Raw genomic sequence first — 108,320 nt, forward strand, 5'->3', positions numbered from 1 at the left:
ATTTCTTGCGGCCAAAGGTCAAGCAATAGGGCTTAACTGATCGGCATTAGCCTCAGCGGCCGGTTTTTTTTATGCCTGACGCGTGGCTTACAGCTTGCCAGCGTTCTCGGTCAGGTAAGCCGCAACGCCTTCTGGCGAAGCAGTCATGCCCTTGTCGCCTTTTTTCCAGTTGGCCGGGCAAACTTCGCCGTGCTCTTCGTGGAATTGCAGGGCGTCGACCAGGCGAATCAGCTCTTCCATGTTACGGCCCAGTGGCAGGTCGTTGACGATCTGCGAGCGAACAACGCCTTTGTCGTCGATCAGGAATGCGCCACGGAAAGCCACGCCGCCTTCGGACTCAACGTCGTAGGCCTTGGCGATGTCGTGCTTCATGTCAGCAGCCATGATGTACTGAACCTGACCGATGCCGCCGGCATTGATCGGGGTGTTGCGCCAGGCGTTGTGAGTGAAGTGCGAGTCGATCGAAACAGCGATCACTTCAACGTTGCGTGCCTTGAAGTCAGCCATGCGGTGGTCCAGAGCGATCAGCTCGGACGGGCAGACGAAGGTGAAGTCCAGTGGGTAGAAGAACACCAGGCCGTATTTGCCTTTGATGGCCGAGGACAGGGTGAAGCTGTCAACGATTTCGCCATTGCCGAGTACGGCCGGTACGGTGAAGTCAGGGGCTTGTTTGCCTACGAGTACGCTCATTGGATATCTCCTGGTGTGGTGGCGTGAAGAACGGTATCGAACCAGTCTGTCGCGGATAAACGACAGGTTCATGAATCGAGTGCCCTTCGCAAGGACCGCACATCATACACCGCGTTTTTCACCTGTCCTTAGCGCTTTTTATAACGACATCAAAAACCTCGGCGCAGGCTTAATGACACCATCCCGGGGCGCATTATGCCGTTCGTCAGGCTGTCGCTGTTCTGGCGCAAAGCGTGTCGAAACCACTTTGACAATCATTCTCGTTAACATTAAGATCCGTCGCAACCGAGCCATAACCTACGACGGTTCTCAATTTATGTATGTCTGCCTTTGCACTGGTGTCACCGACGGAAAAATCCGCGATGCGATCTATGAAGGTTGCTGCAGCTACCGCGAGGTACGCCAAGCCACCGGCGTTGCCGGCCAATGCGGAAAATGCGCCTGCCTTGCCAAACAAGTGGTGCGCGAAACCCTGGCCGAATTGCAATTGAGCCAGGCGGCGATCCCCTACCCTGTAGAATTTTCGGCAGCGTAAATAGAACATTCGAAAGAACCGGACTTAGCGTCCGGTTTTTTTATGCCTGTAATTCAATCGCTTAGCACTAGGATGCGGAACACAAACATTCTTATTCCGATTAATTTTCATATAGTATTCAATAACTTAGGTTTGACACTAACAACTGCCCGGCTCAAACTTCGCCGCCTACAGGGTAATTAAAGGGCAGGACCCCACATGAAAGGCGACATCACGGTTATCCAGCACCTCAACAAGATTCTTGGCAATGAGCTGGTCGCAATCAATCAGTATTTCCTGCATGCACGCATGTATGAAGATTGGGGCCTGAACAAGCTCGGCAAGCACGAGTACCACGAATCCATCGACGAGATGAAACACGCGGACAAGCTGATCAAGCGCATCCTGTTCCTCGAAGGCCTGCCAAACGTCCAGGACCTGGGCAAGCTGCACATCGGCGAGCACACCAAGGAAATGCTTGAGTGCGACCTGAGCATAGAGCGTACCGGCCATGCCGACCTCAAAGTGGCTATCGCTCATTGCGAAACAGTCGGCGACTTCGGCAGTCGTGAACTGCTCGAAGATATTCTCGAATCCGAAGAAGAACATATCGACTGGCTGGAAACTCAACTGAGCCTGATCGATAAAGTCGGTCTGGAGAACTATCTGCAATCGCAGATGGGCGACGAATAACTTCTACGGCGCTAATCTCGACGCAATAAAAAGCCCCGCACTCTTACGAGAGGCGGGGCTTTTTATTGCCAGCAGGAATGGCCGGACGGCCGCTTCTGCCTATAAATCAGGCTTCGGTCTTGCCCGCAGCGGCTTTGGCCGCAGCGTCTTTGATCAGGGCCTGCAACGAACCGTCAGCGGCCATTTCAGTCATGATGTCGCTACCACCGACCAGCTCACCAGCAACCCACAATTGCGGGAAGGTTGGCCAGTTGGCGTACTTTGGCAGGTTGGCACGGATTTCCGGGTTCTGCAGGATGTCCACGTAAGCGAACTTCTCACCACAGCCCATGACGGCCTGAGCGGCTTTCGCGGAGAAACCACACTGTGGGGCATTCGGCGAGCCTTTCATGTAAAGCAGAATGGTGTTGTTAGCAATCTGCTCTTTAATAGTTTCGATGATATCCATGGAGCACCTCGGCTGAACTTTCCGACTCAGTTGTCGGCACGGTGACGCATTGTAACGGAAAGCCGAGCGCCATGCTCGGTCTCCCCGACAGACATGTTTACGCTGCCGCGACAGTCACCGGCACACCATTAAGCGCCGCATTTCCGGACAACTCATCGAGCTGGCGCTCATCCGTCAGGTCATTGGCGCTGGAGCCCGGTTGCCCCATGGCAATGGTCATCTGCACTCCCGGCCGAGCATGACCCCAACCGTGCGGCAGGCTGACCACGCCTTGCATCATCTCGACACTGCTCAGCACCTCGACTTCGATCACCCCGACCCGTGAACTGACCCGCACCCGTTGCCCATCACTCAGCCCACGACTGGAAAGATCGTCCGGGTGCATCAGCAACTGATGACGCGGCTTGCCTTTCACCAAACGGTGATAGTTATGCATCCACGAGTTATTGCTGCGCACATGGCGGCGGCCGATCATCAATAGCTCATCGGCAGCTGGTGCCTGCAATGCCGCAAATCGCGCGAGGTCAGCCAGGATCGCCGGTGGCGCCGCCTGCACGCGCTGGTTGGCGGTTTTCAGACGTGGCGCCAGGTTTGCCTGAAGAGCGCCCAGATCGACCCCGTGAGGATGATCGAACAAGTTCGCCACCGACAGTTTGTGCGGCGACGCATCACCATAGCGCCCGGCTCGCAAACCGAGGTCGATCATCTTCGCCGGGGGCATCGTCGGCTTCAACTCTTTGCCAGTCTTCGCCGCAAAAGCCTGCGCCAGGCCGACGAAAATCTCCCAATCGTGCAGCGCGCCTTCAGGCTTGGGCAGGATTGCCCGGTTGAAACGGCTGACGTTGCGCACCGCAAACATATTGAACGTGGTGTCGTAGTGATCGTTTTCCAGCGCCGAGGTCGACGGCAGAATCAAGTCGGCATAACGCGTGGTCTCGTTGATATACAGGTCGATGCTGAGCATGAACTCCAGCCCATCCAGTGCCTGCTCCAACTGTCGACCATTAGGCGTCGACAACACCGGGTTACCCGCCACAGTGATCAACGCCCGCACCTGCCCTTCGCCTTCAGTGAGCATCTCTTCGGCCAGCGCCGACACAGGCAACTCACCGGCGTATTCCGGACGGCCAGACACGCGGCTTTGCCAGCGATTGAAATGCCCGCCCGAAGTCGATGCCACCAGGTCAACTGCAGGCTCGGTGCACAGCGCACCGCCGACCCGATCAAGGTTGCCGGTGACCAGATTGATCAGTTGCACCAACCAATGACACAAGGTGCCGAACGCCTGAGTCGAAACGCCCATACGGCCATAACACACGGCGGTCTTCGCGGTGGCGAAGTCTCGCGCCAACTGACGAATCTGCTCGGCCGGCACGGCGCACAGCGGGCTCATGGCCTCGGCACTAAAGGATGCGACGGCCTGACGAACCGCCTCCAGCCCGTCTACCGGCAAATGACTGTCGCGGCTCAAGCCTTCGGCGAACACGGTATTGAGCAACCCGAATAACAGCGCCGCATCACCGCCTGGACGGACAAATATATGTTGATCGGCAATCGCTGCCGTTTCGCTGCGACGCGGATCGACCACCACCACTTTGCCGCCTCGGGCCTGAATCGCCTTCAAGCGCTTTTCGACATCCGGTACGGTCATGATGCTGCCGTTGGAGGCCAGTGGATTACCGCCCAGGATCAGCATGAAATCGGTGTGATCGATGTCCGGTATCGGCAGAAGCAAACCGTGGCCGTACATCAAATGGCTGGTGAGATGCTGAGGTAATTGATCGACCGAGGTTGCAGAGAAACGGTTGCGGGTTTTGAGCAAGCCAAGGAAGTAATTGCTGTGGGTCATCAACCCATAGTTGTGCACGCTGGGATTGCCCTGATAAACCGCGACGGCGTTTTGGCCATCGCGCTCCTGAATCGCTGACAGGCGTTCAGCCACCAGAGCGAAAGCCTCGTCCCAGGCAATCGCTTGCCACTCGCTGCCGACCCGCAGCATCGGCTGTCGCAGGCGGTCGGGGTCGTTCTGGATATCTTGCAGCGCCACCGCCTTGGGGCAGATGTGGCCGCGACTGAAGCTGTCCTGCGGATCACCCTTGATTGAGGTGATTTGCACGCCAGCGTCTTCGGTTGCAGTGGTTTCGATGGTCAAGCCGCAAATGGCTTCACACAGGTGGCAGGCACGGTGATGAAGAGTCTTGGTCATGGCCATTCTCTGTTTTATTCGAGGCAACCGGCATCAGGTTGCGGGAACAAAACTATGGGCTGTGACCGAGCGCTGCGCCAGCGACGTTCGTCTTGTGAATCGAGGCCCATCAGGCCCGCCGATATTAGCCCTGGGGAGGCCCGGAGGGCGCTTGAAGCTGGATTTCCTGGATGGTTTCGATCTGCTCCTGGGCAATGTGCACGCCCGTGAGTTCGCCGATCAGGCACCAATGCTCGTCGAGCCCGGCGCTGACGGTGGCCATGCGGTCGATCATCCGTCGACCCGCAGCCTTGGTCACGTCATCCTCGCTGCGCATCAACTCAAAGGACATCGAGGTGATGGAAGCAGTCAGGTGAGTCAGGGTACGCGCCATGAGCCCCAGCAGCTCCAACAATTGCTGTTCTTTCGATTCCATTCCAAAGGCTTCCTGTGTCACTCGTGAGTTATTTATAACCCAGTACTTTGCATTAGCAAATGTTTCAAGCGAAGGCAGGCTGGATCCTGCCTGCAACCACTCTGGCCGACAGGTCAGAAACCGACCGAGAGTGTGCTTTGCCCGCCCCGCTTGATTGCCAAGGCGCGCGAGGGCAGTGTACAAAGGGGTTGCTGCTGTCAGGAAACAGGCTTCAAAAGCGCTACTGCGGTTATCCCGTAGCCTCTCTGAAATCCCCTAAAAACCGTAGCCCTATTGGTAAGACGCGACATTTAATTATGACGTCTCCATGGGTTCCACCGGGGGGTTGGCCTTTGATTTCAAGGGCCCAGCCCCAAGGTTTCCCCGCTGCGCTCCGTCATTCCCCGACAAATTGGCCCACGAATTGGCCCAGCCATCTCCAGCGTCCTGCTGAACGAAAGCCTATCGTAAGGTCACACCTCAGTAATGCAGCAGTATGGGCTGGAAAGGTCGTAAAGCCTTATTGGTAAAGGCTTGTAGCTATCCTCTGTCTAAAACTCTTAGGTGAGATAGCGCGTGTTTAGACCAATGAAACTGACATAGATCAAGGTAGTTTTAGACAGTAAAAACCACCCTCCTCCCCGGCGTCCTGCCGACCGTGCATTCCTCAAAATCCTACTGTATTGTCGGCAAGCGAATCGTTGTTCGACTAGGCTTTAATTCCCAGCAGGAGCCAAGCCATGAAAGGCAGGGATCAAGTCGACTGTGCGCTCTACAACCTAAATCTGACTCAGCTCGCTATTGGTGCGGCCCTTGAGGATTTGACGACATTAATTGAGCAGATCAGCTGCCTGGAACCAGGGACGTCAGCGTCGCTAAGGCATTATTTATCGACCATTGAGCGGAACTCCGACCGCTCCTGTGAAGCTATCTATTCACTTATCCGTTCGCGCCAAGATCCCGAAGTGCTCTGGTCACCCCACACCCGCTCGCGCTCAGAAGTCAGCGCTTGGGCATAAACTCGATGCCTTCCACCACGCCCCCCGAGTCTAAGGACAGGACACAATGCTCACAAAAAAGGCCTCAATTTTTGCCACTGAGTGGACTGATGCCAAACTCAAGGTTGGTCATGTAGTTCTCTTCGTTGCAGTAGTATGCATCTCACTAATAGCGATAAGCACCTGGGGGGTCTTCAACTCCCTGGAGTACCATCTGCACGACAAAGAAACCGAGATGTCAAATCTCTCGAAGACGTTATCGTCCAATATCGAGGCAACGCTAACCCAAGCGGACTCGGTGCTGTTAGGAGTGAAAGAGCGTCTGGAGTCTGAAGGTAGTGGCGCGGACAATATAAAAAGATTAGATGAGTTACTTAAAATTCAACAAAAACGCCTACCTCAAATACATGGCTTTTTTATATATGATGAGCAGGGTCGCTGGCTACTTAACTCGAACGGTGTAATGCCCGCCGGCGCAAACAACTCAGACCGCGACTATTTTATTTACCATCGCGACCATGCCGACCCCGGACCATATCTTGGCCCTTCGATCCGTAGTCGCTCAACAAATGAATGGGTCATGACCGTATCGCGCCGAATCAACCATCCAGATGGGAGTTTTGCTGGAGTAACGATAGCTACAATTTATCTAAACTACTTCCTCAGTCTTTACGATGGTGTAGATATGGGAGCAAACGGCCTCATCAATCTGGCGACATCAAGCGGTCATATTATGGTGCGCAAACCATTCCGCGAACAAGACGTCGGACTTAATATATCAAAGGGAGAAGTGTTCGCCCTGCTAAAGCCAGACGTAAATTCAGGCACTGCAACCATAAAATCGTTTATAGACGGTGTAGAGCGGGTAATAGGCTTTCGACGCATTAATGGGTATCCTCTAGTAGTCATTGCCGCATTTGATAGGAATGAGGTACTCGCTGACTGGCGAAGTGAATCCTTTGCCAGCCTAGTAATATCCACCATACTATTATTAATCCTTAGCTTTATAGGCTACCGATTAATCAAACTAATGAACCAGCAAATTCAAGCACAAAGAGAACTACAGGCATCCCAAAAAAGCTATATTGAAGCCAATAAAGCGCTTGGATTAATGGCACTCGAAGATGGGCTAACAAGGATCGCCAACCGACGTCATTTCGACTTATTTATAGAAGCTGAAATTAGCCGAAAAAAACGCAAGCTCAACGGCACGGCTCTCATCATGATTGACATTGATTTCTTCAAACTTTACAACGACCATTACGGCCACGTACAGGGTGACGAATGTTTGAAGAGTGTGGCAGCAATAATTAAAAAACACGTAAACCGGGCCGGCGATCTTGCCGCCCGATACGGAGGAGAAGAATTTGCCATCGTACTTACAAACACAGACTATGTTGGAGCTTTCCTTCTAGCTGAAAAGATACGACTCGATCTAGAGCAAAATAAGATTCAACATATCAAATCCCCACTCGGAGTGGTCACTATTAGCATTGGCATTAGCGCACTACCTGAAGAGGGAGCTGACACTCCCGAGAACCTGATAGATACAGCCGACAAAGCGCTATACATCGCCAAGTCTAATGGGAAAAACAGGACAGTTATTTCAAATTAGTCTCGCGCCTTAACCTACTGACTTCGGCCCGGTCCCACACGAATAGCCTGACGGTTCACCGTAGCGCCTGCCTGACTTATGACTGGCATGCAGCAAGCGCGATCAATCCTTGGTCGCCGTCGTCGGTAATGCCGACAATTCGTTGAGCATGCGCTGGGGCAAGTCGGGTGCGTACTCCTCCATCCTCCGCCCCGTGGCTGACGCAACCTCAAAATGCCACCATTCAAACCCTCGTGCTAGAGCAGTTACCATTCGCCCACCCCAGTAGTGACATGGAACACAGGGACACGGAGCTCTGCTTTTAGGATAAGTCCTACAGCCAGCGCCCGAACCTCCCGGTAACGTCATTCTGCCCCAGCCTCAGGCCGGGACTATCCCAAGGACGAACAAGGATGCTGCATGAGTGGTTATGTCCCAAAACCAGCTTTGCCCAACGCGACTAATAACAACAGCGGCGTAGAACCTGTAGATATTGCTGCTCAACGCTGGGCGGAATACAAAGACCTTCCACCGAAGGCAGACGCGAAATCCAATGCGGCTGGCTGCACCTTCACCAAACCCTGCAAGCTGCCCGACGGGACCATTAACTACGTCAGTCCTGGTGGATCGATCCCCACGGATGCTGTCAGCCAGTACGGAGAATTCTCCCTGCTGGGTGGTCGTGAAACGGATGCAGAAGGGCGTATCCCTCTCAAGAAAATCAGCGGTAGCGCGTTACCCGCAGCACTGGGAACTCTCCTTCTAGGCGGAACGGCTGTTGCTACTGCCGGGGCGTCTTGCGGCGGTCTCTGCACTGCTGGAGCTGCTGTTGCTGAGGTAGGGACCGGGACTGCTGCAACGGGTGCTGCTGGTGGTGCCGGCGTAGTCACTGCCGGTGTTGCTGCTGGAGCCTTGGCGGGAGTGGTTGCACTACTGTGGCCATCGAGCTTGGGCGATAGCAGCCTGTACACCGAGGATCAGCTGAAGTCGCTCAAGGAAGGTCGTACACGTGTTCGACTGCATGTCGAGCAACAAGCCGATGGCACCTTGAAAGGGTATGGGTACAACACTCAGAAGCGCCGCGACTGGGAAATGATTCCCGTAGTCCAGTTCAAGACTCACGGCTCTCAGCAGGTGGCTGACTTTGGTGACGGGGTAACCCTGATATGGACGCCAGCGGTTGACCCATCCAGCACCTCAGGCATTCCCCCATTAGAGGGCGCTCCACAAGCCCCTCAGATCTGGATTTATCCGCCAACCGAACAGGCAGATAACATCATCGTTAATCCGATCTATCCGCCTGAATACAAGGACTTCATCCTTGTGTTTCCGGCTGGTTCTGGCGTGCAGCCGCTGTACATTGTGATGAATGTCCGAAAGACACCTGGTACCGCAACAGGCCAAGGCGAAGATCTGGCAGGTATCTGGCTCATTGGGGCGAGTTCGGGGGTGGGAGTTCCGATTCCAAAAGACGTGGCGGATGCACTAAAGGGGCGTGATTTCAAAAGCTTCGACACATTTAGAGGCGCACTCTGGAAAGCTGTCTCAGAGTCGGCGATTGCTGATCAGTTCATCAAACAGAACGTCAGTCGTATGCGTACAGGTAGGGCTCCACGTGTGCAAAAAGCCGATAGAGTCGGCGGCAGGCTGTCTTATGAACTGCACCACCTCGAAAAAGTATCAGAGGGCGGCGGCGTGTACGACGTGGATAACCTGCGAATAAACACACCAAGAAACCACATCGATCTTCACCGGAACGAATAGGCCAGACATGACAGACACACTATTGAAAAACAGCTTCTCTGAGTACACCGAGGCTGAGTTCATCGAACTGCTGGAAGAACTCGCTAAGGAAGACGAAGAAGCCGAAAACGATGATCGTGCTGACTTGCTTTTGCTGCACTTCGAGAAAGTCAGCGAGCACCCAGCAGGGTCAGACTTAATCTACTACCCGGAGCCCGGCGCAGATAACTCCCCTGTGGGCGTTACACAGATAGTGAAAGAGTGGCGTGCAGCTCAAGGCTTACCAGGGTTCAAAGCGTAGGAATAAATCTGTAGGACCGGCGGCTGGCTGGATGTTGTCGCACTCAGACCGGCAGCCCTTTTTACTTCGGCGCTGAAACTTCCCTGACGAAAGCCTGGCACGCCGCCAGTGCGATCAGTCCTTGGTCACCGGCGTCGGTGATCCCGATAATTCGTTGAGCATGCGCTGGGTCAAGTCGGGCGCGCGCTCCTCCATGAACCACGCCGCCGGCGCCGGTAGCGGCTGGCACTGCGCAACCACCGGCTGAATCTGCTGCGTCGATGAGGACTGACAGCCGTAGATCGGAAGTAGCAAGGCGATCGCGCAGGCGAGTCTGGTCTTTTTGAGCATTGGTCAAAGCCTCGTGGTGGGTTTGGTCGCTGGCCGCCAGGCGCTGCTCGAGCGCCAGGCGTTTGTCTTGTTCGGTGCGCTGCTGGGTTGCAGCGGCGAGGGTCAACTGATTCAGCGTCTCACCCTGAACCCTCGCCTGCTCCGCAAGCTGCTGGCCGTAGCGCCAGTCCTGAAGCTGCCAGGTCAGCGCCGCCGCGCCGCCGGCCACAATGGCCAGCACTGCGACGACACCGCCCAGCTTCCATGCCGCGGCATTCACAGCAGAGCCCTGCGCACGCCTTCCACCAGCACCCCGTCTGGATAAGCAAACCCGGCGTTTTCGTGGTGGATGATGGCTTTTACGAAGCCCTGCATCACCACTGGTCTGGCCAGATCGATCTCGGCGCCGGGCGCAGTACCGGTGTTCGCCTCGACGGCGCACACGTAGGCAGTCGTGTCGTTTTCCGTGGCCGGTGCCCAGCGGCCAATGATCGCCTTCACCGTCTTCAGCCCGTGTTTGCGCTGGTAGGTCAGCAAGGTTTTACCCAGGGCCCGGATGCCATTCTCTGGCGTGTCGAAGCGGGCAAACCGCTTCTCGATCGCCGGATCTGGCGCGAGCTGGCCCAGCCATGGGTTGGCCGGGCTGTAGTCAATATTTCCGGGGTTTCGGTTGCGCACGCCGCGCGTTTCGGTAGTGGTCATGCTTTTCTCCAGGCAAGAAAAAGCCCGCTCAGTGGCGGGCTGTTATTCGGTTTCGGCGGCCGGCGGCAACGGCGGTGTGTCCTGCGGCGGCATCTCCAGCCGCACGTCGATCCAGCTGTTCGGCGGCACATCCAGCGGAGCCCCGCGGCCAGGAATCATTTCGCCGTCTTCTGACAGCGTCCAACGCTGTTTGAACAGCTTGATGGTGACGGAGCCGTCGGCGGCTTGATGGCTCTCGGTGATGCCAAGGGTCCTCCCACCATCTGGTGAGCAAGGATCTTGAGTCCGCCATCCCTCCAGGGCCAGGCCGAGACTCCCGGTAACACGGTATTCACCAACGCCGTGTCGCTCAACGCTCACACCCCGCGCCTCGTTGTTCGACACGCCCCACTCGCCGGCAGGCTCGAATGCCTGCTCTTGCAGGTCACGCCGCTGACTGTCAGCCACATTGGCTATTCGCAGAATGGGGGAAGCCGCCGACAAAGCGCCGCCTGAGCCGCGTGTGGTGTTGCCGGTGTGATAGATCTCCTGAAGCGGCGTAGCGTTGTCGCCGTAGACCGATTGAAACTTGATCGTCCCGCTACTGCCACCGGTCCCGTAGGGCCACGCGATAATAAGTCGGTTGAAGCCAGGCCCGAAGCGAATGGTTTGCTTGTAGTAGTAGCCCGTTCCACCAGTAGGCGCACCCGGCGAGCCCGGGCCGTACAGATTTGAGTCAAAGCCGGGGGAGGCATCCGCCATCCAGCTTTTGCTGGGGTCCAAGGTCTGCGCCCAACCCAAGTCTTCCGCTTTAGCCAGTCCACCTATGGTACGGCCAGCGTTGAGCGTAGCTGCCGACCCCAAGCCAAGAGCCGCTCTCGTCGCTGGAGCGCTGAGTGTATTGCCTCCTAGAAGGCTATACAGCTCATCAAAGTTTGCGGTGATTTTGATATTGGCGCTGCGCGGGGTATCGCCACCCACGCCAGAGGGCGGCGTGCCGAGCTGAATAGTTTGCTTGCTCATCCGAGTATCCAAATTTGATCGATAAAAAACCCGCACTGGGCGGGCAAGATTGAATGCGGTAAATCAGTTGTAGGGAAACGGCAGATTCGCCGTCGCGATCACGAGTGCGGTAGGGAACCTGTCAGTTGGGATGTTCGCGTAAGAAACTGGAGCACTGTTCATCCCTCCTGGATAAGCCTCGTTCGTTCCGGCCGCAGCACCAAACATAAAGCTAATGCCTCCGACTCTGCCGTGCGCCCCTTCTGACGCGCCGTATTGAGTAGCTGGCCCCGTGCTGGACGAGGTGGGATTTGTCTCGATTAAATTTGCACTTCGTGACCACGGCAGGAAAGCCGCGTATTCAACTCCAGCTGATAACGCAATATCTATGATCGAGTCCATTTGCGAGCCAAGGCCGCCATCTGCTGAGACGTACTGACGCTTCTGAACTCTTCCCCCGTTATACGTCATAAGCTTTCTGCCGCGTTCATCATTAACGGCCGGGGGGGCTGGTGGTGAATACGCGCCTATGACATTCAATGGCGGTTGCAGTGAATTGAAAGTAATTCTTCCGGTCGTGTCATACGTTTTAAGAAAGGGTGACCCTAAAAGATTGTCACCCATCAGATCAAAGCAGTAAAACTTCGTAGCCGCAGATGAATTCGCATAAAAGAAAGTAAACGCGTTACCGCTTACCGATGATCCTACGTGCGTGCCTGGGCCTGTTATAAAACAAATAGGCGATAGCGCATTGTAAATCGTGAAGCCCCATATTTGATCGCTCCTCGACCCCTTTTCTGGGGCGCCGGTTGCAGGGGCAACCACCACTGGCCACCAGTTGGCCCCGTCATTGGGATCTAACTGCGCAGATCGCTTGAAGCGTCGAGACCAATACTGCTGGAGTGCCATATTTCCGCTTTTGACCAAGCCGTAACAGATAAGGCTTGTATCAAACAGAATCGTCTCGTCGTCCTTAAATGCTTGCAGGGTCGCCATTTAATAATACCCGTAAAATATTCGACAACTCGCCGAGAAATACCCCCAGCCCGCCGTTGAATATGAGTAAGCCCAAGACAAGGAGCCGGCCGATAACGTGACTCCCGGCTTCTTGCCTTTCTCCTGTTGCAGATCAACAAGCGGGACAACAATGTAGTACTGGGTTTTCCCGGCCGGCGGGGGCGGGATAGCGGCAAAGCCATTGGCGCCACCCGTATCGACGTAGCCCTGCATCTGGCTTATGTTCATGGTCATATCAACCATGACCACTCCCGCTGGATTTGTGATTGTTAATCCGGTCATGTCAGATGCTCAAGTTGATGCCAAGGACGCCGTTCGTGTGATAAAGCTTCACGCTGCTGTTATTGATCGCCAGCCGGCTCTGCCCGGCACCCTGTCCGTTCATCTCAAACCCTCCATTTTTGAAAATTGCCCAGCCGGTCTGACCCCACACGTAGTTGGTTGAGCAGATGTAATCGCCGATCTTCGCATTAGTGATCGTGCCGTCCTGGATGAACGCGTCACGAATAAACGTCTGCCCGCCCGACACCGAAAACGGCGAGACAGGCTTTCCATTGGCCAGGTTCAGCAACATGAAGGTGTCGGCCCTGACGACGAACTGGGACGACACCCCAGATGGGTCGACCTGAAGGCCAAGCCCGAACGATGCGGCATACTGCTGGCCACCTGCAGTGGTCTCCATTTTCACCGACCAGAGCGTGCTCAGCTTGCCGTCGGTACTGGCTTGGGCCTGGCTGAGTTGCTGGACTTGCGCGGAGTTTTCCCCCATCTGCACTTGGACGGCGTCAATACGCTGTCCGGTCGCCACGTCCCCCTCAATCACCGCCGACTGGATCGAGTAGACGCCGACATACGCCTGTTCGGAACCGGCATAGCCGTCGGTAGCACCTGCCAGCGGCGGATTGACCTGCGCGTATACACCGTCCACCTTCTCGGCAGTGGCCGTAACCTTGCCGTCGAGGTTGGTCACGGTGCCCTTCAGCGAACTCAAGCCGTTGGCAGTCGCCACAACCCCAGTCACGGGGTTTGTGATCGTCGTGTTGATTGCGCTGATCTGCTCGGCCTGGGCGGTAATTTTCCCTTCGTGCTCGGTGATCTTGGCGCTGTTCTGCTGGATCTGTTGCGCAAGCGCCTCGGTCGTCTGTGCAAGCGTGCCAATGTCGAACCAGTACGTTGCGTCAGGCGGCGCGTGTCCAGTGGTGGCCTGAACTGCCTGGAAGAGCCGGTTGCCGAGACGAACGATCTCGCCGGCGGCATAAGACTTGGCGTTGTCGTACTCGAGTGCGTCGGTGACCTGGTCGATGAGCTCTTCCAGCTCCTGCTTGGCCTGCTCAATGCGGCCATTGACCGAGCCGGGGCCGCTGCCAGTGATCAAGCCAATCTCATCCAGCAGGTTTTTACCCAGCTCTGTCTCGGTGATCTTGCCGGCCAGCAGATCGAGAATCGGCGCCGCATCCGAGCTGGCCTGCCCCATTACCCCGCTGCCCGCCGGATAGAACGGCCCGATGTTGCCGGTCCGGTCGATCAGGCGCGCCCAGAAAAAGAACGTCGCGCCTGCCTTCAGGCTCTGCATCGAGTAGTCGTTTTGCGGGTACGCCAGATCCGCCAGCTTGGTCGCCGCCTCCAGGCTGGTGCTCGGCCCGTACCAGATCTCTGTGCGCTGAGTATCCTCGGCGCCGGCCGGGAAGCCCCACTTGAGACCGATGCCGAACAGCAGGCTGGTAGCGTTCAGGTACGACACCGCCGGCGGCAGGCCTTCCTTGCCCTTGAGCTGAGTCAGGTTCGAACTCTTCCAGATCGACGAAAAGTCGAACGCGCTCGCCGCCCTCACCCGGGCCAGATAGGCACCGGCGTAAATGCCGGTCACGTCGACGCTGGTCGAGCCTGTGCGCTGCAGCTTGATCCAGTTCCCGCTGTCTTTGCGCCACTCAACGTCATACCCAACAGCACCGTTTACCGCTGGCCAGGTGATGGTCATGGTGGCGACGGCAATGCCCTGGGACACGACCGAGCTGGACGTGACCGTGACACTGTCCGGCGCCGGAACCACGGTGATAGGGATTACGCTGATCGGGCGCTCTTCAAGGCGGGCGCCAGTGTCGATGAAAGCGAACTTGCCCGGCTCGTATTGCAACGCGCTGATTTCGAACTCGCCCTCCGCAGTGCGTTTGGTCCGCAGCACGCGGTAAAGCGGGATGGCCAAATCATCAGCGTCCAGTGCCCATTGAAGCTGCGGCAGTGGCGGTTCGCTGTAGTTCGTGGTCACGGTCACGACGCGGCCTTTGACACTCTGCACGGTACGACCCTCGGCACGGCCGCCCGGCAGATTGAGAATCAACCGATCACCGGCCTTGGCCTGGGTATCACAGTCAAGTGTCACGACCCGACCAGCGGCAGCCGAGATGCGACCACCGACCGCGCGGCCCGCCAGCAGCGAATCCGCCACGGGGATGATGTGGCCAGGAAGAGGAATAACACCCTCCATGCCCGTCTTGAACGACACGGTGCGGTCCTGGTTGTTGCTCAGGATCGCCCACTTGCCGCGACGCTGGGCCTCAGATGCCCGAGTACAGCCGATGGCGCTCAGTTCGGTCGGCTTATCGCCCATGCGGCGCTGGAGAGCCAGATCTGCGAACGGGATGACGTCAGTGTCGTAGTTGTTGGCCGGATTGTCGTAGCTGACCAGAGCCCGCGTGTAACGAGTCTTCGCCGAAGCGCTGCCGTACGAGAACTTGCCGTCGATGACGTTTGCCCGAGTGAAGACATAGTCGAAGTCCTGCGCGCGCGGCATGTCGGCCTGCATCACCAGTTGGCCCTGGGCCCAGTAGGTCATTCCCCGGTAGATGCCGGCGATATCGCGCAGCAGCGACCAGGCATCGGCCTTGCCCTGGAGATTCATGTCGCACAGGAAGCGCGGCTCCGTACCGCCGAGTCCGTTTGGCACCAGCTGGTCGCAGTACTGCGCAATCCGGTACAGCTCCCACTTATCAATCATGAATGGCTTGATGCGCTTGCCCAGGCCGAAACGGTCCTCTGTGCAGATGCCGTAAGTGATCCAGGCCGGGTTATTGGTCCAGGCCTGCTTCATGGTGCCGTCCCAAGTGCCGGTGTAGGTCCGGGACATTGGGTCATAGTTGCTTGGCACCTGCCATTTACGGGCACGGCACTTCACGGTCACGGCTGGAATGTTGGTGAACTGCTCCGCATCGAACTCGATGAAGAGCAGCGCGGTGTTTGGGTACCGCAGCTTTGCGTCAATGACTTCGGTGTAGCCGGCAATCAGCATCGTGTCGGCGACTTTGTTGCTATTTTGGTTTGGGGTAATCCGGCGGACGCGGATCTGCCAGCCGCTGGTGGCCGCCGGCAGGTCGACACGACGCGAGCGCTCGTAGCGTGTGGTGGTCTTCCCGTCTACGGCCTCAACCAAGGCCTGTTGGTAGGCGCCGCCGTCTGTGGCCACATCAATAGCGTACTCGATCCGGTACCCGCCAACGTTGCCGCTGTCGTCCTGCCGCTGAAGTGCGGGCCAGGCCAATCGCACCCGAGCTGCCGACAGCTGCGTGTTGGTGAGCGAGCGCACCCACGCTGTGTCACTGCGTAATTCGATGTTCAGCGAGGTTTCGTTCTCGACCGATGGAATGCCAGGGATGTATGCCTGATCGACAGAGCCCGGACGCCAATCCCACTTCACGTTCGGGAAATTGACGTTACCGCTCGCATCCTTGATTGGCGTGTTGTCCAGATATATGTCGTAGTCGGTCGGAGTACCATCAAACTCACCTTCGCCAACGGCGATCAAGAGCTTGGCCAAGTTCGTCGAGCGCAGGCTGTCGCTAGCTTCAACTGGTGACTTTGGGTTGCTGTCACCGCCTTTCTCGCCGTGAATATCGATCCTCTGTGCTGCGCCCATGCTTTGCTCCTGGCGAAAAAAAACCGCCTCATGGGCGGCCTGCGTGCTGCGTGATATCTACGTTTTGTCTTCGGCGTAGATCGATGCGGAAATGATCATGCCGCCCCAACGTCGGTCGCCGATGCAGATTGGGACCGGGTTGCCGCTGGCTGTGGTGTTCTTGGCGCTGCCGAAGGCGTAGGACGGCATGTTATCGGGGGATGCACTCTGCTTCAGACCGGAGGCTTGAGGACTAAGCATCTGGAGAACGCCGCCAGCCACCATCGCTATACCCGCAGGTGCCAATGCAGGAACCCATATACTGGCCACCAAAAGTACAGCGCCGATTATTGTTTGAAGGATGCCTGCGCGCTTGCTGCCTTCAACAACTGGAGCGACTCTAATTTCTCGAGTGCCGGACAAGTCGAATCCGTCGAGACCGATGTTTTTGCCGTTTCGGAACACAGCAAATCGCATACCAAGTCGATCAAGGCGCCGAATTTCTTCTTCAAACCCATTAATCGTACATTTCAGAGCCTTGAACAACTCCCAGGATTGTCCTGAATCCAGTAGCCGACTGTGCGTGCGACCAAACTTCTTTGCCAGAGACCCAGAAAGCTTGATTGTGGTCATCGGTCGATAATTTATTGCAGTCGCTGCCATATTGTCCTCGGGCATAAAAAAACCGCCCGGAGGCGGTGGTCAATATTTTCTGTGTTAAAGACAGCTTCTCACAGCGGACTCTATACCGCTTCGACCAGGCATTGCAGACCATGCCATTCGCTGACGAAGAGTAACTGAACTCCCTTCAGGGATCTTTTTTACGTCGAGAAGCTCATCCGCCATGTTGTTGCTCGCGACCCAGAGGCGATACCCTGTTTCGGTCTCCACCATGGAAGAGTCGGTCCTTGATGCCTGCCATTTAGGGAACACGCATAGGGCATAGCGCTTTGGATCTTTTGAGGTTGTAGTCTTCACGGTCGGGTCATTCGACTCAAGGTCGGCAGGCGAAACACAACCCGCCAGTAACACAAAGCCCAACGCCCCTACGATAAATTTCATGCAGGTCACTCCTGTGGAAATGACCCACGATATCACCGCTTGACGAATTTAATGAGCACCTAGTCGAACTACCTCTTGACGACAAACTGCTGCAAACGCCGAAAGTCGAACCTACCTTGCAGCAGTTATTTTTCTAACTCACCCATGATTCCCAGTCTAGTCTGAAGAATCCAGCAGATAGGACGTCGCTAGGCCGGCTCATGGAGAACAAAATGAAACAGGCATTGATCACGAACTATATGAATAACTGGGACGGTAACGTTCGAACTCTTGAAGATAATGCGCCCCGAGCGTGGGTCACGAATAACCTTCAACTGGTGTATGACGACGAAGGACCTGACATACGGGCTTATCTTCCCTACGACGGTGGTCTTGAAGTCGCGTGCATTGAATTCTATGTAGATAATCAGGGCGGGCATTGGATCAACCACGTAGACGTCCAGTCGATCCATCATCGTCGGTACGGTATTGCAACAGCCATGTATCGGTATGCCCTGCAACAAATTGGACCGATTTATGCGTCTAATGCAGGTCCGACGGGCTGGGCAGACGATGACCGTGAGTTGGTCGGCGAGGGATACAACTTTGTCCAGTCTCTGCTAAATAGGGGTTACATGCAGCAAGGCTGGTATAAGGCCCCTATTGCGTAGCCAGCTGGTGATCGCAACGGGCGCCACGCCGAGCTCATCGACTTATGAGTCAATGCTCATTACTGATTAGATGGCAGCGAGCGCCTGTGGCGAAGGATCAGACGCATTCTATCCAGCCACGGCCCTCCGAAAACGCTGACCTCCGACGGTCTGCCGTACAGATGGTGTAGTAGGAACGGCCCAGGACCGAACGTCACTGCGTTCTCGCCCGGCAGCGCCGGATCGGCGCCGAGAAAGATCCCGGCGTGATTCGGGTAAACCGTCCGCCCCACTTCCATCACTATCATGTCGCCACGCTGCGGCTGGTCGACTCGGTAGAAGCCGGCAGCCTTGTAGTTCGCCTCGTACAGGCTGGTGTTGTCCTTGTTCTCCCACCAGCCATCGGCGCGCTTGAAGACTTCGAACTCAAGCCCCCACTCGCGCTTGTACCAATCGGCGCATACCTGCCAGCAGTCCCAGGCACCGTGCACGAACGGACGCTTCAACAGCGGCACTTCACCGGTAGGCATGACAGTGCGCAGGTCACCCTCGGGCCAACTGAAAATGTGCCAAGGCAAGGCCGTGGCCTCGCACATGGCCAAGTCTCGCGGCGACGGCCTGCTGGTGGCGTCCGGATGTGAATGAACCACGCCGATTACTTCGCCGGTATCCTCCGCCAAGGCGTACTCTTCCGGGTCGATCCGGAACTCTTCGTTCGGTTCTGATGCTATGTTTCGGCACGGGTAATACTGCTGCTTGCGGCCAATGCTCAGCAGGAGCCCGCAGCACTCTTTCGGGTACTCGTCTGCCGCATGAGCCTGTATCGCACTCAAGATGTGTTTGCGCATGATCAGCTCCGGGCAATGAGGGAAACCGCAGGGAAGCCCCCGAACGAGTAAGGATTCCCTTCGCCGAAGCGCGGAATACAGCCCCGCCCCAGAGTTGCGTCACACTCATCCAGCTCAGGGTTATCCGTAGGCACACCGTCCTTCGTGACGTAACGACCGGTGTAGCCACAGTTCGGCCCCCGGTAACCGCCGGTGAGGCTCCAGTGACAGAGCGTGGTTGCTTGCCGACCGATTGACTCGCCGCCGACATCGCCGGGACTGGCCAACTCCCAACTGACCGTTTCCCCGTCCTCGTTCGTCTTCTGGTCGATGTACCAGACCTCGATAGTCTCTTGGGTTGGGTCCGCCGTCGGGTTACCTGCTGGGAAGTTCTGTGCGTCCAGGTAGGAGCCCAGCGTGTGACGCATCGTCAGCTTGAACTCGAGTAGATCGTCGAAGGCCAGGCACAGCGCGGTGATGCGTCCATTGACGTTGCCGACCGATAGCTTTGGCCGAACCGCCGTGCCGTCGCCGTTGGATTCAATGCCTTCGATCTGCATTGGCCAGGCGCTGTACTCATTCCCTTGGAACCAGATTGCTTTCGCAGGTAGCTGGTCCGCATTGTCGCCAGCGACAATCAGCTCTGCCGGTGAATGCGGGATAGCGTGCCCGTGGAAGCGCAGAACGTCCGCGCCGTAGTCCGAGCCGTCCAGCTCAAAGAGCAGCACTTCGCTGCCAGGCTCAAGAACCTGAATGTCACTGATCAGCGGCATGGTTGCCCCTTATGGTTGAAAAGCACGGTCAAAGGTAGCCGTGAGCTTAAAAACGCCGCCGCCCATTGGGGTGGGTGCGGGGTTCTTGCAGGTGAACAGACCAAGCTGCCCGAGAGGTGTTGTCCAGAGGAACGCCTTCGCCCCTGCGTGCCGGTCAAAAAACGCCATGATCTCGAGTACTTTGGCTTTCTGGCCGCTGTAGGTGATTGGGTAGGAGTCCTCTTTGTTGTTCGGCCCATCGCCAACCTGCTGTTTGTAACCGTCGCCGAACTGCGCGGTGCGCACCCGATACGTAATCTCGGGCGAACCACCACGCTCAGTTGGCCATGTGAATGTCTCGATCGCCATCAACCCCTCCCATTTGTCAGGCGCCAGATTGAACCGCCGGGTTGCAGTGCTCTGGCGATTGCCGTTTCAGCCTCGACTTTTGCGGCCTGCTGAATGCCTTTGCCGAACTGGCTGGATGCTTCTTGCGAGGCTTTACCGCCCGCTTCTCCAGACGTCTGTACCGAAACAGCAACTGGGAAGTTGTAAGTGTTGCCACCATTGCCGCCGCCCATTGCTGCAATGCCTGGCCCACCACCGGTAGCCAGCGGTGTGACACTGCCGCCTTGGGCGCCGGTCATCAGATACGAGCGCCCTCCCTGGCTGAACAGCTCTGGCCCCTTTTCGTTCACCTCATACAAAGTGTTGGGATCAACGCCGCCACCCGAGGCACGGCCGCCGCCGAAGGTCACCGAGGCGGAGCTGGCATCGAACTGACTGCCGAAGCTCTGTGCGCCAGCTTCTGCACCGCCGGCCGTTGCAGCACCTGTTGCTCCAGTACCGCTGCCAGTGAAATAACTGATGCCAGCACCGACCAAGCTGCTCAGCAATGCGGAGCTGGCCTGCCGTGCAGCAATCCGCGCCATGTCCGCCAGAATCGATTTGGTGAAGTCGGCGAACGACAGCTTCCCAGTCATGGCGAAGTTGACGACCGCGTCTTCCATCGAGCTGAAGGCGTTGCCGAACAGGCTTTTCGTCTGGCCAGCAACGTTCTGCGCCGAATCCAGGTAGTTGGCCCAGGCCGATGTCGCGCCCTTCGTCCAATCCCCCTGCGCCGCTTCGACATCGGCATAGTTCTGCCGGATCTGGTCGGTCGCTGCCTTGTTCGCGTCTGCGAGGGCTTGGGATTTGCGAGTGAACTCTTCGTCGGACATGTTGCGCGACGGATCTGAGCGTTGGCTTTCCAGCTCCAGCGACTGCTGAGCAAACCGGTCTTGCTGGCTGTTCAGTTCGCCGCTGAGTGCGTTCTGCCGATCTCCCTGGCCAACTCCGATAACGGTGCGTCGGCCAGCCAACTCCAACGCCTTCTGTTGCTGACTCAGTGCCTGAGCGTACGAAGTGATCGCACGCTCTTGCTTGGCCAGTCGGCCAGTTTCGTTTGTGGCGAGCACCTCGAGCTGGCTATCGGCATCTTTCTGCGCCTTGAGCATCGCCGTGCGTGCATCGGCGATCTTCTGGTCCAGCTGAATGCGCTGCGTCGCCGTGGTGCTGGACTTGTTCTTCACCGCCTCCAGCGCCGCGATCTCAGCCTCGTACGCAGCCGTCACCTCGTCCCGTTCGTTGCCGATCAAGCCGTCACGCTTTTGCGCGTACTCAGTCTGGGAGATCAGCCCGGCTTTCTGCGCGGCATCCAGCTGCTTTTGGGCGTTGCTGTATTCAGACACAATCGAGGCGAGCTGATTTTTGGCGTCGTTGAAGCCAGTAAGATCGACACTGCCCGTTGCGGCTTTTGAGTCCTTGAACTTGTCGTTGATGTTCGCAATGTTCTTGTCGACGACTGCCGGTTCAAGGCGCTTATCCTTGGGGTCGGCTTTTCGAATATCGTCGAGTTGCCGGCGGTATTCCTTCAGCGCGTCTGTGCGCTTTTGCTCATTCGTCCATGATGACTTGGTGAGCGCATCGACCTTTGTCATCGCAGCAACAGCATCTTGCTGGACTTTCGCCTGCTCGCCTTCGTACTTGGCGATATCAGCTTCAGCGGCCTTCTGATCCTCCAGCATGTTGAGACGATTGGTGTAGAAGTCGATCATCTCCTGCTTGTTCTGGAACAGCCCAACATTCCCAGATTGGGCGCCAGCCAGGTTACGCCGTGCCTGCTCAATGTCGGCGCCGATGTCTGGACGACCCAAGTTTTTTAGGTTGTCAGCAGCTCGAGCTACCGCGTTGTAGCCCTTCTCCCAGAAGCTCAGGTTCTCCAGAATCTTCGGCGTACGCTCGTTGATCGCATCGGCGTACTGCTCAGTCGCCAACTTCACCGCGCCAGCATGGTCACCCTGCTCTTCCAGTGCAGCAATCTGCGAGTAAACCGAGGCTGTCAGATAGTGGTACTGCTCGTTCAGTGCTGCGGATGCCTTGACGGGGTCATCCGCCAGCTTCGTGAACTCGGCAATCGTTTCACTGATCGCTTTGCCGGTTGCCTCCTGCATGGACACGGCGGCCTGCGTGATGCCGGCGAAGCTTTCGCCTGCGATCTTGCCATTCCCTGCCAATGCCGCGAGCGCTTCAGCGGCCTGGCCAGTGGTACCCACGGTTGCGCTGACTTGGCGCGCCATATCAGCGAGCTGCCCAGTACTTAAACCTGCCGAGTTACCGGTAACAATCAGGCCCTTGCTGTACGCATCCTGCTCTTCGCTGCCCATATGATAGGCGTACGCCAGTCCACCCACAGCGGCAGTAGCCAGCGCCAAAGGGGCGAGAATCGCGAGCAAGCCAGCCGCCGACGCGCCAGCACCAGCGCCCAACTGAGCCACCGCGCGAACACCGCTACCCCAGTCGCCAGACGACAACGCATTGCCGAGCTGAACGACGTTTTCCTGTGCCTGGCGCGTGCCGAGCTTCAGTTTGTCGAATGCCCCGGCCGCTCCGATGACGCCAGCCCGGTCCTTACCGACCTTAGCCAGGGCCGCGTTATAGCTTTCGACATCGATAGCGCCACGGCGAAAAGCCTCATGAGCGGCTTTTTCCTGCGCTTCGAGCTTGGCCAGCTTCGCAGTTACCGGGTCGATGCCGTTGACTGTGCGCTTCAGAGCCTCAATCTGACGATTTTCCGCTTCAATCAGCTTCTGTTTCTGCGCTACTTCCTTGGCTTCAGCCTTGTCTATCTTGTCGTAGGCCTTGCCGAGGCGATCCTGATAAGCCTCCTGCTGCTCAATCGTGACCAGGCCGCCCTTACGAGCGCGCTCAAGAAGGGTTTCCGCCCGAGTCAGTTGCTCGATGCTGTCGATGTTGCCGGACATCGCCTTATCGAGCTGGCTGATGATGGCGATTTCGCTCGTCGCGCTTGCGCCTGACTTCCGTCTTGCATCGGCCTGACGCTGTGTCGCGCCAGTCGATTTGTCGATCTCCTGAGCAACTTCTTTCTCGGCCTGAACGATCTTCTTGCCGGTATCGGCAAGTTCGGAACCGGTCTTGCCGAGATCGTCGATTGCCTTCTCGGCATCCACCGCCGAATCGATCAGTTTGTCCAAATCGTCAGCAGCCTTGACCGCCTGCGACGAGTTGACCTCGATGCCGAGAGACGCGAACGTGGTGCTCATTTATTGCCCCTTTGCTCCGCCATCACCCGCAGGGCTTCGGCTTCCATAACGCGGAGATCGTGAAAAATGTCGGTGACCTGGTCCCGGGTTAAACCGAGGAAGCCGGCGACATCGCGGATTGACGTGTAATCCAGACCGGTTGCGCCGCACGCCCCTGTACGCCACTGGGTGCTCATGGCTTCGAAGACCTGAAAGGCGGACCAGACGTCCGGCCAGACCTCGCAGGTTTCTTCGGGCAAGTCGCGAAGAGAAAGCCCGAAGGCCGCCAGCGCTTCAGCCGATGGCCCGGGTTCGTACAGCTTGCGTGAGACGCTTAGGAGTTTCCCAGGCGAGCGTTGCTGAACGCCTCGGAATAGGCCGCCAGCACCGCGCTCGGAGTGGCAGCGATTGAGCGGACCAGGATGCGCAGGTTTTCGTCGTTGAACTCTTCGCCGATGTCCCAGCCGGCCACAACGGCCTTGAGCTGTTCGACTTGGAGATCAATCAACAAGGCCGTGAATTGCTCGATGCCTGCCACTTCGGATTGCTCCGACAGGGCCTTGTGCCGCTCACCCCATTCGGCGTAGAGGCTAGCCAACTCGATTCGGTCGCGATATTTGAATTCGAACCCGACTGCCACAGGATCGCCACCCACATCAGGAAGCATGACATCAGCCTTGAAGGTCGGATTACGTGCCAGGGTGAACTTGGACTTTGCCATGAGCCTTCCTTACGCCGATGCGCTGTAGCGGGTTGGACGGCCAGTCAGCGCGATGCTGATGACGCGGGTCATCAGGTTGTTGCGCGACATGGTTGGAGTCGAGGTGATCGACACGTAACCGTTGTAGATGATGCTGCTGCCGCCTGGGAGGTTCAGGCGCAGAACTCGTGCCTGTTTGTCGTCGTCCGCAGCCTCGCAAACGTCGACATAAGGCTTGGACGGATCGTCGGCGACCGTGATGGTCAGGGTGATCGGGTTCTTCGTGGTCGGCATCTGGCGATCATCGTCGTCAGCCAGGAAGCCAAAGGTCAGGAACTGCTGATCACCACCGGTGGAGTTCAGTTCGGTGATTTGCGAGATCTCGGTGAACGAAGTCACCTCGCGCGCCGAACCAATGCCGGAGCCCGCCGGGTACTGCTGAACGTTGGTGGTGTTGACGCCACCCAGCGCAAAGGTGCCGCTGGCGATATCGGCAACCCGAACGGCGCGGCCGTCGAGGCGCGTCCAACCGGAGTTCACGGCGATGATGTCGCCCTCGGCCAGGCCGTGTGCCAAAGCTGCGGCCACCGCTGGGTTCGCGTTGCTCAGCGTGGTGAATGGGATTGCCGTGCCGTAGGCGGAAGCAATTTCGAACGTTGCGCCGTTGGGCATTTGAATGCCAGCCATTGGTGTTTCCTCTTTTCAGAAATGACAAAACCCGCTCAATGGCGGGTTCTGGGGTTGCCCAATGGGCGGATTAGTTGCGGTGCAGGAGGCCGCCGGGACGCATCTCGGAGCGGATCACGTCGCGCACTTGGTCAGCGATCGCTGTGATCCGCCCCGACTTCAGATCGGCGCCAAGTTGGGTATCGCAGATTTTGCCTGCAAGCAGATCCATGACTGCGCCAGCCCCCCTCGCCGGCGCCTCTTCAAACTCAGTCGGTGGCGTGATGGCGAAACGATCGGCAGAAACGATGAATTGCGAGATCAGCGGAGACGCCATGCCGGCCATGTAGACCTTCCCATCTTCAGTGGTGCGCAGCTTGACGGAGTAATGGCCTCCGATCTTATGAGCGGCGACAGAGACGCGCACAACCTCGGCCTGACTGATGTAGGTCGCGCCGTCAACCACGACAAATGGCTTTGGCTCTTTTGGCTGAGACTTCCCGCTATAGATTGCCTTTGGGTCAGTGCCGACGACAGCTACTCGATCGGATGCCATTTCGAAGGCGCCAGAGGCCGGGTCGATCTTCCAGCCGGAAACGCCCGGCACATAGTTGGAACTTTGCATTGGTGTCTCCGTTATTTAATTGGTATCGGCCCGGTACTGGAACGACACGGGCACGGTGAAGGTTGTGTCGTCGGGAATGCCGGGGCCAGGGTCGACTGGCGTCATGGTCACCACCGTCAGCGCGCCCTTCGTGTTTCGCTCGTACAGCGGGAACAGCGCGGCGATCTGGTCGGCCAGCGCGCCGGCCGCGCCACGGTACTTGCCCGACGGCGTCACGATGCTGACCTGAAACACGCCGGTGTAGAGCTTGTGGTCGCCGCCGAGCGTGTTGCTCGCGGTATCGCCCGGCAGCGTGAAGGCTCGCAGGTAGGTGACGCCATTTTCGGGCTCATAGGCCTCGTTCTCGACGACAACCTTCAGCGGTACCGGCAACGCTTTCGCCCAGGCGATCAGCTTGGCCTCGTAGATTGAGGCGATGAGGTTGTGGCTCATACCTGGTTGTTCCTGATGGCTTCATCGACGATCTGTTGAAAGCGGGCCAGGGTGATGCGGACCATCCCGCCCGGCGCCTGCTTCGAATGCCCATACTCAAGCGGCACGGCGTACGGCAGGTTGTTCACCAAATACGCCGTCTGGCCAATGGTCAGCGACTGCACCTGAGTTCTCAGCACCGCAATCGAGACGTTGCCCGATGGGTCGATCTGATCAAGTACGCCGTCGGCCGGTAAATCGATTGAGAACTGCCAATTCCCGCGAAACCTCCCGCCGACGTAGCCCTTGCCGGCTACCAGGCCGTTCACATTGAAATTCTGGTCGCGCTCGGTCTTGGTCAGGGGCTTGGCGTACTTCACGCCGCGCTTCAGCTTGCCGGCCTTGGTGAAATTGCTGTCGGTCAGGTTGATAAGCGTATTGCGCACGGCAACCTTGAAGTCGTAGGCATCGGCCGCCGCAGTGTTGGCCTGGCGATGCGCGACGTTGGCCGCCCAGATCTCGGGGTTGCCCACCGGCGACATGCGGATCACACTGCTGCCGAGCTCGATCACGATCTCGCGGAAGGTGGCGTCGAGCCCGGCCTGTGCCTGCTCGGCGAACTGCCGGATGTTCTCGGCGAAGCTGCCTTTGAGGCCTGCGTATTTGCTCACGACCGCACCTGCAACTCATACAGAATCGGAGTGCCGGCCGGGTTGATCTCTTTCAGCGGCGGAACGATTGACCAGGTGCGATTCTGAACGAACACTTTGTTTAGGAGGCTGGGCGCCCACTCAAGACCCTTCGCGGCGATCTTCAGCTTCTTGTCGCCCTGCTTGATCAGGCTATTGGCCTGGAATTCTTGGCCGCTGTAGTCGAGCAGGATGCCTTGGGCGGTCTGCTCCGTGATGGTGTCAGGGCCTGCGGTGCCGGTTTCAGGGTCGTATTCGCCGGACTTGATGTCACGTATAGGCACGTCCTGGCCGAACTCTTTGATCATCTCCAGGGCCATCTCGGCCATTTCGTCGTAGAAGGTGGCCATGAAAGCTCCGTTTCAGCTATGCGCGGACGGCGAACAGGCCCCGCTTTTGTAGGTAGTCAGCGAACTGGGTTGCGCTAGGCCGATCCGGCGCCGCTGGCAACAGTCGGCCGCTGGTGTTGGAAATCGTCGCGTACTCGCGAGTCACCGCGCCTTCGACACGCTCCAGCGTCACAGCACCTTTGCGCTTGTCGATGGGGTCGATGTCGTCGGCATGAATCTCGGCTGCCAAGGCCATCTGGCCGTACTGGATTCGCGCCGGCAGGTAGTTGTCGGGCTTGATCTGGCAATCCAGTTCAACACCCCGGCGCGGCCAAGCCAGAGCCTGATCGCTATCCGTCTTGCGCCCCTTCCAGGTCTTGCCATCCATCGCCAAGGCGGCCCGGCGAAGCAGTGCTTCTTGCGCGACAACATCGGCAGGAATGACCACGCCAAACTTCACGGCGTACATGACCAAGTCCTCGGCGCTCGCGTAGCTTTCGGCGTCTGGCTTGCCGGTGCCGTCCTCGATGATGAGTGTCATGGATCAACTCGCTGGATTGAGTTTTGAATGATTGGCTGCCGGCTCACCGACAGCCAGCAGTATCACGCCTTGGGCAGATCAGCGACGAGCTTTTCCAAGGATTCTTTCGAGGCATTGGCCCGGTAGGTCACGCCAGCAGCGTCGAGCTTAGTCTTCAGGGCTTCGACTTCCACGCCCTCGCCCGTCTTCAGCTCAGCAAGTTCGTTGCGCAGCGTCTGGTTTTCCGCTGTGAGATCATCGCGCGCGCTGGCCAGATCAGCCATCTGAAGGCGAATGCCGTCGAGCGAATGAAACAAGCGGATTGCGAGCTCGCCGGCTTCAGGTTTTTCAATCTCGCCGGCGTCGAGGCCGTCGATTACATCCCGAACCGTATCGCTTTCGATGCGTAGCTTGCCGATCAGCGCTTCCAGTTCTGCCTTGTAAGCGCCCGAATCGACAACCAGCACCTGGCGCGACTCAGGTTCTATCGCCGTCACTTCGACACCGATATTCTCGTAGGCTTCAACCACCTTCGGCCACACGCCCACGACGACAACACCAGTCACGCCCGCTTCTGGGCGATCGAAGTGCTCTGGGTTGCGATAGCGCTTATCTGGGTCAAAGCCAGAACTCTGGGTGGAATAAATCAATTCCATGGAAATCTCCGTGGCGGCCATTGCTGACCGCTGTTCTGGATGAGTTTTAGCCGCCAGTTACTGGCGGAGTGGCTGTGAGGGTGATCATCACGCCGGCGGTGACTTTATCGCTGCCAGCATGCTTGGCCCAGTTGGCTGCCGAACCGACAGCTGCCAGCGTTGGGTTTGCACCGCCGGCGGATTCCTTCCAGCTGTAGCCCAGCACATCGATGTTGACGGTGCCCTCGGCGCGATAGCCGATACCCAGGTTCACCTCGTCGTTCACTTCATACGAGCGGAAGCCAGGTGCCTGAGACTCGGTGATCACCACTGCGTTTGGCAGCAGGCCGAAGATCACATCCGAAGGTGCCGTATCAGTCACCAGCACCGGCTTGCCGAGGGTGCCCGGCAGGCCGCCGTAGATCACAACACCCGCTTCTTCGTAGATCTTGCTGGTGATCGCCTCGTCGACAATGTCGAAGTAGGCGCTGGAGTGCATGACCCAGAGAGAGATGCGGCCGAACTTGTCGCCAAACTTGCGCATGCCGCGCGTCAGGGTCTTCTTGCCGTCGGTTTCAATATTGGCCGAAACCACCATGCCGGCGTTGGAGCTGATGGAGGCGCGCAGAGCGGCGGTGGCGTACTGGATAAAACCTTCCAGGGTGGCATCAGCCACATCGACGCCGATGATCTGGGAGAACTCCTCGACCGGACGACCACGACGTTTGAACGCCTCTTCGGTGGTTTGGTACGGGCCGTACATCCATGGAGCCTTGACGCCTACCGCTTCACCAGAGCCAATCTTCTTGGCGGTCACCTTGCTGGTGGAGTTGACGTCGCGATGCTCCAGCGATCCGCCGATTTTGTAGAAAGCGCGCTTGCGGAAGTCACCTTCGATCATCTCGTTGTCGAGAACGATAGCGCCGTTGGACGATGCGTTGAACACGTCCAGGTTGTCCTGAACGCGCTCCAGGTATGCGGTTTGTGCCTCGTCGTTGTAGATGACCAGGTCACTGTTAGTGGTTGTTGCCATGACTATTTCCCCTTACTTGGGCAGTTGCAGATATGCAGTTTGGCCGTGCTTGCGCTGGTAGTCGCGCTTTTGCTCGGAGGTCATTTCGGAGCGTTTGAATGCAGCCTGGCCGCCACCCCCGCCCGGGGCTTGTGTCCCTGAAGCCCTTGGCCACAGGTGAGGTGCGCTTTCGCGTAGAGATTCCGCCCATTCGAGCGGGGTCAGAGGGGTTTTGCCGTCTTTGCCGAGAATGGTCTCTCCGGACTCATCAACAGCGACCGCTTCGCCCTCTTCGTTCAGTGAGAACACGCCCTTGGCGCGCAGGATGATGTCGTCGGTTGCTTCCGGCAGAGCGCCCGCTTTCAGTGCTGCGCCGCGCACCGAGTCGCCCAGGACTTTGCCCTGGAACTTGGCGGCGAAGGCTTCAGCCTTCTCGGCCCGCGCGGTGATGGCCTTCAACTGCTTGTCAGTATCAGCACGCAGCCGCTCCGTGCGCCGGTTGAAAACTTCGTCCACCTTGCCCTCTGTCAGCAGCTTGGTTTCTTCGTCCTGTCCTGCGCGACTGAGCAAGCCTTTGACGGCGTCGATGTCGATACCTTCAAATTGGGTTTCGAACTGGGTCAGCTTGCCGGTGGTGTCTTTCAGCTTGCCCAGCAGCTCAGTGTTCTTCGACTTCAGCCCGGTAACGGAGGCCTCAACGGCAGTCGCGATAGCGGCCTTGATTGCCGGGTTGTCCAGGTCGATTTCGTTTTCTTCTGCCACGTTGATGCACCCCTTGGGTATGTGTTGCCCGCTTCGCAGGCAATAAAAAACCGCCCGGAGGCGGCTGATTGAAAGTGTTTGATCAAATTCCGGACTTAGCGAATGCGAGTGGTTCTAAAGCCTTCATCCGCGCCAGGGTCAGCGGTGCAAAGTTGCGATCAAGCTGCAGCTCGGCGAAGCGCTGGACGCTCAGCCCGCCCTCACGAAACAGCTTCGCCCGAACGGGGCCGATTGCCTCATCCTGAAACGACGCCGGCTGCTGCTGAAGCCAGTGGTAATAGTCGAGGCTGGCACTGACCTGCCCAGGACCATCTGCACCGACCGAAGCTCGCGTGGCGTCCTTGGCGAAAATCTCGCTGAGCTTCGTCAGGAAAATGAATGTGGTGCGGCAGTTCGGGTGAAACGGCGGCCTTGGCCCGGAATCTACCGGGAATCGGCGTCCATCCATCGAACGACATTGCTGGCTGGTCTTGCTGTCCAGGGTGGCAATCATCTGGATCTCGAGCACCACATCAAGGTTGGCCTTGGCCACCTCCATGCGCGCCTGGGACGACACATGCTGAATCGCCGTGTGCACGACCGTGCTGGCGTTGCGATTGGTCGTAGCCAGGATGCCGTCTTTGTAGCCGGCCGCCTTGGTACCGCGAATGTTGCGGATGACCTGAAAGTTCGTCTGCCCTTCGAAGAAACCCTGCCGGATTGTGCCGGTGACGCGCTCCCGCTCGGCAGTGGTCCAACCCTTGATGAACGACTTGAGCAGCTTCCCGCCGCCAGTGCCGCGCACGCTGAGCGGGTTCGTCAGCACCGCCGCCCGGATAGCTGCCGCCGTCGGCGCTGCAACATCAAACGACACACCGACCGGCGCGGACCTGGCCAAGCTCGTCGCCTCAAACTCGGCTTCGTAATTCGCAATGTCGATCAGGTCGAGATTCAGTTGCACGCTGTAGCGGTCGAAGATGCCCAGCAGCAGGCTGTCGACCTCCTTCAGCAACGCTTCAAGCCGTTTGACGTTGTACTCGGTGAGGTCCGACTGTGTGAGCCGGTCTCGGATCGAGCGGTCAATCTCCTTGAGGAACGGCGCGAACTTGCCGACCTCTCCCGCCTTCAGCTTTTCGAGGAAGACTGCGTGCCGGATCGTGGCGTCAAGGATTGCTTGGTTTGCCGCCATTTGGTGTTACCTCGTCATCCAGGCCCAGGCCATCGCCCTGCTCTTGAAGCTCGCCATCGATTTGCTGGTCTGTGCGCTCCGGAGCAATCAAACCCAGTTTGCGCAGATACGCCCGCAGGTCAGCCTTCGCAAACCCGCCGTTCTGCCACAAGCCAACCAAGGCCGTGATCATTTGCGGATCAGCCGTCAGCTCGACAAACTCTTGATTGACCTGGTACGCGACCTTGTCAGTGATGCCCATGTATTGGCCGCACCACATGATCGCCCGGGTGTAGGCCTCGCTGACGTTGGCCACGCATCCGGCCAGCACCGATGTCGACGCAGACTGATCGCCGCGAGCTTCGGTCGCCGTCTTCGACGATAGCGAGGCAACGACCATGCGAGCGCCCAGCTCGATCATCATTTGATTCTTGTCGGCCATGGCCTCCTTGACCAGCGTGTTCGGCAGTGGCTGCGCATATCCAAAGGCGCCGCCGACCGGAAGCAGCATTGGCGCTCGGGAACCGACGTAGACGCCCTTCTCCTCCAGCAACTTCACCCACTGCTCGGTCAGCCCGGAAATCCACGGCTGAGCCTGGCCGCACCAGAAGACGCTGTCTTCATAGTCGGCGCTGTTGCGGTAATGACCCAAGTTGATCATCGCAATGTCGTACAGCGGCGACTCGTCGATAGTTGGATCGTTGTTCTGTGCACCGATGAAGGTGAACGGAATTTCCTTGAGGCGTCCGGTAATGCCTTCTGGGGCGAATGCGTCGGTGACTTCAAGAGGTCCGCCGCCTCTGGGACCAGATCGACGCCAAACCCGGCAGACAAAACCTTCAGCCTCAAGTGCAAGCTCGCGGAACTGCTCGACAGCTTTAAACCCGAAGCCGTCCTCAACCTCCATCATTTCCCGCAACACAACCAGAGTCAGCACGTTGTGACCATTCACCATGCCGGTGCGCCAATTGATGATGTCCTCGGCGCAGTACGACAGGATCACCGAATGGCCGCCGACGCCTTTGTCCTCGTGATAATCGACATACAGCCCGTGACGACCCGCCTCGAGCACCTTTTCCAGCGTACCTTGCGAGTGCTGGTAGATGCTCACCCCGGAGCCGTTGGCGTTGTCCTGCAAGTACTCCAGTTTCTTCGGCACGGTAAGCGTCGGGTCTTTGTGGAAGGCCAAGCCCAGCAAGCCATTGCGAGTGTGACCGGTGGCGTTCTTGAACACCGCACGCTCGCGGTAGGCCTTGTTACGGTCAGCGTTCTCTGGCGACTTGTCGTGTGCATTGATGTAAGGCAGCCGCGACACAACCCGATGCTGACCGGCGCAGACATCGCGCACGGTGGCCCAGCGGTCCAGTACTTCCGTGTAGTCCGCCCGCTTGAAGGAGACGTCGTTGCTCATCGGGCGTATCCCATTTTGATAGAGGTGGCCGGCTTCCTCGCGCTCTTCGCTACTGCGAAGTATCGGAATCCGTCGGAACCGTGAGAGGTCCAGTCGTGCAGCGGCTTGTCTTTCCAGCAGCCGCGTTTGTCGTCCCATTCCTTGCGGTAGTTCTCGATGCAGTTGATGCCCTGCTCACATTTCGACTCATCGAACACGCTGAGCGGAAGAATCTCCCGCACAGCCTCAATGCCGTCGTTGATTCCGATCTTCGGAACCACCTGGAACGTCATGCAGTATTTCTGCCCGTCGATTTCGTAGCCCTCTTGGGCCAATTCGCGACGGGTCTTGGCATCGCTGCCGAACTCGCGGTTATCGATGTCGTGCGGCCCCCAGTGCTCGGAGTAGGTGTACCCCTTGTCCTTGAGTACCTTCATGTAGTGCCGCAGACCTTCGCCAGAGTTCTCGTAGTAATCGATGACGTGGTATTCGGTGCCGACCTGTCGCACGAACCAGATGGCCGTAGAGTCGCTTACGCCGATGTCCCAGAAGGTCATCACCGGCAGATGGCTATTGTCCGGTATCGCGCCGATGCGTTGCTGGGCGTAAAGCTTGGTCAGTTGCTGCGCGTAATAGGCGCCTTCGACCGACTGCTGGAAGGCTTCGACAGGAATGGACGGGTATTCCCGCTTCATGTCGTCGCCGAGCGTCTTCTCCTTGGCCGCGTACCAGGCACGCTGGCCATCGTTGGTGACGATGCCGTGCTTGGCGTGCAGCTCGTTGAAGTAATCAGTCAGGCGCTGCGGGATGACCACGTCAGTCGGGTCAAGCCAATAGGCCTTGTTCTTCCACCAGGAGAAGAAGAAAAACCTCCAATCCAGCAGGCCCAGGGGCACGCCGGCCAGTTGCTGACGCTCCGCACTCTGCGAGTAATCAAAGAAGTAACCGGCTCGGCCCTCTGCCGTTGATTCAATCGTGACGAAGCAGTCGGTGGCCACGGCCTCGAAGGCGCCGGTGACAATCTCACGGGCCTTATGCGGGAACTTGGCGCAGATCTTCCCGAACTCGGACACGTGCAGGTAGCGCAGCGTGCCGCCCCGGAAGGACGTGGAGACGTAGACCGAACCGCCCTTGCTGAACACCAGCTCACCGGCGGAATCGTTGCTCGCCGGGTTGGCGGCGCGGATCTCGGCGGGCAGGTTGTCGTAGGCGTACTTTACCTTCTCGCGGAACAGGCGCTTGGCATCGTTCAGGGTGTGAGCGATCAGCGCGCACTTGGCCGACTCGAACAAAGCCGCGTCGAGCTGGATGATGCAGCACTCTGTGGTGAAGCCAAGCTGCCGAGCCTTCAGGATGATGTTGCGGGTGTGCATCCCGTCGAAGTATTCGATCTGCTCGTCCGTCATCCGGAAGCGGACCTTCTTGCCCTGCTTATCCGTGATGAAGTAGAGGTTGTTGATCCGCCAACGTTTGTCCCGGAGCAGCTTCATGTGCTCGGGTTTCATATCAGGCGTCCTTCGATAGCTCGTCCATCATTGCAGCCAGGTCGCTGACCGTCTTATCGCCTGTCTCTGTGTCGAGGTTGTAGGCCTGGCGCTCGCCCTTGATGACCTTCAGCTGTGCGTCAACACCAGCGTTCAGGGATCGAGCGAAGTCACCAGCGTTGTCTTCAGTTACTTCCATTTCAGAAAGGACGACGCTGAGCTTGTCAGCGATGCCCCGCCACTGAGCCAGCCCGGTTCGGTGAGCGAGGATTACAGCTGCCGCCTGATCGGATGCCTCTTCGATGATCTCGGCATCGGTAACCACTTTCGACTGGTTACTTTTGCTGGTTACCGCCGTGGTTACTTTCTGCTTGGTTGCTGCGCGAACCTGATCAGTCAGGTCGCGCTTCCAATCTTCTTTCTTGGCTCGCTTCAGGATGGTCGCATGGTTCACACCGTGCGACTCACCTATGGCGCGAACTGAAAGCAATCCCGCCCGGTAGGCGCGTTCGATTGCCTCCCAGTCGGGTTGCTTGGTTGTCATATCGCTTCTCTGAGACTTGAAATAGTGGTTGGTTGCCGGTATTGCTGGGCTTCAACTCAACGCAAGGAGCAATCGCATGGAATACAAAAAGGCTGAAATCGTCGTTCGCAAGGAAACTGGGCAACCGAAAACGCTTCCAGAGGTGGCTTTTACTTTCAACCAAAACCGACCATCTCTTAGCCAAAACATCGCCGCATACAAACCAGGTACGGACGGTCACTGCTGGCTGGGGATTAAAACCGAGCCATTCGAAGACTGGGCGCAGCAACCGTCATTGATTTTTCACACCCAAACGACGGTCATGGCGTGTTCTCCGTGGCCGGCATCCCCACTCAGGAAGGAGGGTGGCTTTGGTTCCCAGTGCTCGGGACTGGACCAGTCACGACTTATACGGACCACTCCTAACAATCAGCCGTCATCCTGACTATCTCGCTGTATGCCTGTCCGTGCAGCAGCGCGACGACTAACCCCTGCGGCAGTACGGCAGCCTTGGCAGCGCCTACCGCTTTGGCGATGGCGCTATCCAGGTCGACGATGGCGTTATTGATGCCAGGGCTCAGCGGTAGCGCGTGACGGATGCGCGAGACGTTGCTCATCAGGCTGCCTCGTAAGTCGCCGCAAAGATATCTGGCTTGCAAGGATAGAACTCACCGACAACGCCGCGAATCACCCAGTCCCCAGCATTCACAGTCATCAGGCCTTCAAGGGTGTTGATCTTCAGCGCGGGCTAGTCGAAACCTTCAGGGTTCTGAGGCGAACAACTGCCCACTACTGTATCCATCAGGGCCGGCGTCTGACTGCCCTTGGCCCACTCGATAATCTTGCGATTGCCTTCCTGGGTGCCGTCGTACTGGGTGGCGTCGATCACTACAGGCTTTTTGCGATATTTCATGAGTTGCTCCTTATGATGTCGCGACACAATTTGATAATTCGCGAAACGTGTCGCGACCTACCCCGCCACCTCAAACACATGCCCACGCCGAGCCCAGGCATAAGCCACCACTCCGGCATGGATCATCACGGTGAACGGGCTCACGTAGTGCCCCTGGATCGCTGCTGCGAAATCCCCAAACGCACCGATGGCCACCAGGTAGAACGAGATGCTGAGCATCGGCTGCTCAATCGGCCTGACGCGGCGCAGGTAGTCAATCGAGGCGATCACCACCAACACACATAGAAAGGCGTCTACGCCTCCCAAGATAGGATTCATGATCAGGCACTCCCGGTTGCGCCGAAACGTCCCGCCAGCGCTTTCAGGCCGGGGATGATGTTCATCGCCAGCAGCCCGATCAGAAAGGCGACACCGTTTTGTGTGTCGCTATCTGGCGGAAGCCCGAACTGGTGAACAGCCAGGGGCGTGGTGAAAATCGCGGACAGGAAGCCCGTGGCCACCGCCCAGAATGCTTGCTTACGCGTCAGTCCCTGCAACAGGGTCAGCGATACGCAGGCGCCTGCGAAACCAGCCACAGCTACGCCGTACTTCGCAACAAGCGCAGCCGCAGCTGTAGATGCTGGTTCAGCCATTTGATACTCCGAATACGAAAAAGCCCCAGCGAATGCTGAGGCTCGAAATAGGTTTGCGGTCTCTCCCGCTGTCCGCCAAAGATCTTCACGACGCTGGCACCCTTCTGCACCAGTCTCGCCGATCCGTCTCGCACCACCCTGAAGCATGTACGGTCAGGGTGTGCGGGCTGCCGGTGTTGATTCCGCACGTCGCACTAACCGGCTATCGACGTCCAGGCCTTCCCGAAGGCTGCCCTGGCTGCAGTGAATGTTTTCTTTGGGCATAAAAAAACCCAGCTCGGGACCGGGTTTTCTTGGTCACTCCTACACACGCAGAAATGACAGGATGGAATTAATTTCGCTCATTCGCTCACTTATGTCAATAGGCAATCACGCAGCGTGCTCGATAAGCAGCCCTTCCGCCTCTAGGATATCGCCAGCGTGGGCCAACGCCTCGTTAACCAGATCACCTGCTGCCTTCTGAATCGACTGCCTCCAGCGGCGGCGAGTCGACTCCGGAGTACCGTCGTTGTCCCAGGTGTTCATGTCGTAGAAGCTGTCCTTCAGCACAATCATGTCCGCAGAGCGCGACTCATCCTTCTTGGCTTTGGCGTGACCAGCAGCAATCGCGGCATTGACCATCGACTCTCGACGCCAAGGTTTAGCATCGAGCGGGATCTCGACCGACACGGATTTGATTGACTTCGGCCTGGCACCAGCGAGTTGTGGGATTGCCCAGGCAGTGACTGCCTTGTACAGAAACAGCTTCGATACAGTTTTCGACACCTCGGGACTGACCGCCATCTGAAGCGCGGCAATTGCTTGCACCTTGCGCCCCCTGTGCGTGCTGTACTTGGCAACCAAAGCATCCCAGTGCTTCGGCTCCAGCCCGTGGTGCAGCCTGGCCGAAACCCAGCAATCCACCTGGGTGCGATCGATAGTCTCGGTGCCGCGGGAGCGAACCAGTGTCGCCAGATCGCCGCCCTCCTCCTCGTCGGAAGAGTTGTACAGCTTCTGCCATGCCTGCTTGCTGGTGTTGTCGATGGCTTCGGCGGCGAGGGCCGAAACAACTGCGTTCAGTACGCCTGGATAGATCATGCTGCCCCCTTCAAATCTCTGGTCTTTGCCCGATAATCGGCCTTGATGGTTTTCAATTCTTCAATGGTGTAGCGCTGGGGCTCATGCGGCCCTTCGAGCCAATCCACTTTGTCGGCACCGATACGCGTAACCAACTCGATGCGATAATTCACGATGTCGCCGGACTTGTGGTTGTTGCACGGGGCGCACTGCTTGTGGACGTTCAGCGGCTCGAACCGCAGCTCTGGATTCGCTCCCACGGTGCGGTAGTGCCCGGCGTGGTACTGGCCTTCGTGATGCCGGCCGCAACTCACGCATGGCAGGGCTGCATCACGCGCCCTCACCCATTCGTTGAACACGGCCTGCGTTTCCTTTAGGTACTGCGCCCGGCTCTTGAGCTTTACCCGCTTCTCGCGGATCTCTGCCCGCTCCTGGCGCGCCAGTGATTTACGGGCCTTCTCCTTGTTGGCGTTGGTGATCGCAATGGCGCACGGGACGCCACAAGCGGCCTGCAATTCTCTAACCGGAACAAACTCGGTCCGGCATTCGGCGTTTTTGCACTTCTTCTTTCGGAACACTCGCGGGGACTTAGCGAAACCCGATTTCTTGATCAAGCGGCCGCCTCCCACTGTTCAGGCATCTGCCCTTTCGGCTCACTCCAGGTGACGCCCTTCTCGGCGCCGAAGACGTACATGCACTCGATCACGTCGCCCAACTCCTGGACGCTCATGCGCTTGGTGCTGACGCCGAGCATGACTACGCCGCCGTTGACGCCCTGGGCCATGCGGATCTCTTGCCGTGCTGCTGCCGTCATCAGCGCCTTCCAATCCTCGCTGTCGAGACGCTGCATCAGGCCGTTGACCGGCCATTCCACCTGGCGTGAGATGTCGCCGAGCATCGCCCAGAGCTTGGCGTTCTGCTCCAGCGTGCGACGCGACTTCACCGGCCGGACTATGATCTCGACGGCGCCGGCGGTGGAAAGCTCGGTAGCGAACAGATACGCGACCTTGAACACTTCACGAATGCGGCTTGAACCGGCAGACCAGAAATGGCGTGGTTTGTGGATTAAGCTACCCATGGGATGCCTCCTTGCGTTGCGCCGCAGCGATGACTGTCCGTATCCGGCGCTTACGCAGATACGTGTCGACCCGATCAGCCTGGACCTTCTTGATTCGCTGGTGGTCCTGCCGAGCCTTCGCCGCATCGACGATCTGGCGAACTTCAGCCAGTTTCTCGCGCAGATGTGGTGACGGTTCCGCGGTGGAACCGGTCAGCAGACCGGCAATGGCCTGGCCATCGGTGGTGATCGGTGCGATGCGTAGGTCGACCAGGTGCTGGGTGCCGGCCTGTTGGGTGATCAGCTGCATGCGGACTGCCGACTCAATCGCCATAACCCGGCGCGCCGGATCGAACCCGAGGGAAACGCTCCAGGTCGTTGGGACTGCTTCAGCACGTGCGGCGGCCACCAGTCGCTCATAGGCACTCATGAACGCCATACGAGCACCGACCTTGTCGCCAAGCCGCAGGATCGGTGAGGCGGCGGTCATGGCTTGCTGAATTTCAGCGGTCATCACCACGGTTTCGATCTCGTCGCCAGCGGTGAGCGCGATGGCCCATGCCTCGTCCTTGCCTGGGCGCCCGTCCTTGAGCTGGACGCGCGACAGGATGTCAGCCATTGCCAGTCTGCCTTTCACCTCATTGCGGCAGGACTTCAATGCATCACGAACGATCGCGACCGGATAAACAGAAAGGTCCTCGGCCATCAGGGCGGCGGTGCCGGGGCTGATCTCCTGCCCCATTGCTTCGGCGGTGGCGCAGATGGCAGCGGCCAAGCCCGCAACCTGGGTATCGGTCATTTCAGAGGTATTCATTGCGCTCTCCCGCCTGGCGCTTGGCCAGGACCATTTGAGCCGCTTGCTCGGCGGCGGACAGGTTGGCCTCGGTGCGTTCCTGCTGGCGGGCGGTGGTCCCGTTGATGCGCTGACCAGTCACCCACTGGGTGTGGTAACTCTCGGCGTTGGCCAGCAGCTCGTTGAGGCTGTGGCACTTGCGCAGGACAGCAGCGTCACTGGTTTTCAGGTAGTGCGCTGCGACGTGGTGAGCGACGTCAGCGCCAAGGCGGTCAACGAGTTGGCCGAGCTGACCACCGACCTTGGCGTTCCACACCGGCCAGGTGCTGTAGCGCTTGCGGTAGGCCATCGCGTAGTTGGCCCAGGCCTTGAAGGTTTTGCAGGCCTGGTCTTTCGGCCCTGGCATGTCGGCTGGAATTTCAACCCGTGGAGCTTCGGTGCGATCAACCACCAGCACCACCCCGCCGGACCGGGTCGGCTTGTCCGAACCGCTGTCCTGCAAATCCTGATTACTGGTGTCCTGATTGGTAACCTGATTATTGGTACCCTGATTTGTCGGAGATTTTTCCGACCTTGGCTCGGATTTTTTTCCGACCCTGCTCGGAGATTTATCCGAGGTGGATCGGATTTTTTTCCGACCATCGAGTGCATCAGAGGTCGGATATTTTTCCGACCCATCCAGTTTACGGTTCCACTCTTTGGCTTTCTCGGTCAGGCGAATCAGGGTGATGCTGGACGTGCTTGAAAGCTCGATCAGGCCCGAATCTTTCAGTGCTTTCAGAAGGCGATACGCGGTGTCCGGTTTATCGGTGAGCAGTGGCAGCTCGTCAACGATCTTGCTCTTGCTCAAAGCGAAGTAGATCCCGGTGTCCGTCTTGATTGGATTGGCCCAGCTCGGGCACTCATAGACGAAGGCAAACAGCAGGGCTTGCTGTGCGTTCAAGCCCCACTCCAATGCCTTCGCCTGATTGATCGTGACGGTGTATTGCATGTCAGGCTTTCCCGGCCAATGAGGCCAGCTCAAGGAAACGATCGACGTACCAGTGAGGCTGTGTCTCGCGGGGGCATTGCGGGCTGGTGAGGTTCTTTCCGTACTTGAGGCCCTTTTCAGTCACTGACCAGAAGTCGACGATCTCCAGTCTGGAATTTTTGCGCTTTTGCTGCTTGAGATAGCCATGCTTCGCCAAGAGGCGATTGAAGGCAGCCGCGGTGCTGGCAATGCCATGATCTTTGATCAGCGCGGTGACAGCCTTGGTCGGCATGGAGCTGCTACCCGTGGCATCTGGTGCAGCATCCACGGCGTAGCCCGGGAGGAATTTCGGGTTGAGTCCATTGTTCTCGGCGATCTTAGTGAGCATGGCCATCTGGCAGGACGCGGCAGGCTTCAGCAGGCGCGTGAAGCACTCCATGATGGCGATCTCTCCGACGACTTTGGTGCCGTTGGCGATGACATGCTCGCGGGCGCCCTGCTGCTGTTCCAGCTCCCGCCACCGGCGAATCACCTTCATGCGCATTGGTGCGCTGTAGCCAGTGAGTAGGCAGTCGGTGTGTTCGCGGTCGAGCATGTACTCGACCTGTTCGCGGTTTTGTCCATCCAGGTAGATGTGCTCAAAATTGAGTACATCTACCTTCAGCTCTTTCAGCATTGCAACGATGTCGCGCTTCACGTTGGCGTGACGCTTTCCGGTGACGTTTGCGATCTCGCGGGAGGACATAGTGGTACGCGACACGTTTTGCGAATTTTGAAAACGTGTCGCGACATGGATCGGGGTATTGCTTGGAATGGGTTGGCTCTGCATAATCGGCCCTCTCTAGTTTTGCGAATCAGCCGACCTCTCCGTCGGCTTTTTTGTGTCTGGGATTTGGGTACTGGATGAATCAACAGCGACTTTGGGTTTCTATCTGTGCAGGCCGTCAAAGCTGACAATGGCTGCATGGATCGGAGGGGAAACTCGTCAGGCAGCGCTTTCTGCTGCGATAGCTGCAAGCTTCGGGAAAAAAGAGAACGCCGAAACCCGGCCGCTAGTGGCCTTGTGGAGCTTTGCTGCGACGTCTTCTGAGGGCTTTCGATGGCCGCCAGCAATGAGCCAGAGGTAGCCAACGGAAATTCCCGACTCATCGGCAACCCGCTGGCGCTCATCAGTGCAGGCATTGGTTAGCCATGCCTGCATATCGGGAATGGGGGTTTTCATCTTCATTACCTTGTTTAGAGATAAATTCAATTTATCTCATTGATAATTTCAAGGCAAGAATCAATTGATCATGGAGATTATTTATCAATTAGATAAAAGAGGCGATCATCCTCGGATGGATACCAACAGCATTCGCAGAGAAAACCTTCGAGCCCTCGCGGCTCGCTATCAAACACAAGCCGAGTTCGCTACGGCCTGCGGAACAGCGCCCTCTGTTATCAGCCTGATCGTTTCGCCAAATCCGAAGCGAAACCTTGGTCATCAGCTGGCCAGGAAGATTGAGGCTGCCCAAGGGCTTCCTTCGGGCTGGCTTGATATTCCTCAGTCGTCGGCTATCGAAGCCACTCCGGATACGGTCAGGATTACTGAATCCAACGCGACCCTACTTGGCGCCATAGATGCTTGGGACGAAAAAACGCCCCTTGGCGATGACGAAGTTGAGGTCCCGTTTTTGCGTGAGGTCGAACTATCTGCCGGATCGGGTCGCTTCGCTATCGAAGAGGACGGGGGCGAGAGCTTGCGCTTTCGAAAGAAGAATCTGCGCGAGAATAACGTTCAGTTTGACAAGGCCAAATGCGTGACCGTCCGGGGAAACAGCATGCTGCCGGTGCTTCGCGACGGCGCAACTGTTGGCGTCAACCTCGGCAAAACCGGATTGAGCGACGTAATCGACGGCGATTTGTATGCGCTCAACCATAATGGCCAGCTGAGGGTTAAGCAGCTGTACCGCCTTCCGGCAGGTCTTCGGCTGCGCAGCTTTAACCGCGACGACCATCCCGACGAGGACTACACCTTCCAGCAAATGCAGGATGAGCAAATGCACATCCTTGGGCATGTGTTCTGGTGGGCGATGTACGCCAGGTAGCCGACCCGGGAAAGCAAGAGATCTAGGATCTTGATCTACTTATTTTGGTCTTGGACCGCATAGCACAGGGAAGTCAGGTACATGCCTGAAATCATCAATGCCATTGAGATAGTGCGACAAAGCCATCAAGGCTACTCAATAAAGCCCTTTATCGTTCGTGCCGATGATGGGCATTCTTATTTTGTGAAAGGCCTAGCGAAATCCGGCGGCCCTGCCCTCATTTCAGAGGTTCTCGGCGCCGAGCTTGGCAGAAGCCTTGAGCTCCCAATTCCAACATGGCGACTTATGCATGTGCCTCCCGAGCTCATTGCCTTCAGCGCTATACCCAATGTTGGAGACCTAGGTGGAGGACTTGCGTTCGCATCCAGGGCGGTAGAAAACGCCTCCGACTTCACTCTGAGCAACATAAACACCACCTCGGCCGAACTGAAGCGAAGAGTTCTACTCTTCGATTGGTGGGTTCGGAACGAGGATCGCTGCCTGGGCCCCATGGGCGGAAACGTGAATCTAATCCTGGATGCTCAGGGCTCGCTGAACGTCATAGATCACAACCTGGCGTTTGACAGAACTTTCAATTGCGATGACTTTATAGAAAGCCATGTATTCCGAGATAGCCGTGCGGGTTTCAGGGATTACGTCACCCGTCAGGAATACTCGCAAATGCTTAACGAGGGGGTCTTGAACTGGGGTACGATCACTGCCCTTTTGCCAGATGACTGGATCTACCGAGACAGCGACCACATTGACGAGACCGAGCCTACATTGGCTGACCGTCTAGAAATTCTAGAAGTGTTCAGGGAAGAGCGGTTCTGGGGACCCCTATGAAATACATCTGCAACTACTCAATTCTCAGGTTCTTGCCTTACCCTGAAACAGGTGAGTTCGTAAATATTGGTATCGTGTTGATCGCCAATAATGGCGACTTTCGCTTCAAAATCGAGCAGAAACGGCAACGCGTTACAAATTTCTTCCCAAGCCTCGACTCTAAGATTTTTCAGAGGGCTCGCCGCGAGATGAACGCAGAGCTTGCAAGGCTCAGCGGATTTTTCACACAAAATCGTGGCGACCTTGGAGCTTTGTTAAACACTTTCAAGCATCTCATCCATCCGCGAGAAACGATGATGCGATTCAGCGATCCAGGAACGATGGCAACTGATGATGCTGACGTTGCGCTGAAGGCTTTGTTTGACCACTACGTCAATCATAGCTTCGCTACCAAGGAGTATCAGGAAACAGCTCTTGAGAAGCAGCTTGGCAAGCTTTTGGCAGACTCCCATCTGCGGCAGCGCTACAGCGAAAGGAAATTAGGTACCTCCGATTACCCAGTAAAATTTCCATTTGTACTCTGCGAGGGGCAGATGCCAGTCCAGGCTATCAAGCCAATCCATCTAGGCCACGATGAGCCTTCAAAAATCTTGGAGCATGGCGATGCATGGATTTCCAAAGTTAGACGGCTGAGTGGAGCGCATCAGCTCGCAGAGGACACCTTGTTCGTTGCGGGACCGCCAGAATCTGGAAAACCAAAATTGCTGAAGGCTTACAGAGAAATATCTGAAGAGCTTCAGTCCTTTGAGGGGGTCCGCGTAATCAGCTATGCCGAAGATAGAGGCGAGCTTTTGAAGCAGATAAAGCAAGGTATACCTACAACACTGCAGTAAAAAAGCCCGGCCCAGCGCCGGGCTTTTCGTATCCGCCCTCCCCGGCTAATCTGTCTAGAACGCCCAGAGGATCGATCTATGGTTTCTGACAAACTCACCCTGTCGCTGCTCTCTCGAATGGCAGATGTCCAACTGGCACTGGCCACGGGCATGAAGGGGGTTACCCCTGCGACTCAGGCATACCCTGAGCAAGCATTGCTACGCATTTCTCACGCCCTTGAGATTGTGGAGGCTGCAGTAGTCGATATCGAGCAGATCCGCGCAGCAAGCAATTCAAGCGCTTATGCCAAGCTGCACTGAGTCCGATCGGGCGCTATCACCCCTTCCAGGCCCGTTGAATGAGGGCTTTTTGTTGCCCGCCTATCCTCCCTTGCTTGCCAATCGCCAGGCCATCCATATATTGGATATTCAACCAGTATATGCGAGCACACCCCATGGCCAAGAAAGCCGCCGCACCAAAACCACCCTCCTCCTACGAGCTGCTCGGCACTCGCATTCAGAAGATCATCAACTCAACTGGCGCGCAAACCTCGAAGCGAGCCCTCATCTACAAAGCTCCAGACGAATCACCGGATGACTGGGCGCAGCTGCTCGAGGATATCGCCGAAGCGGACAACGTGACCGTGACGCATCAGGATGGTGGTGGAGTGCAGATTTCTTGGGTTGTACCGAAGGAAGATTGACCAAAGCTGAATGAACGAAGCCCGCCGAGCGCGGGCTTTTTTGTGCCCGGTGATAACCAGAGATCAATTAAAATTAATCAAATCGAGATAAATTTATCAAAATGATATTGACTGAAATTTATCGTAGAGATAAATTTACATCCATCGCAGCGATACACATCCACTGCGAAGGGCCTGAAGAGACCCGTCGCTCTTTAAAAATTCAAAACACGATCCCGCTGCGGAAATAACAGCGGGGCCTCCTGTCCGGCAAGGACAGGGAGGGTCGATGCAAAGGCTCTCAACAAAACCTAACGATTGGCCGCTACGCCTCTGCTGGAGACCGGCGATCCGATCTGACCTACCGCCCCGGGAGTGACTGGGGTGCAGGAAAGAAACGCAGGGAGAACCTGCGGCGGACGAGGGATACCGAACTGGCGAATGACCCAGATATGCGTAGCGAGACAGATTTAAGAATTAGCGCTCCGAGCCTCGGCTATGAGGAGCGCCGGACCTCATGCGGTGTGCCGTATCAACTCACCCAGGCACAGGGCTGTACGCCGCATGTTGTAGATACCCAATGACCGCGCCAGCAACGCTGATCGAGCTGGGGCGAACAGGGAAGCCCAACGCCGCACCTATGTACCGAAACCTGCAATCAGCAAGCGGGGATTAGGCCTCAAGCAGCACCACATCGCTGACGAAGTAATCCCGGCCTGTCGCCAGTAGCGAGGCCGGGGGCTTTACACACAGTTTCACCACTGCACCTGGTCTGCCGGGTGCAGCGGGAAACCAACCGGGAGTCACGACGATGGAAGCAACAATCATCAATGGCGCATGGAAGGGCCACCTCGGTCGCGGGCTTGCGCCGCGAGAGCTTCAGTTCCTTCTCTGGATTGCCCAGGGATTCACCTCGAAAGAGATCGCCAGAGAGGCAGGCATCGAAGCCGGCACCGTCAAAAAGCGCCTTACCAATGCGATGTTTAAGCTCGGCGTCACGCGCCGCACCGCCCTGGTGGCTGAGGCCATGAAGCGCCAGATCATCACACCGATGTGCTTTGTCCTGGCGGCGCTGGTCGCCATCCACTCAATGCTTGATGACGAATTGATGCGTCGTGATCGCCGAGTGCCTGATCGTCGTACAGCTCAAGTCCGGATGGTACGGCGGGCCGAGTGCCCTGCCCTGACCGTATGACCGAAACACAGATTTCACTGGCTGGCCTTGGTGGCAGGGCCAGACGGGAAATCAACGAACATGCACGGAGCACCAAATGAGCGAGCAAACACTTCAAGCGCTGCTGGCTGAGCGCATCGAAACCTTCGCCGCAAGCGACCGCCCACGCGAAATCATCGACGCAAATGTCGAGAAGATGTTCAAGGATCTGGCCGAAGACGCTTTCCGCAGCTACGGCGATATGGGCAAGGCGGTGAAAGAGGCCTTCAAGGCAGCAATGCCAGCGAACATCAGCAATATGTTCGAGCTGACTCGCTACAACCATTTGATTGGCAACGCTCTGCGTGAGCGCTGGCTGTCCAGTGGCATCGAAGGTGACATGCTGCGCCGGGCCAACGAGGCGATGGATGAGGTACTGGCAGATGGCGCGGTGCCCGCCCAGGTTTCGCTTAGGGCGCTGATCGAGCAGTTCATCGACGACAACAAGGAGGATGCTCACAGCAGCGGCTGGGAGCATCCAGAAGTTCGCTTCGAACAAGACGGCTCATTTCTGCACGTCTACTTCGATCCGGAGCCGGAAAGCGAATACCGGTCCGGCGGATTTTCTCACCGGTCTGAGCGCAGCGTGTATCAGTTGAAAAACGCTGTGCACATCCACTTCCACGATAAGACCAAGAACGAGAAAGGCGAGAACGTCGGTCGCGTTTACTCAGCAAAGCTCGACGGCGACGTCATTGGCAAACAGCTCAGTATTCGCAAAGGCTGGGAACGACTCGTGGCCGGCCTGTACTACGGTGCCGCAACCATCGTTGTGGACTGCGAAGAAGACGACTTCAGCTACGAGCTTTACGACTGACCAACCAGCATCACATCAACCTGACGATAACTACCCTCGTGACCGGCGCCAGTCGTCGGCAGAGGGAGGGCCTCCCCAGCACCCATTGCTATGCTTCCAGTTCAATACATGGAGGTGTTTATGGCTGACGAATCTAGAACGAGTATAAATATTAGCGCGACGATCCCGAGCAAAGTTTTTCATGCCCAGCCTAGAGATCCTAATTTTGGCAAGGATGAAGTGATGACGTTCAACGCTGTAGCCGGCGAGCTATCAAGTCTACGCGCTACTTATGACGTCAGGCATACAGATGGCTCGGTGAGCGCCTATATCGAAGGTGGCCCCGCTTCGCTTTTCAACGGAGTGAATGCAATTCCTCTTACAACAACATTCAACGGCGTGACTTTGACGGAGTCGCCTCAGGAAGTTGTCGATGATGTTTCATCGGCTCCGGGCGCCCGGGCTGATTTGGTTATAACTGCCGCAAAACCTTCTGACACACAGAATGGGCTGTATGCCGCAAATTTTACGGTAGTTTTTGATGCAGTCCCCCGCGTAATGACTGAGATTACAGTTAACACCCTCATATCTCGTGCTGATGGACTTGATTTGTCGAACGACGTAGCTATCGACGGCTCCGCCACGCTAGAAGTGAAATATCTCTAAATCGATGACTATTTAGAGCGCGCAAGCCCCCCATAAGCCGGCGAATCTTCCGCCAAATAAAAACCCCATTGATAACTAGGTCCTTGGGGTTTTTCTTCGCCTTCCTCATGCCAAAACCGCAGCAATGTCTATCGCTGCATGAACAACCAGCGCCACGTCAGCCTGACGATAACTGCCCGAGCTCTTGGTACTCCCCAGCACCAGGTCGCATCGGAGTGTGATCTGGTCCAGACCCATTTTGCTCGGCCTATGTCGGTGCATCGCCTCACAGCGGCGGCCAGATCACACCCCAATGCGGACGAATCCCCGGCTTATACCGGCCACCTGCATCAACCCAACTACCGAGGAATGCTCGGTAGTTCAACTCAGCACGGAGGATTGGCAATGAAATAGCCCATGACAAAGCGCCTTTCCAACGAAGGCACCAGCGCTCACATAGGGAGGTCTGTGTGGCGCACAGCAAAAGCCCGGGATTCCTCGGGCTTTTCATCTACACCCTCCGACACCACCCGCATGCGACTTCCCACGGCGCCCTCCGGCTGCTGGCCGTACTGTGAGGTCGCAGCCGAGTTTTGTTGGATCAACAAATGGAGCAAGTCATGAGTTTCTACGAGGACAACGTGGCCGACGGCAGCCACTGCGGTAGCTGCTGCCAGTTCATTGGCGCTGATGTTGGGTATGCGCGCTTCTGCAAGTCGTGCGAAGCAGATCACGCACCGAAGAAGCTCAAGCCTTTGGTGTCGACCGACATGAAGCCGGTCGGCGGCCTGACTAAAAGTCAGCGTCGACGTCAGCAAAAGAAGCGCGCCAAGGCCAGGGCGGCCAACGCAGTCAAATAACCCCAAACACTGGATACCGCCATGAGCGATTGGATCAAATGCAGCGACCTGCTGCCGGCTTGTAATCACGAGTGCACCAGCGACGAAACAATGGTTTCGCGGACGGTTCTCGTCACCGATAGCCGCGAACTGCAATCGCTTGGCATAGCTCATATGCGCCTTGATCGCACCTGGAAGCTATACGGAGGTGATTACGACTTCATGCATCCGACCGAGATCACCCACTGGCAGCCACTCCCTGCCCCGCCCGCCGAATAATCCCCGCCACTTTGGAGCCGATCATGTCAGCACTACGCAAGCCAATCCCCGAAGACGACTTTCTCGAAACTCAGGCTGGTCAGGATTGGCTGGCTGAGTCTGTGGATGACCTGTTGAGTCGGCACGATGTGGAGGCGCCAAGCCCGGTTGGCCGAAGCGTTGTTCTGGTAAATGCCGACCACTTGCCTGAGGCCCTGGCAGATCACATGGCCACGCAACCTGATCCAGACCATTGCATCGAGAAGATCTTGATCGAGCTGGTCGGGCGAGCGGACGACAGCTTGTTGTATCGCTGGGCGGTCCGCGCAGTTGGCGGCGACCCGCTCACTGTCCGCGCCATGGCAGTCGATTTGATCGCGGTGCATGCCAACGAGTACCGCGATGCAAAACGTGAGAGCGATCGCGTGGAGCAGGAGTGCGGGTTTTGAGCCCTCACATTCTCATCGACCAAGCCCTCGATGGTGTGGCCGAGCCAGTTGGCCAGGAGGACATCAGCCTCCTGGTCCAATCGCTCATCACTCGCCTGTTCACCGACGGGGCGATCACCACCGAAGAGTTCAACCACTACTGCAAGCGGCTGCGGGAAATCTGCCAGCGGCGCAAGGAGGAATGATGACCACATCACCTGTCAAAACGCTGATCGACGAGCAGCTCGAGGACATCAGCGCTCACAACTTGCGCGAAGCCTATGGCTTGGCCGAACGACGCGGCTTCTTCGGTGCGCCAGTCGAGCAGTACGCCGAACCTGGTTATGGCGGTCGCGTCCTGCAGGTGCTGCGCTACCGAGTTGCTCAACTGGAGCGTGAGCAATGAGCGGCCACGGCGCACATCTGCGCGGCCAGAATCTGGCGAAGCGCTGCGCGAAGCTTCGACGTGAAGGCCTGCCACTGACTGAGGTCGCTCAGATCGCCGGCGTCACTCGAGAACAGGTCGCGGCCAAGATCAAGCTGGGCGAGCGCCTTCTATCTCTGACTGAGCCTGCATGACGATCCGCCAGCGTATTCGTCGGGTCTTCTTTTGGCGAAGCTCGTTCACAGCTCACACCCTCTGCACTGCCGCGATGTTGCTTACCACCTTCGCAAATCGCGCAACCCAATAACCATATCTTTCAAGGCTGCGCGTGGCGCGGCGAGGATTCCCCGTGCCTCAAGTACGCAAACTCGACCAGGACATTGAGCCTATCGAGGCGACCGTGGTCACCACCATCGACCAGCACCGGCCGCCCACAAAGACAACTGAGGTTGCAGCCCAGACCAATGACGCTGCCAGCATCATGTCCGTGATCATGCAGGTCGCGGCCACTCCGAACGTCGACGTCGGCAACATGGAACGACTGATGCAGATGCACGAGCGTCACGTCGACCGACAGGCCTCGGCGGCATTCAGTGTCGCTATGGTGAATGCGCAGAAGCGAATCAAGCCGGTGACGCGCAAAGCGCTCAACAAACACACCGCCAGCACTTACGCCAGGCTCGAAGACATCGACCGGGAGATCAGCCCGATCTTCACCGAGGAAGGTTTCTCGCTGTCCTTCGGTACCGCTGATTCCCGTCTGCCTGGCCATCTCCGCATCACCTGCGACTGCATGCACTCCGGAGGCCATACGAAGCTTTACCAGCTCGACCTGCCGATCGATGCCGCTGGCTCTGGCGGGAAGACAAACAAAACCGGCGTGCAGGCGAATGGCTCGACGATCAGCTACGGCCGGCGATACCTGACCCAGATGATTTTCAACGTCACCACGACCGATGACGACGATGACGGGATTTCGGGAGCTCCAGCCGCAGAAGTCTCGCCGCCAGAGCCTGAAGCCCTCCCCCCGTATCCATCCGAAAAGTTCACCGAGAACTTCCCCAAGTGGGTCGCCATGATTCTGAGCGGACAAAAAACAGCTGACCACATCGTCGTGATGCTCGGGCTTAAGGCATCTCTAACCGAGCACCAGAAAAAAACCATCCTCGCAATCATCGCGCCGTCACAAGAAGGAGACGCATCTTGAAAATTCATTCGGTAATCCAAGGCTCAGAAGCCTGGCATGCGCTCCGCGCCAACTACTTCACCGCCTCCGAGGCGCCGGCGATGATGGGTGCTTCGAAACAGATGAAGCGCACCGAACTACTTCACGCCAAGAAGACCGGCCTCGATCGCGATGTGTCGTGGTGGGTGCAGAAATACCTGTTCGATAAAGGTCACGAAGCTGAGGCCCTGGCTCGGCCAATTCTAGAAACGCGGATCGGCGAAGACCTGTTCCCTGTTGTCGGTACCGAGGGCGACCTGCTCGCCTCGCTCGACGGCTGCACCATGCTCGGCGAAACGTTGTTCGAGCACAAAATGTGGAACGAGCAGCTTGCCGCTGACGTGCTGGCCGGCACTCTGGATCCGCACTACTACTGGCAACTCGAGCAGCAACTGCTGGTGAGCGGCGCGGAGAAAGTGATCTTCGTTTGTTCCGACGGCACAGAGAACAATTTCGTTTCGATGGAATACACGCCGGTACCGGGCCGCGCTGCAACACTCGTTGCCGGGTGGAAGCAGTTCCAAGCCGATCTACTCGACTTCACACCTGCCGAGGTTCTTCCTGAGGCCGTCGGCAAGACACCGGAAAGCCTACCGGCGCTACGCATCGAAGTAACCGGCATGGTCACTGCCAGCAACCTGGAGCAGTTCAAGGCTCACTCGCTGGCTGTGTTCGACTCGATCAATACCGAGCTTGAAACCGACCAGCACTTTGCCGATGCCGAGAAGACGGTCAAGTGGTGTGGCGATGTAGAAGAACGCCTGGCAGCAGCCAAGCAACACGCGCTGAGCCAGACCGAAAGTATCGACGCACTCTTCCGCACTATCGACGAGATCAGCGCCGAAGCACGCACCAAGCGCCTGATGCTCGACAAGCTGGTGAAAGCTCGCAAGGTCAGCATCCGCGAAGACATCGTCATGAGTGCAGCCAAAGCGCTGCAAACCCACATCGACCAGATCAACACGTCGCTGGGTGGCAAGGCTCGCATGCCAGCGGTACCCGCGGACTTCGCCGGCGCCATCAAGGGCAAGAAGTCCATCAGCAGCCTGCGCGATGCCGCCGACTCCGAGCTGGCCCGGGCAAAGATCGCAGCCAGCCAAATCGGCGACAGCATTCGCGCCAACCTGGCCAGCTTGGTCGAGCTCGCCGCCGATTACGTGTTCCTGTTCAACGACATCCAGCAGCTGGTCCTCAAGGCCAATGACGACCTGGTCGCGCTGATCAAGGTGCGAATCTCGGAGAATCAGAAAGCCGAGGCCGACAAAGAAGATGCACAGCGCGAGCGGATCCGTAAGGAAGAGTTGCAGCGGATTGCGGATGAAGCGAAACCGGTCATCGAGCCAGTACCCGCACAACCAGCACCGACGCCCTCCCCGGTGAGATCCGCTCCAGCGGTTGCAGCGATGGCAAAGCCCGTCGCGACGATAGCAAAGCCGGTGACCTACCGCGCGGAAGTTACGGACCTGGAAGCACTGGTGCACGCCGTCGCTGGTGGCCTCGCGCCGCTCAGCGTACTGACCGTGAAATGGGATGCGCTGGACGCCCTGGTTGCTCAGCAAGGTTCGCTCTTTAGCATGGCAGGCGTAACCCTGGTGAACGCTGCGGCATGAGCAAGATCAAGCGAGTAGTAAATCAACGACGCCGGCAATCCTGGTTGGGCCTGCCGGCCAGCGGAATCGAAGAGGTAGGCCATGGCGATGGATGGAAGGACGCGATCTGCCAAGGCGGCGCAGAAGCGGCTGGCAAAGCAGGAAGTGGAACTGCGCCACAAAGTGCGCCACGGCATCACGCAGATGCTGGCCGATCTGATGCGCTGGAACGAGATCGACGAAGCTGGCGAGGCGTTGCAACTGCTGATCTTGAATGCTGACCCAGTTGCAGCTCTATCGCAGGCCGCCGCTGACCTTCCTTCGTCGCCACCTGGATTGATCCGGCATCACGTCAGGCCTGGAGCTCTCAAGCGGCTGAATGAGGTTGCCGAGAGCCTACATGGGGCCAGCCAGAAGCATGTGATCGAGTTGCTGATTCTGTGCGCGCATGCGGCCGGGCCAGCCGGTTCCGCCAAGTATTTGCGCGTCCCGCGACACGAAATCACAATCAGCGAAAACGTGTCGCGAAATTTGGAGCTCGCCTACAGACACGAAGAGTTACGCGGTTGCATTGATGACAGCTGACGGTTATTTGGCATCAACTGGAGCGGGCGCCTCAACCACAGTTTGTAAGACTGTGGTGAATATTTTGTAGCTGTAGTGATTATCTTGCGGATCGACGAGAATCGATCCATCGCCGCCGAAAATCGCTCCATCACGACGGACGCTAAATCGACCCAACTCCGATTTTGAGCCTCCGATTTGGCGCAAGAACAATACAGCTTCTGCAAGCCCAGCTTTATCCAGGGAAATTGGGCTGAGCTCGATGGAAAACTGCTTACCCAATACCTCCCCCTCGATGCTGCGCTCCTTCGCAGCTACAGCAGTCATACCTGCGAAACTGTTCATCGACAAATCTTGCCAATGCTCGACGAGGCCGAGGAACTCCGAAGAAGCACGAGTCCAGTCCCTTTTGACTGTGGCGATGTAACTGAGGAAATCGTTTGGGTCTCGCGTGAAGTCCATTGCAAATGCTCCTTTTAAGTCCATTGATGGGCCAATCGAGCCCATCTCTTTGTAGCTCACATACTATTAATTTGCCACCACACTGTCGCATCCGATCACGGAGGGCGGCGCCTACCCGAGGTATTCGCAATGCCCGTTCTCCACAGCGTCATCCACAAGATCGACAAGAAGCCCGACGGTAGCCCGGCGATCCTGCACCGCAGTGTTGGCGAGCTGGAAGAGAGCCGGGCTCGCGACGAACTGATCAACCAGCTCAACGAGAGCTACAACGCCAAGACCGGCAAGGGCTGGGGCTTCTTCTTTGCCGAGTCTGGTGCGCACCCATTCAGCGGCTGGCTCAACAAGTACCTGGCCGGTGGCGATGATTTTCTGTCGTTCACTCAAACAGCTGTCGAGCATCTGACCCGACTGATGGAAGAGTCAAACCTGACCACCGGCGGACACGCACTCTTCTGTCACTACCAGCAAGGCCTGACCGATTACCTGATCATCGCCCTGGTTCAGGAAGCAGAGGCTGTGGTCATGACTGACGGTCTCACGCTGCAACCGATCCGGCGTCTGGACCTCGATAGCATCTTCCTCGCGGCTCGGATCAATCTTTCCGAGTGGAAAAACAACCCGGCCTCGAAGCAGTACGTGTCGTATCTCAAGGCGAAGAAAGGCCGCCGCGTCACCGAGTACTTCCGCGATTTCATCGGTGTGCAGGAAGGTATCGACGGACCAGGTGAAACCCGAACCCTGCTCAAGGCGTTCAGTGACTTCGTTGAAAGCGAAGACCTTGGCGAGGAGTCGGCCCGCGAGAAGACCAGCACCTTGGTCAGCTATGCAATGGCTCAGGCGAAGCTGGGTGAGCCGATTACCCTCGACGAGCTGTCCGAAGTGCTCGACGACGACCAGCCAAAGGCGTTTGCCGAGTTCATTCAGGGCAAGGACTACGGCCTTTCGGATTCGATCCCGCCAGACAAAAAAACCCTCGACAAATTCCGACGTTTCACCGGGCGCGCCAATGGCCTATCGATCAGTTTTGAGCAGCATCTGCTCGGGGACAAGGTCGAGTTTGACGAAGCCGGCGGCACGCTGACGCTGAGAGGCCTGCCAACCCAACTCACCGACCAGCTCAAGCGCGCAGCCGCCTGACACTCACCGCTACGCCGCGCTCTGAACGGAGGGCGGCGCCTGACTGGAGATAACCCATGAGCATTCCCGCAAATGCTTTGAGCGACGAAGAGTGCCTGCACTACGCGGCGCTCGATCCGGCGGCCGCCGCCGAACTGACCCGGCGGCTCACCGCGCAGAGCATAGACCCAAGCGCTGAGCGCGAGGAGCTGCAGGAAGACATTCGCCGCCTTGAAAGCGCGAATGAGGACGCCGAGGAAGAGGCTGAGAACCTGCGCGATGGCGCAGCAGAGGCTTGCGAGTGGATCAAGCGAGCCATGGACCCGGAAGATCGGGAGCTTTCACTGAATGCGCTGCTGCAGAAAGCGCTCGACTGCCTGGAGTGATGCCATGAGCACCTTTGCTGTATTCGGAATGAATGAGCACTTCGCCCGCGAAGAGGCGAAACGGAAAGTCCGCGACTTCAAAATCAAGGACGGCCGCCGGATTGAGCTCTCGATGAGTCAGTGGCTCCAGGCGGTCGAGGATCGCGTCGTCAAGATCATGGACGGCAAGCGCATCGCCCAGCTCAGCAGCATGTTCGATGCCCCCCAATATGCCGCCGACTACGCGGACCGCATTCGAAAACTTGGGCGCTGCCGCGACGTCATCATCAGGGCGAAGGTGAAGCTGCCGCAGAACGATGTGCGGAAGAAGTCGCCAACCAAGCTTTCGTGGATGGACTACTCGCCGGAATCGACAGCGGCGGCCTGACCCACCCTCACCTATTACGCTGAATGGTCTGTAAATAGGTCAATCGACTGCCTGTAGGTAGCAAGCTCAATTATCTGCCGCAAGCAAATAACGACTTCCAGTTTCTGCTTGTCGTCGGGAATTCCTATTCGCTTCAGCATCGCGCGGGCGTCTTCCTCGATCGCCGCGAGTGCATCGATATCGCTTTGCAATCTCATGTCAGTCTCCCGTCAGGCTGCATCGAACATAAACCAATAGCCCACTTCAACGAATCACGCCAGCCGGCGAGGCAGGCGCCTGACTGGAAATCACTATGTCCCCTTCTCACCAGATACTGGCCGGTGACTGCCTGGAGCTGATGCGGCAGATGCCTGACAATTCAGTCGACAGCGTCGTGACCGATCCGCCCTACGGAATTCGGTTCATGGGCAAGAGCTGGGATGGCCAGGACATCGAAGACCGCGCCGCCTACCGAGCCAGCATGCCGTCACACGCTTCAGCTTGCGGGCCGAACGGCGGACATCGATCCGTAGCGGCCGAAGCTGGCAAGTACGACCTGACACCCAATGGCATGCGCGCCTTCCAGTCCTTCACGCTGGAGTGGGCAACAGAAGCGCTTCGGGTGCTCAAACCAGGTGGTCACCTGCTGTCATTCGCTGCTGCTCGCACCTACCACCACATGGCGGTTGGCATCGAGATGGCGGGCTTCGAGATCCGAGATCAGATCATGTGGGTGTTCGGCTCGGGCTTCCCAAAGTCGCACAACCTGAAGGGCGAGCACGAGGGATGGGGCACTGCGCTAAAACCCGCGCATGAGCCAATCTGCATGGCCCGCAAGCCGTTTCCCGGCACCGTTGCGGCCAACGTGCTCGAGCATGGCACCGGCGCCCTGAATATCGAAGCCTGCCGGATCGGCGTGGTCGACGCAGGCTACGCTCGCAACTGCTCTGGCGATCGCGGTGCTGCGGGCACTCGATCGATCGAGGCCCTGGGCGCTACTAGCTTACGCGCTGGCGGCGGCTCCGCTGCATCGGGTCGCTGGCCTGCCAACCTGATCCACGATGGAAGCGACGTGATCGTCGCAATGTTCCCCGCTGAGGCCGGTGCGGCGGCGCCGGTCATGGGCACCGAGCCAACCGCAAACGGCTTCAGCGGCCCAGTGAAGTACAGCGGCATGCGCGAGCGTGTGGCCGGTGCCTTCCACGGTGACAGCGGCAGCGCTGCCCGTTTCTTCTACTGCGCCAAGACGAGCCGCGCCGATCGGCACGAAGGCCTGATCAACCCAGGTCCCCAATTCAAACGCGGCAACACGTTACGTAAAGTCGAGAACACCGCCACCACCGGCAATACACACCCGACGGTGAAACCCACCGACCTGATGGCCTACCTGCTGCGCCTGGTCACGCCGCCCGGCGGTACCGCGCTCGACCCGTTCATGGGCTCAGGCAGCACCGGCAAAGCGGCGATGCGCGAGGGTTTCCAGTTCGTTGGCTGTGAAATCGACGAGCAGTACGCGGCGATCGCTCGAGCACGCATTCAGCACGAGCTCGACAAGCAGAGCGCGCCCTCTCGATGGGTCGACAATCAACTATCCCTGTTCACCTCAAAGGAGGGTGCGTTATGAGCACATTTCAGTGTTTGGCATGACCCGCGCTGTCGCCCTGGCTGAAGCCAAGAAGCGCACAAAAGGCACCCGCAAGAATCTTCAGGCGCCAGGCGGTGTCGAGCAAATCCCGCTCGTTGAGTGGCTGGCCATGGTCGAAAGGAAGACCGAGCAGATTATGGGGGGGGGTACGGTTCGCCAGCTCTCACCGCTGTTCGACGCACCACAGTACGCCCAACAGTTCATTGAGTTGGCCCGCAAGACCCTGAAATGTCGCGATATGCACATCAGGGCCAAGGCAGTGATGGTCGACGCCCAGGGCGAGCCGATCATCAACCCGAAGACGAAGGCGCCGAAGGTTGGGTTTACGGAGTGGCCGCCGAAGCAAGAATCTCAAGCGGCGGCCTGACCCACCCTCACCTATTGCTTGATCTCTCCACGATCAACTGATGCATCGTTGCTTCCAACTCGTCGATAGCCGGAACCTGGTCGAACCGCGAGTGGATCACCAAGTACTGCTGAGTACGCGCCGTGTGGAAGACACGTTTCGCAGCAGCCATTTGATTGAGCAAATTCCGATTGACTGAGTAGCGGCCGCAATCCGGGCATTTGAACTCATCAAAGCTGCCTACTGGAAAAGCCTTGTCAGCACTCCCGCTGCATACAACACAGACATTGATGCTCATAACCACCTCCCCGTGAATGAACATTCAACTTTAGCTGATCTCTGCAATTCCACCCTCCACCGCCCGGGTATGACCCGGCATAGGACGCCCATGTCTCCCTATAAAATATCTGGGCCAACGGTCGTCAGTTTTTCCGGCGGCCGTACCAGCGCCTACATGCTGCGTCAGGTGCTGGGCAACAATGATGACCTGAGCGATCTGGTTGTTACCTTCGCCAACACCGGCAAAGAGCATCCGGCCACGCTGGAGTTCGTCCGGGAATGCGCCGAGCGCTGGTCAGTACCGATCGTCTGGCTGGAGTACCTCGATAACGAAGCAGGGTTTGGGGTTGTGGACTTCGCCAGCGCCAGCCGCCAGGGCGAGCCATTCGAAGCGCTGATCCGCAAACGGAAATACCTGCCTAACCCAGTGACCCGGTTCTGCACCATCGACCTGAAGATCCGCATCATCCACAAGTACCTGCGCAGCCAGGGCCTGTCGAACGAAGACAACCCCGTGGACATGATGACGGGCATTCGTGCTGATGAACCGCGTCGAGTCGCAAAGATCCGACACCGGAAGAGCACCAGTGAAAGCAAGTGGGCCACGATGGTTATGCCCCTGGCTGACGCTGGTGTCGGCGTGCAGGACGTGACTGACTTCTGGGCCAGCGAATCATTCGACCTGATGCTGCCGACGATCAATGGTCGGACGCTTGAAGGTAACTGCGACCTCTGCTTCCTGAAGGGCGCCAAACAGGTTTATTCGATAATCGCCAGCGACCGATCCAAGGCGACATGGTGGGCCAGAATGGAAAGCGAAGTGGTGTCCAGTGGCAAGTTTACTGGAGACGGCGCCCGCTTCCGCTTCGACCGCCCCAGCTATCAACAAATGCTCGACTACTCAGACACCCAATTCGACATGTTCGCCGACCACGACGAGGCCATTGCCTGCTTCTGTGGTGACTAACCCCTCTTCCACCTACCAGCCTGCCGGTGAACGGCGGGCGAGGAATCCCTGTGGCCGATCAGAAATACCACCTCCGCGAAGCAGCCATTGAATCGCTCTCGGATATCGCCCAGCACCTTCCACTCGATTGTGAAATGTTTCTCATCGCCTGCCGGCCTGGGAAAAAAGATTTCGACCTGGTGCTGCCATCGCCCGAGTCGAACTTGAATAACGCTCTGGATGCGCTGCGACGCCAAGGCCTGAGCATTGACGGCGACAACGCCTACAAACGCGACTTGCTTGATTCGGCCGTGGGAGCGATGACCTTCGGTGTGAAGAACCACAACCCGCCGCCGGCGGGACACTGGGGCCAGCGCTTCTGGGATATCGGCCGAGAAGAGCGCGCGCTGTGCGAAGAGCTGGTCGCGGCGTTGAAACTCGCCCGCGAAAACCTCCGAGCCTGCCAAGCAACCATCCATCTGTGCGGTGGGTTTGATCCGGCCTATGTGACAGAGGCCCAGGCCGCGATGAAGATCGCAGACGCCGCCCTCGCCAAAGCCACCCAATAACCACCTTCTGCCGCCACGCGCGGCATGGAGACAGCTATGTCATCGAAACAACCACAGATCCTTGACGACCCGGCTGCGCTGCTGGTGGACAAGGTTCTGGAGTCACGCCTTGCCGAGCTGATCGGCACCACTTCCAAAGCACTCGAACACAAGCGCCTGGCCGGCGTCATCCCCCTCGGCGTCTGGGGGAAGGTGAACGGGCGAATCATGTACAGCCTGGAGCGATACAACACATGGGCAGAAAATCAATGGGCCTCCCTGATGGCGTCGAACCCCGCGGCGAAAGCGTCCGGATCCGTTTTACTTGGAACGGTCAGCGTCGAAGCGAGCCGACTCCATATAAGCCGAACGCCAAGGGGCTCGCGGCGGCCGGCAGTCTCTGTGCTCGTGTAAAGGAACTGATCAAACTGGGCGCAATGAACGACGATCTCTACGCCCAGATGTTCCCTAACTCCGGCTACCTGCTCGACCGTAAAACGCCGACCTTTGGCGAGTTTGCCCAGATCTGGCTGGACAGCCGGGAGATCGTCGACAGCACGCGCGATAACTACAAAAGCGTGCTGAACCGGTTCTGGATGCCGGCGCTGGCCAGCAAGCGAATCGACAACATCACCTCGGCGGACCTGCGCAAGATCGTTTCGGCGATCGCCTGGGAGTCGCCGGGCGTGCGCCGGAACGCGACGGACAAGCTGTCGAGTGTTCTGCACACGGCCGTGATGGATGGGCATATCTCGCGTAACCCGTGCCTGTCGATTCCTCGGGCAAAGATCGCCAAGCGGCAGGTCGATCCGTTCGAGCGTGATGATGCTGAGCGGATCATTGCCGACATGTACGAGCATTTGAAGGGGCCGACCAGGCTCTATGCCGCCTACTTCGAGTTCTCGTTTTTCACCGGCATGCGACCGGGTGAGATCCGGGCGCTCAAATGGTCAGAGATTGACGAGGACAAAAGAAGGGCACACGTGTGCAGGGTGATCGTAAAGGGGGAGTTGTTCGAAAGGATCAAGACCAAGACGGTCAGGGATGTGCTGCTCAATGATCGCGCGCTGAATGCTATTCGGGTCGCTCGGTCGCTTGCAGCCGATGGTGCGGAGTTTGTGTTTGCGCCGGCGGACGCCAGCAGCGAGTGGATCAGGTCAGACAGCACGCCGAAGAAGTACTTTCTCGCGGCACTGGAGCGGCTGGCCATTCGTCGGCGACGGCAATATGACTGTCGCCACACCTACGCCACGATGTGCCTGATGGCCAACATGAACGCGGCGTTTATTGCAAACCAACTGGGTCACAGTGTACAAATGTTGCTCTCGACCTATGCGAAGTGGATCAACTCCACCTCCGACTGGGCCGAACTGAACAAGCTGTGATTTCGTAGTTTTGGCCCATCTTTGGCCCAGGCAATTTCCGAAGCACGACAAAAGCCCTATAAATCAAGCACCCTATTGGTAAGACGCGACATTTAATTATAAGATCGCGCCTTCCCCTATTTCGTCGCCTCGTGCGGCTTACGCCGCAGGTCTCGCCCGTTTTTCAGTTAAACAAGGCTTTGAGTATCTGCGGTCTGTTGCAAAAAGGTAGTCAATGATGAGCGCAAGGCACTTTCTCTCCCTGATGGATTGCACGCCCGAAGAGCTGGTCAGCGTGATCCGTCGAGGCATTGAGCTCAAAGACCTGCGTAACCGCGGCGTACTGTTCGAGCCGTTGAAAAATCGCGTACTCGGGATGATCTTCGAGAAATCCTCGACGCGCACCCGGCTGTCGTTTGAAGCCGGCATGATCCAGCTTGGCGGCCAGGCGATTTTCCTGTCACCCCGTGACACCCAACTGGGTCGCGGCGAACCGATCGGCGACTGCGCCATCGTCATGTCGCGCATGCTCGATGCGGTGATGATCCGAACCTTTGCCCACAGCACCCTGACCGAATTCGCCGCCAACTCGCGCGTGCCCGTCATCAATGGCCTGTCCGATGACCTGCACCCGTGCCAGTTGCTGGCCGACATGCAGACCTTCCTTGAGCATCGCGGCTCGATCCAGGGAAAGACCGTGGCCTGGATCGGCGACGGCAACAACATGTGCAACAGCTATATAGAAGCCGCCATCCAGTTCGACTTCCAGTTGCGCATCGCCTGCCCTGAAAGCTATGAGCCAAACCCTGAGTTCGTGGCCAAGGCCGGTGATCGGGTGACTATCGTTCGCGATCCTCGGGAAGCGGTACGCGGCGCACATCTGGTCAGCACCGACGTCTGGACCTCCATGGGCCAGGAAGAGGAAACCGCCAAGCGCCTCAAGCTGTTCGCACCGTTCCAGGTTAATCGTGCCCTGCTCGATCTGGCCGCCGCGGATGTGTTGTTCATGCACTGCCTGCCCGCCCACCGCGGTGAAGAAATCAGCCTCGATCTGCTCGACGACCCGCGTTCGGTTGCCTGGGATCAGGCCGAGAACCGTCTGCATGCGCAAAAAGCCCTGCTCGAGTTTCTCGTTCCGCCTTCATATCACCACGCATGAGTCATTCATTACTGCTGAACCTGCGTAATCTGGCCTGCGGCTATCAAGACCAGCAGGTCGTCCAGAACCTCAACCTGCACCTCAATGCCGGTGACATCGGTTGCCTGCTCGGCTCTTCCGGCTGCGGCAAGACCACCACTCTGCGGGCGATTGCAGGCTTTGAGCCGGTTCACGAAGGGGAAATCCAACTGGCCGGTGAAACCATCTCCAGCGCCGGTTTCACCCTCGCGCCGGAGAAACGCCGAATCGGCATGGTGTTCCAGGACTACGCGCTGTTCCCGCACCTGAGCGTGGCCGAGAACATCGCCTTTGGCATTCGCAAGCATCCACAGAAAGACCGGGTCACCGAAGAGATGCTTGAACTGGTCAACCTGAAGCACCTCGGCAAGCGCTTCCCGCACGAGCTTTCCGGCGGCCAGCAACAGCGTGTTGCACTGGCCCGGGCATTGGCACCGGAGCCGCAACTGCTGCTGCTCGACGAACCGTTCTCCAACCTCGATGGTGAATTACGCCGCAAGCTCAGCCATGAAGTCCGAGACATCCTCAAGGCCCGTGGCACCAGTGCGATTCTGGTCACTCACGACCAGGAAGAAGCCTTTGCCGTCAGCGATCAGGTTGGCGTGTTCAAGGAGGGTCGACTGGAGCAGTGGGACACGCCTTACAACCTGTACCACGAACCGCAAACACCGTTTGTGGCGAGCTTTATCGGTCAGGGTTATTTCATTCGCGGTCAGCTGCAGACCCCGGAATCGGTGCAGACCGAACTGGGAGTGCTGCGCGGTAATCGCGCATACACCTGGCCTACCGGTGGCGCGGTGGATGTGTTGCTGCGCCCCGACGATATCGTTTACGCGCCCGACAGCCCTCTGAAGGCACGGATCGTTGGCAAGACCTTTCTGGGTGCATCGACGTTGTATCGCCTGCAGTTACCGACCGGCTGCCAACTGGAATCGATCTTCCCGAGCCATGCCGATCATCTGGTCGGCGCCGATGTCGGCATTCGCGTGGCCGCCGAACACCTGGTGCTGTTCCAGGCTTCCGGCAGCACGGCAGCGCACATTCCGGCGGTAGAGTCCGGGGTTCGTCGGTACAGCGCTGCGCATTGAACAATACGGACTGAATGTGGGAACGGGCTTTTGTGGGAGCCGGGCTTGCCCGCGATGCAGGCGACTCGGTTTAGTGTCGAACCGAGTTGATGCTATCGCAGGCAAGCCAGCTCCCACAAAAGCCAGTTCCCACACACACTGATTGAGTTAACCCAACATCAACGTCCCGCTGGCCACCAGCGTCGCATGTCCCCCGATCTTCACCCGATCCCCTTCCAGGCGGCAGAACAACTCCCCGCCCCGCGCCGAACACTGATACGCCGTCAGACTCGATTTGCCCAACCGCTGCGACCAGTACGGAATCAGGCTGCAATGGGTCGAGCCGGTGACCGGATCTTCGTTGATACCGATCGCAGGCGCGAAGTACCGCGAGACGAAATCATGCCGCGAACCAGGCGCAGTCACGATAGCACCGGGCCAAGGCAACTTCGCCAGTTCGGCCATGTCCGGCTGGCAATCGAGCACCGCCTGCTCCGACTCCAGCACCACGAACAATTCGTTGGAACCCAGCACATCAACTGCCTGCACGCCCAGCGCCCGCTCCACATCGAGGGTCACGCCGACTTCGCGCAGTTCAATCGCCGGAAAGTCCAGCCACAGCCGTTCGCCTTCCCGACTCACACTCAAGGGACCGGACTTGCTGATGAAGTCCAGGCGCTCGACCGGTTCTTTATAGACCTCGAACAACACATAGGCGCTGGCCAGCGTCGCATGGCCGCACAACGGCACTTCGGTGGTCGGCGTGAACCAGCGGATACGCCAGCCTTGCGCCTCACGCACCACAAACGCGGTTTCGGCAAGATTGTGTTCGGCGGCGATTTTTTGCATCAAGTCATCAGCGAGCCAGGCGTCGAGCCGATAGACCATTGCCGGATTGCCACTGAACGGTTGGTCACTGAACGCGTCGACCTGATGAAACGCTAGCTGCATGAGTGTTCTCCTTCTTGTTAGGCGAAGGCGAGCATGCATCAGCCGTTACCTGGCAACCAGAGACAGAACCCGCCGTTTTTCACCATACAGCGCGGTGGTCAGGCCCGACCGATATCGGCGAATGTGGCCTGGGTATGCTCGGCCAGCACCGTCGGTGCCAACTCGACCTCAAGACCGCGTCGACCCGCGCTGACATAAATGCTCGCGAAAGGCTGAGCACTGTTATCGATGAAAGTGCGCAAACGCTTCTTCTGCCCCAACGGACTTATGCCCCCCAACAAGTAACCGGTGGCCCGTTGCGCGGCTGCGGGATCAGCCATTTCGACTTTCTTCACCCCGGCAGCATGCGCCAGCGCTTTCAAATCCAGACTTCCGACGACCGGCACGACAGCCACCAGCAACTCGCCCTTTTCACTGGCTGCCAGCAGTGTCTTGAACACTTGCGCCGGATCCAGCCCGAGCTTTTCCGCTGCCTCCAGACCGTAGGACGCAGCCTTCGGATCATGTTCATAACTGTGCACTCGATGTTCGGCACGAACTTTTTTCAACAGATCCAATGCGGGGGTCATGGCAGCTCCAAGCCTGGCGATAGCAAAAAAAATACTGCGCTGGATTCTAGGCCATCACCGAGCAAAAGGCTCTATTACCGGCCCCTGCCCGCTCAGGAACAGGCAAACGCAGGACAAAATCCAGCGATCTCCCGGGGCCATCCAAATGATCATTCAGCTGACCAATAGTTTAAATATGACCGACGGTTCACTTTCGACCTTTGACATCAGCATTTCTTGTCTATATTTTTTCGAATCTGAATAATGCATAAACGTTTCTGCGTAGTACCCGGCAGCAGGCCGAGACCAGGATGGGGATCCTGCCTCGGTGAAAATCGCGCCCTGACCATTTCGAGCAGAGCGCCCAACAACAACAAAAACGAGGTTTTCAATGACAACTGCATCGCAACAACCATCGCTCTCGAGCCAATGCATGGCCGAGTTCCTGGGTACTGCCTTATTGATTTTTTTTGGTACTGGCTGTGTTGCCGCGCTCAAAGTCGCGGGTGCCAGCTTTGGGCTTTGGGAAATCAGCATCATCTGGGGGATCGGTGTCAGCATGGCGATCTACCTGACCGCCGGTGTTTCAGGCGCTCACCTGAACCCGGCCGTCAGCATCGCGCTGTGCATATTCGCTGATTTCGAGAAGCGTAAACTGCCGCTCTACATCTTCTCCCAAGTCGCTGGCGCCTTCTGCGCGGCGTTGTTGGTTTACACGCTTTACAGCAACCTGTTCTTCGATTTCGAACAAACTCACCAGATGGTTCGCGGCTCACAAGCCAGCCTCGAACTGGCCTCAGTGTTCTCCACATTCCCGAACCCTGCCCTGTCGACAGCCCAGGCATTTCTGGTGGAGGTGATCATCACCGCCATCCTGATGGGCGTGATCATGTCCCTGACCGACGACAACAATGGCCTGCCTAAAGGCCCGCTGGCGCCGCTGTTGATCGGCCTGCTGATCGCCGTCATTGGCAGCTCGATGGGCCCGCTGACCGGTTTTGCGATGAACCCCGCGCGAGACTTCGGTCCTAAGCTGATGACTTTCTTCGCTGGCTGGGGTGAAATTTCCTTCACTGGCGGCCGTGATATTCCGTACTTCCTGATTCCGATTTTTGCACCGATCCTGGGTGCCTGCCTCGGCGCTGCGGCCTATCGCGGGCTGATTGCCCGTCATCTGCCGATCGCCATACCTGCTACAAAGGATGCAGAACCCGCCATTGACGGCAAAGCTCGAATCTCCTGAAAGCGGCGGCGCGCGATCCTGCCCACCATTGATCACGCGCCCCAACCCATTCCTTTATTTCGTCCAAGGCAATCGACATGACCGACATTCAGAATAAGAACTACATCATTGCCCTCGATCAGGGTACGACCAGCTCCCGGGCGATCATTTTCGACCGTGACGCCAACGTGGTCTGCACTGCGCAACGTGAATTCGCCCAGCATTACCCGCAGGCCGGCTGGGTCGAACACGACCCGATGGAAATCTTCGCCACCCAAAGTGCCGTGATGGTCGAGGCCCTGGCACAAGCCGGCCTGCATCACGATCAGGTAGCGGCCATCGGCATCACCAACCAGCGTGAAACCACTGTGGTCTGGGACAAGACCACTGGCCGGCCGATCTACAACGCAATCGTCTGGCAATGCCGCCGCAGCACTGAAATCTGCCAACAACTCAAGCGCGATGGGCATGAGCAGTACATCAGCGAAACCACTGGCCTGGTCACCGACCCGTACTTCTCCGGCACCAAACTCAAGTGGATCCTCGACAACGTCGAAGGCAGCCGCGAACGCGCACGCAAAGGCGAGCTGCTGTTCGGCACCATCGACAGCTGGCTGATCTGGAAATTTACCGGCGGCAAGACCCACGTCACCGACTACACCAACGCCTCGCGCACCATGCTCTTCAACATCCACACCCTGGAGTGGGACGCGAAGATGCTCGAGGTGCTGGACATCCCGCGCGAGATGCTCCCGGAGGTCAAGTCGTCATCGCAAATTTATGGCCACACCAAGAGCGGCATCGCCATCGGCGGTATTGCCGGCGACCAACAGGCCGCGCTGTTCGGCCAGATGTGCGTTGAACCGGGCCAGGCGAAAAACACCTACGGCACCGGCTGCTTCCTGCTGATGAACACCGGCGACAAAGCGGTTAAATCCCGGCACGGCATGCTCACCACCATCGCCTGCGGCCCACGCGGCGAAGTGGCCTATGCACTGGAAGGCGCCGTGTTCAACGGCGGCTCCACCGTTCAGTGGCTGCGCGACGAGCTGAAGATCATCAACGACGCTCACGACACCGAATACTTCGCCAACAAGGTCAAGGACAGCAACGGCGTGTACCTGGTACCCGCCTTCACCGGCCTCGGCGCTCCGTACTGGGACCCGTATGCCCGCGGCGCACTGTTCGGCCTGACTCGTGGCGTACGCGTGGATCACATCATTCGCGCAGCACTGGAGTCGATTGCCTACCAGACCCGCGACGTACTCGATGCCATGCAACACGACTCCGGCGAACGTCTCAAGGCTCTGCGCGTAGACGGCGGTGCGGTTGCGAACAACTTCCTGATGCAATTCCAGGCGGACATCCTCGGCACCAAGGTCGAGCGCCCGCAAATGCGTGAAACCACTGCACTCGGTGCCGCCTACCTGGCCGGCCTGGCCTGCGGTTTCTGGGGCAGCCTGGACGAACTGCGCGGCAAGGCGGTGATCGAGCGCGAGTTCGACCCGCAACTGGACGAAACCACGAAGGAAAAACTCTACGCCGGCTGGAAAAAAGCCGTCAGCCGCACCCGCGACTGGGAACCGCACGAAGGCGCTGAATAGGCCAAGTAGCGGATTCGTATCGGTATGTAACTGGTAGGGAGGTGATTCGTACGGCATCATGGGCAAATTTTGCACGGCAGCCCAAAGGAAGCCCTATGAATCTGCCTCCCCGTCAGCAGCAAATCCTCGAACTGGTCCGCGAACGCGGCTACGTCAGCATCGAGGAAATGGCTCAACTATTTGTTGTTACACCGCAGACCATCCGCCGCGATATCAATCAATTGGCGGAAGTGAATTTGCTGCGTCGCTATCACGGCGGCGCCGCTTACGATTCAAGTGTCGAAAACACCGCCTACGCCATGCGCGCCGATCAGATGCGCGATGAGAAACAGCGCATCGCCGAAGCCATCGCCGCACAAATCCCCGATCACGCCTCGCTGTTCATCAATATCGGTACCACCACCGAGTCCATCGCCCGGGCGCTGCTCAATCACAGCCATCTCAAGGTGATCACCAACAACCTGCACGTCGCCTCGATCCTCAGCGCCAAGGATGACTTCGAAGTCCTGCTGGCCGGTGGCAACGTGCGCCGTGATGGCGGCGTAGTCGGTCAGGCCTGCGTCGACTTCATCAACCAGTTCAAGGTCGACTTTGCGCTGGTCGGCATCAGCGGTATCGATGAAGACGGCAGCCTGCTCGACTTTGACTACCAGGAAGTACGGGTCTCCCAGGCGATCATCGCCAACGCTCGGCAAGTCTTGCTGGCAGCAGACTCCAGCAAGTTCGGCCGCAACGCCATGGTCCGCCTGGGGCCGATCAGCCTGATCGACTGCCTGGTGACCGACCACGCGCCGGTTCCGGCATTGGCGCAACTGCTGAGCCAGCACAAGATTCGGCTGGAAGTGGTTTAACCCCCCTCGAGATTTTCGTCGCCTATACCGGCGCCATCGCGAGCAAGCTCGCTCCCACAGGGTCCGCGCTATCCCTGTGGGAGCGAGCTTGCTCGCGAATACGGCCGCGCATTCAACATACCTTCCGCGCCCTGCCGAAGACCGGAATGTTCGAAAATTTTCCTTTCCCCTCCCTTCGATCAGAAATTTCAATCGAAGTCAGCTAGCTGTGCCCGGGTTTATGCGCTACCATTTTCGCAAATGAACATTAATGTTCGAATTCAAATATAGAAAGTACCCGAGGCCAGCCGATGCCCACTTCAACCTTGCCTATGCCCCCTCTTGCCGAGGTCTATGATATCGCCGTCATTGGTGGTGGGATTAACGGGGTGGGGATTGCCGCAGATGCCGCCGGTCGCGGTCTTTCGGTGTTCCTTTGCGAAAAGGACGATCTGGCCAGTCATACCTCGTCCGCCAGTAGCAAGCTGATCCACGGCGGCCTGCGCTACCTCGAACACTACGAATTCCGCCTCGTGCGCGAGGCCCTGGCCGAGCGTGAAGTGCTGTTGGCCAAGGCCCCGCACATCGTCAAGCCAATGCGCTTCGTGTTGCCGCACCGTCCGCACCTGCGCCCGGCATGGATGATCCGTGCAGGCCTGTTCCTTTATGACCATCTTGGCAAGCGGGAAAAACTCGCCGGCTCCAAAAGCCTGAAGTTCGGTGCCGACAGCGCGCTGAAAAGCGAAATCACCAAAGGCTTCGAATACTCCGATTGCTGGGTCGACGACGCCCGTCTGGTGGTGCTCAATGCCATGGCCGCCCGCGAAAACGGCGCCCACGTTCACACCCAGACCCGCTGTGTCAGCGCCCGTCGCAGCAAAGGCCTGTGGGAACTGAACCTGGAACGTGCCGATGGCCGCCTGTTCTCGATCCGCGCCAAGGCGCTGGTGAATGCCGCCGGTCCATGGGTCGCCAAGTTCATACGTGATGACCTGAAGATGGAATCCCCTTATGGCATCCGCCTGATTCAGGGCAGCCACCTGATCGTGCCGAAGCTGTACGAAGGCGAACACGCGCATATCTTGCAGAACGAAGACCAGCGCATCGTGTTCACCATTCCGTACCTCAATCAATTCACCCTGATTGGTACCACGGACCGTGAGTACACCGGCGATCCAGCGAAAGTCGCCATCACCGAAGGCGAGACCGATTACCTGCTGAAAGTGGTCAACGCGCACTTCAAGAAACAAATCAGCCGCAGCGACATCCTGCACACCTATTCCGGCGTTCGTCCGCTGTGCAACGACGAATCCGACAATCCTTCAGCCGTGACCCGCGATTACACCCTGGCATTGTCCGGCAGCACTGAAGAAGCCCCGCTGCTGTCAGTGTTCGGTGGCAAACTGACCACCTACCGCAAACTGGCCGAGTCGGCCATGGCGCAGCTGGCACCGTACTTCAAGGACATGAAGCCGAGCTGGACTGCGCAAGCGACCCTGCCGGGCGGCGAAGACATGACCACGCCACAGGCCTTGAGCGCGTTGATTCGCGACAAGTTCGACTGGCTGCCGACGGAAATTGCCCGACGCTGGGCCACCACCTATGGCAGCCGCACCTGGCGCCTGCTTGAAGGTGTACAGAGTCTGAAGGACATGGGCGAACACCTCGGTGGCGGTCTCTACACCCGCGAAGTCGATTACCTGTGCAGCGAAGAATGGGCCACCAGCGCTCACGACATACTCTGGCGTCGCAGCAAACTGGGTTTGTTCACCACCCAGGCAGAGCAAGAGAACGTGCAGCTGTACCTGAACAAGCTCGAGCAGAACCGCAGCAAGATCGAAGCAGCCTGATCGGTAATCCGGCTCAACAAAAGCCCCTGAATCTCACGATTCAGGGGCTTTTGTTTAGAAGATCTTTCGACGGCATTACAAAATGTTCGAATAATCCGCTTCGATCCGGTCCAGGCTCAGGTGATTGAGGAAGTTGGAGAAACACATCCAGGCCGACAAGGCGTTCATGTCACGGAACTGGTCCGGCAGGTACTTGGGTGGTTCCACCAGGCCCTCATCCACCAACTGACGCAGGGTTCGCATGTCTTCCAGGGTGGTCTTGCCGCAAAACAGCAAAGGAATCTGCTCAAGCTTGCCTTTACGCACGGCCAACTGAATGTAGTTGTAAACCATGATAAAGCCCTTGAGGTAGGACAAGTCCTTAGTGAATGGCAGGCCATTGGGTATCGAACCACGGAAAACCCGGCTGGCATTGCTATAGCTTTCAGCCATCTCGAAGCCTTGAGCGCGGAAGAACTCAAAGATCTGCAAGAAGTCCGCGCCCTCCTCGGCCATGTGAATCGCCCGGGTACGGTTGGTCAGTTTGCGCAAGCGACTCGGGTAGGACGCAAAGGTGATGATTTCCATCAGGATCGCCAGCCCCTCCTGGGTCACAGTCGACGACGGTGGACCTTTGGAGAGAAAGGTACAGATCGGCTGGTTCAGACCGTTAAGCGTGGTGCCGACATGCACCAGCCCTTCATGGACCTCCAGGGCACGCACGTCACGTTCGTTGAACATCGCGTCAGCGCGGATCTTGATGTAGTCGGCACCGGCTGCCGCATCCGCGACAATACCATCGGACTCGAACACCCGAATGGTTTCCTCGGCTTCGCCAAAGACCTTGTTCAAGCGGGTTTGCAGCAAGTGCACGGCTTCTTTGGCGGTGAGAATCTTCGGCTCGTCCTTGAGGTCGCCCCGGCCATCGATGTTGTTCAGGTAGTCGGACATCATCAGGCCAAGGTCGGCCAGGGTCGGGTCGCCGGCGTGGAACGCATCGGACGCAGCGCCGTAAAGCTCCTGGGAGATCAACCCGAAATCTTCGGTGCCACGCGCTTCGAGCATCCGCACCACCATGCGGTATTCCTTGCACATGCGACGCATGATCTGCCCGACCGGGTTGAACTGGCCGAGCTGACGGGTGATGTCGCGCTCGATGTTCTGGAACTCCAGCTTCACTTTGCTGGAGTCGAAGGACAGTGGCCGATTGAGGTAGTAATCGCGGTCCACCGCCGGCATTTCCTTGCCTTTGGCCTTGAGGAAACCCTTGCGGATGTTCTCGTCCCACTTGACCGCATCGAGTACCCGAATCGGCGTCTGCGCCAGCACTATGCGATCGGACAAGATGCGTATCGTCTGCTGGTATTCGTCCACCGGTTGCTCCCTTTGATAGCCGTTGCGTGCTGCGTGTTTTGATCGTTCCCACAGGGTTTGATCGTTCCCACGCTCTGCGTGGGAATGCATCCCGTGACGCTCTGCGTCACAGCCGAAGCGGACGCGGAGCGTCCATGGCGGCATTCCCACGCAGAGCGTGGGAACGATCTATCGCGAGCAAGCTCGCTCCCACAGGGTCAGACCGATGCCAGTACCAGGTGCATATATCGCGTCAGAATGCCGAGCATCTCTTGTTCAGCCTGCGGCTCTGCGTCGTTGAGCAGGCCCTGATATTCCATCCGGCCGATAATTGCCGTCAACACTTTGGCATCCTGCTGCGGCTCTCGCGAACCCAATACCTGGAAAAGCTGGCAAGTGCCCTGCAGGAGGATTTGCTGATGCGAGCGCACCAGCAGCGCCAGGCGCGGATTGAGCAACGCTTCCTGGCGGAAGGCCTGCTCGGCCATCAGGTGCTCGCGGCGGTTGATCAACTGCCGCTGGACATAATCTGCCATCAGCCGTGCGATATCGTCAGCCAACTGCGAGCGGGACTCGGGGCTGCCATCACCACTGATGACCATTTCGCGCAACAAGCCTTCGTTGTTGGCCCACAACCTGGCCATGTAGGCGGCGCTACGTTCGACGTATTGAGCGAAGGTATCGGTGAGCAGGTCATCGATATCCTTGAAATAGTAAGTCGTCGCCGACAGCGGCACACCGGCTTCGGCGGCCACGGCACGGTGACGTACCGCACGAACACCGTCGCGCACGACAATGCGCATCGCCGCATCGAGAATCTCTTGTCGACGCTGCTCGCTTCCCTGTCGGCTGGCTTTGCGACCCTGATACTGAACACTTTCAGCGACCGCAGTGGCGATGCCAGCTGCTCCTTCTTGAGCCATTGCACGATTCACGACAGATATTCCTCTCTAACGTCAAAAGTAACCAATTGATACGTTTGTACCAGACAGGCAATAAAAAGCCGCCTGTTATAGGCGGCTTTTTAATTGAAACACTTACGCTTGCGGCCGCATGTGCGGGAACAGGATCACATCGCGAATCGACGGTGAATTGGTCAGCAGCATCACCAGTCGGTCGATGCCGATACCTTCACCGGCGGTCGGCGGCATGCCGTACTCCAGGGCGCGTACGAAGTCAGCGTCATAGTGCATGGCTTCGTCGTCACCGGCGTCCTTGTCAGCCACCTGAGCCATGAAGCGCTCGGCCTGGTCTTCCGCGTCGTTCAACTCGGAGTAGGCGTTGGCGATTTCGCGGCCACCGATGAACAGCTCGAAACGGTCGGTGACGTTCGGGTTCTCGTCGTTGCGGCGGGCCAGCGGCGACACTTCGAACGGGTACTGGGTGATGAAGTGTGGCTGCTCCAGCTTGTGCTCGACCAGCTCTTCGAAAATCATTACCTGCAGCTTGCCCAGACCTTCGAAGCCGAGCACTTTGGCGCCGGACTTCTTGGCGATGGCGCGAGCCTTGTCGATGTCAGTCAGGTCGTCAGCGGAAAGCTCAGGGTTGTACTTGAGGATCGAGTCGAACACCGAGAGACGCACGAACGGCTCGCCGAAGTGGAACACCTTGTCGCCGTACGGCACGTCGGTGCTGCCCAGAACCAACTGCGCCAATTCACGGAACAGTTCTTCGGTCAGGTCCATGTTGTCTTCGTAGTCGGCGTACGCCTGGTAGAACTCCAACATGGTGAATTCAGGGTTGTGACGAGTCGAGACACCTTCGTTACGGAAGTTGCGGTTGATCTCGAACACCTTTTCAAATCCACCCACAACAAGCCGCTTGAGGTACAGCTCAGGCGCGATACGCAGGAACATTTCCATGTCCAGCGCGTTGTGGTGAGTCTCGAACGGCTTGGCTGCCGCACCGCCCGGGATGGTTTGCAGCATCGGCGTTTCGACTTCCAGGAAGTCGCGCTTCATCAGGAAGCTGCGAATGTGCGCAATCACTTGCGAACGCACGCGGAAGGTCTGGCGCACGTCTTCGTTGACGATCAGGTCAACGTAGCGCTGGCGATAGCGCTGCTCGGTGTCGGACAGGCCATGGTGCTTGTCTGGCAACGGGCGCAGGGATTTGGTCAGCAGACGCACGCTGGTCATTTCAACGTACAGATCGCCCTTGCCGGAACGGGCCAGGGTGCCTTCGGCGGCGATGATGTCGCCCAGGTCCCAGGTTTTCACGGCGGCCAGGGTTTCCTCGGACAGGGTTTTACGGTTGACGTAAACCTGAATGCGCCCGGACATGTCCTGGATCACCATGAACGAGCCACGGTTGAGCATGAGACGACCGGCAACCTTGACCGGGATCGCAGCCTCTGCCAGCTCTTCCTTAGTATTGGAAGCGTACTGTTTCTGCAAGTCTTCGCAGTAGGCATCGCGGCGGAAGTCATTGGGGAAGGCCTGGCCCTTGGTACGCTCGGCAGCAAGCTTTTCCTTGCGCAGGGCGATCAGGGAGTTTTCTTCCTGTTGCAGGGCTTGCGGATCGAGTTCTAGGTCGCTCATGTCTTTAAATTTTCCATCACAGGTTCGTTGCCCCCACCGATGGCAGGGGACTTAAGGTCTTGACTGGCGGTTTACAAGCCTTGCTTCAGGCTCGCCACCAGGTATTCGTCGATGTCGCCGTCGAGCACCTTGTCGCAGTCGCTGCGTTCGACGTTGGTACGCAAATCCTTGATTCGCGACTGGTCGAGCACATACGAGCGAATCTGGTGACCCCAGCCGATGTCCGACTTGGTGTCTTCCAGAGCCTGGGAAGCAGCGTTGCGTTTCTGCACTTCCTGCTCGTACAAGCGCGCCCGCAACATTTTCATCGCGGTGTCTTTGTTGGCGTGCTGGGAACGTTCGTTCTGGCAGCTGACCACGGTGTTGGTCGGTACGTGGGTGATACGTACGGCCGAGTCAGTGGTGTTTACGTGCTGGCCACCGGCGCCCGAGGAGCGGTAGGTGTCGATGCGCAGGTCCGACGGGTTGATGTCGATTTCGATGTTGTCATCGATTTCCGGCGACACGAACACGGCCGAGAACGAGGTATGGCGACGGTTACCGGAGTCGTACGGGCTCTTGCGCACCAGACGGTGCACGCCGATCTCGGTCCGCAGCCAGCCAAAGGCGTATTCACCCTTGATATGCACGGTTGCGCCCTTGATCCCGGCGACTTCACCGGCGGAGAGCTCCATGATGGTCGCGTCGAAACCGCGTTTGTCCGCCCAACGCAGGTACATGCGCAGCAGGATATTGGCCCAGTCCTGGGCTTCGGTACCGCCGGAGCCGGCCTGGATGTCCAGGTAGGCGTTGTTGGCGTCCATCTCACCGCTGAACATGCGACGGAATTCGAGTTTTTCCAGGGCCTCGCGCAGACGCTCGACTTCGGCAGCGACGTCATCGACGGCGGCCTGGTCTTCTTCCTCTGCGGACATCAGCAGCAGGTCTTTGGCGTCGGCAAGGCCGCTGTGCATCTGGTCGAGGGTTTCGACGATCTGCGCCAGCAGAGACCGCTCGCGGCCCAGTTCCTGAGCGTACGACGGGTTGTTCCAGACATTCGGATCTTCAAGCTCGCGATTGACTTCGGTCAGACGCTCATGCTTTTGATCGTAGTCAAAGATACCCCCGAATAGTTTCGGAGCGCTCGGACAGGTCCTTGATGCTGTTAAGGATCGGGTTGATTTCCATGGCGGGCAGCACTCGTTGGCGAACTTTTGAAAGCCGGCGAGTATAACGTAATCACGCTGTCACGGCAGCCCGCCTGGCGGCTTTAACGGCGAATGAACGTGCTGGTTCATTCGATGCCGACCTGATTGCGTCCATTGTTCTTCGCCAGGTACAACCCCTTGTCCGCCGCCGAGATCAATTGACGGTAATCACTGCCCGGCTGCGGGGTCATGGTCGAGAGGCCAATGCTGATGGTCAGGCTCGCACCTTCGGCCGGAACAACATGCGGGATTTTCATTCCGGCCACAGTCTGCCGGAGTTTTTCCGCGACCAGGCGTGCCCCGCCCGGCGAGGTATTGGGCAATACCAGGACGAACTCTTCACCGCCATAACGCGCCGGCAGATCGGAAGGCCGGCTGCTGGCATCGCGGATCGCCGTGGCGACTTTGCGCAGGGCTTCATCGCCCTCCAGATGGCCGAAGCTGTCGTTGTACAACTTGAAGTAGTCGACATCGATCATCAACAGCGACAGTTGCGCCTGGTCACGCATGGCCCGACGCCATTCCAGCTCGAGGTATTCGTCGAAATGGCGACGGTTAGACAGGCCGGTCAGGCCGTCGGAGTTCATCAGGCGTTGAAGCACCAGGTTGGTGTCGAGCAACTGCTGTTGACTGACCCGCAGCGCCCGGTAAGCGGCGTCGCGCTGAATCAGGGTCATGTAGGAGCGCGAGTGATAACGAATGCGCGCGACCAGTTCGATGTTGTCCGGCAGCTTCACCAGGTAATCGTTGGCCCCTGCAGCAAACGCCGCGCTCTTGATCAGCGGGTCCTCCTTGGTCGAAAGCACAATGATCGGAATGTCCTTGGTCGCCGGATGGTTGCGGTATTCGCGCACCAGCGACAGACCATCCAGACCGGGCATGACCAGATCCTGCAGGATCACCGTCGGCTTGATGCGAATCGCCTGGGCGATGGCCTGATGCGGATCGGCACAGAAATGGAAGTCGATGTTGTCTTCGTTCGCCAGCCCACGGCGCACGGCTTCGCCAATCATCGCCTGGTCGTCAACCAGCAACACCATCGCGGCGTTCTCATCGGTTTTAAAGGCGTCGAGCTGTAAATCATCCATATGCTGGCACCTGAATCAGGTAAGTACAGCTGCAATAATGAGTCATTTTGCAAAGATCTCCAGCAATCGTGGTGCTATCTTGTCCAGCGGATGAATTTCTACAGCGGCGTTGATGGCGGCGGCCGCTTTCGGCATGCCATATACCGCACTGCTGCGCTGATCCTGAGCAATGGTCAGGTAGCCTTGCTGGCGCATCAATTTAAGTCCCTGGGCGCCATCGCGCCCCATGCCGGTCAGCAGCACACCGACTGCATCTCCGTTCCAGTAAGTGGCCACGCTTTCAAAAAAAACGTCGATCGAGGGTCGATAGATCTCGTTGACCGGCTCGGCGGTGTAGGCCAGCGTACCGTTCTTCAATAAACGAATATGGTGATTGGTACCCGCCAGCAAAACCGTCCCGCTTTGCGGCGGCTCGCCTTCCTGAGCCAGGCGCACGTCCAGACCGCTGGCACTGCTGAGCCATTCAGCCATACCGGCCGCGAACACCTGGTCAACGTGCTGAACCAGCACGATGGCCGGCGCAAAATCGCGCGGCAGGCCCTTGAGCAAGACTTCCAGCGCCGCCGGCCCACCGGCAGAAGAACCGATGACCACCAGGCTCTGGCGTTGCCCGGAAATACGAGGATGGGTCGGCGCTGATTGCACGCGGTTACCGCGTTCGCCGATCAGCCAGCCGATATTCATGATCTTGCGCAGCAGTGGCGCTGCGGCTTCTTTCGGATCGCCCGCGCCGAGGGCCGGGGTATCGACCACATCCAGCGCGCCGTGGCCCATGGCCTCGAACACCCGATGGACATTCTGCTGCCGGTCCACCGTGACAATAACTATGGCGCACGGGGTCTCGGCCATGATCCGGCGCGTTGCTTCGACGCCATCCATGACCGGCATGATCAAGTCCATCAGGATCAGGTCCGGGGTGAACTCGGCGCAACGTTGCACCGCCTCGGCGCCATTGCGGGCGACCCAGACCACCTCGTGCGCCGGCTCGAATGCCAAGGCTCGACGCAGGGCCTCCACGGCCATGGGCATATCGTTGACGATAGCGATCTTCATGCCCGCGCTCCTCCTATTAGCTCAACCACCGCATCGAGCAGTGCATCGTCATGAAAGCTGGCCTTGGCTAAATAGTAGTCGGCTCCAGCGTCCAGTCCACGGCGACGGTCTTCTTCACGATCCTTGTAGGACACCACCATCACCGGCAGCGATTGCAGCCGATTGTCACGGCGCAACAACGAAACCAGCTCGATCCCGTCCATGCGCGGCATATCAATATCGGTAATCAGCAGGTCGAAATCCTCGGCACGCAGCGCGTTCCAGCCGTCCATGCCGTCAACCGCAACGGCCACGTCATAACCCCGATTGAGCAGCAGCTTGCGTTGCAACTCACGAACCGTCAGCGAGTCATCGACCACCAGAATACGTTTGCGCGCAACGATGGCGGCCTGTTGGCTGTGCCGGGCGATCCGTTCCAGGCGACCGGTATTGAGCAGTTTGTCCACCGAGCGAAGCAGGTCTTCGACGTCGACGATCAACACCACCGACCCGTCATCGAGCAAGGCCCCGGCAGAAATGTCCTGGACCTTGCCCAGCCGCTCATCCAGCGGCAGCACCACCAACGTGCGCTCGCCGATAAAACGCTCGACGGCCACGCCGTACACCGTGTCGCGGTCACGGATGACCACGACCTTGAGCGTCGCCGGGCTGTTCTGACTCGCCGGGCGGTTGAGCAACTGGCTGGCCGCGACGAGGCCAACGTGTCGACCTTCGTGCCAGAAGTGCTGACGACCTTCCACCTGGACAATGTCGTCGGACGCCAAATCGCACATGCGCTCGATGTGCGCCAGTGGAAAGGCATACGCCTCCTCGCCCACTTCCACCACCAGACTGCGCACCACCGACAACGTCAGCGGTACCTCAAGATGGAAACGACTGCCCTCGCCCGCCTTCTGTTCCAGCACCACGGCGCCGCGTAACTGACGGACCATGTGCTGAACCGCATCCAGGCCGACGCCACGACCGGACACCTCGGTAACCTTGTCGCGCAGGCTGAAGCCCGGCAGGAAGAGGAATGTCAGCAGCTCTTCTTCGCTGAGCTGCGCCGTGGTCTCGGCCGGCGACAATTGACGCTCGACGATACTGGCGCGCACTTGTTCCAGGTCCACGCCATGGCCATCGTCGCTCAATTCCAGCAACAGCAGCCCGGCCTGGTTGGACGCGCGCAAGCGAATCAGCCCTTCGGCAGGCTTGCCGGCCAACAGGCGCTGTTCGGGTGTTTCAATGCCGTGGTCCACGGCATTGCGCAACAAATGGGTCAGCGGCGCTTCGAGTTTCTCCAACACATCGCGGTCGACCTGGGTTTTTTCACCCTCGATTTCCAACCGCACCTGCTTGCCCAGACTACGCCCCAGATCGCGAACCATCCGCGCCTGCCCGGTCAGCACATCGGCAAACGGCCGCATGCGACAGGCCAGAGCCGTGTCGTACAGCACCTGAGCGCGCTGACTCGCCTGCCAGGCAAACTCATCAAGCTCAGCGGTTTTCTCAGCCAGCAACTGCTGCGATTCGGCCAACAGCCGCCGCGCATCGCCGAGCGCCTCCAGGGCTTCAAGGCCCAAGTCTTGCTCTTTGAGGTGAACGTTGAGGTTTTCCAGGGCGCGCAGACTGTTGTTCTGCGTGCGTTTGAGACGCTGCATTGTTGCCAGGTAAGGCTTGAGACGCAGGGTTTCCACCAGCGACTTGCTCGACAGATCGAGCAGGCTGTTCAAGCGCTCGGCAGTCACCCGCAACACCCGCTCGCCGCCTTCGGTGACGCGCTTGGCTTTACGCGACGCCTCGACCGAGGCCGCCAGCGACGACTCGAGTTCTGACACCAGGTCCGGCGGCTCGACTTGCGGCGCCGCTGGCTCGGGCGGCAATGAGGGCTGTGCCACGGCAGGTGCTGCGACCGCCAGGGGATCCAGCAAACACCCCATCAACGCCACGTAGGCTTCGATGTCGCCTGGCCCCACGTTGGCACTGCCTGGCGTGGCGATGCGCATCAGCAAGTCTGTGCCTTGCAGCAGCGCATCAATGTGTTCGGGGCGCAGAAAAAGTCGCCCCTCCTGCGCGCTGACCAGACAATCTTCCATCACATGAGAAACGCTGACCCCGGCATCCACACCGACGATCCGCGCCGCGCCCTTGAGCGAATGCGCGGCGCGCATGCAGGCTTCCAGCTGATCGGCCTGGGTCGGGTCACGCTCCAGCGCCAGCAACCCGGCGCTGAGCACCTGGGTCTGGGCCTCGGCTTCAAGACTGAAGAGTTCCAGCAGTGACGCGTCGCGCATTTGATCGGGGGTCATGTCAGGCTCCGGGTCACGGCGGACAACACCTGTTCTTCATCCAGCCAGCGCAGGCTGCGACCTCTGAATTGCAGTACGCCACGGGTGTACTTGGCACTGGCCTGCTCGCCTGACCGGGACGCAGCGTCGAGAACCCGCTCATCAATGGCGTGAATCCCGTCGACTTCATCCACCGGCACCACCACCGGGCCGCCATGAGCAGCAATGATCAACATGCGCGGCATGATCCGCACGCCCGAGGCAACACCGGTGGTCGCTTCCAGCCCGAGCAACTCCACCAGCGACAGACACGCCACCAGCGCGCCACGCACATTCGCCACCCCCAGCAGCGCTCGCGAACGCTGATGCGGTAGCGAATGAATCGCCTGCATCGGCGCCACTTCCACCAGGCTGCGGGTGGCCAGGGCAAGCCATTCTTCGCCGAGGCGGAACATCAACAGCGAGCGCGTGACCACGTCCGTTTCAACGGCAGTGGACACTTGCGCCCGGTCGTCCTGCTGCAAGGCATAGCGATCCAGCAAACGTGTCGCCGCGGCGGAATACACCGCGCAATTGCGACAGTGAATGTGTTCGATCAGCAACGGGCAGGACTTGTCGCCGTGGATACCGATACGGTTCCAGCAGTCGTCGATAGCCTGGGCATCTTCATGGGTCACGTTCAGCGAAACAGAACCGGTCATCGTTTACGCTCACTGTCAGCGGTGCGCTCATTGCGAGCGGCGCGTTGCTGCAATCGACGGGCGCCGGACGCATCCCCCTGGGACGCCAGTAACACCGACAGGTGCATCAGTGCTTCGGGATGCTGCGGTTGCAAATACAGCGCCTTGCGATAAAAACCCTGGGCTTCCAGCACGCTGCCAGCGACATCACTGAGCAACCCCAGCCAGTAAAACACCTGCGCCACCGGTTCATGGTTGCGCAGGTACTCCTCGCAGACGGCCCGCGCTTCGAGGCTTTTACCTTCGTTGGCGAGGGTTGCAATGCTTGCCAGCAGCGCGGCCGCATCGGTATTCGGTGCTTTCTCAAGGCTCGCACGCGGCGCCGGTGCAACGGCGGCAAAAGGTCGGCTGCGCAGCGCAGGCGCTGGAACGCTGCGCACCGGCAACGCCGGTGCACTAAATACGGGGATGGGTGCGGGTTCAGGCTCGCTGTGACGGCTGAAGGCAAAGGATTGCGGGATACCGATCGAACGCATCCCCAGATGCCCCAGCAAACTGCCTTCGGCCGGGCCGATAAACAGCACGCCGTCCACGTGGGTCAGGCGCTTGAGCACTTCCAGAACCTGCTTCTGGGTAGGCTGATCGAAATAGATCAGCAGGTTGCGACAAAACACGAAGTCATAGGCTGGCTCATTGGCCAGCAAGGTCGGGGCCAGCAGATTGCCCACCTGCAAACGCACCTGTTCGCGTACCCGGTCGCTGACGCGATAGCCGTCGTCTTCGGTGCTGAAGTGCCGCTCGCGAAAATCGCTGTGCTGTCCACGAAAGGAGTTCTTGCCGTACAGCGCACGCTTGGCCCGCTCGACCGACAGCGGGCTGACGTCCACCCCGTCGACCTTGAATTGATGCGGCACAAGCCCGCCATCGAATAACGCCATGGCAATCGAATACGGCTCTTCGCCCGTCGAACACGGCAGGCTGAGAATCCGCAACGCACGCATGCCCTTGATCTCGGCCAGACGCTTGAGCGCCAGCCTGGCCAGCGTGGCAAAGGATTCCGGGTAACGGAAAAACCAGGTTTCCGGGACGATCACGGCTTCGATCAGCGCCTGCTGTTCGTCTGCCGAGCCTTGCAGCCGCAGCCAGTACTCATCGGCCGTTTTCACCTGCTGCGCCGTCATGCGCTGGCGCACGGCCCGCTCGATGATCGCCGGGCCGACGGAGTTCACGTCCAGGCCGATACGTTCTTTGAGGTAGTCGAAAAAGCGCTGGTCGCTGCTCATGACCGCTCCTCAAGCATCGCCAGGCCCAGCGGCGGCGACGGGAACAGCAGCGCCCGCACCTGGGCATCCAGCAAGTCTGCGACACGCACCCATTGCAGCAGTCCGTGCGAGTCTTCACGCACCGGCCCCAAATACGGCGCCTGGCGGTTATCCAGGCCATAGGGTTGGAAGTCCGCCGGGTTGCAACGCAGGGTGTCGGTGGCCTGCTCGAGAATCAGCCCGAGCAATTGCCCGGGCGTGGCGTCATCCGGCTGATAATGCACCAGCACCAATCGGGTGCTGGTGCGCGCCTGGGCCGGCTGACCGAACGCCAACTCGCCGACATCGATCACCGGCACCACCGCGCCGCGATAGGCAAACACCCCCGCGACCCATGACGGTGTCCCGGCAATCGGTTTGAGCGGCAGACGCGGCAGCACCTCGGCCACTTCAATGGCTTGCAATGCATAGCGCTCGTCGCCGATACGAAACACCAGAAACAATGACTGCCTGGGCGCCATGCCTGCGCCGCGTTTCACCACGAGTTCGCTCATCAGACTTTGAATCGCGAGACGCCGCTGCGCAGCCCTACGGCCACCTGACTCAGCTCGTCGATGGCGGAACTGGCCTGACGCAAGGACTCGACCGTCTGGCTGCTGGCATCGCCCAACTGCACCAGCGCATGGTTGATCTGTTCGGCGCCCGTGGCCTGGGCCTGCATGCCTTCGTTAACCATCAACACCCGCGGCGCCAGCGCCTGAACCTGGTGGATGATCTGCGACAGCTGCTCACCGACCTGCTGCACTTCGGACATGCCACGGCGCACTTCTTCAGAGAATTTGTCCATGCCCATGACGCCGGCCGACACCGCCGACTGGATCTCGCGAACCATCTGCTCGATGTCGTAGGTGGCGACGGCGGTCTGGTCTGCCAAACGTCGAACTTCGGTGGCGACCACGGCAAAACCACGACCGTATTCACCGGCCTTTTCCGCCTCGATGGCGGCGTTCAGCGACAGCAGGTTGGTCTGGTCCGCAACCTTGACGATGGTCACCACCACCTGATTGATGTTGCCGGCCTTCTCGTTGAGGATCGCCAGTTTGGCGTTGACCAGGTCAGCCGCGCCCATCACCGAGTGCATGGTCTCCTCCATCCGCGCCAGGCCCTGCTGACCGGAACCGGCCAGCACCGAGGCCTGATCGGCAGCGGTGGAGACTTCAGTCATGGTGCGCACCAGATCCCGCGAGGTCGCAGCGATTTCGCGCGAGGTGGCGCCGATTTCGGTGGTGGTGGCCGCGGTTTCAGTGGCGGTCGCCTGCTGCTGTTTGGAGGTGGCAGCGATTTCGGTCACCGACGTGGTGACCTGTACCGAGGAGCGTTGAGCCTGGGACACCAGCGAGGTCAGCTCGGTCATCATGTCGTTGAAGCCGGTTTCCACCGCACCGAATTCGTCTTTGCGATCAAGGTTCAGACGGCTGCTGAGATCGCCGGTGCGCATGATGTCGAGGATCTGCACGATGCGGTTCATCGGCGCCATGATCGCGCGCATCAACAGCAGGCCACAGAGGCCGGCCGCGATGACCGCCACCAGTAAGGACACACCCATGCTGATTTTTGCCGCGGTGACTGCTTGGCGGATGGCATCGGTAGCGTTAGCGGCCTGATCACGATTACTGTCAATTACCACATTCAACTGCTTGCGGCCATCGACCCACGCCGGCGTCAACTCCTGCTCCAGCGCCAGGCGAGCCTGTTCGTATTGTTTTTGCTGATACAGACCGACGACTTTACCCAACACCTGATTGTACGTTTGGTAACGAGCCTCGAACGCTTCGAAATCGACCCGATCGTCATTAGTGAAGATCGTTTTCCGATAGTTGCTCATCTCGTCTTTCAGGTGCGTCTCGGCGCCCTTGTACAACTCCAGGTCAGCGGCACTCATGTCGCGATGTTCCGAGAGGCCAACGATCCGTTGGGTCAAGACATAGCTGTCGACCCAGGCACCGCGAATCATCGAGCTGTAATACAGCCCCGGGACGGCATCCGACTGGACCGTTTCCTCGCTGGACTCAATCTTCAGCAGACTGGAGAACGAGACCATGACCATCAACAGCATGATCGCGATAATCACCGCAAAGCTCGCCAAAATGCGTTGGCGCAACGTCCAGTTCTTCACAGTCAGTCCTCGGGGCGGTTCAAATGGAGGGGAGTATAGCCGAGGGCACGTTGCGTTTTATAAACGGTGCATCGCAAGCAGCAACGAAATACCTGTGGCGAGGGAGCTTGCTCCCGCTGGAGCGCGTAGCGCTCCCAATACTGGCGATGACAATGTTTGATCGTTCCCACGCTCCCGCGTGGGAATGCCTCTGGGGACGCTCCGCGTCCAGTGACGCGGAGCGTCACGGGCTGCATTCCCACGCGGAGCGTGGGAACGATCAGTGTGTTGGCCGCTACTTTGGTGAGTCCGGTGGGTCGAGGTGATCCAGCGCTCGATTCACCGCCAACTCGGCCAGGGAAATCATCTGCTGAATCGCCAACGCGGTATTGCGCTTGGGGCCTTCGAGCTCAAACGCCAGATCGCTGGCCATGACATTGACCGAGGCGAGGGTTTCGCAGGCGTGGGCCAGCAGGGTTTCAGAGTCAACGTTGGGGGCAATGACGAAAATGCAGCCGGGACGGCGGTCGGCTAACAATTACTAGGTCTCGGGCAGCACCAGGTAGTGATCGAGCGCACGGTGCGCGGCGGCGTGGAGCTCTTTTGAATCAAGGGAGGCGTAGGGGGAAACCGGGTCGGTTTCGGGCGGATTTGGGGTGGCTTTGAACATTGGCTTAGCTCTCTTTGAGTGAGGCTGCAACCTGTTCGCGACTAAACGAATGGGTGGCGGCTGTACGCAGGTTAGTCGACCGACGAGCTAAGAAATCGGCGCGCCCGAGGGCGCCCTGCGCACAGCCACCATCAAGTGCAGGGATGGGATACCTGACTGATTGGCACTGATGCGACTTAGCTACGACGGGCGACTAAACCCGATCACTGATGGGCAGTGACACGGGAACAATAGAGGCGACGACCAAGGCGCACAAGCCGGCGAATTCTGGCGCAGGTGTAGGCAGCGACGCAAGCCGACGTAGCCTCGGACCGAGGCTTTGGGGAAAGAATAAACAGATCAGAAATTGCGCCCTGGTTTGTGGCGAGCGGAGCGTGCCCTCCGTTGGGCTCGTAACGGTCCAAAAAGATCTTTTCACTTCAAAACCACATCATGCCGCACAGCGAACGACCAGAGGCTTACCGAGAGGTAGGCCTTTTTTGTGCAAAAAATAACCTGATGAAACGTATCAGCTAGCAACAAAAAACCCATAAATTAAAAAAATTGGAATTTTTACTTGATCTTGAAAATTCACTGACTTACAGTGAAATCACTGTATGGATATACAGTCACTAACGAAGATTCATTTAAATACATTCATGGATGAGGTAATCCCTATGAAAAGCAACACCGAAAAACTTGGTCAGCTTCCCCGTCAACCCAGCCTGTGGACCCGCGCCGACGCGCTGAAAGTTCACGCAGATGATCCGACCACTACCCAGCCTCTGGTCAGTGCGGATTTCCCGGTATTGAGCAACGAGGTGTTCATCTGGGACACCATGCCGCTGCGCGATATCGACGGTAACGTGGCTTCTGTCGACGGCTGGTCGGTCATTTTCACCTTGACGGCAGATCGCCACCCGAATGATCCGGAGTACATCGACGAGAACGGTAATTACGACATCCTCCGAGACTGGAACGATCGTCATGGTCGGGCAAAGATGTACTACTGGTTTTCCCGCACCGGTAAAGACTGGCAGTTTGGTGGTCGCGTGATGGCGCAAGGTGTGTCTCCAACCGCGCGTGAATGGGCTGGCTCCCCGATTCTGTTGAACGACCAGGGCGATGTGGATTTGTATTACACCGCCGTCACTCCGGGCGCCACGATCGTCAAGGTGCGTGGCCGCGTGGTGACGACTGAACATGGCGTCAGCATGGTAGGCTTCAAAAAGGTTACGTCGCTGTTTGAAGCTGACGGCGAGATCTATCAGACCGAAGCGCAGAATCCGTACTGGGGCTTCCGTGATCCATGGCCGTTCCGCGATCCGAAAGACGGCAAGTTGTACATGCTGTTTGAGGGCAACGTGGCCGGTGAGCGTGGTTCGCACAAGGTCGGCGAAGCTGAAATCGGCGACGTACCGCCGGGCTATGAAGATGTCGGTAACTCGCGCTTCCAAACCGCCTGTGTCGGTATTGCCGTAGCAAATGACGAAGATGGCGACGACTGGGAAATGTTGCCGCCACTGCTGACTGCAGTAGGCGTCAATGACCAGACCGAACGTCCGCACTTCCTGTTCCAGGACGGTAAATACTACCTGTTCACCATCAGCCATAAATTCACTTATGCCGACGGTGTGACCGGTCCGGACGGGGTGTACGGTTTCGTGGCGGATTCGCTCTTCGGCCCTTACGTGCCACTGAACGGTTCCGGTCTGGTGCTGGGCAACCCCTCTTCCCAGCCATTTCAAACCTATTCACATTACGTGATGCCTAACGGCCTGGTGACTTCGTTCATCGACACCGTACCCACAAAGGAAAGCGACACCGGAATGCAGTACCGGGTCGGCGGCACTGAAGCGCCGACAGTGGGCATCAAGGTGAAAGGGCAGCAGACTTTCGTGGTGGCCGAATATGACTATGGTTACATTCCCCCGATGATTGATGTAACGCTGAAATAGTATCGAAGCAATATAGGGCCTTCAGGCACCGGGTTTGAATTCGATAACAAACACGTTGTGGATATGATCGAGATATCCGCGCCTGACTCACTGCGACTTGATCGGGAGCCGCATTGAACAATGCGTAACATCGACCCTTCGGAACTGGCTGCAAGGATGCAGCCAGTAACGGGGCTCCCCCCTCCCCCTATCTCCCCCTCCCCAACCAAGCCCATGCCAGGGCATCGATTGAAAAGATATACATTTGGGCAAATCTATAAAAACCGCCTACCGGGTAATTCCCCCGTGATGACCTTGCGTCAGATCCGTCACTTCATCGCCGTATTGCATCAACGAACCGAACGTAATCTGGAGTAGTAACCCTCAATGCGATCCGGGCTGATGCATAAAACAAACAGCCTCCCCCATCAATCAGCGTACATGGGAGAGACCGTTCGCCGGCCTCAAAACTGCGAAACACGGTGCATCGCATCCGCCAGATAGCGCATTGCAATGCGGTCGTTCTCCGATAACGCTCGATACTGCTCGACGAGTTTCACCTCCTCTGAATTGAGCCGGCGCGACCTTCGCGAGATGCTCAAGCCTGAGAAAATCCCTAAAAACCCGATAATGCCTTGCGCTTTTTCCATGGACGATGTCCCTCTGCACGTGAACTGAAACTTCAGATACCTCATCGCCCTGCTCCTTCTTCAGCAGCGGCCAGCACCTGCCAGACTGCTGCTGAACGTTTACCGGCCTCAAGGGCAAAGGCCGGTCATGAGCCTAAGAATAGGGACAAAAAAACGTTTGCGGGCTGTTTTTAGAGTAATTAGTCAAATAAATGAAAACGCTTATTTGAAATACTAAGTCGGCTTGAACGACAGCTGAATATCCTCGGGGGGCCAGCTCATGCAGTTGCACGCCTGGCGTTGCGAGTAACACGCAGCCCTGGCACGGCCTGTGGGAATTTTCCATCAAGCGCACACTAATCATTTTCGAGTTATTTCGAACGCTTTATCTTATTGGGCATCTGTTTAGAATCCGACGCGTTTGGCCGAAGGCTTGTCCGAACCACACATTTTGATCCAGAACGCAGCCAGGAACGCCGCGGGATCGTCCACGACAGGTTGTCCTATGCACCGCAGGAATTTGCTCAAAGCCTCCATGGCCATCGCTGCCTACACCGGCCTTTCGGCCACTGGATTGCTGGCCGCACAGGCCTGGGCCGGGACGGCCGATGGCGAGGTCCAGGCCTTCGACTTCGAGGCGTTGCAGGCACAAGCCAAACAACTGGCCAGCAGTGGCTATGTCGACACCAAGCAGGTGTTGCCAGCGACGCTGGCGAACATGACGCCGCAGCAATTCAACGCGATTCAGTACGACGCCAGACATTCGCTGTGGAATGACCTGAACGGGCAACTCGACGTGCAGTTCTTCCACGTCGGCATGGGTTTCAAGCAACCGGTGCGCATGTACAGCGTCGACCCCAAGACCCGTCAAGCGCGGGAAGTGCATTTCCACCCTTCGCTGTTCAATTACCAGAACAGCGGCGTCGATACCGCGCAGCTCAAGGGCGACCTGGGCTTTGCCGGGTTCAAGCTGTTCAAGGCCCCGGAGCTGGATAAACATGACGTGGTGTCGTTCCTCGGCGCCAGCTACTTCCGTGCTGTGGATAACACTGGCCAGTACGGTTTGTCGGCCCGTGGCCTGGCGATCGATACCTATGCCAAAAAACGTGAAGAGTTTCCGGACTTCACCAAGTTCTGGTTCGAAACCCCGGACAAGGACAGCACCCGCTTCGTGGTCTATGCCCTGCTCGACTCACCAAGTGCCACCGGTGCCTACCGCTTTGACATCGACTGCCAGGCCAATCAGGTGGTGATGACCATCGACGCACACGTCAACGCGCGCACGGCCATCGAGCAACTCGGTATCACGCCGATGACCAGCATGTTCAGCTGCGGCACTCACGAGCGGCGCATGTGCGACACCCTTCACCCGCAGATCCACGACTCGGATCGACTGGCCATGTGGCGTGGCAATGGCGAGTGGATCTGCCGCCCGCTGAATAACCCGGCGACCCTGCAATTCAACGCCTTTGCCGACACGGACCCGAAAGGCTTTGGACTGGTGCAGACCGATCATGAATTCGACAGCTATCAGGACACCGTCGACTGGTACAGCAAGCGCCCGAGCCTGTGGGTCGAGCCAACTACCGCCTGGGGCGAAGGCTCTGTCGATTTGTTGGAAATTCCTACCACTGGCGAAACCCTGGACAACATCGTGGCCTTCTGGACCCCGAAAAAACCGGTGGCCGCAGGCGATTCGCTGAACTACGGCTACAAGCTCTACTGGAGCGCTCTGCCGCCGGTGGGCACACCGTTGGCGCGGGTCAATGCCACGCGTTCGGGCATGGGCGGTTTCGTCGAAGGCTGGGCCCCCGGCGAGCACTATCCGAACGTCTGGGCGCGGCGTTTTGCGGTCGACTTTACCGGCGGCGGACTGGATCGCTTGCCCGAAGGCACCGGCATCGAACCGGTGGTCACGGCGTCGAGCGGTCAGGTCAAGGATTTCAACGTGCTGGCGCTGGATGGCATCAAAGGCTATCGAATCACCTTCGACTGGGTCCCGACCGATGACAGCGTGGCGCCGGTGGAACTGCGCTTGTTCATCCGCACTCATGACCGGACGTTGAGCGAAACCTGGCTGTATCAGTATTTCCCGCCAGCGCCGGACAAGCGCAAGTACCCGGATTGGCCTGCTGCTTAAAGGACTGATCGTTCCCACGCTCCCGCGTGGGAATGCCTCAATGGACGCTCTGCGTCCGCTTTTGGGACGCGGAGCGTCCCTGGCTGCATTCCCACGCAGAGCGTGGGAACGATCATGTAGCGTCACTCAGTCCCGCAAATCCGACTCATGAATCGGCTGATCGCGGCTCGTCGCCCGTTGATACTGCGCCGGCCAGATAGCTTTGCGACCACCCAGGTCATCGTCGGCATGCAGTGGCCAATAGGGATCGCGCAACAGTTCGCGAGCCAGCAGGATGATGTCGGCCTGACAGGTGCGCAAAATGTGTTCGGCTTGCGCAGGTTCGGTAATCAATCCGACGGTGCCGGTGGCAATCCCTGACTCCTTGCGCACGCGCTCGGCAAACCGCGTCTGATAACCCGGCCCGGTCGGGATCTCCGCATTCGCCGCAGTGCCGCCGGATGACACGTCGATCAGATCGACCCCCAATGCTTTCAAGCGCCGCGCCAGTTCCACGGTTTCATCCGGGTTCCAGCCATCCTCGACCCAATCGGTGGCCGATACGCGAACAAACAATGGCAACTCTTCAGGCCAGACTGCACGCACCGCTTCGGTCACTTGCAGCACCAGACGAATGCGGTTTTCGAAAGACCCGCCGTACTGATCACGGCGCTGATTGCTCAACGGCGACAGAAACTGATGCAACAGATAGCCGTGAGCCGCATGCACTTCAACCACTTTGAAGCCTGCGGTCAGTGCACGCTTGGCCGACTCGACGAACGCCTGAATCACCTCGGCGATCTGCGCCTCGGTCAGTGGTGTGGGTGGTGTGTGTTGAGGGTCGAAGGCTATCGGCGAGGGGCCGACCGGAGTCCAGCCGCCATCCTCTGCCTTGACACTTCCGTGTTTGCCCAACCACGGCCGGTGAGTGCTGGCCTTGCGTCCGGCATGGGCCAGTTGAATACCGGCAACGGCGCCTTGGGCGGTGATAAAGCGGGTGATGCGTTGCAGTGGCTCGATCTGTTCGTCATTCCACAGACCCAGGTCCTGAGCGGTGATCCGCCCCTCGGCGGTGACTGCCGTGGCCTCGGTAAATACCAGACCGGCCCCGCCCACGGCACGGCTACCGAGGTGGACCAGGTGCCAGTCATTGGCCAGTCCATCGACGCTGGAGTATTGGCACATCGGCGACACCGCGATGCGATTGAGCAGGGTCAATTGACGAAGGGTATACGGTTCAAGCAGCAGACTCATGGGGCACCTCTCGAATCAGTGGGCAGGCTCCAGGGTTCTGTTTGAATAGTCGACGAGTGACAGGAAAGGATACGACGCCCGCCCCCGCGGGTAATAAATGGACAAAACGTCACAAGGCCAATCAAGCAGTGATTAGAGCCTAGTCGACATCGGGGGATCAGGGAGGGTTCAAGAAATGAAAGCGCAAGTGCTACATCAAACCTGTGGCGAGGGAGCTTGCTCCCGCTGGGGCGCGGAGCGGCCCTAAATGCGTTTTGTCTGACACATGTCGGTGAATGTTTTTACGACTGCTGCGCCCGAGCGCGGACCGGCCGGCGGGAGCAAGCTCCCTCGCCACAAAAGCCTCATTGAAATTTCTGCTGGATCTGGGTTCAGCGCGGTTCGATATGGGCAATCATCAGCTGGACGGTTTCCTGGCCGCGGAACTCGTTGACGTCGAGCTTGTAGGCCAGCTCGACCCAGCGAATGGTCGGGTTCGGCCAGACGTCGCGGTCGATGCCAAAGGCAATGCCGTCGAGTTTCACCGAACCACATTCGCTTTTCAGCACCACCTTGAGGTGGCGCTCACCGACCACTCGTTGCTCGACCAGCTGGAACACCCCGTGAAACAGCGGCTCCGGGAAGTGTTGGCCCCAAGGGCCGGCATGGCGCAGGGCGCGGGCCAGTTCCAGGTGAAACTCTTCGACCGCCAGGGTGCCGTCCGACAGCAATCGCCCGGTCAGGTCCTCTTCACGCATTTGCCGGCGAACTTCAGCGTCGAAGGCCTCGGCGAACAATGGAAAATTCGCTTCCGGTAACGTCAGGCCCGCCGCCATGGCGTGACCACCGTACTTGCTGATCAGATTCGGATGTTGCGCCGCCACCACACTCAGGGCGTCACGAATATGAAAGCCCTGCACGGAACGTCCCGAGCCCTTGAGCATGCCGTCGCCTGCATCGGCAAAGGCGATGGTCGGACGGAAATAACGCTCTTTCATACGCGAAGCAAGGATCCCGATGACACCCTGGTGCCACTCGGGATCGAACAGGCACAGGCCAAACGGCATCGACTCCAGCGGCAAGTCCTTGAGCTGGGCCAATGCTTCGCGCTGCATGCCCTGCTCGATGGATTTGCGGTCCTGATTCATGCCGTCCAGTTGCGCGGCCATTTCACGGGCCAGCGCCACGTCTTCGGTGAGCAGGCATTCGATACCCAGGCTCATGTCGTCCAGACGCCCCGCCGCGTTAAGGCGCGGACCGAGGATGAACCCCAGATCGGTCGAGGTGATACGCGAGTGATCACGCTTGGCCACTTCGAGAATGGCCTTGATGCCCGGCCGAGCCCGGCCGGCGCGAATCCGCTCCAGGCCCTGATGCACCAGGATCCGGTTGTTGGCATCCAGTGGCACCACGTCGGCGACGCTGCCCAGCGCCACCAGATCCAGCAACTCACCGATGTTCGGCTGCGGCTTGCTTTCGTACCAACCCAGGCTGCGCAAGCGGGCACGCAACGCCATCAGCACATAGAAAATCACCCCGACCCCGGCCAGCGCCTTGCTCGGGAATTCACAACCGGGCTGGTTCGGATTGACGATGGCATCGGCCATCGGCAGCTCGTCACCGGGCAAGTGGTGATCGGTGACCAAAACCTTGAGCCCGGCCTTTTTCGCCGCCGTCACGCCCTCGACGCTGGATATGCCGTTGTCCACGGTGATCAGCAGCTGTGGTTGACGTTCCAGCGCCACCGCGACGATTTCCGGGGTCAGGCCGTAGCCGTATTCAAAGCGGTTGGGCACCAGATAATCGACGTGAGCCGCGCCCAGAAGACGCAGTCCCAACAGGCCAACAGTGCTCGCGGTGGCACCATCGGCATCGAAGTCGCCAACGATCAGAATCCGTTGACGCTGCTCCAGCGCCACCACCAGCAAGTCCACCGCGGCCTCGATGCCCTTGAGCTGTTGATACGGGATCAAGCGCGCCAGGCTCTTGTCCAGTTCCGCCTCCGACTGCACGCCCCGCGCCGCGTATAAACGGGTCAGCAGGGGTGGAATGTCACCGAGAAATGGCAGGGTGTCGGGCAATAGGCGAGGTTCGATGCGCATGGGGTGACAAGTGCTTCTCTTGAATACGTAGGATAAAACCGGGTGATGCGATCCGGCGGCGAAAAATCAGCCGCGCTCGCCGGCCAACCATTGCAGCTGGACTTCATGTTGACCACGGTCGTCGGTGACGAAGATCGTCCCTTCGCTGATCATCACGTCCCACTTGATAACGCGGGGCATGTCCTTGGCCAGGGTCTCCAGGACTTCCTGAGGAACCGCAGCAATGTTGACGTTTTTCAGGTTTTTTACCGCCGGAACCACTTTGGTTTCCCAAACGCGCAGGCTGCCGTAGGCCAACAGGCTGGTGCGTTCGGTACGACGCGAGCACCAGGTCAGGCGATCGGCGTCTGGCTGGCCGACTTCGATCCAGTGCAGAACGCGGTCATCCAGGCTCTTTTCCCACAGGGCCGGCTCGTCCACTTCCGACAGACCACGGCCAAAGGACAGCTGCTCGTTGTACCAGAGGGCGTAGGCCAACAGCCGCACGGTCATGCGCTCTTCGGTTTCCGAAGGGTGGCGGGCGATGGTCTGCTTGACGCTCTCGTACACGCTGCGGTCGAGGTCGGTAAGGTTCAGTTCAAACTTGTAGGTCGTGGACGGCTGGGCCATGAACGGGCTTCTTGATACGAGGAAAGGCTGCAAGTCTAACCGATGCCAGGTCAATCAACGAATCATGACCGCTATCAAGCGTGGGCGATGAGGCTCGGGCTATGCTAAAACGCTGTATTGATTCAGTCTTTGTCCTACAGGATTACCCATGCCGCTCACTGCCAAACCACTTGCCGGCCTGAAAATCATCGAACTCGGCACCTTGATCGCCGGGCCTTTCGCCTCGCGTATTTGTGCCGAGTTCGGTGCCGAAGTGATCAAGATCGAATCTCCGGATGGCGGTGACCCGTTGCGCAAGTGGCGCAAACTCTACGAGGGCACTTCGCTGTGGTGGTTCGTCCAGGCGCGCAACAAGAAGTCCCTGACGCTGAACCTCAAGCACCCCGACGGCCTGGCAATCCTCAAGCAGTTGCTCAGCGAAGCCGACATCCTGATCGAAAACTTCCGCCCCGGCGTGCTGGAAAAACTCGGCCTGGGCTGGGACGTGCTGCATGCGCTGAACCCGAAACTGGTGATGGTCCGTCTGTCGGGCTTTGGTCAAACCGGGCCGATGAAGGATCAACCGGGCTTCGGCGCGGTGGGCGAGTCCATGGGCGGTTTGCGTTATATCACCGGGTTCGAGGATCGACCGCCGGTGCGCACCGGGATTTCCATCGGTGACTCGATTGCCGCGCTCTGGGGCGTGATCGGCGCGCTGATGGCCTTGCGTCACCGCGAGATCAACGATGGTCAGGGGCAAGTGGTGGACGTGGCATTGTACGAAGCGATCTTCGCCATGATGGAAAGCATGGTCCCGGAATTCGATGTATTCGGGTTTATCCGCGAGCGCACCGGCAACATCATGCCCGGCATCACCCCCTCCTCCATCCACACCAGCGCCGACGGCAAGCACGTGCAGATCGGTGCCAATGGCGATGCGATCTTCAAGCGTTTCATGCAGATCATCGGCCGCGACGACCTGGCCAACGATCCAGCACTTGCCAGCAACGATGGCCGCGATAGCCGTCGCGATGAATTGTATGGGGTCATTGATCGCTGGGTCAGTTCGTTGCCGCTGGATGCGGTGATCGAGCAGTTGAACCAGGCCGAAGTGCCGGCCAGCCGGATCTTCAGCGCCGAAGACATGTTCAGCGACCCGCAATTTCTTGCGCGGGAAATGTTCCTGCAAGCCAAACTGCCCGACGGTAAGGACTTCAAGATGCCGGGCATCGTGCCGAAACTCTCGGAAACACCCGGCGCTTGCGAATGGGTTGGAGCGGAGCTGGGTGAACATAACGTGCAGGTGTTGAGCGAGCTTGGCTATGACGTGGAACAGATCGCGCAACTGCGTGCAGATGGGGCTATCTAAGCTGCAAGGATTGTCAGCCATTCACAGATACGTGGCGCAGCACCTTCGCCTGCTGGGGTTCGGCGCAACGCTTTCGTGCCTGCTGGCAATCCCCTCGGCCGCTCAAGCCAAAGACACGCTGATCTGGTTGCTGCGCGATTTACCGCCACTGACGATTTTCGACGGACCGCAAAAAAGCCAGGGCGTGATCGACCGGTTTTTACCGTTGTTGATTGCCAGCATGCCCGAGTACCAACACACGACGTTCCGGGCCAACCGCGCACGAGGCATGCAAATGCTTCTGGAGCCCAGCTTCACCTGCGACCCTTCGCTGCTGTGGAGCTCGGAACGGGCAAAACGGATTGTCTATTCCATCGCAGCCTATCGAGTCCCAGGCAACGGCATTGTGATACGCCATGCGGACCGCGAAGCACTTGCGCCTTTCATCATCGGCAACAGCGTCGATCTGGAGCGGTTGCTGGCTCATCAGGACAAGAAACTGGGAGTGGTTGCCGAACGCAGTTACGGCCAGGTCGTTGACCGCCTGCTGCAACAAGCACCGAGCAACAGTCTGGCAGCCCATTACGGTAACGATGCCCTTGGCAGTCTGCTGCAAATGCAGCGCCTGGGTCGTTTGACCGCCCTGCTGGGGTACTGGTCGGAAATTCGTTATCAGGCGCAACAGCAAGGAATCTCGCCCGACGAACTGGAGTTCTACGCAATTCGCGGCACGGACAAGTACCAATCGATTCATATTGCTTGCTCGGATACCGAGCAGGGCCGTCAGGCCATCACTCACATCAACAAAATATTGCGCGGACCGGGGCAGACCAGGCTGGTCGAGTTTTACGCCCAATGGCTCGACCCGAACATGCGCAGTGAGTATCTGGAAGATGCCAAGAGGTTTTTCCAGAATGAGACGCCCTGACCAAACGCCAGGCAAAAGAAACCCCGAGAAGTGGGGAGACGACTCGGGGTTAAACGTGGTCTACAAGGACCCGTACAACAAGCGACAAACACCGGAGCACAATGCTCGCTCTTGTTGATACAGGGTCTGACTAACCTGATTGCAGGAAGGTTCCCGCAAAAAACAAATCAGCTTCTGCCAGCCAGATGCTTGTCTTGCGCAACATTGCGCAGAGCCGCAATCACGCTGGGCTCAAGCCGTCCCTCGGCGATCAACAAGTCGCGGTGCAAGCCGTCGACAACATCCGTCAGCAGCCGTTTATCCGTGAGCTGCGCCTGATTGAACTCACGCTCGACCACGATGGCGCCAGCGGTACTCTTCAATGTCACCAGGCATTCGCCATGGGCACCTGACGGCGTCAGTGTTACCTGATACGGGCTCAATGCCTCACCCAGCAATAGGCTGATACTTTCCATCTCGATCACCATTCAATAGTCCGAAAACAAAGTGCCAAGGGCGTGATAAATGACCACTGGCCCGAGAAGAAAGTTCTGAACTCGACTGACGGTATGTCGCTTTTACCCTGAGTCTTCAGAGCATGCATGGGAAAGATGACAAGAAAAAAACAGCAGGTTAACAGCGTCAGTCAGGCTCATAGCGCTACCGACCATGGGTATCGGTCCAGCCGCCCACGACACCTCGCAGCAAACCTTCGGCGCTATAAAACGGCACCGTCCACTGATAAACATCCCTTACACCACTTTTGAACGTCAGTTGGCGCTCGGTAAACCGGTTTTTCCGACTGCTGAGTTGATCCATGATTTCCGCGTGCAGAAGCTCGGCCGTCGAGGCAGGCAAAACGCCGACCTCTGTCAGGCGTTTTCCCTGCATCTGGTCGAAGCGGGTCGACAAGTGCTCTTCATAGCTCTTGTTGCACATGATCAACCGCCCCTCCAGATCCCGTACAAACACCGGATCGGGCATGGCATCCATCAAGGCATGCTGGAACGCCAGTTGGTCACCAAGCCCTTGCTCGGCTTTCAGTCGCTGCTTGATCTGCATGCTCAGCCGCTGGTTCCACAGCAGTGAAATCAGCCCGAACAGACTCGCAAAAAATACTCCCCAACAACCCCACTGGTAAAACCGCTGCCACAGCGAGGGTGGCTGACTGGGCACTACGCCGCTGAGCCACTTCGAACGAATGGCTCGCAACTCCACCGGAGGAAAAGCCTCGAGCGCCTTGTTGAGAATGCTCAACAGCTGTGGCTGCCCTTTGCGCAGTGCGAGATGGTCGGCTTCCCACATACCTTCGATACTTGGACCGATCGCCAGCCGGCCTGCAGGGTACAGGTGGGCGCCCGTTTCATTTTCAATGGTGACGTCGGCTTCCCCGCTTTCGACCAGGGCGCGTGCCTCGGCGTAGGTTTTGACCGAGCGCAGCTTGATCTGCGGATAGTCACGGCGGATGCCGGCCTCCAGCGCATGCCTGGCCGGTAGCGCCAGAACCTTGCCCGAAAGGTCCTCTAACGAATCGACTGAAGCGGCTCCGGCCCGCCCGACGAACACCCAGCCAGCCCCACCAAAGGCATGGCTGAAATCCAGAAAGCCTTTGCGTTCATCGTTCACCGCCAGTGTCGTGTTCATGTCTGCCCTGCCACTTTCCAGCAGTCCGAGCAGGTGTTCGGTCGAGAACGACTCTTCATGAACAAACTCCAGCCCGGTCATCCGTGAAAGACGCTGGAGAATGTCGTTGTTCAGACCACTCCATTGACCGTGCTCATCCTTGAACAAGTACAACGGGAACTGCACCGACGCGACGATCACTCGCCGGTGCTCGGCAATCCATTTGAGCTCGTGAGCCTCAAGCTTGAGACTGTCATGACTGTCGGCAGACCTTACGTCCAAAGCGCCGAGTTGAGCCGCCAATGCACAATGCCCAAGCCCCATGGCACTCAATAAAAACGTCCAGCACAAAGCCGGCTTTAATCCATTAAAAAACCACATGCCCACTTCCTTCACGTTCACTCACCCATCCTTGAGGGGCGAAACGACGACAAGTGTGCCATGCAGAAATGAGAAAGCCCGTCAGGAGACGGGCTTCAAAATGTGACAGGTTTTCCGGTCAGAGTGGCTTGCCGCAGTTGCCATGCTGACTGACAAAGGCCTGCACAGCTTTCAGGTCGTTTGGCAAAACTGTGCAGCGCTCATCTCGCTCAAACAAATCAGAAAGATGGGCAGGCAGTTCAAGCGCTTTTCCTACGCCGGCTTTTTCGACGGCTTCAGGGAATTTGACCGGATGGGCCGTTCCCAGAATCACCATCGGAATATCCAGGCTACGACGGCACTCACGCGCTGCCTTGACGCCGATGGCGGTGTGCGGGTCAAGCAGCTCACCGGTTTGTTCGAAGACTTCAGCGATGGTCTCGCAGGTTTGCGCGTCATCCACGGCCAGCGAATCGAAGAGTTTGCGCGCTTCGGTCCAGCGCTCTTGTTCGACACTGAAACCGCCACCTTGCTTGAAGGTGTCCATCAGGCCCGCGATCGCGGCACCGTTGCGACCGTGCAGGTCGAACAGCAGGCGCTCGAAGTTCGAGGAAACCATGATGTCCATCGACGGCGACAGTGTGGCGTGCAGGGTTTCCTTGACGTACTGATTGCCGCTCATGAAGCGGTGCAGGATGTCGTTGCGGTTGGTAGCGACGATCAACTGATTGATCGGCAAACCCATGTTGCGTGCCAGGTAGCCGGCGAAGATGTCACCGAAGTTGCCGGTTGGCACCGAGAACGACACCGAGCGCGCCGGGCCGCCCAACTGCAGGGCTGCGTGGAAGTAGTAGACGATCTGGGCCATGATCCGCGCCCAGTTGATCGAGTTCACTGCCACCAGACGCGTGCCTTTGAGGAAGCTCTGGTCGGCGAAGCTCGCCTTGACCATTTCCTGGCAGTCATCGAAATTACCTTCGATGGCGATGTTGTGGATGTTCTCGCCGAAGATCGTGGTCATCTGCCGACGCTGCACTTCGGACACACGGTTGTGTGGGTGCAGGATGAAGATGTCGACGTTTTCGCAGTGCTTGCAGCCTTCGATGGCGGCCGAACCGGTATCGCCAGAGGTGGCGCCGACGATCACTACACGCTCACCGCGTTTTTCCAGCACGTAGTCGAGCAGACGACCGAGCAGTTGCAGGGCGAAGTCCTTGAACGCCAGGGTCGGGCCGTGAAACAGCTCCAGCACCCATTCGTTGCCGTTCAGCTGACGCAACGGTGCCACGGCGCTGTGAGAGAACACGCCGTACGTTTCTTCGAGGATTTTCTTGAAGTCGGCATCCGGGATGCTGCCGGTAACAAACGGGCGCATCACCCGGAAAGCCAGCTCGTGATACGGCAGGCCGGCCCAGGAAGCAATTTCCTCCTGGGTGAAACGTGGCAGGTTTTCCGGCACGTACAGGCCGCCGTCACTGGCCAGACCGGCCAACAGCACGTCTTCGAAATTCAGGGCCGGTGCCTGGCCGCGGGTACTGATATAACGCATGACTGGCTCCACTATTCAGAGTTCGCAAACCCGGGCTCGCGCACGAGCCCGGTGAACAATAACGACTTAGTTCAGGTGCTCGACACGGATCCGCACCACCGGACCAACCACGTCCGCCAGCGCTTCGAGGGCGGCGATCGCGTCGTTCATGTGCTGCTCCTGCACACGGTGGGTCAGCAGGATCATCGGCACCAGGCCGTCGTGTTCTTCGACTTCCTTTTGCATGATCGATTCGATGTTGATACCGCGCTCCGACAGAATGCTCGCAACCTGAGCCAGCACGCCCGGATGATCCTTGGCCTGGATGCGCAGGTAGTAGGCGCTTTCGCAGGCTTCGATCGGCAGGATCGGGTGGGCCGACAGCGAATCCGGCTGGAAAGCCAGGTGCGGGACGCGGTTTTCCGGGTCGCAAGTCATGGCGCGAACCACATCCACCAGGTCGGCGATGACCGACGAAGCAGTCGGTTCCATACCGGCGCCAGCACCGTAGAACAGGGTCGAACCGGCAGCGTCGCCGTTGACCATCACCGCGTTCATCACGCCGTTGACGTTGGCGATCAGGCGATCGGCCGGGATCAGCGTCGGGTGCACACGCAGTTCGATGCCGGCAGCGGTGCTGCGCGCCACGCCCAGGTGCTTGATGCGATAGCCCAGCGCTTCGGCGTAGTTCACGTCAGCGGTGGTCAGTTTGGTGATGCCTTCGGTGTAGGCCTTGTCGAATTGCAGCGGGATACCGAACGCGATGGACGCCAGGATCGTCAGCTTGTGCGCCGCATCGATGCCTTCAACGTCGAACGTCGGATCGGCTTCTGCGTAACCCAGCGCTTGCGCCTCGGCGAGCACATCTTCGAAAGTCCGGCCCTTCTCACGCATTTCGGTGAGGATGAAGTTGCCGGTGCCGTTGATGATCCCGGCGACCCAGTTGATTCGGTTGGCCGACAGGCCTTCGCGAATCGCCTTGATCACCGGAATGCCACCGGCTACCGCTGCCTCGAACGCCACGATCACGCCTTTCTCGCGGGCCTTGGCGAAAATTTCATTACCGTGAACGGCGATCAGTGCCTTGTTCGCGGTGACCACATGCTTGCCATTCTCGATGGCTTTGAGTACCAGCTCGCGGGCAACGGTATAGCCGCCCATCAGCTCTATAACGATGTCGATCTCAGGGTTCGTGGCCACTTCGAAGACATCGTTGGTAATCGCAATACCGGTCGTCTGGAACTGAGGCTTTGGCGTGCGCATGGCAATTTGTGCCACTTCGATTCCACGCCCGGCACGACGAGCAATTTCCTCGGCGTTGCGCTGAAGTACGTTGAAGGTACCGCCACCGACGGTCCCTAACCCACAGATGCCTACTTTGACCGGTTTCACTGTGAACTCCCCATAAAACGGCCGACTCAAGGTCGGCCGTGGAAAACAGCCGCACAGCGTGCGGCTCTCTATTAATGGAACGTCGACTGCTGCCGCCGCTCCATGATCGTCAAAGGCTTACCGTGACGACGCAGGATTATTTCGCACCCAGTGCCAGTTTGGCGACTTGTGGTGCTGGCTGGTAGCCCGGAATCACCTGGCCATCGGCCAAAACGATGGCCGGTGTACCGTTCACGCCGATCGACTGACCCAGGGCGAATTGCTTGGAAACCGGGTTGGCGCACTTGGCAGCCTTGATTTCCTTGCCATCGACCATTTTGTCCATCGCCGCTTTTTTGTCAGCGGAGCACCACACGGCTTGCAGTTGCTCATCACCCGGCGAGCCGAGGCCCTGGCGCGGGAAAGCAACATAACGCACTTCGATGCCCATTTTGTTCAATGCAGGCACTTCGGCGTGCAATTTATGGCAGTACGGGCAGGTGGTGTCGGTGAACACGGTAATGTGGGTCTTGGTTTCGCCAATCGCCGGGTAAACCACGGTTTCAGCAACCGGAATACCATTGATCAGTTTGGAGATACCCAGACGCTCGGCCTTCTCGGTCAGGTTGACCGGTTTGCCGTCCTTGAGCTGGAACACATAGCCCTGAACGATGTACTGGCCGTCGGCGCTCGCGTACAGCACGCGGCTGCCCTTGAGTTTGACTTCGTAGAGACCGGCCAGCGGACTGGCACTGATGGACTCGATCGGGGTGTCGAGCTGGAGGGTTTCCAGGCTTTTACGAATGGCTTTATCAGCCGCATCATCGGCGATGGCAAAGGTGCTGACCAACGCAATGGCTGCGGCGGCGAAAATCTGGGTCAGACGCATGGGGACTCCTGAAGGCGGGCAAATGGGTCGGCTAGAACGCCGGTACTGAAACACCGGGTCACAACCGCCCATCGTGCAAACCCGCAAAGCCTACCACATAAGGCCCGCGTGGCCGACTGTGGCTGATGTATGACTATATGCAAAGCTCAACTGTGATGAGGTTTTCCCATTTTGAAGTCTGGAATCCTTGTGGCGAGGGGGCTTGCCCCCGTTCGGCTGCGCAGCAGTCGTAAACCGGCTGCCGCGGTTTGTCTGAAGAACCGTGGCACTCAGTTTTGGGGCCGCTTCGCGACCCAACGGGGGCAAGCCCCCTCGCCACAAAAGGCGCCCTTGACCACCGGCGCTCCTAACCGCGTGGATGGTGCTTGGCGTGCAGGTCCTGCAAGCGAGCACGCGCGACATGGGTGTAGATCTGGGTGGTCGAGAGGTCGCTATGGCCGAGCAACATCTGCACCACCCGCAAATCGGCGCCATGGTTGAGCAGATGGGTGGCGAAGGCGTGGCGCAAGGTATGCGGCGACAGGGACTTGCCGATCCCGGCGACTTTGGCCTGATGCTTGATGCGATGCCAGAAGGTCTGGCGGGTCATCTGCTCGCCACGCAGGCTCGGAAACAGCACATCGCTGGGCCGCCCGCCCAGCAACTCGCTACGCGCATCACGCAAGTAGCGCTCGACCCAGACAATCGCCTCCTCGCCCATCGGCACCAGTCGTTCCTTGCTGCCCTTGCCCATGACGCGAAGTACGCCCTGACGCAGATTGATCTGCTCCAGCGTCAGGCTGATCAGCTCGGTAACCCGCAAGCCGCAGGCATACAGCACTTCGAGCATGGCGCGATCGCGCTGGCCGATTGCTTCGCTCAGGTCCGGTGCGGCGAGCAAGGCTTCTACATCGGCTTCCGACAACGACTTGGGCAATGGCCGGCCGAGTTGCGGCATGTCGACGCGCAATGTCGGGTCGACAGCAATCAGCTTTTCACGCAGCAAATAGCGATAGAACCCACGCACACCCGAGAGAAACCGCGCAGTAGACCGGGGCTTGTAGTTTTGCTCGAGGCGCCAGGCCAGATGATCGAGGATCAGCTCGCGCCCGGCATTGAGCAGTTCCTGGCCCTTCTCCTGCAACCAGCCGTTGAACAGGGTCAGGTCGCTGCGATAGGCGTCACGGGTGTTATCGGACAGGCCTTTCTCCAACCACAGGGCGTCGAGAAACTGGTCTATCAGTGGGTGATCAATGGCAGGCATAAAGGCTCAAGCAAGACAGATAACAACGAACAGTCTTTCATAGCACGACCGTTCGCGGAACCATTGCGGTTTCAGGGAGAGGGATAAATCACGGGCAACAAAAAAGCAGCCCGTAGGCTGCTTTTTTCTGCATCGGAAGCTGGACTTAAACCAGTTTTTCCTTGATGCGAGCTGCTTTACCCGACAGATCACGCAGGTAGTACAGCTTGGCTTTACGTACGTCACCGCGACGTTTGACAGCCATGCTGTCGATTTGCGGGCTGTAGGTCTGGAAAGTACGCTCTACGCCAACACCGTTGGAGATTTTACGAACAGTGAAAGCACTGTTCACACCACGGTTACGCTTGGCGATTACTACGCCTTCGAACGCTTGCAGACGCGAACGGTCGCCTTCCTTCACTTTCACCTGAACGACAATGGTGTCGCCCGGGGCAAAGGTAGGGATCTCTTTGGTCATCTGCTCTGCTTCGAGTGCAAGGATGATTTTGTTAGTCATGCTGTGCTCCTAAGGTAAATCGTCGGATCTACCATCGATACGTTGTTAACTATCGTCCCGCTCGCGGATGTATTCCTCGAGCAGCTTCTTCTCTTCTCCAGAAAGCGAGCGGCTTTCCAGAAGATCGGCGCGTCGTTCAAAGGTCCTACCAAGGGACTGCTGTAAACGCCAACGCCGGATATGCGCGTGATTGCCACTCAGCAACACGTCGGGAACACGCTGATCCGCATACACCTCAGGTCGGGTGTAGTGCGGGCAATCCAGCAAACCATCCGTAAAGGAATCTTCCTCCGCGGAGTCCGCATGCCCTAAAGCTCCAGGCAGCAGTCGTGTAACCGCATCGATCAGGACCATCGCCGGCAGCTCGCCGCCAGACAGTACATAGTCGCCAATCGACCACTCTTCATCGACATGAGCGTCAATAAAACGCTCGTCAATGCCTTCATAGCGGCCGGCAATCAGGATTAATGCTTCCTCATTCGCCAACTCGCGTACCGCCGACTGAGTCAGTTGACGGCCTTGGGGCGACAGGTAAATTACCTTCGCCGCCTCCCCGGCTGCTGCCTTGGCCTGAACCAGAGCATCTTCCAGGGGCTTGATCTTCATCACCATGCCCGGACCACCGCCAAATGGGCGATCGTCCACAGTGTGATGTCGATCCGTTGTGTAGTCTCGCGGATTCCAACAGGTCAGCTGCAAGAGCCCCTGTTTCACCGCACGACTGGTGATGCCGTAGTCGCTGATGGCGGAAAACATCTCGGGAAACAAACTGATCACTTCGACGCGCAAGTTAGCCACGCTTAGAAGTCCGCGTCCCAATCCACCTTCATCTCGCCCGCTGCGAGGTCGACGGCCAACACGCATTGCTCCGTATAGGGCAACAGGCGTTCGCGATCATCCAGGCTGCCAGCGCAAGGCTTGACCACCATGACATCGTTCGAGCCAGTCTCCAGCAGGTGATCGATCTTCCCGAGCAATTGCCCGAGGTGGTCGATGACCTTCAGACCTTCCAGCTGGTACCAGTAGTACTCGCCGTCGGTCAGATCAGGAAACAGGTTACGCGGCACGCAGATTTCAAAACCGGCCAGAAGACGAGCTTCTTCGCGGTCATCGAGACCTTTGAGCTTTGTGACCAGAAACTTGCCGTTATGTACACGGCCGCTGACCAGCTCTACCTGCCGTACATCGCCTTCGCGCTTGAGCGTCCAGGTTTTGTAGTCCAACAGGTTTCCAATCGGATCAGTAAAGGAAAAGACCTTTACTTCGCCGCGAACGCCATGAATAGAATAAATCTTGCCGATAACGATCAAATCATCAGCGATTGCTGGCGTCGCGTTCATATCGCTCAGGCCGCAGCCTTAGAAGCGTCCTTCAGCAACTGAGCAACGCGCTCAGAAGGTTGTGCACCAACGCTCAGCCAGTAGGCTACGCGCTCTTGGTTCACGGACAGGCGGACTTCTTGACCACGAGCGATCGGGTTGAAGAAACCAACTTGTTCTTTGTGCGAACCGTCGCGTGGGTTGCGGCTGTCGGTCACGGTCAAGTGGTAAAACGGGCGCTTTTTGGAGCCGCCAAGGGCAAGACGGATTGTTAGCATGTGAACATAGTTCCTGTAGTCGGTGCTGCAAATCTAAATGCACAGCGGGCATAGGTGCCCGAAAGGCCGCATATTCTAAGGAATATCCGGACTTTTGCAAATGTCTTTTTCCGGCACCTGTCAGTGTGCCATCCAGATTTGCTATAGGGCCGTTGCGAACAACGGCGAGTCAGCTCCCGCCAATGCGGGCTTGCTGTGGGTCCCACGTCCGTGTGGGGCCGCGCCGACATGACTGCCGACGCGAATTCTTTACATCTTGGGCATGCCGCCGCCGGGCAACATACCGCCCATGCCGCGCATCATTTTCGCCATTCCGCCTTTGGCGGAGAACTTCTTCATCATCTTTTGCATCTGCTTGTGCTGCTTGATCAAGCGACCGATGTCCTGCACCTGGGTGCCGGAACCCATGGCGATCCGACGTTTGCGCGAACCGCTGATCAGCTCAGGGTCGCGGCGCTCGGCCGGGGTCATCGAGTTGATGATGGCTTCCATCTGTTTGAATTGTTTTTCTGCCGCACCCTGGGCATTGCCCATTTGCGCCAGATTCACCCCGCCGATGTTTGGCAGTTTGTCCATGAGCCCGCCGAGGCCGCCCATGTTCTTCATCTGTTGCAGCTGATCGCGGAAGTCTTCGAGGTCGAAGCCTTTGCCTTTCTTCAGCTTTTTGGCCAGCTTGTCGGCCTTGTCTTTGTCGAGGGTCGCCTCGGCCTGCTCGATCAGGCTGAGCACGTCGCCCATGCCGAGGATGCGCGACGCAATACGCTCCGGGTGGAACGGCTCAAGGGCTTCGGTCTTCTCGCCCATACCGATGAACTTGATCGGCTTGCCAGTGATCGCACGCACCGACAGCGCGGCACCGCCACGGGCGTCACCGTCGACCTTGGTCAGGATCACACCGGTCAGCGGCAGCGCGTCGCCAAAGGCCTTGGCCGTGATGGCGGCGTCCTGGCCGGTCATGGCGTCGACCACGAACAGCGTTTCGACCGGTTTGATCGCCGCATGCAGGGCCTTGATCTCGCCCATCATCTCTTCGTCGATGTGCAGACGACCGGCGGTATCGACGATGACCACGTCGATGAATTTCAGTCTGGCTTCTTTAATAGCCGCTTCAGCGATGTCGACCGGCTTCTGGCTCAGGTCGGACGGGAAGAACGTCACGCCGATGTCGTTGGCCAGGGTTTCCAGCTGCTTGATCGCGGCCGGACGGTAAACGTCCGCCGACACCACCATGACCGACTTCTTCTTGCGCTCTTTAAGGAAGCGCGCCAGTTTGCCAGCGGTGGTGGTTTTACCGGCACCTTGCAGACCGGCCATCAAAATGACGGCAGGCGGCACGGCGCTCAGGTTCAAATCTTCGTTGGCCGCGCCCATCAGGCTTTCGAGTTCGGCCTGGACGATCTTCACGAAAGCCTGGCCCGGTGTCAGGCTGCGCGACACCTCGGTGCCGACAGCGCGCTCCTTGACCGAGTTGACGAAGTCTTTGACCACCGGCAAGGCGACGTCGGCTTCGAGCAACGCCATACGCACTTCGCGCAGGGTGTCTTTAATATTGTCCTCGGTCAGCTTGGCCTTGCCGGTGACATGGCGCAGCGTCTGCGAGAGACGGTCGGTTAAGTTTTCAAACATGCGCGATCCTTTCAGGCCCTATGGAGACCGAGGTAATGGCGGCCCAGACCGTGAAAAACATGTGCTCGGCGAGCCTGCGGCGTGGGCAGGTCGCGGATTATAGCGAAGACTGCGTCTGGCGCACACCCGCCGTCTGGTTGAGTGGTCTTTCGTGTCATGTCGGTTGTATGCCAAACTCAGCCTCTTTCGGGCTTGCCTAACAGGATTTATGCTCCCTTTGTCACCCAGTTTGCTCAGCACCCTCGCCGCCGCCTGCTTATACGCCGCTGCGACTCTCTATCAAGGCACTCGTCTGGCCCAAGGCGCCAAGGCGAACAAACGCCTGCTGGTCTCGCTCGGCATCCTTGCCGTGCTGGCTCACAGCGCGAGTCTCCTCTCCCACCTGATGACGCCGACTGGCCTGGGCCTGGACTTTTTCAGTGCCGCCAGCCTGATCGCCGCCGCCGTCATCGCGCTGACGCTGCTGGCCTGTTCACGGATCCCGGTGGAAAACCTGCTGGTGTTGCTGTTCCCGCTGGGGATGACCACGGTGCTGCTGGCGCAGTTCGCGCCTTCGGGCACTGTTCAGGTGATCGACGAAGAGCCGGGGATTCTTGCGCATATCCTGCTGTCGATCCTCGCCTACGGTATGTTCACCATCGCGGTGTTCCAGGCTTTGCTACTGTTGGTCCAGGACCACCAGCTCAAGCACAAGCACCCGTCCGGGTTGATCAAGAACTTCCCGCCGCTGCAAACCATGGAAAGCCTGCTGTTCGGTTTCCTCTGGGCTGGCTGGACCCTGCTGTCGCTGTCGCTGATCTCCGGCTGGCTGTTCGTCGAAAACCTGTTCGCCCAGCATCTGGTGCACAAAACCCTGCTGGCATGCCTGGCCTGGATCGTGTTCAGCGTGTTGCTGTGGGGCCGCAATCGTCTTGGCTGGCGCGGCCACAAGGCCATTCGCTGGACCCTCGCCGGTTTCTGCCTGCTGATGCTGGCCTATTTCGGCAGCAAGCTGGTCCGCGAATTCATTCTGCACATCTGACGGGCATTCGTTATGGATAACCTGCCCATAGGGCCGCTGCTCGCCGTGCTAGCCCTGCTGATCTTGTGGTCAGGGCTGTTCACCGCCATCGAAGCCGCGCAGCAGCATCTATTGACCCAGCGCACCGCCTCGCGTTCCGGCGACAAGCCGGTCGCGAAACTCGGCTTCCCGCTCAACAGCCTGATCTTCTGCAATACCCTGTGCCGCGCGCTGGTGGTAGTCATCAGCACGCTACTGGCGATTTTCGGCTGGGCTGAAAAAGGCCCATGGCTCGCCTGCCTCAGCGCCACTGCTGCGCTACTGATATTTGCCGATTACCTGCCACGCACCCTCGCCAGCCGTTATCCGGACGCCATTCTGGCGCTGGGCAACACCCTGCTCAGCGTGCCGCTGAAAATAATTTACCCGGTCGCCTGGCTACTCGGCGGCATCAGCCAATTGCTGCTCAAGCCGTTCGCACGCAAGGTCAAGGTCGTCCAGCAAAGCGAAGACGAGCCACCTGCCCTGCAAAACAACGACACCGACCACGAACACCCGGCCTGCCGACCACACGCGCTGTCGGGCATTCATGCGCTGGACAACATTACCGTCAACGACATTCTGGTGCCGCGCAGTGAAGTCGACGGGATCAATCTGGACGATTCGATCGAGGAAATCATCGAACAGCTGCGCGCTAACAAACGCACGCGCCTGCCGGTGTTTCACAGTGATATCAACCAGGTCGAAGCGGTGCTCAATACCCGGCAGATCCGTCATTTGCTGCCCGACGCCAGCCTGACCAAAGAAGCCTTGCTGGCGGCGTGCCACGAACCTTACTTCGTCCCGGAAAGCACCCCGCTGCAACTGCAACTGCTGAACTTCCACAAACAGCAGCGCCGCCTGGGCATGGTGGTCGACGAATACGGCGAAGTAGAAGGTATCGTCACCCTGGAAGACATTCTCGAAGAAATCGTCGGCGAATTCGAAAGCCAGCACAGCCTCGACAACCCGCACATTCACCCGCAGACCGACGGCCGGTTGGTGATCGAGGGCGCGGCCTCGATTCGCGAGCTGAACAAGAGCCTTGGCTGGCACCTGCCGAGCGACGGCCCGAAAACCCTCAACGGGCTGGTCACCGAAGCGCTGGAAACCATTCCCGACAGCGCGGTGTGTTTGAAAATCGGGCGTTATCGCCTGGAAATCCTCGAAACCGAAGACAACCGCGTCAGCCGGGTGTTGATATGGCACGTAGCCGCTGGCGAGGCCACAAGCCTGCGCTCAACGGAAAAACCGCTGTAAAACCCACATCCCTGGGTGTTCGACCATAATAATTCGCTCCATCGGAGCACATGACTGTCAGGGATTACCGCATGACTACCAGCACCACTTACAGCAACGCTGTGCCTGCCCAACCGACGAACTCCACCACGCGGGTCGCGACGGCCAGTTTCATTGGCACCGCCATCGAGTTCTACGACTTCTACGTCTACGCCACCGCCGCCGCGCTGGTGATCGGCCCGGTGTTCTTTCCGCAGACCTCCGGCACCGCCCAGATGCTCTCGGCCTTCCTGACCTTCGGGATCGCATTCCTGGCCCGTCCCTTGGGCTCGGCGCTGTTCGGCCACTTCGGCGACCGAATCGGGCGCAAATCCACCCTGGTCGCGTCCCTGCTGCTGATGGGCGTGTGCACCACGCTGATCGGCGTGCTGCCGGGTTACCAGAGCATTGGCGCCTGGGCCCCGATCCTGCTTTGCGTGTTGCGCTTCGGCCAAGGCCTTGGGCTGGGCGGCGAATGGGGCGGTGCAGCATTGCTCGCCACTGAAAATGCACCAAAGGGCAAACGCGCCTGGTTCGGCATGTTCCCGCAACTCGGCCCTTCTATCGGTTTTCTCGCGGCGAACGGGCTGTTCCTGACCCTGGCGATGACCCTGAACGACGAGCAGTTCCGCTCCTGGGGCTGGCGGATCCCGTTCCTGCTCAGCGCCGTGCTGGTGATGGTCGGCCTGTATGTGCGCCTGAAATTGCATGAAACACCGGTCTTCGCCAACGCGATGGCACGTCAGGAACGGGTGAAGATCCCGCTGGTCGAGCTGTTCAGCCAATACTGGGCACCGATGCTGTTGGGTGCGGCGGCGATGGTGGTCTGCTACGCGCTGTTTTATATCTCGACGGTGTTTTCCCTGAGTTACGGTGTTTCGACCCTGGGTTACAGCCGCGAAACCTTTCTCGGCCTGCTGTGCTTCGCCGTGCTGTTCATGGCCGCAGCCACACCACTGTCGGCCTGGGCCAGTGACCGTTTCGGGCGTAAACCGGTGCTGATCATCGGTGGCGTGCTGGCGATTCTCTCGGGCTTCACCATGGAACCGCTGCTGACCCACGGCACGACCTGGGGCGTGGCGCTGTTCCTGTGCATCGAGCTGTTTCTGATGGGCGTGACGTTCGCCCCGATGGGCGCGCTGCTGCCAGAGCTGTTCCCCACCCGCGTGCGCTATTCCGGCGCGTCGGCGGCCTACAACCTGGGCGGCATTGTTGGCGCTTCGGCTGCGCCGTTCTTCGCGCAGAAGCTGGTGGCGATGGGCGGATTGAGTTGGGTCGGCGGGTATGTGTCAGCAGCAGCGGTGATCAGCTTGATAGCGGTGCTGTGCCTGAAAGAGACGCGGCATAACGACCTGAATCAGGTCTCATAAGATCGTTCCCACGCTCCCGCGTGGGAATGCCTCACCGGACGCTCTGCGTCCGCTTTGTGACGCAGAGCGTCACTGGCTGCATTCCCACGCAGAGCGTCACTAGTGTCCGGTAAAACTCTCTCATAGCTGAAGGCTGCCTTGGGC

At 58.4% G+C, this 108,320-nt stretch carries 120 protein-coding genes and 3 pseudogenes; 46 read left to right on the forward strand and 77 right to left on the reverse strand.

Features of this window, described 5'->3' with window-relative positions:
* Positions 1-87: 87 nt before the first annotated feature.
* Entirely contained in the window at positions 88-690 is a 603-nt protein-coding gene (locus BK658_RS02200; protein ID WP_019693358.1) for a peroxiredoxin, read from the reverse strand.
* Positions 691-1,006: 316 nt separating this feature from the next.
* Here BK658_RS02200 and BK658_RS02205 point away from each other — a divergent pair, with 316 nt between their 5' ends.
* Positions 1,007-1,225 carry a bacterioferritin-associated ferredoxin gene (locus BK658_RS02205; protein WP_019693359.1) on the forward strand — a complete coding sequence of 73 codons (219 nt, stop codon included), beginning with the start codon at positions 1,007-1,009 and terminating at the stop codon, positions 1,223-1,225.
* A 198-nt stretch (positions 1,226-1,423) separates the two neighbouring features.
* On the forward strand, positions 1,424-1,897 hold the full coding sequence (gene bfr / locus BK658_RS02210) for a bacterioferritin (RefSeq protein ID WP_054593808.1): 474 nt from the start codon (positions 1,424-1,426) through the stop codon (positions 1,895-1,897).
* Between the two features lie 106 nt (positions 1,898-2,003).
* Here bfr and grxD read toward each other — a convergent pair whose 3' ends face one another.
* The 3 genes from grxD to BK658_RS02225 all read right to left on the reverse strand — a co-directional run bounded on the left by grxD (position 2,004) and on the right by BK658_RS02225 (position 4,966).
* Positions 2,004-2,345 carry a Grx4 family monothiol glutaredoxin gene (grxD, locus tag BK658_RS02215; RefSeq protein ID WP_019693361.1) on the reverse strand — a complete coding sequence of 114 codons (342 nt, stop codon included), beginning with the start codon at positions 2,343-2,345 and terminating at the stop codon, positions 2,004-2,006.
* A gap of 97 nt (positions 2,346-2,442) precedes the next feature.
* Complete coding sequence (locus BK658_RS02220; protein ID WP_123580796.1) at positions 2,443-4,551, reverse strand: molybdopterin oxidoreductase family protein; 2,109 nt, start codon at positions 4,549-4,551, stop codon at positions 2,443-2,445.
* 124 nt (positions 4,552-4,675) lie between these two features.
* Entirely contained in the window at positions 4,676-4,966 is a 291-nt protein-coding gene (locus tag BK658_RS02225; protein ID WP_123580798.1) for a hypothetical protein, read from the reverse strand.
* Positions 4,967-6,010: 1,044 nt separating this feature from the next.
* Here BK658_RS02225 and BK658_RS02235 point away from each other — a divergent pair.
* Positions 6,011-7,558, forward strand: a complete 1,548-nt coding sequence (locus tag BK658_RS02235; RefSeq protein WP_123580802.1) for a sensor domain-containing diguanylate cyclase — start codon at positions 6,011-6,013, stop codon at positions 7,556-7,558.
* Positions 7,559-7,634: 76 nt separating this feature from the next.
* Here the strand turns inward: BK658_RS02235 and BK658_RS30225 are convergent.
* A pseudogene (locus BK658_RS30225) lies at positions 7,635-7,724 on the reverse strand (lysis protein); the annotation flags it as partial.
* Positions 7,725-7,957: 233 nt separating this feature from the next.
* Between BK658_RS30225 and BK658_RS02245 the strand changes: the two are divergent.
* Complete coding sequence (locus tag BK658_RS02245; protein ID WP_123580804.1) at positions 7,958-9,301, forward strand: S-type pyocin domain-containing protein; 1,344 nt, start codon at positions 7,958-7,960, stop codon at positions 9,299-9,301.
* A gap of 7 nt (positions 9,302-9,308) precedes the next feature.
* Entirely contained in the window at positions 9,309-9,581 is a 273-nt protein-coding gene (locus tag BK658_RS02250) for a bacteriocin immunity protein (RefSeq protein WP_123580807.1), read from the forward strand.
* A 61-nt stretch (positions 9,582-9,642) separates the two neighbouring features.
* Here BK658_RS02250 and BK658_RS02255 read toward each other — a convergent pair whose 3' ends face one another.
* From BK658_RS02255 to BK658_RS02290, 8 genes are all read right to left on the reverse strand, one after another.
* Entirely contained in the window at positions 9,643-10,170 is a 528-nt protein-coding gene (locus tag BK658_RS02255) for a lysis system i-spanin subunit Rz (protein WP_123580809.1), read from the reverse strand.
* Positions 10,167-10,592 (reverse strand): structural protein, encoded by a 426-nt coding sequence (locus BK658_RS02260; RefSeq protein ID WP_123580810.1) that lies wholly within the window; start codon positions 10,590-10,592, stop codon positions 10,167-10,169. The genes BK658_RS02255 and BK658_RS02260 overlap by 4 nt, the downstream gene beginning before the upstream one ends.
* Positions 10,593-10,634: 42 nt before the next feature.
* A complete protein-coding gene (locus tag BK658_RS02265; protein WP_148049697.1) occupies positions 10,635-11,594 on the reverse strand; it encodes a phage tail fiber protein in 960 nt (319 codons plus the stop codon).
* Positions 11,595-11,657: 63 nt separating this feature from the next.
* Complete coding sequence (locus BK658_RS02270) at positions 11,658-12,569, reverse strand: hypothetical protein (protein WP_123580813.1); 912 nt, start codon at positions 12,567-12,569, stop codon at positions 11,658-11,660.
* Positions 12,570-12,833 carry a hypothetical protein gene (locus BK658_RS02275; RefSeq protein WP_259740036.1) on the reverse strand — a complete coding sequence of 88 codons (264 nt, stop codon included), beginning with the start codon at positions 12,831-12,833 and terminating at the stop codon, positions 12,570-12,572.
* 40 nt (positions 12,834-12,873) lie between these two features.
* Positions 12,874-16,500, reverse strand: a complete 3,627-nt coding sequence (locus BK658_RS02280) for a TipJ family phage tail tip protein (protein ID WP_123580816.1) — start codon at positions 16,498-16,500, stop codon at positions 12,874-12,876.
* 57 nt (positions 16,501-16,557) lie between these two features.
* Positions 16,558-17,142, reverse strand: a complete 585-nt coding sequence (locus BK658_RS02285) for a tail assembly protein (protein WP_123580961.1) — start codon at positions 17,140-17,142, stop codon at positions 16,558-16,560.
* Positions 17,143-17,196: 54 nt separating this feature from the next.
* Positions 17,197-17,541, reverse strand: coding sequence for a hypothetical protein (locus BK658_RS02290; RefSeq protein WP_123580818.1), 345 nt, complete (start codon positions 17,539-17,541; stop codon positions 17,197-17,199).
* Between the two features lie 212 nt (positions 17,542-17,753).
* Between BK658_RS02290 and BK658_RS02295 the strand changes: the two genes are divergently transcribed.
* Complete coding sequence (locus tag BK658_RS02295; protein ID WP_123580820.1) at positions 17,754-18,191, forward strand: hypothetical protein; 438 nt, start codon at positions 17,754-17,756, stop codon at positions 18,189-18,191.
* 59 nt (positions 18,192-18,250) lie between these two features.
* Here the strand turns inward: BK658_RS02295 and BK658_RS02300 are convergent, their stop codons facing one another.
* From BK658_RS02300 to BK658_RS02390, 19 genes are all read right to left on the reverse strand, one after another.
* The gene (locus tag BK658_RS02300; protein ID WP_123580822.1) at positions 18,251-19,018 is read right to left on the reverse strand and encodes a C40 family peptidase; all 768 of its coding nucleotides are present in this window, start codon (positions 19,016-19,018) and stop codon (positions 18,251-18,253) included.
* 2 nt (positions 19,019-19,020) lie between these two features.
* Positions 19,021-19,770, reverse strand: coding sequence for a phage minor tail protein L (locus BK658_RS02305; RefSeq protein ID WP_123580824.1), 750 nt, complete (start codon positions 19,768-19,770; stop codon positions 19,021-19,023).
* A gap of 9 nt (positions 19,771-19,779) precedes the next feature.
* Positions 19,780-20,118, reverse strand: a complete 339-nt coding sequence (locus BK658_RS02310; protein WP_123580826.1) for a phage tail protein — start codon at positions 20,116-20,118, stop codon at positions 19,780-19,782.
* Positions 20,118-23,351, reverse strand: a complete 3,234-nt coding sequence (locus BK658_RS02315) for a phage tail tape measure protein (RefSeq protein WP_123580828.1) — start codon at positions 23,349-23,351, stop codon at positions 20,118-20,120. The genes BK658_RS02310 and BK658_RS02315 overlap by 1 nt, the downstream gene beginning before the upstream one ends.
* A complete protein-coding gene (locus BK658_RS02320; protein ID WP_404943161.1) occupies positions 23,348-23,650 on the reverse strand; it encodes a DUF1799 domain-containing protein in 303 nt (100 codons plus the stop codon). Before BK658_RS02320 ends, BK658_RS02315 begins: the two co-directional genes overlap by 4 nt.
* Before the next feature lie 14 nt (positions 23,651-23,664).
* Positions 23,665-24,051 carry a phage tail assembly chaperone gene (locus tag BK658_RS02325; RefSeq protein ID WP_123580832.1) on the reverse strand — a complete coding sequence of 129 codons (387 nt, stop codon included), beginning with the start codon at positions 24,049-24,051 and terminating at the stop codon, positions 23,665-23,667.
* A gap of 9 nt (positions 24,052-24,060) precedes the next feature.
* Positions 24,061-24,717 carry a phage tail protein gene (locus BK658_RS02330; RefSeq protein ID WP_123580834.1) on the reverse strand — a complete coding sequence of 219 codons (657 nt, stop codon included), beginning with the start codon at positions 24,715-24,717 and terminating at the stop codon, positions 24,061-24,063.
* 70 nt (positions 24,718-24,787) lie between these two features.
* On the reverse strand, positions 24,788-25,321 hold the full coding sequence (locus BK658_RS02335) for a phage tail tip fiber protein (protein ID WP_123580836.1): 534 nt from the start codon (positions 25,319-25,321) through the stop codon (positions 24,788-24,790).
* A gap of 15 nt (positions 25,322-25,336) precedes the next feature.
* Positions 25,337-25,753 carry a phage tail terminator-like protein gene (locus BK658_RS02340; protein ID WP_123580839.1) on the reverse strand — a complete coding sequence of 139 codons (417 nt, stop codon included), beginning with the start codon at positions 25,751-25,753 and terminating at the stop codon, positions 25,337-25,339.
* Positions 25,750-26,403: a hypothetical protein gene (locus BK658_RS02345; RefSeq protein ID WP_123580841.1), complete on the reverse strand. Its 654-nt coding sequence runs from the start codon at positions 26,401-26,403 to the stop codon at positions 25,750-25,752. The genes BK658_RS02340 and BK658_RS02345 overlap by 4 nt, the downstream gene beginning before the upstream one ends.
* A complete protein-coding gene (locus tag BK658_RS02350) occupies positions 26,400-26,771 on the reverse strand; it encodes a hypothetical protein (protein WP_123580843.1) in 372 nt (123 codons plus the stop codon). Before BK658_RS02350 ends, BK658_RS02345 begins: the two co-directional genes overlap by 4 nt.
* 16 nt (positions 26,772-26,787) lie before the next feature.
* On the reverse strand, positions 26,788-27,291 hold the full coding sequence (locus tag BK658_RS02355; RefSeq protein ID WP_123580845.1) for a DnaT-like ssDNA-binding protein: 504 nt from the start codon (positions 27,289-27,291) through the stop codon (positions 26,788-26,790).
* Between the two features lie 62 nt (positions 27,292-27,353).
* Complete coding sequence (locus BK658_RS02360) at positions 27,354-27,926, reverse strand: hypothetical protein (RefSeq protein ID WP_123580847.1); 573 nt, start codon at positions 27,924-27,926, stop codon at positions 27,354-27,356.
* Positions 27,927-27,972: 46 nt separating this feature from the next.
* Positions 27,973-28,938, reverse strand: coding sequence for a major capsid protein (locus tag BK658_RS02365; RefSeq protein ID WP_123580849.1), 966 nt, complete (start codon positions 28,936-28,938; stop codon positions 27,973-27,975).
* Between the two features lie 12 nt (positions 28,939-28,950).
* On the reverse strand, positions 28,951-29,679 hold the full coding sequence (locus tag BK658_RS02370; RefSeq protein ID WP_123580852.1) for a hypothetical protein: 729 nt from the start codon (positions 29,677-29,679) through the stop codon (positions 28,951-28,953).
* An 82-nt stretch (positions 29,680-29,761) separates the two neighbouring features.
* Positions 29,762-30,847, reverse strand: coding sequence for a minor capsid protein (locus BK658_RS02375; RefSeq protein ID WP_123580853.1), 1,086 nt, complete (start codon positions 30,845-30,847; stop codon positions 29,762-29,764).
* Positions 30,822-32,237, reverse strand: a complete 1,416-nt coding sequence (locus BK658_RS02380; protein WP_123580855.1) for a DUF4055 domain-containing protein — start codon at positions 32,235-32,237, stop codon at positions 30,822-30,824. The genes BK658_RS02375 and BK658_RS02380 overlap by 26 nt, the downstream gene beginning before the upstream one ends.
* Positions 32,234-33,721 (reverse strand): terminase large subunit, encoded by a 1,488-nt coding sequence (locus BK658_RS02385; protein WP_123580857.1) that lies wholly within the window; start codon positions 33,719-33,721, stop codon positions 32,234-32,236. The genes BK658_RS02380 and BK658_RS02385 overlap by 4 nt, the downstream gene beginning before the upstream one ends.
* Before the next feature lies 1 nt (position 33,722).
* A complete protein-coding gene (locus BK658_RS02390) occupies positions 33,723-34,244 on the reverse strand; it encodes a hypothetical protein (RefSeq protein WP_123580859.1) in 522 nt (173 codons plus the stop codon).
* A gap of 76 nt (positions 34,245-34,320) precedes the next feature.
* Between BK658_RS02390 and BK658_RS29785 the strand changes: the two genes are divergently transcribed.
* Complete coding sequence (locus BK658_RS29785; protein ID WP_148049698.1) at positions 34,321-34,668, forward strand: hypothetical protein; 348 nt, start codon at positions 34,321-34,323, stop codon at positions 34,666-34,668.
* Here BK658_RS29785 and BK658_RS02395 read toward each other — a convergent pair.
* The 11 genes from BK658_RS02395 to BK658_RS02450 form a co-directional block, all read right to left on the reverse strand.
* Positions 34,646-34,840 (reverse strand): hypothetical protein, encoded by a 195-nt coding sequence (locus BK658_RS02395; RefSeq protein WP_123580862.1) that lies wholly within the window; start codon positions 34,838-34,840, stop codon positions 34,646-34,648. The two genes, BK658_RS29785 and BK658_RS02395, sit on opposite strands and share 23 nt — an antisense overlap.
* A gap of 131 nt (positions 34,841-34,971) precedes the next feature.
* Complete coding sequence (locus BK658_RS30110; protein ID WP_221178587.1) at positions 34,972-35,136, reverse strand: hypothetical protein; 165 nt, start codon at positions 35,134-35,136, stop codon at positions 34,972-34,974.
* Positions 35,137-35,193: 57 nt separating this feature from the next.
* A complete protein-coding gene (locus BK658_RS02405; RefSeq protein WP_054597599.1) occupies positions 35,194-35,454 on the reverse strand; it encodes a hypothetical protein in 261 nt (86 codons plus the stop codon).
* Between the two features lie 2 nt (positions 35,455-35,456).
* Complete coding sequence (locus BK658_RS02410) at positions 35,457-35,768, reverse strand: hypothetical protein (RefSeq protein ID WP_054597600.1); 312 nt, start codon at positions 35,766-35,768, stop codon at positions 35,457-35,459.
* A 369-nt stretch (positions 35,769-36,137) separates the two neighbouring features.
* Positions 36,138-36,845, reverse strand: coding sequence for a hypothetical protein (locus BK658_RS02415; protein WP_123580864.1), 708 nt, complete (start codon positions 36,843-36,845; stop codon positions 36,138-36,140).
* On the reverse strand, positions 36,842-37,438 hold the full coding sequence (locus BK658_RS02420; protein ID WP_259740038.1) for a recombination protein NinG: 597 nt from the start codon (positions 37,436-37,438) through the stop codon (positions 36,842-36,844). Before BK658_RS02420 ends, BK658_RS02415 begins: the two co-directional genes overlap by 4 nt.
* Positions 37,435-37,902 (reverse strand): recombination protein NinB, encoded by a 468-nt coding sequence (locus BK658_RS02425; protein ID WP_123580866.1) that lies wholly within the window; start codon positions 37,900-37,902, stop codon positions 37,435-37,437. Before BK658_RS02425 ends, BK658_RS02420 begins: the two co-directional genes overlap by 4 nt.
* On the reverse strand, positions 37,895-38,695 hold the full coding sequence (locus BK658_RS02430) for a hypothetical protein (RefSeq protein WP_123580868.1): 801 nt from the start codon (positions 38,693-38,695) through the stop codon (positions 37,895-37,897). The genes BK658_RS02425 and BK658_RS02430 overlap by 8 nt, the downstream gene beginning before the upstream one ends.
* A complete protein-coding gene (locus BK658_RS02435) occupies positions 38,682-39,665 on the reverse strand; it encodes a phage replication protein (protein WP_123580870.1) in 984 nt (327 codons plus the stop codon). The genes BK658_RS02430 and BK658_RS02435 overlap by 14 nt, the downstream gene beginning before the upstream one ends.
* Before the next feature lies 1 nt (position 39,666).
* A complete protein-coding gene (locus BK658_RS02440) occupies positions 39,667-40,389 on the reverse strand; it encodes a Rha family transcriptional regulator (RefSeq protein WP_123580963.1) in 723 nt (240 codons plus the stop codon).
* 240 nt (positions 40,390-40,629) lie between these two features.
* On the reverse strand, positions 40,630-40,866 hold the full coding sequence (locus tag BK658_RS02450; RefSeq protein WP_148049699.1) for a hypothetical protein: 237 nt from the start codon (positions 40,864-40,866) through the stop codon (positions 40,630-40,632).
* A 394-nt stretch (positions 40,867-41,260) separates the two neighbouring features.
* Between BK658_RS02450 and BK658_RS02455 the strand changes: the two are divergent.
* The 17 genes and pseudogenes from BK658_RS02455 to BK658_RS02530 form a co-directional block, all read left to right on the forward strand.
* Positions 41,261-41,731: pseudogene (locus BK658_RS02455) on the forward strand (S24 family peptidase); the annotation flags it as partial.
* Between the two features lie 81 nt (positions 41,732-41,812).
* Entirely contained in the window at positions 41,813-42,556 is a 744-nt protein-coding gene (locus BK658_RS02460; RefSeq protein WP_123580874.1) for a HipA family kinase, read from the forward strand.
* Positions 42,553-43,389 carry a DUF3037 domain-containing protein gene (locus tag BK658_RS02465; protein ID WP_123580876.1) on the forward strand — a complete coding sequence of 279 codons (837 nt, stop codon included), beginning with the start codon at positions 42,553-42,555 and terminating at the stop codon, positions 43,387-43,389. Before BK658_RS02460 ends, BK658_RS02465 begins: the two co-directional genes overlap by 4 nt.
* A 78-nt stretch (positions 43,390-43,467) precedes the next feature.
* On the forward strand, positions 43,468-43,689 hold the full coding sequence (locus BK658_RS02470; RefSeq protein ID WP_123580878.1) for a hypothetical protein: 222 nt from the start codon (positions 43,468-43,470) through the stop codon (positions 43,687-43,689).
* A 134-nt stretch (positions 43,690-43,823) separates the two neighbouring features.
* Positions 43,824-44,072, forward strand: coding sequence for a DUF1654 domain-containing protein (locus BK658_RS02475; protein ID WP_123580880.1), 249 nt, complete (start codon positions 43,824-43,826; stop codon positions 44,070-44,072).
* A gap of 790 nt (positions 44,073-44,862) precedes the next feature.
* Entirely contained in the window at positions 44,863-45,246 is a 384-nt protein-coding gene (locus BK658_RS02480; protein ID WP_123580881.1) for a response regulator transcription factor, read from the forward strand.
* Between the two features lie 76 nt (positions 45,247-45,322).
* Positions 45,323-46,081, forward strand: a complete 759-nt coding sequence (locus BK658_RS02485) for a hypothetical protein (protein ID WP_123580883.1) — start codon at positions 45,323-45,325, stop codon at positions 46,079-46,081.
* A 90-nt stretch (positions 46,082-46,171) separates the two neighbouring features.
* Positions 46,172-46,618: pseudogene (locus BK658_RS02490) on the forward strand (CS1 type fimbrial major subunit); the annotation flags it as partial.
* A gap of 707 nt (positions 46,619-47,325) precedes the next feature.
* Positions 47,326-47,565, forward strand: a complete 240-nt coding sequence (locus BK658_RS02495; RefSeq protein WP_123580887.1) for a hypothetical protein — start codon at positions 47,326-47,328, stop codon at positions 47,563-47,565.
* A gap of 21 nt (positions 47,566-47,586) precedes the next feature.
* Positions 47,587-47,823 (forward strand): DUF551 domain-containing protein, encoded by a 237-nt coding sequence (locus BK658_RS02500; RefSeq protein ID WP_123580889.1) that lies wholly within the window; start codon positions 47,587-47,589, stop codon positions 47,821-47,823.
* Positions 47,824-47,846: 23 nt separating this feature from the next.
* On the forward strand, positions 47,847-48,251 hold the full coding sequence (locus tag BK658_RS02505) for a hypothetical protein (protein WP_123580892.1): 405 nt from the start codon (positions 47,847-47,849) through the stop codon (positions 48,249-48,251).
* Complete coding sequence (locus tag BK658_RS02510) at positions 48,248-48,436, forward strand: hypothetical protein (RefSeq protein WP_123580894.1); 189 nt, start codon at positions 48,248-48,250, stop codon at positions 48,434-48,436. Before BK658_RS02505 ends, BK658_RS02510 begins: the two co-directional genes overlap by 4 nt.
* The gene (locus tag BK658_RS02515) at positions 48,436-48,636 is read left to right on the forward strand and encodes a hypothetical protein (protein ID WP_123580896.1); all 201 of its coding nucleotides are present in this window, start codon (positions 48,436-48,438) and stop codon (positions 48,634-48,636) included. Before BK658_RS02510 ends, BK658_RS02515 begins: the two co-directional genes overlap by 1 nt.
* Complete coding sequence (locus BK658_RS29900) at positions 48,633-48,809, forward strand: hypothetical protein (protein WP_185019767.1); 177 nt, start codon at positions 48,633-48,635, stop codon at positions 48,807-48,809. Before BK658_RS02515 ends, BK658_RS29900 begins: the two co-directional genes overlap by 4 nt.
* 155 nt (positions 48,810-48,964) lie before the next feature.
* Positions 48,965-49,822, forward strand: coding sequence for an ERF family protein (locus BK658_RS02520; protein WP_259740040.1), 858 nt, complete (start codon positions 48,965-48,967; stop codon positions 49,820-49,822).
* On the forward strand, positions 49,819-51,450 hold the full coding sequence (locus tag BK658_RS02525; RefSeq protein WP_123580898.1) for a YqaJ viral recombinase family protein: 1,632 nt from the start codon (positions 49,819-49,821) through the stop codon (positions 51,448-51,450). The genes BK658_RS02520 and BK658_RS02525 overlap by 4 nt, the downstream gene beginning before the upstream one ends.
* Positions 51,451-51,531: 81 nt before the next feature.
* On the forward strand, positions 51,532-52,014 hold the full coding sequence (locus tag BK658_RS02530; protein ID WP_123580900.1) for a hypothetical protein: 483 nt from the start codon (positions 51,532-51,534) through the stop codon (positions 52,012-52,014).
* A gap of 3 nt (positions 52,015-52,017) precedes the next feature.
* Here the strand turns inward: BK658_RS02530 and BK658_RS02535 are convergent, their stop codons facing one another.
* Complete coding sequence (locus BK658_RS02535) at positions 52,018-52,455, reverse strand: hypothetical protein (RefSeq protein ID WP_123580902.1); 438 nt, start codon at positions 52,453-52,455, stop codon at positions 52,018-52,020.
* Between the two features lie 129 nt (positions 52,456-52,584).
* Between BK658_RS02535 and yejK the strand changes: the two genes are divergently transcribed.
* From yejK to BK658_RS02550, 3 genes are read left to right on the forward strand one after another with little or no spacing between them, the layout of a single operon-like run.
* Positions 52,585-53,592, forward strand: a complete 1,008-nt coding sequence (yejK, locus tag BK658_RS02540) for a nucleoid-associated protein YejK (protein ID WP_123580904.1) — start codon at positions 52,585-52,587, stop codon at positions 53,590-53,592.
* A gap of 56 nt (positions 53,593-53,648) precedes the next feature.
* Positions 53,649-53,957 (forward strand): hypothetical protein, encoded by a 309-nt coding sequence (locus BK658_RS02545; protein WP_185019768.1) that lies wholly within the window; start codon positions 53,649-53,651, stop codon positions 53,955-53,957.
* Between the two features lie 4 nt (positions 53,958-53,961).
* On the forward strand, positions 53,962-54,324 hold the full coding sequence (locus tag BK658_RS02550) for a hypothetical protein (RefSeq protein ID WP_123580905.1): 363 nt from the start codon (positions 53,962-53,964) through the stop codon (positions 54,322-54,324).
* A 14-nt stretch (positions 54,325-54,338) separates the two neighbouring features.
* Here the strand turns inward: BK658_RS02550 and BK658_RS02555 are convergent, their stop codons facing one another.
* Entirely contained in the window at positions 54,339-54,521 is a 183-nt protein-coding gene (locus BK658_RS02555) for a hypothetical protein (protein ID WP_123580907.1), read from the reverse strand.
* A gap of 95 nt (positions 54,522-54,616) precedes the next feature.
* Between BK658_RS02555 and BK658_RS02560 the strand changes: the two genes are divergently transcribed.
* Positions 54,617-55,927, forward strand: a complete 1,311-nt coding sequence (locus BK658_RS02560; protein WP_123580909.1) for a DNA-methyltransferase — start codon at positions 54,617-54,619, stop codon at positions 55,925-55,927.
* A gap of 19 nt (positions 55,928-55,946) precedes the next feature.
* Complete coding sequence (locus BK658_RS02565; protein WP_123580911.1) at positions 55,947-56,315, forward strand: hypothetical protein; 369 nt, start codon at positions 55,947-55,949, stop codon at positions 56,313-56,315.
* 7 nt (positions 56,316-56,322) lie between these two features.
* On the opposite strand, the gene BK658_RS02570 is transcribed toward BK658_RS02565, so the two are convergent.
* Positions 56,323-56,592, reverse strand: a complete 270-nt coding sequence (locus tag BK658_RS02570; protein WP_123580965.1) for a hypothetical protein — start codon at positions 56,590-56,592, stop codon at positions 56,323-56,325.
* 90 nt (positions 56,593-56,682) lie between these two features.
* Between BK658_RS02570 and BK658_RS02575 the strand changes: the two genes are divergently transcribed.
* The 6 genes from BK658_RS02575 (at position 56,683) to BK658_RS02595 (ending at position 61,696) form a co-directional block, all read left to right on the forward strand.
* Entirely contained in the window at positions 56,683-57,540 is an 858-nt protein-coding gene (locus BK658_RS02575; protein WP_123580913.1) for a phosphoadenosine phosphosulfate reductase domain-containing protein, read from the forward strand.
* Between the two features lie 50 nt (positions 57,541-57,590).
* Positions 57,591-58,088, forward strand: a complete 498-nt coding sequence (locus BK658_RS02580; protein WP_123580915.1) for a hypothetical protein — start codon at positions 57,591-57,593, stop codon at positions 58,086-58,088.
* Between the two features lie 36 nt (positions 58,089-58,124).
* Positions 58,125-58,481 carry a hypothetical protein gene (locus tag BK658_RS30230; RefSeq protein ID WP_259740041.1) on the forward strand — a complete coding sequence of 119 codons (357 nt, stop codon included), beginning with the start codon at positions 58,125-58,127 and terminating at the stop codon, positions 58,479-58,481.
* Positions 58,382-59,452: a tyrosine-type recombinase/integrase gene (locus BK658_RS02585; RefSeq protein ID WP_259740042.1), complete on the forward strand. Its 1,071-nt coding sequence runs from the start codon at positions 58,382-58,384 to the stop codon at positions 59,450-59,452. Before BK658_RS30230 ends, BK658_RS02585 begins: the two co-directional genes overlap by 100 nt.
* Positions 59,453-59,669: 217 nt before the next feature.
* Complete coding sequence (argF, locus tag BK658_RS02590; protein ID WP_123580919.1) at positions 59,670-60,590, forward strand: ornithine carbamoyltransferase; 921 nt, start codon at positions 59,670-59,672, stop codon at positions 60,588-60,590.
* Complete coding sequence (locus BK658_RS02595; RefSeq protein ID WP_123580922.1) at positions 60,587-61,696, forward strand: ABC transporter ATP-binding protein; 1,110 nt, start codon at positions 60,587-60,589, stop codon at positions 61,694-61,696. Before argF ends, BK658_RS02595 begins: the two co-directional genes overlap by 4 nt.
* A 147-nt stretch (positions 61,697-61,843) precedes the next feature.
* On the opposite strand, the gene BK658_RS02600 is transcribed toward BK658_RS02595, so the two are convergent.
* The 3 genes from BK658_RS02600 to BK658_RS29905 form a co-directional block, all read right to left on the reverse strand.
* Positions 61,844-62,626 carry a PhzF family phenazine biosynthesis protein gene (locus BK658_RS02600; RefSeq protein WP_123580923.1) on the reverse strand — a complete coding sequence of 261 codons (783 nt, stop codon included), beginning with the start codon at positions 62,624-62,626 and terminating at the stop codon, positions 61,844-61,846.
* Positions 62,627-62,724: 98 nt separating this feature from the next.
* Positions 62,725-63,195 (reverse strand): Cys-tRNA(Pro) deacylase, encoded by a 471-nt coding sequence (gene ybaK, locus BK658_RS02605; RefSeq protein WP_123580925.1) that lies wholly within the window; start codon positions 63,193-63,195, stop codon positions 62,725-62,727.
* 153 nt (positions 63,196-63,348) lie between these two features.
* Positions 63,349-63,609: a hypothetical protein gene (locus tag BK658_RS29905; protein WP_185019769.1), complete on the reverse strand. Its 261-nt coding sequence runs from the start codon at positions 63,607-63,609 to the stop codon at positions 63,349-63,351.
* On the opposite strand from BK658_RS29905, the gene BK658_RS02615 reads away from it, so the two are divergent.
* From BK658_RS02615 to glpD, 4 genes are all read left to right on the forward strand, one after another.
* Positions 63,566-64,417 carry an MIP/aquaporin family protein gene (locus tag BK658_RS02615; RefSeq protein ID WP_123580929.1) on the forward strand — a complete coding sequence of 284 codons (852 nt, stop codon included), beginning with the start codon at positions 63,566-63,568 and terminating at the stop codon, positions 64,415-64,417. The two genes, BK658_RS29905 and BK658_RS02615, sit on opposite strands and share 44 nt — an antisense overlap.
* 77 nt (positions 64,418-64,494) lie before the next feature.
* Positions 64,495-66,000, forward strand: coding sequence for a glycerol kinase GlpK (gene glpK, locus BK658_RS02620; protein WP_123580931.1), 1,506 nt, complete (start codon positions 64,495-64,497; stop codon positions 65,998-66,000).
* Between the two features lie 95 nt (positions 66,001-66,095).
* On the forward strand, positions 66,096-66,851 hold the full coding sequence (locus tag BK658_RS02625) for a DeoR/GlpR family transcriptional regulator (RefSeq protein ID WP_054593817.1): 756 nt from the start codon (positions 66,096-66,098) through the stop codon (positions 66,849-66,851).
* 290 nt (positions 66,852-67,141) lie between these two features.
* Positions 67,142-68,680, forward strand: a complete 1,539-nt coding sequence (gene glpD, locus BK658_RS02630) for a glycerol-3-phosphate dehydrogenase (RefSeq protein ID WP_123580933.1) — start codon at positions 67,142-67,144, stop codon at positions 68,678-68,680.
* Between the two features lie 75 nt (positions 68,681-68,755).
* Here the strand turns inward: glpD and BK658_RS02635 are convergent, their stop codons facing one another.
* From BK658_RS02635 to BK658_RS30645, 13 genes are all read right to left on the reverse strand, one after another.
* On the reverse strand, positions 68,756-70,033 hold the full coding sequence (locus BK658_RS02635; RefSeq protein WP_123580935.1) for a flavohemoglobin expression-modulating QEGLA motif protein: 1,278 nt from the start codon (positions 70,031-70,033) through the stop codon (positions 68,756-68,758).
* A 197-nt stretch (positions 70,034-70,230) separates the two neighbouring features.
* Positions 70,231-70,935 carry a TetR/AcrR family transcriptional regulator gene (locus BK658_RS02645; RefSeq protein WP_123580937.1) on the reverse strand — a complete coding sequence of 235 codons (705 nt, stop codon included), beginning with the start codon at positions 70,933-70,935 and terminating at the stop codon, positions 70,231-70,233.
* A gap of 114 nt (positions 70,936-71,049) precedes the next feature.
* Entirely contained in the window at positions 71,050-72,552 is a 1,503-nt protein-coding gene (lysS, locus tag BK658_RS02650) for a lysine--tRNA ligase (protein ID WP_123580938.1), read from the reverse strand.
* A 71-nt stretch (positions 72,553-72,623) separates the two neighbouring features.
* A protein-coding gene (gene prfB, locus BK658_RS02655) for a peptide chain release factor 2 (protein ID WP_102667242.1) occupies positions 72,624-73,719 on the reverse strand; the annotation gives its coding sequence in 2 pieces (ribosomal slippage) (positions 72,624-73,646 and positions 73,648-73,719; 1,095 coding nt in all).
* Positions 73,720-73,825: 106 nt separating this feature from the next.
* Complete coding sequence (locus BK658_RS02660; protein WP_123580939.1) at positions 73,826-74,827, reverse strand: response regulator; 1,002 nt, start codon at positions 74,825-74,827, stop codon at positions 73,826-73,828.
* 42 nt (positions 74,828-74,869) lie between these two features.
* Positions 74,870-75,880 carry a chemotaxis response regulator protein-glutamate methylesterase gene (cheB, locus tag BK658_RS02665; protein ID WP_123580940.1) on the reverse strand — a complete coding sequence of 337 codons (1,011 nt, stop codon included), beginning with the start codon at positions 75,878-75,880 and terminating at the stop codon, positions 74,870-74,872.
* Complete coding sequence (locus BK658_RS02670) at positions 75,877-78,168, reverse strand: hybrid sensor histidine kinase/response regulator (RefSeq protein ID WP_123580941.1); 2,292 nt, start codon at positions 78,166-78,168, stop codon at positions 75,877-75,879. Before BK658_RS02670 ends, cheB begins: the two co-directional genes overlap by 4 nt.
* Positions 78,165-78,848 carry a chemotaxis protein CheW gene (locus BK658_RS02675; protein WP_123580942.1) on the reverse strand — a complete coding sequence of 228 codons (684 nt, stop codon included), beginning with the start codon at positions 78,846-78,848 and terminating at the stop codon, positions 78,165-78,167. The genes BK658_RS02670 and BK658_RS02675 overlap by 4 nt, the downstream gene beginning before the upstream one ends.
* Positions 78,845-80,110 (reverse strand): CheR family methyltransferase, encoded by a 1,266-nt coding sequence (locus BK658_RS02680; RefSeq protein WP_123580943.1) that lies wholly within the window; start codon positions 80,108-80,110, stop codon positions 78,845-78,847. Before BK658_RS02680 ends, BK658_RS02675 begins: the two co-directional genes overlap by 4 nt.
* On the reverse strand, positions 80,107-80,643 hold the full coding sequence (locus tag BK658_RS02685; protein ID WP_123580944.1) for a chemotaxis protein CheW: 537 nt from the start codon (positions 80,641-80,643) through the stop codon (positions 80,107-80,109). Before BK658_RS02685 ends, BK658_RS02680 begins: the two co-directional genes overlap by 4 nt.
* A complete protein-coding gene (locus tag BK658_RS02690; RefSeq protein WP_123580945.1) occupies positions 80,643-82,265 on the reverse strand; it encodes a methyl-accepting chemotaxis protein in 1,623 nt (540 codons plus the stop codon). The genes BK658_RS02685 and BK658_RS02690 overlap by 1 nt, the downstream gene beginning before the upstream one ends.
* Before the next feature lie 274 nt (positions 82,266-82,539).
* Positions 82,540-82,782, reverse strand: a complete 243-nt coding sequence (locus BK658_RS30640) for a DUF6124 family protein (protein ID WP_404943159.1) — start codon at positions 82,780-82,782, stop codon at positions 82,540-82,542.
* A gap of 3 nt (positions 82,783-82,785) precedes the next feature.
* Positions 82,786-82,914, reverse strand: a complete 129-nt coding sequence (locus BK658_RS30645) for a hypothetical protein (RefSeq protein WP_404943160.1) — start codon at positions 82,912-82,914, stop codon at positions 82,786-82,788.
* 656 nt (positions 82,915-83,570) lie between these two features.
* Between BK658_RS30645 and BK658_RS02700 the strand changes: the two genes are divergently transcribed.
* A complete protein-coding gene (locus tag BK658_RS02700) occupies positions 83,571-84,851 on the forward strand; it encodes a glycoside hydrolase family 68 protein (RefSeq protein ID WP_123580946.1) in 1,281 nt (426 codons plus the stop codon).
* 443 nt (positions 84,852-85,294) lie between these two features.
* Here BK658_RS02700 and BK658_RS02705 read toward each other — a convergent pair whose 3' ends face one another.
* Positions 85,295-85,480: a hypothetical protein gene (locus BK658_RS02705; RefSeq protein ID WP_123580966.1), complete on the reverse strand. Its 186-nt coding sequence runs from the start codon at positions 85,478-85,480 to the stop codon at positions 85,295-85,297.
* Between the two features lie 484 nt (positions 85,481-85,964).
* Here BK658_RS02705 and BK658_RS02710 point away from each other — a divergent pair, with 484 nt between their 5' ends.
* A complete protein-coding gene (locus BK658_RS02710; RefSeq protein ID WP_123580947.1) occupies positions 85,965-87,599 on the forward strand; it encodes a glucan biosynthesis protein D in 1,635 nt (544 codons plus the stop codon).
* 126 nt (positions 87,600-87,725) lie between these two features.
* Here BK658_RS02710 and BK658_RS02715 read toward each other — a convergent pair whose 3' ends face one another.
* The 3 genes from BK658_RS02715 to BK658_RS02725 all read right to left on the reverse strand — a co-directional run bounded on the left by BK658_RS02715 (position 87,726) and on the right by BK658_RS02725 (position 91,522).
* Positions 87,726-88,832, reverse strand: coding sequence for an NADH:flavin oxidoreductase/NADH oxidase (locus tag BK658_RS02715; protein ID WP_123580948.1), 1,107 nt, complete (start codon positions 88,830-88,832; stop codon positions 87,726-87,728).
* A 371-nt stretch (positions 88,833-89,203) separates the two neighbouring features.
* A complete protein-coding gene (gene recJ / locus BK658_RS02720) occupies positions 89,204-90,913 on the reverse strand; it encodes a single-stranded-DNA-specific exonuclease RecJ (RefSeq protein ID WP_123580949.1) in 1,710 nt (569 codons plus the stop codon).
* 66 nt (positions 90,914-90,979) lie between these two features.
* Positions 90,980-91,522: a YaeQ family protein gene (locus tag BK658_RS02725; protein ID WP_019692025.1), complete on the reverse strand. Its 543-nt coding sequence runs from the start codon at positions 91,520-91,522 to the stop codon at positions 90,980-90,982.
* Between the two features lie 148 nt (positions 91,523-91,670).
* Between BK658_RS02725 and BK658_RS02730 the strand changes: the two genes are divergently transcribed.
* Both BK658_RS02730 and BK658_RS02735 read left to right on the forward strand, forming a co-directional pair.
* Positions 91,671-92,870: a CaiB/BaiF CoA transferase family protein gene (locus BK658_RS02730; RefSeq protein WP_123580950.1), complete on the forward strand. Its 1,200-nt coding sequence runs from the start codon at positions 91,671-91,673 to the stop codon at positions 92,868-92,870.
* Positions 92,824-93,777 (forward strand): TIGR02285 family protein, encoded by a 954-nt coding sequence (locus BK658_RS02735; protein ID WP_123580951.1) that lies wholly within the window; start codon positions 92,824-92,826, stop codon positions 93,775-93,777. The genes BK658_RS02730 and BK658_RS02735 overlap by 47 nt, the downstream gene beginning before the upstream one ends.
* A gap of 167 nt (positions 93,778-93,944) precedes the next feature.
* Here the strand turns inward: BK658_RS02735 and BK658_RS02740 are convergent, their stop codons facing one another.
* The 11 genes from BK658_RS02740 to ffh form a co-directional block, all read right to left on the reverse strand.
* The gene (locus BK658_RS02740; RefSeq protein WP_123580967.1) at positions 93,945-94,232 is read right to left on the reverse strand and encodes a DUF3509 domain-containing protein; all 288 of its coding nucleotides are present in this window, start codon (positions 94,230-94,232) and stop codon (positions 93,945-93,947) included.
* A 184-nt stretch (positions 94,233-94,416) separates the two neighbouring features.
* Positions 94,417-95,760, reverse strand: a complete 1,344-nt coding sequence (locus BK658_RS02745; RefSeq protein WP_123580952.1) for a transporter substrate-binding domain-containing protein — start codon at positions 95,758-95,760, stop codon at positions 94,417-94,419.
* A gap of 118 nt (positions 95,761-95,878) precedes the next feature.
* Positions 95,879-97,288 carry a threonine synthase gene (thrC, locus tag BK658_RS02750; RefSeq protein WP_123580953.1) on the reverse strand — a complete coding sequence of 470 codons (1,410 nt, stop codon included), beginning with the start codon at positions 97,286-97,288 and terminating at the stop codon, positions 95,879-95,881.
* A gap of 66 nt (positions 97,289-97,354) precedes the next feature.
* Entirely contained in the window at positions 97,355-98,659 is a 1,305-nt protein-coding gene (locus tag BK658_RS02755) for a homoserine dehydrogenase (protein ID WP_123580954.1), read from the reverse strand.
* 136 nt (positions 98,660-98,795) lie between these two features.
* Positions 98,796-99,527, reverse strand: a complete 732-nt coding sequence (locus BK658_RS02760; protein ID WP_123580955.1) for a DsbC family protein — start codon at positions 99,525-99,527, stop codon at positions 98,796-98,798.
* 346 nt (positions 99,528-99,873) lie between these two features.
* Entirely contained in the window at positions 99,874-100,770 is an 897-nt protein-coding gene (gene xerD, locus BK658_RS02765) for a site-specific tyrosine recombinase XerD (RefSeq protein WP_123580956.1), read from the reverse strand.
* Between the two features lie 145 nt (positions 100,771-100,915).
* Positions 100,916-101,266 (reverse strand): 50S ribosomal protein L19, encoded by a 351-nt coding sequence (gene rplS, locus BK658_RS02770; RefSeq protein ID WP_054593850.1) that lies wholly within the window; start codon positions 101,264-101,266, stop codon positions 100,916-100,918.
* A gap of 45 nt (positions 101,267-101,311) precedes the next feature.
* A complete protein-coding gene (gene trmD / locus BK658_RS02775; protein ID WP_019692017.1) occupies positions 101,312-102,064 on the reverse strand; it encodes a tRNA (guanosine(37)-N1)-methyltransferase TrmD in 753 nt (250 codons plus the stop codon).
* A gap of 2 nt (positions 102,065-102,066) precedes the next feature.
* Positions 102,067-102,606 (reverse strand): ribosome maturation factor RimM, encoded by a 540-nt coding sequence (gene rimM, locus BK658_RS02780; RefSeq protein WP_123580957.1) that lies wholly within the window; start codon positions 102,604-102,606, stop codon positions 102,067-102,069.
* A gap of 5 nt (positions 102,607-102,611) precedes the next feature.
* Positions 102,612-102,863 carry a 30S ribosomal protein S16 gene (gene rpsP, locus BK658_RS02785; protein WP_003209587.1) on the reverse strand — a complete coding sequence of 84 codons (252 nt, stop codon included), beginning with the start codon at positions 102,861-102,863 and terminating at the stop codon, positions 102,612-102,614.
* 249 nt (positions 102,864-103,112) lie between these two features.
* A complete protein-coding gene (ffh, locus tag BK658_RS02790; protein ID WP_019692014.1) occupies positions 103,113-104,489 on the reverse strand; it encodes a signal recognition particle protein in 1,377 nt (458 codons plus the stop codon).
* A 208-nt stretch (positions 104,490-104,697) separates the two neighbouring features.
* Between ffh and BK658_RS02795 the strand changes: the two genes are divergently transcribed.
* The 3 genes from BK658_RS02795 (at position 104,698) to BK658_RS02805 (ending at position 108,176) form a co-directional block, all read left to right on the forward strand.
* Positions 104,698-105,510 carry a cytochrome C assembly family protein gene (locus BK658_RS02795; RefSeq protein ID WP_123580958.1) on the forward strand — a complete coding sequence of 271 codons (813 nt, stop codon included), beginning with the start codon at positions 104,698-104,700 and terminating at the stop codon, positions 105,508-105,510.
* Between the two features lie 12 nt (positions 105,511-105,522).
* The gene (locus tag BK658_RS02800; RefSeq protein WP_123580959.1) at positions 105,523-106,788 is read left to right on the forward strand and encodes a transporter associated domain-containing protein; all 1,266 of its coding nucleotides are present in this window, start codon (positions 105,523-105,525) and stop codon (positions 106,786-106,788) included.
* A 71-nt stretch (positions 106,789-106,859) separates the two neighbouring features.
* Positions 106,860-108,176, forward strand: a complete 1,317-nt coding sequence (locus BK658_RS02805) for an MFS transporter (protein WP_123580960.1) — start codon at positions 106,860-106,862, stop codon at positions 108,174-108,176.
* The last annotated feature ends 144 nt before the right edge of the window (positions 108,177-108,320 follow it).

This window comes from Pseudomonas brassicacearum (assembly GCF_003732175.1).
GTDB classification, from domain to species: Bacteria; Pseudomonadota; Gammaproteobacteria; order Pseudomonadales; family Pseudomonadaceae; genus Aquipseudomonas; species Aquipseudomonas brassicacearum_G.

Coding starts and splice junctions, on each gene's coding strand:
- BK658_RS02250 (WP_123580807.1), top strand. CDS start 9,309: ATGACAGACACACTATTGAAAAACAGCTTCTCTGAGTACACCGAGGCT.
- BK658_RS02365 (WP_123580849.1), bottom strand. CDS start 28,938: ATGGCAACAACCACTAACAGTGACCTGGTCATCTACAACGACGAGGCA.
- BK658_RS02440 (WP_123580963.1), bottom strand. CDS start 40,389: ATGTCCTCCCGCGAGATCGCAAACGTCACCGGAAAGCGTCACGCCAAC.
- grxD (WP_019693361.1), bottom strand. CDS start 2,345: ATGGATATCATCGAAACTATTAAAGAGCAGATTGCTAACAACACCATT.
- yejK (WP_123580904.1), top strand. CDS start 52,585: ATGCCCGTTCTCCACAGCGTCATCCACAAGATCGACAAGAAGCCCGAC.
- thrC (WP_123580953.1), bottom strand. CDS start 97,288: ATGCGTTATATCAGTACCCGCGGCCAGGCACCGGCCCTGAATTTCGAA.
- BK658_RS02795 (WP_123580958.1), top strand. CDS start 104,698: ATGCTCCCTTTGTCACCCAGTTTGCTCAGCACCCTCGCCGCCGCCTGC.
- BK658_RS02725 (WP_019692025.1), bottom strand. CDS start 91,522: ATGGCCCAGCCGTCCACGACCTACAAGTTTGAACTGAACCTTACCGAC.
- BK658_RS02800 (WP_123580959.1), top strand. CDS start 105,523: ATGGATAACCTGCCCATAGGGCCGCTGCTCGCCGTGCTAGCCCTGCTG.
- BK658_RS29905 (WP_185019769.1), bottom strand. CDS start 63,609: ATGCATTGGCTCGAGAGCGATGGTTGTTGCGATGCAGTTGTCATTGAA.
- BK658_RS02355 (WP_123580845.1), bottom strand. CDS start 27,291: ATGACACTCATCATCGAGGACGGCACCGGCAAGCCAGACGCCGAAAGC.
- BK658_RS02500 (WP_123580889.1), top strand. CDS start 47,587: ATGAGCGATTGGATCAAATGCAGCGACCTGCTGCCGGCTTGTAATCAC.
- BK658_RS02595 (WP_123580922.1), top strand. CDS start 60,587: ATGAGTCATTCATTACTGCTGAACCTGCGTAATCTGGCCTGCGGCTAT.
- BK658_RS02660 (WP_123580939.1), bottom strand. CDS start 74,827: ATGGATGATTTACAGCTCGACGCCTTTAAAACCGATGAGAACGCCGCG.
- BK658_RS30110 (WP_221178587.1), bottom strand. CDS start 35,136: ATGAAATATCGCAAAAAGCCTGTAGTGATCGACGCCACCCAGTACGAC.
- BK658_RS02405 (WP_054597599.1), bottom strand. CDS start 35,454: ATGAATCCTATCTTGGGAGGCGTAGACGCCTTTCTATGTGTGTTGGTG.
- BK658_RS02715 (WP_123580948.1), bottom strand. CDS start 88,832: ATGAGTCTGCTGCTTGAACCGTATACCCTTCGTCAATTGACCCTGCTC.
- BK658_RS02460 (WP_123580874.1), top strand. CDS start 41,813: ATGCCTGAAATCATCAATGCCATTGAGATAGTGCGACAAAGCCATCAA.
- BK658_RS02340 (WP_123580839.1), bottom strand. CDS start 25,753: ATGAGCCACAACCTCATCGCCTCAATCTACGAGGCCAAGCTGATCGCC.
- BK658_RS02485 (WP_123580883.1), top strand. CDS start 45,323: ATGAGCGAGCAAACACTTCAAGCGCTGCTGGCTGAGCGCATCGAAACC.
- recJ (WP_123580949.1), bottom strand. CDS start 90,913: ATGCGCATCGAACCTCGCCTATTGCCCGACACCCTGCCATTTCTCGGT.
- BK658_RS02710 (WP_123580947.1), top strand. CDS start 85,965: ATGCACCGCAGGAATTTGCTCAAAGCCTCCATGGCCATCGCTGCCTAC.
- BK658_RS02300 (WP_123580822.1), bottom strand. CDS start 19,018: ATGCGCAAACACATCTTGAGTGCGATACAGGCTCATGCGGCAGACGAG.
- BK658_RS02515 (WP_123580896.1), top strand. CDS start 48,436: ATGACCACATCACCTGTCAAAACGCTGATCGACGAGCAGCTCGAGGAC.
- BK658_RS02280 (WP_123580816.1), bottom strand. CDS start 16,500: ATGGGCGCAGCACAGAGGATCGATATTCACGGCGAGAAAGGCGGTGAC.
- BK658_RS02760 (WP_123580955.1), bottom strand. CDS start 99,527: ATGCGTCTGACCCAGATTTTCGCCGCCGCAGCCATTGCGTTGGTCAGC.
- rplS (WP_054593850.1), bottom strand. CDS start 101,266: ATGACTAACAAAATCATCCTTGCACTCGAAGCAGAGCAGATGACCAAA.
- BK658_RS02705 (WP_123580966.1), bottom strand. CDS start 85,480: ATGGAAAAAGCGCAAGGCATTATCGGGTTTTTAGGGATTTTCTCAGGC.
- BK658_RS02575 (WP_123580913.1), top strand. CDS start 56,683: ATGTCTCCCTATAAAATATCTGGGCCAACGGTCGTCAGTTTTTCCGGC.
- BK658_RS02335 (WP_123580836.1), bottom strand. CDS start 25,321: ATGCAAAGTTCCAACTATGTGCCGGGCGTTTCCGGCTGGAAGATCGAC.
- BK658_RS02295 (WP_123580820.1), top strand. CDS start 17,754: ATGAAACAGGCATTGATCACGAACTATATGAATAACTGGGACGGTAAC.
- BK658_RS02375 (WP_123580853.1), bottom strand. CDS start 30,847: ATGGCGGCAAACCAAGCAATCCTTGACGCCACGATCCGGCACGCAGTC.
- BK658_RS02745 (WP_123580952.1), bottom strand. CDS start 95,760: ATGTGGTTTTTTAATGGATTAAAGCCGGCTTTGTGCTGGACGTTTTTA.
- BK658_RS02495 (WP_123580887.1), top strand. CDS start 47,326: ATGAGTTTCTACGAGGACAACGTGGCCGACGGCAGCCACTGCGGTAGC.
- BK658_RS02450 (WP_148049699.1), bottom strand. CDS start 40,866: ATGAAAACCCCCATTCCCGATATGCAGGCATGGCTAACCAATGCCTGC.
- BK658_RS02535 (WP_123580902.1), bottom strand. CDS start 52,455: ATGGACTTCACGCGAGACCCAAACGATTTCCTCAGTTACATCGCCACA.
- ffh (WP_019692014.1), bottom strand. CDS start 104,489: ATGTTTGAAAACTTAACCGACCGTCTCTCGCAGACGCTGCGCCATGTC.
- BK658_RS29900 (WP_185019767.1), top strand. CDS start 48,633: ATGAGCGGCCACGGCGCACATCTGCGCGGCCAGAATCTGGCGAAGCGC.
- BK658_RS02325 (WP_123580832.1), bottom strand. CDS start 24,051: ATGGCAAAGTCCAAGTTCACCCTGGCACGTAATCCGACCTTCAAGGCT.
- BK658_RS02625 (WP_054593817.1), top strand. CDS start 66,096: ATGAATCTGCCTCCCCGTCAGCAGCAAATCCTCGAACTGGTCCGCGAA.
- BK658_RS02505 (WP_123580892.1), top strand. CDS start 47,847: ATGTCAGCACTACGCAAGCCAATCCCCGAAGACGACTTTCTCGAAACT.
- BK658_RS02260 (WP_123580810.1), bottom strand. CDS start 10,592: ATGACCACTACCGAAACGCGCGGCGTGCGCAACCGAAACCCCGGAAAT.
- BK658_RS02220 (WP_123580796.1), bottom strand. CDS start 4,551: ATGACCAAGACTCTTCATCACCGTGCCTGCCACCTGTGTGAAGCCATT.
- BK658_RS02470 (WP_123580878.1), top strand. CDS start 43,468: ATGGTTTCTGACAAACTCACCCTGTCGCTGCTCTCTCGAATGGCAGAT.
- glpK (WP_123580931.1), top strand. CDS start 64,495: ATGACCGACATTCAGAATAAGAACTACATCATTGCCCTCGATCAGGGT.
- BK658_RS02670 (WP_123580941.1), bottom strand. CDS start 78,168: ATGACCCCCGATCAAATGCGCGACGCGTCACTGCTGGAACTCTTCAGT.
- lysS (WP_123580938.1), bottom strand. CDS start 72,552: ATGAGCGACCTAGAACTCGATCCGCAAGCCCTGCAACAGGAAGAAAAC.
- BK658_RS02805 (WP_123580960.1), top strand. CDS start 106,860: ATGACTACCAGCACCACTTACAGCAACGCTGTGCCTGCCCAACCGACG.
- BK658_RS02290 (WP_123580818.1), bottom strand. CDS start 17,541: ATGAAATTTATCGTAGGGGCGTTGGGCTTTGTGTTACTGGCGGGTTGT.
- BK658_RS02395 (WP_123580862.1), bottom strand. CDS start 34,840: ATGAGCAACGTCTCGCGCATCCGTCACGCGCTACCGCTGAGCCCTGGC.
- BK658_RS02730 (WP_123580950.1), top strand. CDS start 91,671: ATGCCGCTCACTGCCAAACCACTTGCCGGCCTGAAAATCATCGAACTC.
- BK658_RS29785 (WP_148049698.1), top strand. CDS start 34,321: ATGGAATACAAAAAGGCTGAAATCGTCGTTCGCAAGGAAACTGGGCAA.
- BK658_RS30230 (WP_259740041.1), top strand. CDS start 58,125: ATGTCATCGAAACAACCACAGATCCTTGACGACCCGGCTGCGCTGCTG.
- BK658_RS02685 (WP_123580944.1), bottom strand. CDS start 80,643: ATGAGCGAACTCGTGGTGAAACGCGGCGCAGGCATGGCGCCCAGGCAG.
- BK658_RS02675 (WP_123580942.1), bottom strand. CDS start 78,848: ATGACCGGTTCTGTTTCGCTGAACGTGACCCATGAAGATGCCCAGGCT.
- BK658_RS02225 (WP_123580798.1), bottom strand. CDS start 4,966: ATGGAATCGAAAGAACAGCAATTGTTGGAGCTGCTGGGGCTCATGGCG.
- bfr (WP_054593808.1), top strand. CDS start 1,424: ATGAAAGGCGACATCACGGTTATCCAGCACCTCAACAAGATTCTTGGC.
- BK658_RS02570 (WP_123580965.1), bottom strand. CDS start 56,592: ATGAGCATCAATGTCTGTGTTGTATGCAGCGGGAGTGCTGACAAGGCT.
- BK658_RS02265 (WP_148049697.1), bottom strand. CDS start 11,594: ATGAGCAAGCAAACTATTCAGCTCGGCACGCCGCCCTCTGGCGTGGGT.
- cheB (WP_123580940.1), bottom strand. CDS start 75,880: ATGAAGATCGCTATCGTCAACGATATGCCCATGGCCGTGGAGGCCCTG.
- BK658_RS02385 (WP_123580857.1), bottom strand. CDS start 33,721: ATGAAACCCGAGCACATGAAGCTGCTCCGGGACAAACGTTGGCGGATC.
- argF (WP_123580919.1), top strand. CDS start 59,670: ATGAGCGCAAGGCACTTTCTCTCCCTGATGGATTGCACGCCCGAAGAG.
- BK658_RS02285 (WP_123580961.1), bottom strand. CDS start 17,142: ATGGCAGCGACTGCAATAAATTATCGACCGATGACCACAATCAAGCTT.
- BK658_RS02410 (WP_054597600.1), bottom strand. CDS start 35,768: ATGGCTGAACCAGCATCTACAGCTGCGGCTGCGCTTGTTGCGAAGTAC.
- BK658_RS02245 (WP_123580804.1), top strand. CDS start 7,958: ATGAGTGGTTATGTCCCAAAACCAGCTTTGCCCAACGCGACTAATAAC.
- BK658_RS02545 (WP_185019768.1), top strand. CDS start 53,649: ATGAGCATTCCCGCAAATGCTTTGAGCGACGAAGAGTGCCTGCACTAC.
- BK658_RS02740 (WP_123580967.1), bottom strand. CDS start 94,232: ATGGAAAGTATCAGCCTATTGCTGGGTGAGGCATTGAGCCCGTATCAG.
- BK658_RS02360 (WP_123580847.1), bottom strand. CDS start 27,926: ATGGAATTGATTTATTCCACCCAGAGTTCTGGCTTTGACCCAGATAAG.
- rimM (WP_123580957.1), bottom strand. CDS start 102,606: ATGAACGCGACGCCAGCAATCGCTGATGATTTGATCGTTATCGGCAAG.
- BK658_RS02735 (WP_123580951.1), top strand. CDS start 92,824: ATGACGTGGAACAGATCGCGCAACTGCGTGCAGATGGGGCTATCTAAG.
- BK658_RS02615 (WP_123580929.1), top strand. CDS start 63,566: ATGACAACTGCATCGCAACAACCATCGCTCTCGAGCCAATGCATGGCC.
- BK658_RS02205 (WP_019693359.1), top strand. CDS start 1,007: ATGTATGTCTGCCTTTGCACTGGTGTCACCGACGGAAAAATCCGCGAT.
- BK658_RS02380 (WP_123580855.1), bottom strand. CDS start 32,237: ATGAGCAACGACGTCTCCTTCAAGCGGGCGGACTACACGGAAGTACTG.
- ybaK (WP_123580925.1), bottom strand. CDS start 63,195: ATGACCCCCGCATTGGATCTGTTGAAAAAAGTTCGTGCCGAACATCGA.
- BK658_RS02435 (WP_123580870.1), bottom strand. CDS start 39,665: ATGCAATACACCGTCACGATCAATCAGGCGAAGGCATTGGAGTGGGGC.
- BK658_RS02560 (WP_123580909.1), top strand. CDS start 54,617: ATGTCCCCTTCTCACCAGATACTGGCCGGTGACTGCCTGGAGCTGATG.
- BK658_RS02330 (WP_123580834.1), bottom strand. CDS start 24,717: ATGGCTGGCATTCAAATGCCCAACGGCGCAACGTTCGAAATTGCTTCC.
- BK658_RS02550 (WP_123580905.1), top strand. CDS start 53,962: ATGAGCACCTTTGCTGTATTCGGAATGAATGAGCACTTCGCCCGCGAA.
- BK658_RS02305 (WP_123580824.1), bottom strand. CDS start 19,770: ATGCCGCTGATCAGTGACATTCAGGTTCTTGAGCCTGGCAGCGAAGTG.
- BK658_RS02465 (WP_123580876.1), top strand. CDS start 42,553: ATGAAATACATCTGCAACTACTCAATTCTCAGGTTCTTGCCTTACCCT.
- BK658_RS02200 (WP_019693358.1), bottom strand. CDS start 690: ATGAGCGTACTCGTAGGCAAACAAGCCCCTGACTTCACCGTACCGGCC.
- BK658_RS02310 (WP_123580826.1), bottom strand. CDS start 20,118: ATGGCGATCGAGACATTCACATGGCCAACTGAGCGTGGTGGTTCGCCC.
- BK658_RS02425 (WP_123580866.1), bottom strand. CDS start 37,902: ATGGGTAGCTTAATCCACAAACCACGCCATTTCTGGTCTGCCGGTTCA.
- BK658_RS02235 (WP_123580802.1), top strand. CDS start 6,011: ATGCTCACAAAAAAGGCCTCAATTTTTGCCACTGAGTGGACTGATGCC.
- BK658_RS02315 (WP_123580828.1), bottom strand. CDS start 23,351: ATGAGCACCACGTTCGCGTCTCTCGGCATCGAGGTCAACTCGTCGCAG.
- BK658_RS02275 (WP_259740036.1), bottom strand. CDS start 12,833: ATGGTTGATATGACCATGAACATAAGCCAGATGCAGGGCTACGTCGAT.
- xerD (WP_123580956.1), bottom strand. CDS start 100,770: ATGCCTGCCATTGATCACCCACTGATAGACCAGTTTCTCGACGCCCTG.
- BK658_RS02530 (WP_123580900.1), top strand. CDS start 51,532: ATGGCGATGGATGGAAGGACGCGATCTGCCAAGGCGGCGCAGAAGCGG.
- BK658_RS02430 (WP_123580868.1), bottom strand. CDS start 38,695: ATGAATACCTCTGAAATGACCGATACCCAGGTTGCGGGCTTGGCCGCT.
- BK658_RS02475 (WP_123580880.1), top strand. CDS start 43,824: ATGGCCAAGAAAGCCGCCGCACCAAAACCACCCTCCTCCTACGAGCTG.
- glpD (WP_123580933.1), top strand. CDS start 67,142: ATGCCCACTTCAACCTTGCCTATGCCCCCTCTTGCCGAGGTCTATGAT.
- BK658_RS02645 (WP_123580937.1), bottom strand. CDS start 70,935: ATGGCTCAAGAAGGAGCAGCTGGCATCGCCACTGCGGTCGCTGAAAGT.
- BK658_RS02415 (WP_123580864.1), bottom strand. CDS start 36,845: ATGATCTATCCAGGCGTACTGAACGCAGTTGTTTCGGCCCTCGCCGCC.
- BK658_RS02700 (WP_123580946.1), top strand. CDS start 83,571: ATGAAAAGCAACACCGAAAAACTTGGTCAGCTTCCCCGTCAACCCAGC.
- rpsP (WP_003209587.1), bottom strand. CDS start 102,863: ATGCTAACAATCCGTCTTGCCCTTGGCGGCTCCAAAAAGCGCCCGTTT.
- BK658_RS02600 (WP_123580923.1), bottom strand. CDS start 62,626: ATGCAGCTAGCGTTTCATCAGGTCGACGCGTTCAGTGACCAACCGTTC.
- BK658_RS30645 (WP_404943160.1), bottom strand. CDS start 82,914: ATGTTCAAAGCCACCCCAAATCCGCCCGAAACCGACCCGGTTTCCCCC.
- BK658_RS02680 (WP_123580943.1), bottom strand. CDS start 80,110: ATGAGCAGCGACCAGCGCTTTTTCGACTACCTCAAAGAACGTATCGGC.
- BK658_RS02565 (WP_123580911.1), top strand. CDS start 55,947: ATGACCCGCGCTGTCGCCCTGGCTGAAGCCAAGAAGCGCACAAAAGGC.
- BK658_RS02350 (WP_123580843.1), bottom strand. CDS start 26,771: ATGGCCACCTTCTACGACGAAATGGCCGAGATGGCCCTGGAGATGATC.
- BK658_RS02390 (WP_123580859.1), bottom strand. CDS start 34,244: ATGACAACCAAGCAACCCGACTGGGAGGCAATCGAACGCGCCTACCGG.
- BK658_RS02555 (WP_123580907.1), bottom strand. CDS start 54,521: ATGAGATTGCAAAGCGATATCGATGCACTCGCGGCGATCGAGGAAGAC.
- BK658_RS02270 (WP_123580813.1), bottom strand. CDS start 12,569: ATGGCGACCCTGCAAGCATTTAAGGACGACGAGACGATTCTGTTTGAT.
- BK658_RS02480 (WP_123580881.1), top strand. CDS start 44,863: ATGGAAGCAACAATCATCAATGGCGCATGGAAGGGCCACCTCGGTCGC.